Below are 111,860 nucleotides of genomic sequence, written 5' to 3' on the forward strand. Positions count from 1 at the left end.
GGGCGCGGTTAGGGGGGTAACCCGGGGCCCCCCACCCCCGCACCCCCCTCGCTGCCCCGGGCGGTGTTTAAAACACGGGGGGGGCCCGGGTCCCGGTGGGGTACGGGGCCCCACCGTCGTCGTACTACAGGGCCACGCCGAGCAGCGCGTCCACGGCGCGGGTGACGACGCCGGGGGCGCCCGGGTCCGTACCGCCCCGCTCCTGCTGCTCCGCGGCCCAGTGGTCCACGGCGGCCAGCGCGGCCGGGGAGTTCAGGTCGTCGGCGAGGGCCTCACGAAGCTCCCCGACGAGCCGGTCCGCGCTCGGCCCGTCGGGCCGGGAGACGGCGGCGCGCCAGCGGTCGAGCCGGTCCACGGCGTCCTGGAGCACCTCGCCCGTCCACTCCCAGTCGGCCCGGTAGTGGTGGGCGAGCAGGGCGAGCCGGATCGCGGCCGGGTCGACGCCGTCACGGCGCAGCTGGGAGACGAAGACCAGGTTGCCCTTGGACTTGGACATCTTCTCGCCGTGCAGCGCCACCATCCCGGCGTGCACATACGCCTTGGCCATGGGGAACTCGCCGGTCAGCACCTGGGCGTGGGAGGCGCCCATCTCGTGGTGCGGGAAGGCGAGGTCGGAGCCGCCGCCCTGGACGTCGAAGCCCATCCCGAGGTGGTCGAGGGCGATGGCGACGCACTCGATGTGCCAGCCGGGCCGGCCGCGGCCGAGCGAACCGCCGTCCCAGCTCGGCTCGCCCTCGCGGGCCGCCATCCACAGCATCGGGTCGACGGGGTTCTTCTTGCCCGGGCGGTCCGGGTCGCCGCCCCGCTCGGCGGAGAGCAGCCGCATCGCGGCGGCGTCCAGGTGGGACACCTGGCCGAAGTGGGGGTCGGCCTCGACGGAGAAGTAGATGTCGCCGTCGAGTTCGTAGGCCGCGCCGAGGTCGCGCAGCCGTTCCACCAGCGGCACGATGCCGGGTATCGCCTCGACGGCGCCGATGTAGTGCTTCGGGGGCAGCATCCGCAGGGCGGTCATGTCCTCGCGGAACAGGGCGGTCTCACGCTCGGCGAGCGCGACCCAGTCGAGGCCGTCGCGGTCCGCCCGCTGCAGGAGTGGGTCGTCGACGTCCGTGACGTTCTGGACGTAATGGACCTGCCGCTTCGTGTCGAGCCACACGCGCTGCACGAGGTCGAACGCGTTGTAGGTCGCCGCGTGACCGATGTGGGTCGCGTCGTACGGGGTGATGCCGCAGACGTAGATACGGGCGACGGGACCGGGGTCGAGGGTGACGAGGCCACCGGTCGCGGTGTCGTGGATCCTCAGGTCGCGGCCCTTGCCAGGCAGGGCGGGGACCTCGGAAGCGGGCCAGGCATGCATGTCATGAGCCTAACCGGACTGGAGTTCCGTATACGAACCGGAGCAGGCCGGATGGCCGGTAAGGCCCTCTTGCGCGACGGGCCCGGATGTGCCCGTCACCGCGGCGGCCGTGCCGTCACACCGGCGGCCACGGAATCGCCGGCCAGTCCCCGTTGGGCTCCGGGTGCACCCCGGCGGCGAGCAGTGCCCCGACTCGCGCGCGCGTGGCGTCGATCTCGGCGTCCGTGATCAGCGTGCCCAGGCGCTCGGCGAGCGCGCCGCCCGCCTTCAGCTCGCCCTGGATCCGCCGGAGGACCTCCACGGCATCGGCGGTGAGCGGCTCGCCGGCCCAGCCCCACAGGAGCGTGCGCAGTTTGTTCTCGACGTTGAAGGTGACCCCGTGGTCGATGCCGTAGAGATGACCGTCCGCGGTCGGAAGCAGGTGGCCGCCCTTGCGGTCGGCGTTGTTGATCACGGCGTCGAGCACGGCGAGCCTGCGCAGCCGCTCGTCGTCGGCGTGCACCAGCAGCGCGGTCCTGCCGTCGCCGACCTCGGCGAACCCGATCGCCTTCCAGCCCGGGGCGGGCTCCTCGGCGTCGACGAGGGCGAGCAACTCGGCGTCCGGGCGCGCCTCGACCCACAGCTGGCACATCCCCTCGCCGTACGGCCCGTCGCGCAGCACGGTGGGCGGGACCAGGCCCCAGCCGGTCGCCTCGGAGACCGCGTACGCCGCGACCTCGCGCCCGGCGAGCGTGCCGTCGGGGAAGTCCCACAGGGGCCGCTCCCCGGCAACGGGTTTGTAGACGCAGGTGGCCTCCTGGCCGTCGTGCGTGATCGTGCAGTACAGCGCCGCGTTGGAGGCGTCACGGATGCGTCCGCGCACGCTCAGCTCGCCGGTGGCGAGCAGTTCCTCGGAGGTCATGCTCCGCGGCGGTATCCGTTCTGGCGCGGGCATACGTGTCCTTCCGGGTCGAGCGGCAGACTGCACAGCGGGCACGGCGGCCGGCCGGCGTTGACGACATCGAGGGCGCGCTTGGCGAAGGCGCGGGCCTGCGCGCCGGTGAGCCGGACCCGCAGCATCGGGGGGCCGTTCTCCTCGTCCTGAAGGAGCCGCTCCTCGGCCTCGGCGAGGTCCTCGTCGGTGTCGGCGTCGAGCTCCACCAGCGCCTGCGCCTCGACGATCATGCGCTGCTCCTCGCCGTCCCAGGCGAGAGCCATGGTGCCGACGCGGAACTCCTCCTCGATGGGGGTCTCCAGCGGGGCGCTGTCGGCGACCTCGCTGGGTGCCATGGCCGGTACGGCGGCGCTGCCGCCGCTGCGCCGCACCACTTCGTCGAGCAGTTCGTCCATGCGCTCGGCGAGCGCTGCGACCTGTGTCTTCTCCAGAGCCACGCTGGTCACCCGGGGGCCCGCGGTGGCCTGGAGGAAGAAGGTACGGCGCCCGGGCAGTCCGACCGTACCGGCCACGAAGCGCTCCGGGGGGTCGTAGAGGAACACCTGACGGGACACGTCCTGTCTCCATTGATCGTGGGTCGACATCGACTTCGTTGACCGACCGGCCGCCGTGCGGTCGCTCGGCTGCGGACAAGTACGGCGTTACTGCGACCGCTTCACCCTACTGCGGGCGACGATCACGGTGCGCCCGCACCACCTCCCACCGGTGCGTCCCCGCCCGGCGGCTCCTCGCGGGGCACCAGGGACGCGAAGTCGCCGGTGTCTCCGAGGCGTACGAGAAACGGCCTGAGACGGGTGTAACGGATCGCGGTGATGGAACACGGTTCTACGGAGATCCGCTGGAAGAGGTCGAGATGAAGTCCGAGTGCGTCGGCGACGAGAGATTTGATGACGTCCCCGTGCGAGCACATCAGGTACACGGCGCCGGCGCCGTGATCGCGCTCCACCCGCGCGTTCCACTCCCGCACCGCCTCGGCGGCCCGGTGCTGCATCGCCCGCATCGACTCGCCGCCCGGGAAGGCGGCCGCCGTCGGGTGGGCCTGGACCACCTCCATCAGGGGCTCGTCCTTGAGTTCGGCGAGCTTGCGGCCGGACCAGTCGCCGTAGTGGCACTCGCCGATCCGCTCGTCGGTGTGGGCGCGCAGCTCGGGACGGGCGTCGAGCAGCGGCCGGACGGTCTCCTGGCAGCGTTGCAGAGGGCTGGTGACGACCTCGGAGATCGGCAGCTCGGCGAGCCGGCCGGGCAGTGCGGCGGCCTGCGCGGTGCCGCGCTCATCGAGGGCGACGCCGGGCGTCCAGCCGGCGAGCAGTCCCTCGGTGTTGGCGGTGGAACGTCCGTGCCGGACGAGGATCAGCGTGGGCATGCGGCCCAGGGTAGGCGCAGGCCCGGGTGCGACGTCCTTGCGGTGACGGGAGAACACGCTCTGTGATCGTCGACTGTGCCATCTACCGTGACGGACACCGGACGGAGGGCCCCGAGGACCTCTCGGACGCCCTGGCCGAGGCGCGAGCGGTCGGCGGATTCGTGTGGATCGGCCTGCACGAGCCGAGCGAGCGGGAGTTCGATCTGGTCACCGAGGAGTTCTCGCTGCATCCGCTGTCCGTCGAGGACGCCCTCAAGGCGCACCAGCGGCCCAAGCTGGAGGTGTACGACGACTCGCTCTTCGTGGTCCTGAAGCCGGTCGTCTACGAGCCGGAGAGCGACGCCGTCTCCACCGGCGAGGTGATGATCTTCCTCGGTGACGCCTTCGTGGTGACCGTCCGGCACGGGGTGGGCTCCCCGCTGGCCGCCGTGCGCCGACGGCTGGAGCAGGAGCCGGAGCTGCTCGGGAAGGGCCCCACCGCGGTGCTGTACGCGGTCGCCGACGCGACGGTGGACCACTACGTGGAGGTGTCGGCCGAGTTGCAGACCGACCTGGAGGAGCTGGAGGCGGACGTCTTCTCGCCGGACAGCGGAGGATCGCGGCACTCGGCGTCCCGTATCTACGGCTTCAAGCGGCAGATCATGGAGTTCCGCCGGGCGACCGGGCCCCTGGCCGTGCCGCTGAACCGGCTCGCGGGGGTGGAAACGCTCGGCGGTTCCGTGCCCTTCGTCGACGACAAGGCGCGGCCGTTCTTCCGCGACGTGAACGACCACCTCACGCGGGTGAACGAGTCGGTGGAGGGCCTGGACCGGCTGGTGTCGGACGTCCTGTCGGCGCATCTGGCGCAGATGAGCGTCCGGCAGAACGACGACATGCGGAAGATCTCCGCGTGGGCGGCCATGGCGGCCATCCCGACGATGATCGCCGGGATCTACGGCATGAACTTCGAGCACATGCCGGAACTCCGCTGGGTGTGGGCCTACCCGGCGGTCATCGCGGTCATGGCCGCCATGGAGGTGCTGCTCTACCGGACGTTCAAGCGGCGGGGCTGGATGTGAGGGACCCGGTCGTCAGGCGAACTCGGGGGCGGTGGCGGTCGGGCCGCCAAGGGCGTCGCGGCGTTCCGGCATCTTCAGGCTCACCATGCGCCGCCAGCCGCCGAGTCGCTCGTACCCGTACACGGCGTGGATCCCGAACGCGAGCACCGCGGCCTTCGGGCGGGACCAGCCGAGGATGCGGCCCATGCGGGCCATGACCGCGAGGCTGACGTCCCGGTAGACGCGGATCTCGGCGAGCGCGCTCTCGCGCAGGGTGCGCCGGATGTCCCGGCCGTGCCCGGCGGCGGCCAGGCGCAGCAGTTCCTCGTGCGTGTACGCGAGATGGTTGTCCTCGTCCGCGGAGATCATCCGGACCGCCCTGCCGAGCACCGGGTGGTCCGTGAAGTGCTTCTTCAGCATCATCATCTCTTCGGCGGCGCGCTGTTCGGTGACGCGGCTGTGGGCGAGGTAGGTGATGATGTCCCGCACGGTGAGCGGCTGGTCCGCCCTCAGCTTCTCGTGCGCGAGGCCGATGCCCTGCTTCTCGAGCAGCATCGTGTAGTCGGTCTCCGGCGGGACCTCGACGGGTTCGAGGCCGCGTTTCTTGAGCAGGGCGTTGAAGATCCGCCCGTGCTTGTCCTCGTCCGCACCGTGGCGAGTGATCTTGGGGGCGAGGGCGCGCTCGCTCGCGGGCACGAGCGCGGCGATGCGGGCGTTCTCCCAGCCGCCCTGCGCCTCACCGCTGGCCGCGATGGAGCAGAACAGCCTGAACGACTGGTCGTTGTCGAGGATCTCCTGGAACAGACTCCTGGCCGAAAGCATCTGAGAGCACCTCTCTGCAGAATTCCGCAAAGAACGAGTCAAATGCCCCCGCGGACCCACGGCAACAGCTGTGCCGGACAACTCCACCGAAAGACGGACCGACGGGCGGGCGTCGGGAGCGTAACCGCGCGTGGGCCGGCGCGTTGTTCCCGGTGACGGCCGTGGCGGGGAAGACCCCCGAGCCCCCACCACGGCCGTAGAGACTTCCCCGGGCCGGGTACGGCGCGTTACGCCAGTCCCGCCAGCTCCAGCGCCTCGGAACCCGCCCGCAGCGAGACCAGCCGCTCCTCCAGGGTGAAGCCCGCGGGAGCCAGCGACAGCGTCGTGACCCCGGCCGCCGCGTAGGCCTTCATACGGTCGGCGATGCGCTCCACCGAGCCGAGCAGCGTGGTCTGGTCGATCAGTTCGTGCGGTACGGCGGCCGCGGCGCCCTGCTTGTCGCCGGAGAGGTACTTCTCCTGGATCTCGGCTGCCTGCTGCTCGTAGCCCATGCGCCGGGCGAGCTGGTTGTAGAAGTTCTGCTTGGGGCTTCCCATGCCGCCCACGTACAGGGCGGTGTAGGGGCGGAAGGTGTCGGCGAGGGCGGTCACGTCCTTGTCGTCACCGACGGCGAGGGGGAGGGTCGGGCAGACGTCGAAGCCGTCCATGGTCCTGCCCGCCTTCTCACGCCCGGCGCGCAGGTGCCTGATCGCGGTGTCCTCCAGGTGCTCGGCGGACGGGAAGATCAGCAGGGCGCCGTCGGCGATCTCACCGGTCTGCTCGAGGTTCTTGGGCCCGATCGCGGCGATGTACAGCGGGATGTGCTCGCGCTGCGGGTGGACGGTGAGCTTGATCGGCTTGCCGGGACCGCCGGGCAGGGGCAGCGTCCAGTGCTCGCCGTCGTAGCTGAGCCGTTCGCGGGTCATGGCCTTGCGGACGATCTCGACGTACTCGCGCGTGCGGGCCAGCGGCTTGTCGAACTTGACGCCGTACCAGCCCTCGGAGACCTGCGGGCCGGAGACGCCGAGGCCGAGGCGGAAGCGGCCGCCGGACAGCGAGTCCAGGGTCGCGGCGGTCATCGCGGTCATCGCGGGCTGGCGGGCCGGGATCTGGAAGATGGCCGAGCCGACGTCGATGCGCTCCGTCTGGGCGGCGACCCAGCTGAGCACGGTGGCGGCGTCGGAGCCGTACGCCTCGGCGGCCCAGCAGACGGCGTACCCGAGGCGGTCGGCCTCCTGGGCCACGGCGAGATTGTCCGCGTCCATTCCGGCGCCCCAGTAGCCGAGGTTGATCCCGAGCTGCATGGCCTTCCCCTTACTCATCAGTAACGTCCCTTGTGGCGTCGACACTAGCGTGGGCGCCGGGGATCGCCCAGGCCACGGGTGGAGTCACGGGCGCGCCGTCCGGCAACCGGGGCCCCGATCACGTGAAGCGGTTGTCCACAGGCAACCCACGGCACCAGGTGTGGCCAGTAATCTCGGCGGACATGGAGCAGAGGCATCTCGGCCGTACCGGCCTGCGTGTGTCCCGGATCGGACTCGGCACCCTGACCTGGGGGCGGGACACCGACGAGCATGATGCCGCGGACCTGCTGAAGACCTTCTGGGAGGCGGGCGGGACGCTCGTCGACACGGCGGACGTCTACGGGAACGGCGAGTCCGAGTATCTGCTCGGCCGCCTGATGGAAGGACTCGTGCCGCGACGGGACCTGGTGCTGTCGACCAAGGCCGGAAGCGTGCCGGACCCGGACCGGCGCTTCGACGGGTCACGGGGGCATCTGCTGGCCGCGCTGGACGCCTCGCTCTCCCGGCTCGGCACCGACTACGTCGACCTGTGGCACATCCACGCCTTCGATCCGCGGACCCCGCTGGAGGAGACGCTCCAGGCGCTGGACCTCGCCGTGAGCAGCGGGCGGGCGCGGTACGCGGGTGTCTCCAACTTCTGCGGCTGGCAGCTCGCCAAGGCGGCGACCTGGCAGCTGGCGGCACCCGGGACGCGCACCCGGCTGGCGAGTACGCAGATGGAGTACTCGCTGCTGCAGCGCGGCGTCGAGCGTGAGGTGCTGCCGGCCGCGCTGGACCTGGGCATAGGACTGCTGCCGTCGTCGCCGCTGGGGCGTGGAGTGCTGACCGGGAAGTACCGGGGCAACGCCCTGCCGCCGGACTCCCGGGGTGCCTCGGACCATCTGGCGCCCTTCGTCGAGCCGTACCTCGACGACACCGCGAGCCGCATCGTGGACGCCCTGTCGACCGCGGCCGACGGGCTGGCGGTCACGCCGCTCCAGGTCGCCCTCGCATGGGTGCGGGACCGGCCCGGGGTGGCCGCGCCGATCGTCGGCGCGCGCACCGCGCAGCAGCTCACGGCGGCGTTGTCGGTGGAGGCCCTTAGTCTTCCTGACGAGATCTGCCGGGCGCTGGACGATGTGTCGGCGCCCGTGCACCGCTATCCCGATCACGACTGGAGCACGCTGTGAGCACGGAGCCGGAGACCACCGGGGACGCCGAGCCGAGGAAGCCGGACGCCACGGAGACCGAGGCTGCGACAGCCGAGCCGGCGGAAGACGGGGGTGGGCAGCCGGCCCGGGCGGCAGAGGATGGGGGCGGTGAGGCCACCGAGGCAGCGGGGGCCGGCGGTGAGACCGCTGAGGCGGTGGAGGCTGAGACCGGTGAGGGCCCCGAGGCGGCGGGGGCCGGGGCAGATGAGATCCCCGAGGCGGCGGGAGCCGGGGGCGGTGTCCCCGGACGGGCGGGGACCAGGGCCGGTGAGACTTCCGGAGCCGTGGAGACCGGCGCCGGTGAGGCGCCCGAGGCCGCGGGGGCCGGGGGCGGTGAGGCGGACGAGGCCGCGGCCGAGCTGGCTGCTCAGCGAGTGGAGCGGGAGCGGATCGAGCGGCGCAAGGCGGAGAAGCAGGCGCCCGTCGCGGCGGGCGCGAAGCTCAGCGGGAAGGCGGCCGAACTGCTCGCGGCCGTGCGGGCGGTGGAGAGCGGGGCGAAGCCGCCCGCCACGGTGTTCGAGGAGCCGCCGCCGCGGCGCCAGGCCCCGGAGCCGGTGCGGCGGACGCAGCCGGTGGTGCCGGTCCCGGTGGGCGCGCCGGCGCCCGAGGCCGTCGAGGGCGTGCGGCGGGTGCTGAGCGACGGGGGTGCCCCCGAGACGCTCGCCGTGCAGGCAGCCGCCGTCCTGGGTGAGGGAGCGGACGAGCGGCTGCGGGCGGACCCCTGGCAGTTGCTGCGGGTCGGTGGGGTGCGGCCGGAGCAGGCCGACGGTTTCGCACGGGCGCTGCTGGGGCCGGAATGCGGGCCGGGCGACGAGCGACGGGGGCGTGCGGTCACCGTGTGGCTCCTGGAGCAGGCGGCGCTCGCCGGGCACACCGCGCTGGAGATGCCCGTCCTGACCGCGGCGCTGGCTCAGCGGGGGGTGCCGGATCCGGCGGAGTCGGTGCAGGGGGCGCTCGCCGAAGGGGATGCCCTGGCCTTCCAGGACGGGTTGGACGAGAACGAGGCCGAGGCCGAGGCCGATGCGCCGGGCGAGGGCGCCGGCGAGGTCCAGGACGGGGAGCGTCCTGTGCGGGTCCTCGTCGGGCTGGAGCGTTACGCGCTCGCCGAGGAAAGTCTGGCCGACGGTCTGGCCCGGCTGATCAACTCCGCGCCCAAGGAGGACGGTTCGGGCGAGGCCTGGGAGCGGGCGGCAGCCGGTGCCCAGGGGGCCGCCGCCGAGCTCGTCCGGGCGGTCGCCGGCCACGGGCTGGTGCTGCACACCGGCGGCGAGGCGTCGCTGGCCGAGGCGGCGGAGCTGGTGCGGGCGGCGCGTGGGCTCGGGCTGCGGGCCTGGGCCGCCGCACACGGTCCCGCCGGCCGGGGACGGTTCGCGGCGCTGGTCGACGGACCGGAGGCGTGCGTGACGACTGTCGCCGGACTGCTGGCCGGGGCGGAGGGGCCGGGGCGTGACTCCGACGGCGCGCTCGACCTCGATCTCCTCGTCGTCCTCGACGCACCCCAGCTCGACGTGGAGGCGGCGGCGCTGCTCGTCGAGTCGCTGCCCGACGGGGCCCGGCTGGTGCTGGCGGGCGACCCGGGGGTGCTGTGGTCGATCGGTCCCGGGCGGGTCTTCGCCGATCTGCTGGCGGTGCGCACGTGCCCCCACGTCGCCTCGCGGCGGCCGGATCCCGGTCCGCTCGGAGAGCTGGTGTCGGGCATCGGCGCGGGCGAGCTGCTCCAGGTCGAGGCGCCCGGCAAGGAGGTCGTGATCGTGCCGGTGCGGGACGCGGGAGAGGCCGTGCACCGGACCGTGCAGCTCGTCGCCGACTCGGTGCCGCGGGCGATCGGGGTGCCGTCCGAACAGACGGTGGTCGTCACGCCGGGGCACGGGGGCGCGGCCGGCACGCGGGTGCTGAACGCCGCACTGAAGGAGCGGCTCAACCCCGGCCCGGGACGCTTCGGGGGCTTCGATCCCGGCGACCGTGTCGCCTACTCCCCCGCGCCGGGCCGTACGCTGCCGGGTCACGTGGTCGGGGCCGACGCCGAGGGACTGCGTCTGTCGTGCGCCGGGGACGCCGTGGTCGTGCCGAAGGAGCGGGTGGAGCAGTCCGTGCGGCACGGCTGGGCCCTGACCGCGCACCAGGCGGTGGGGACCCGCTGGCCCGCAGTGGTCACGGTCCTGCCCGGCGATGCGGCCCAGGCGCTGAGCCGCCCCTGGGTGTACACGGCCTTCGGCCGCGCGGAACGCCACCTGTCGGTGGTCCACGGGGTGGACCAGGCGCTGCCGAGGGCGGTCGCGGAGATCCCGGCGAAGCCCCGCACGACCCGCTTGCCGGAACTGCTGGAGGCACAGGTACCGGCGGAGGGCTGAAGCGGGCGGCCGGCGGCGACGCGGCGCGCGCGACCGAGGGCCCGCGCGCGCCGCACCACACCGCAGGCCCCCGCGGAACGGCGAGGCCGGCGCGGGTCGTCCGCCGCCACCGACGGCGGAGGTCACCGCGCTCGGCAACCACCTATGGGTCCGCCGCGCGTCCGGGCACCGGGCACCGGTGGCGAGCCGTCGGTGGCCGGGACGACGTGGCGGCCGCGGGGTGACCCCGTGGCCGCCGGTCGGTGTTCCTCGCGTGCCTGGTCAGCGACGATCCGCGTCCAGGGGTTCCAGGTCCTCGTCCTCGTCCAGGTCCAGTTCGTCCTCAAGATGCCCGGGGATGTCCTCGTCGTCGGGCTCGTCGTCGTCGAAGACGGCGCTGACGTCGAAGCGGCAGACCACGCTCTGCGGGTCGACGGCCTCGAACGGGGCCTCCAGCCACTCGCCGGGGTCGGCGGACTCCTCGGTCGCCGTCACCCACAGCGTGGAGTCGCCCTCCTCCAGGCCGAACTCCTTGTGCCGGGAGGCGATCTCGTCCGGCTCGAATTCCCCGAAGAGGATGCCCAGCGCCCCGTGGATCGTGCTCGCGGTCTCCGCGTCCGTACTGTCCTCGTCCGCCGCCTCGATCCGCTGGGCCTGCGCCAGCAGCCGCTGTGGCTCCGCCACCGCGTAGTCGCGGCGGATCAGCACACTCAAGGCGTTCGGTTCCTCGGGCCCGGTGTACGGCGGCAGCGTGTCCTCCGCGCCGGGGATCTCGAAGGGCGTGACCTCGTCGTAACGGTCGTAGAGCAGCTCGTCGTACGCCTCTGCGGCCGCGGCCAGCTTGTTGAACGCCTCGTAGACGGCCGGGTCGTCCTCCCCCGACCTGCGTTCGACCGCCGCGAGATGACGGTCGAGCGCGGTCTTGACCGCCTCGGCGGCGGCGCGTACCTCGGCAGCGGTGGGCTGCGCAGCATCAGACATAGAGCAGACGCTATCCGTACCGGGCCGTTGCCCGCACAATAGATGCGATGCCGGAATACGAATTTGTCGACGTGTACGTCCCGCGCGGGGTCTCCCGCAAGGACGCGACACGCCTGCTGACGGACCATGCAGAGTACGGACACTGGGAGTTGCACCGCCTGAGCCTGCTGCGCGACGGCAGCCGCAGGGTGCGGCTGCGCCGGCGGATCATCCGCCAGGTACGGGCCACGTGGTGAGCTGAGGCGTCGGAGACGGAGCGGAGCGGGCCCCGCCGGGTGCGGGACCCGCTCCGCCTGCCGTTCATCGCCGTGTACGCGCGGACGCGCTACGCCGAGGCGCGCGCCCTGCGGTACAGAACGGCGCCCGCCAGCAGCGCCCCCGCGCTCAGCGAGACGGCCGCGCCCATCGGCAGCTCGCTGCCGGTCTGTGCCAGCTGGGAGCCGCCGCCGAGGTGGGTGACGGCCGCGGCGCCGGAGCGGTCATCGCTCCGGGAGCCGGAGCCGTCCCCGGCGGGGCCGCTGTCGCCCCGGGTGCCGGAGTCGGCGTCGACGCCGTGGTCGTCCGGCGTACCGGGCTGTCCGGGCGTGCCCGGCTCACCGGAGTCCCCCGGGCCGCCCGGCGTCCCCGGCGGGGTCGTGCCGTCGCCGTCTCCCCCCGGCGGCGTGGTGTGACCGTCGCCGCCACCACCGTTCACGCAGTCCTGGCCCACGGCGGCGTTGCCGACGCCGATGACGTCGACGGTGTTGCCGCAGACGTTGACCGGTACGTGGACCGGCACCTGGATGTGGTTCCCGGAGCCCACGCCGGGCGAGCCCTCGGCCTGCCCGTCCGCGTGCGCCCCGGTGCCGGAGGAGCCGTGGTCACCGGAGCCGCCGTGACCGTCGTCACCGTAGCCGCCCGGCGTCCCGCCGCCTCCGCCCCGGTTGGCGCAGGAGTTGCCGACCGCCGGGTTCAGGATGCCGACGACGCTGATGGTGTTGCCGCAGACGTTGACCGGCACGTGCACCGGTACCTGCACCGTGTTGCCGGACAGCACGCCCGGTGAGCTGGAACTGGAGCCGCTCGCGCCCGAGTCGGCGTGGGCGTGGCCGCTCGCGGCGGCGATCACGCCGGTCGCCGCCGCCACGGTCATCAATCCCTTGCGGGTGCCCTGTCGCATTGCTGAATTCCTGCCTTTCCCCCTCTTGACCTACGTGAAAAGACCGGTCGGCCCCGGAGCGCATGGCGCGCGCTCCGGGACCGACGGCGTGGACGACCTCAGAAAAGGAGCGTCACTTGTTGATGCAGGTGTTGCCGAAGGCGGGGTTCAGCAGCCCGATCACCGAGATCGTGTTGCCGCAGACGTTCACGGGAACGTGCACGGGAACCTGAATCACGTTGCCGGACACGACACCCGGGGAACCCACGGCGGCACCCTGGGCACCGGAGTCGGCGACGGCGAGGCCCGCGCCCGCGAGAACCAGACCACCGGTGGCTGCCGCAGCGGCGACGACCTTCTTGATCATTATTCCTCCTTGTTGGCAATGCGATCACAAGTAGCTGATCGCATCACCAGTAACGAGGAGGAACTAATAGGGCTACGACCTGATGAGCGCATTCACTCCCTACGGTCACGCCGGGCACACGTGGGCGAATACTGCAGTGTCGTTTCAGTGGGCCAATTCAGGACGCATCGATGAAGCGGTCGAGCACGCGTACGCCGAACTGCAGCCCCTCCACCGGCACCCGCTCGTCGACGCCGTGGAACATCCCGGCGAAGTCCAGCTCCGGCGGCAGCTTCAGCGGCGCGAAGCCGAAGCAGCGGATGCCGAGGTCGTCGAAGGACTTGGCGTCGGTGCCGCCGGAGAGCATGTACGGCACGGCCCGCGCGATCGGGTCCTCGGCGCTGAGCGCGCTCTGCATGGCGTCGACGAGCTTGCCGTCGAAGTCGGTCTCCAGCGCCTTGTCGGCGTGCACGTCCTCCCGCCGGACGCGGGGGCCGAGCAGCCGGTCGAGGTCGGCGAGGAACTCCTGCTCGTGGCCGGGCAGGAACCGGCCGTCGACGTGCGCGGTGGCCTGGCCCGGGATGACGTTGACCTTGTAGCCGGCGCCGAGCATGGTGGGCGCGGCCGAGTTGCGCAGGGTCGCGCCGATCATCTTGGCGATGCCGCCGAGCTTGGCGAGGGTCTCGTCCATGTTCTCGGGGTCGAGCTCGACCCCGAGGGCGTCGGAGAGCTCGTCGAGGAAGGACCGCACGGTCTTGGTGACCCGCACCGGCCAGGTGTGCCGGCCGACCCGCCCCACCGCCTCGCACAGCTCGGTGATCGCGTTGTCGGTGTTGGTCATCGAGCCGTGCCCGGCGGTGCCGTCCACGGTGAGCCGCATCCAGTGCATGCCCTTCTGGGCTGTCTCGACCAGGTAGAGCCGCAGCTGCTCGTTGACGGTGAAGGAGAAGCCGCCGACCTCGCCGATGCCCTCGCTCACGCCCTCGAACAGCTCGGGGTGCTTGTCGACCAGGTACCGCGCGCCCCAGGTGCCCCCGGCCTCCTCGTCGGCGAGGAAGGCGAGCACGATGTCGCGCGGGGGCCTGCGCCCGCTGCGCAGCCGGTCCCGGACGACCGCGAGGGTCATCGCGTCCATGTCCTTCATGTCGACGGCCCCGCGGCCCCACACGCAGCCGTCCGCGATCTCGCCGGAGAAGGGGTGGTGGGTCCAGTCGGCCGCGTTGGCCGGCACCACGTCGAGATGGCCGTGGATGAGCAGCGCGGGCCGGGACGGGTCCTCGCCCTCGATCCGGGCCACGGTGGAGGCGCGGCCCTTGTGGGACTCGATGATCCGCGGTTCGAGGCCCACCTCGGCGAGCTTGCCGGCGACGTACTCGGCCGCCTCGCGCTCACCGGGCCCCGAGTGGTCGCCGTAGTTGCTGGTGTCGATCCGGATCAGCTCGCGGCAGAGGTCGACGACCTCGTCCTCGCCGGTGACGCCTTCGGCCGTGCCCGTGTCACTCACGCCGCTTCCTTCCGCAGTCGCCGCTGGTGGTCCCCCTCATCCTCCCCCCGACCCCGCCCCCTCCCCAAGACCGCGCCCGGCCCGTCACAGGGCGTTCACGGCGATCCGGGCCGCGCGGGGGTGTGATCAGCCACCCCCGAAAGCCTGGTAATGTTTACGTCGTCGCCGCGGGGGAAACCCAGCGCGACAGACACCTTGTCCGGGTGGCGGAATGGCAGACGCGCTAGCTTGAGGTGCTAGTGCCCTTTATCGGGCGTGGGGGTTCAAGTCCCCCCTCGGACACCAGCTCGGACCCCTGTTCACCAGGGGTCTTCTGCTTTTCCGGGAGGGCTCGCCCGGCGCTGTGTGGGCCATCTCTCGCCGACCGGGAGGATCCCGAGGTCACGGCCCCCGGCACTCCGTGCCGAGCGGCCCGAACGGCCCCTCCAGGTGGCCGCCGAACAACGACGAACCTAACGTCGTACTAAAATTTCCGGCTTGTTACGGAGCTGGAGCCGGACAACCCCAGGCAGACCTGCGGGCCCGCCAGCGCCCCGGAGGCTTCCGGGATCGAGACGCGAGGACCCGATGGCAGCCATACACGAGAGCAGCGCTCTCGGCCTGCTCGACGAAGAGATCCGCGAACAGTTCGGTGACAGGGCACGGTTCTCCGGGGGGCCGGCGGCCTCCCCGCGCACGCTCGTGGACATCTTCGAGGCGTCCGTGCGGACACATCCGGACGAACTCGCCCTGGACGACGGGGCGGTCCGGCTCAGCTACCGGGCGCTCGCCGTGGAGGTGGAGCGGCTGCGCGTGCGGCTCGCCGCCGCGGGGGTGGGGCTCGGGGACCGGGTGGGCGTCCGCGTCCCGTCGGGGACCAATGATCTGTACGTCGCGATTCTCGCCGTACTGGCGGCCGGCGCCGCCTATGTGCCCGTGGACGCCGAGGACCCCGACGAACGGGCCGAGTTGGTGTTCGGGGAGGCGGGGGTGCGGGCCGTCGTCGGGGCCGGGCACGAGGTGAGCGTCCAGGGGACGGGCGGCGCGGCCGCCGGGCGGCCCGGGGAGGGGGACGACGCCTGGATCATCTTCACCTCCGGATCCACCGGGAAGCCCAAGGGCGTCGCCGTCAGCCACCGCAGTGCCGCCGCGTTCGTGGACGCCGAGGCCGCGCTGTTCCTGACCGAGGAGCCGATCGGGCCGGGCGACCGGGTCATGGCGGGTCTCTCGGTCGCCTTCGACGCGTCCTGCGAGGAGATGTGGCTGGCCTGGCGGTACGGGGCCTGTCTGGTGCCCGTGCCACGGGCGCAGGTGCGCAGCGGGGCTGATCTGGGGCCCTGGCTGGTCGAGCAGGAGATCACGGTCGTGTCGACCGTGCCGACGCTGGCGGCGCTGTGGGAGCCGGAGACCCTCAACGACGTACGGCTGCTGATCTTCGGCGGTGAGGCCTGTCCGCCCGAGCTGGCGCAGCGGCTGGTGACCGAGGGGCGCGAGGTCTGGAACACGTACGGGCCCACCGAGGCGACCGTGGTGGCCTGTGCGTCGCTGATGGGCGGCGAGGAGCCGGTGCGGATCGGGCTGCCGCTGCGGGGCTGGGAGCTGGCCGTCGTGGACGAGGCCGGGGAGCCCGTCGCGATGGGCGGCAGCGGGCAGCTGGTGATCGGGGGCGTGGGGCTCGCCCGCTATCTCGACGCCGAGAAGGACGCGCAGAAGTACGCGCCGCTTCCGTCACTGGGCTGGGAACGGGCGTACCGCAGCGGTGACCTGGTGCGGGCCGAGCCCGAGGGGCTGGTCTTCCTCGGGCGGGCCGACGAGCAGATGAAGCTGGGCGGGCGGCGGATCGAGCTGGGTGAGGTGGACGCCGCGTTGCAGGCGCTGCCGGGCGTCGCGGGCGCCGCCGCAGCCGTGCGGACGGCACGCAGCGGCAACCAGCTGCTCGTGGGCTATGTCGTGACCCAGGAGGGCTGGGACGCGGGGGCGGCGGTGGAGCGGCTGCGGGCCGAGCTGCCGGCGGCGCTGGTGCCGCTGCTGGCCCCCGTCGACGAGCTGCCGACGCGGACCTCCGGGAAGGTGGACCGCGATGCCCTGCCCTGGCCCCTGGAGGGGGTCGGGACGGGTGCCGGGGCCGAGCAGCTCCACGGCACCGAGGCCTGGCTCGCCGAGCAGTGGACCGAGGTGCTCGGAATTCCGGTGACGGCGGCGTCCGACGACTTCTTCGCGATCGGCGGGGGCAGTCTGGCCGCCGCCCAGCTGACCACGCGGCTGCGCACCCGGTACCCGGGCGTGGCCGTGCTGGACATCTACCAGCAGCCCACCTTGCGCAAGCTGGCGCGACGGCTTCAGGAGTCCGCGCGGGACGACAGCGCGCGGCGGACGGTCGCCCCGGTGCCCCGCCCTGCCCAGGTGATCCAGCTCCTCGCCCTCGTACCGCTGTCCGCGCTGACCGGCCTGCGGTGGATGGTCGTACTGGCCTCCCTCGGGAACGTACTGAGCGGGTACGCCTGGCTGCCGACCGCTCCCTGGTGGGCCGTGGGAGCCGGGGCCGTGCTGTTGTTCACCCCGCCGGGGCGGCTCGCGCTCGCCGCCGGTGGGGCGCGGCTGCTGCTGCGTGGCGTGCGCCCGGGGCGTCATCCGCGCGGTGGAAGCGTGCATCTGCGGCTGTGGGCGGCGGAGCGGCTGGCCGAGGCCAGTGGCGCGACCTCGCTGACCGGGGCGTGGCTGGAGCGGTACGCGCGGGCACTCGGTGCCCGGGTCGGCCAGGACGTGGATCTGCATTCGCTGCCGCCGGTCACCGGCATGCTCAAGCTGGGCCGGGGCGCGGCCGTCGAGTCCGAGGTCGACCTGTCCGGGTACTGGCTGGACGGGGACCGGCTGGAGATCGGTCCGGTGAAGGTCGGCGCGCATGCCGTGGTCGGTACGCGCAGCATCCTGTTCCCGGGGGCGCGGGTCGGCAAGCGGGCCGAGGTCGCGCCGGGGTCGGCGGTCGCCCGGCAGGTCCCGACCGGGCAGCGGTGGGCGGGGGCGCCCGCGGTGAAGCTCGGCAAGGCCAAGCGCAACTGGCCGAAGGAGCGGCCGGGGCGTGGCCTGTTCTGGCGGGTGATGTACGGGACCTCCGGGGTCGCGCTGTCGGCCCTGCCGGTGCTGGGTGCGGGTGCCGCCCTGCTGGTGGCGCGCCCGTTCGTGGCCCCCGCCGACGGCCTGGCGCAGGCCCTCGGGGGCGCCGCGCTCGCGCTGGTGCCGGCGACGCTCGCCTTCGGGGCGGCGTACGCGCTGCTGATCCTCGTCGGGGTGCGGCTGCTGAGCCTGGGGCTGCGGGAGGGGACCTACCCCACGCACAGCAGGACCGGATGGCAGGCGTGGACCGTCACGCAGCTGATGGACCGGGCCCGGGACACGCTGTTTCCGCTGTACGCCGGGCTCGTCACGCCGGTGTGGCTGCGGCTGCTCGGGATGCGCATCGGGCGCGGGGCGGAGGTCTCGACCGTGCTGGCGCTGCCGAGTCTGACGACGGTCGGTGACGGCGCCTTCCTGGCCGACGACACCCTGACCGCGCCGTACGAACTCGGCGGCGGTTGGATGCGGATCGGGCGCGCGGAGATCGGGCGGCGGGCGTTCCTCGGGAACTCCGGGATGACCGCGCCCGGGCGGAGCGTGCCGGACGGCGGGCTGGTGGGGGTGCTGTCGGCGACGCCCAAGAAGGCCAAGAAGGGCAGCTCCTACCTGGGGCTGCCGCCGGTGAAGCTGCCGCGCAGCGCGGCCGACGGCGACCAGAGCCGGACATACGATCCGCCGGCCCGGCTGCTGTGGGCGCGGGCACTGGTGGAGCTGTGCCGGATCGTGCCGGTGTTCTGCTCGGCGGGGCTTGCCCTGGTGACCGTGGCCGCGCTGGGTGCGCTGGGCGGCTGGGCCTGGCTGCTGTGCGGGGTCGTGCTGCTCGCGGGGGGCGTGCTCGCCGGCGCGGTGTCCGTGCTGGCCAAGTGGCTGCTGGTGGGCCGGCACCGCGGTGCGGAGCACCCGCTGTGGAGCGGGTTCGTCTGGCGCAACGAGCTGGCGGACACCTTCGTCGAGGTGCTGGCCGTGCCGTGGCTGGCGACCGCCCTGCCGGGTACGCCGGTGATGACGGCCTGGCTGCGTGGTCTCGGGGCACGGATCGGCCGGGGCGCCTGGGTGGAGAGCTACTGGCTGCCGGAGGCGGATCTGGTGACCCTCGGGGACGCGAGCACCGTGAATCGGGGCTGTGTACTGCAGACACACCTCTTCCACGACCGGATCTTGCGGACGGATACTGTGGTTCTCCGTGAGGGCGCGACGCTCGGCCCTGGCGGGATCGTCCTGCCCGGCAGCACCGTGGGGGCCCGCACCACACTGGGGCCCGCGTCGCTCGTGATGGCGGCGGAGTCCGTCCCCGACGACACCCGGTGGCTGGGCAACCCGATCGAGGCATGGCGCCGGTAGGGGCCCCGGCGGTGCCGGGGGGCGAGGGAGGTCGTACGAGCACGGCGCAGGGAGCAGACGCGGAAGTGGCGGTTCAGCAGGCGGCGGGTCCGGACCCGTACTTTCCGGCCAACGGCGATCACCGGTACCGGGTGCACCGCTACGAGATCGCGCTGGACTACCGGCCGGGGCCGAACCGGCTGGCGGGCACGGCCCGGATCAACGCCATCGCGGGGCGGGCCGCGCTGACCGAGTTCCAGCTCAACCTCGCCGACTTCAAGCTCGGGCGGGTCCGCGTGGACGGCCGGGCGGCGCACTACACGCACCGGGGCGGGCGGCTGCGGGTGCGGCCGGCCAAGGCGGTGCGGGCCGGGGCCGCGTTCACCGTGGAGGTGCACTGGTCGGGCAACCCCCGGCCCGTGAACAGCCCGTGGGGCGGGATCGGCTGGGAGGAACTGGTCGACGGGGCGCTGGTGGCGAGTCAGCCGGTGGGGGCGCCGTCGTGGTACCCGTGCAACGACCGGCCGGCCGACAAGGCGGCGTACCAGATATCGGTCACCACGCCGTCCGCCTACACGGTGGTCGCCGGCGGGCGGCTGCTGACGCGTACCACGAAGGCCTCCACGACCACCTGGGTGTACGAGCAGCCCGCGCCGACGTCGAGCTATCTGGTGGGGCTGGCCATCGGGAAGTACCGGACGGTGCTGCTGGGCGACCCGGGCCCCGGCGGCGTGCCGCAGCACGGGCACATCCCGGCGCAGCTGCTGCCGGAGTTCTCCCGGGACTTCGCCCGGCAGCCGGCGATGATGGAGCTGTTCCAGGAGCTGTTCGGGCCCTACCCCTTCGAGGAGTACGCCGTCGTCGTGACGGAGGAGGAGCTCGATGTGCCGGTCGAGGCACAGGGGCTGTCGCTCTTCGGCGCCAACCATGTGGACGGGGCCCGGGGCTGGGAGCGGCTGATCGCGCACGAGCTGGCGCATCAGTGGTTCGGCAACAGCGTGTCCCTCGCGGACTGGCGGCACATCTGGCTGAACGAGGGGTTCGCGAAGTATGCCGAGTGGCTGTGGTCGGAGCGCTCGGGCGGACCGACCGCGCAGCAGCACGCGGCGTCCGCCCACCGGTTGCTCGCGGGGCAGGCGCAGGATCTGAAACTCGCCGATCCCGGGCGCAAGTCGATGTTCGACGACCGGCTGTACCAGCGGGGTGGGCTCGTGGTGCACGCCGTGCGGTGTGCGCTGGGGGACGAGGCCTTCTTCCGGATGCTGCGGGGCTGGGCGGGGCAGCACCGGGGAGGCGCGGTCACCACGGCGGCCTTCACCGCGCATGCCGCCCGGTTCGCGTCCGAGCCGCTGGACGAGCTGTTCCGGGTGTGGCTGCAGGAGCGGGCGCTGCCGCCGCTGCCGGAGCAGGACGTGCGCATTCCCGTCCGGCCCTCCTTCCCGCCCGGAGGCTGAGCGCCCGGCAGCACGGTCGCGGCCGGCGGCTCCGCGTCCCCGGAGGACGCGGAGCCGCCGGCCTGCCTCAGGAGTTCGGGACCCTCAGCTTGTCCCAGCCGAACTTGCCCGGGATGCCGTCCGCGTCCCTGCCCTTGAAGCCCAGCTTCTGCTGCCAGGCCTGGTAGGAGCGGCGGTCGGCCTCCGACCACTCGGGGCTCGGGCCCTCCTCGTAGCGGCCGCAGCCCTCGGCGACCAGGCGGCCCATCGCGGTGACGATCGCGGACTTCTGGCCGACGTGGAAGAAGCCGCTGCCGGGGAAGGGTTCGTACTTCGGCTCGGGCTGGGGCTGCGGCTTGGGATCCGGCGGCTGGGGCCGCCCGCCGAGCCGGTCGGCGATGCGCTTGCGCATGCTGTCCATCGTGAAGCCGCGCGGGTCGATCTTGCCCGGCTGCCACTCCTTGTGGCCGATGACCGAGCGTTCCGACCAGCCGTGGTGGCGGCAGATCGCGGCCGACACCTCTCGATGGCCTCCTTCTGGACCTCCGGCCACGGGTCCTTGCCGTCGCCGAGGTTGACGCACTCGAAGCCGTAGAAGTGCCGGTTGCCGTCCGTGTCGGCCTCGTTGTCGGCCGGCAGCCTCGACTCGTTGACCACCGCGCGCAGCACGTCGCTGTCGCCGAGACCCGCGTGGTTGGCGCGGCCGTTGCCGACGAGAGGGACATGGCCCTGCTTGTCGATGACGCCGTGGCAGAGCGGTCCTGGCAGGCTGGAGTAGCCGTCGTAGCAGATGGCGACGGAGGCGGCGGTCCCCGAGGTGACGGTGTGGTGGATCATCACTCCGTTGACCGGGCCCCACGGGCCCTTGCTGTTGCGGTTGTGGTTGCGCCAGTTGCGTACCTCATGGACCGTCAGGCCCTCGGCGCGGAGTATCTCCACCATCTTGGACGCGCTCAGTGGCTTGGCCATCAGTTGTCTCCTTCCGCGGCTGCCTCCGCCTCCGCTGTGGTCTGCGAGCGGTTCTCGGCCGCCTGCTCCTCGCGGCGTGCCCCGTCCTCGGCGGCCGGCGTCGCCGCGTCGGCGGCTGGCATGCCGCCGGCCAGCGGCCCGAAGGCGAGCCGCAGGTCGACGGCGCCGTGCTCGCCCTGGACCAGGGCCAGCGGCGCGTAGTGGCGGGCGATGCCGGCGGGCGCCTGCAGCAGCGGGCGGCGGGCCGGGGCGGTGGGCCACTCGACGCCGCCGGTGGCGGTGCGGGCGGGGACGATCCAGTGATCGCCGGTGCGGTAGGTGCCGCCCTCGGCGAAGTAGACCTCGACGCCGTCCTCCAGATGCAGCCACTCCCCCTCCGTGACGGGGACGGCGCCGCCGCGCAGGGCGGTCGTACGGCCCTTGCCGCCGGGGGCCGGCCTGGTGGTCCCAGCGGCGCAGGAAGGGGCCCAGGTGCGGGAGCCGGCCGACGCCGGGCGCCGGTTCGGCGGAGAGGCGGACCCGGCGGCCGGGCAGGTCCAGTTCCTCGACCCGCAGCAGGGGCGGGGCTTCGAGGCGAGAGGCGTGGGCGGTGTCGGTGAACTCGACGTGGTCGCCGACGTCGAGGTCCAGCTTCCCGTCGTGGCCGAGGGTGGCCAGCCGCACCCAGGTGCCGTCGAGTTCGTCGACGGGGAAGACCACCGAGCCGTTCTCGCGGGACCACTTGAAGCTGGCGTCCTGCGCCTCGCCGCCGGCGTGCACCTCGACGCGGTAGAGCTGGTTCTCCGGGCCGCGGTAGCGGGCGTCGGGCTTGACCAGGCAGGGGTCGTCGTCGGCGTGGTCGGGTCGCTCGCTGCGCGCGGCGAGGCGGGCCGAGGGGGCGGCCTGGCGCCGCGCCCAGCGGGCGAAGGCGGCCTGGACGGTCTCCCGGGAGGGGTCGGGCTCCTCGATCTCCAGAGATGACAGAGGGAGACATTCCGGTGACATCCCCGGACCGGCGCGCCAAGGCGCCGCCCCCATGGGCGGCGGTGCTACGCGCACCGCATCAGTCCCCCGACGGCACCCCGGGCGGTCGGTCACCCAGGCCAAGCACACGCTTGTGACTCCTGATGCTCAGGTGCTCAACCCGCCTTGAGGAATGGGGAGTTGAGGCGGCAAGACGGGTTCACGCCAGGCCTGTTGGAGTTTCCATGGAGGGCGGCGAACGCGACTCGCACACGATGTGCGCGTGTCGGGGCAGGTGATGCACACAACCCACACACGCCGTGGTGCAGCACAATGGGGCGCATGGCCCGACGCACCGGCAGATCCCGCAGCCCCCACTCCGCAGCACCGGCGCGCAACCCGGAATGTCCGTGCGGTCTTGCGGAGACCTACGAGATGTGCTGTGGCCGATTCCATCGGGACGAGGCCAAGGCACCGACCGCCGAGGCGCTGATGCGCTCGCGCTACAGCGCCTTCGTCCGGCGCGACGAGGCGTATCTGCTGCGGACCTGGCATGCGCGCACGCGCCCGGCGCGGCTCGGCCTCGACGCCGGGACGCGATGGACGGGGCTGGAGATTCTCGGCACGACCGAGGGGTCGGCGTTCCACAGCACGGGGACGGTGACGTTCCGGGCGTCCTTCACCGGCGGCTCACTGCACGAGCGCAGCCGGTTCGAGCGGGTCGGCGGAGCGTGGATGTACGTCGACGGGGACTTCCTCGACTGAGCGTCGCCGCCACGCGCCGGCGACGCCCCTACGGCGCGAGGATGTCCAGTTCCTGGAGCGCGCCGACCGTGATCTCCCGGGTCAGCCCTTCCGCGCGCTCCGCGTCCCCCTCACGCACCGCCTCCGCGACCCGCACATGCAGGGTGACGGCGGCCGGGTCGGGATCCTCGAACATCACGTCGTGATGGGTGCGGCCGGCCAGCACCTCGGCGACGACGTCACCGAGGCGGGCGAACATCTCGTTGCCGGAGGCGTTGAGGATCACGCGGTGGAAGGCCACGTCGTGGAGGAGATAGCCCTCCAGCTGGTGTCCGCGCGAGTGGGCGACCATGCCGAGCGCGCACTGGGTCAACTCGGCGCACTGCTCGGCGGTGGCGTTCCGGGCGGCGAGTCCCGCCGCGACCGGTTCGACCGCGGAGCGCAGCACGGTCAGGGACCGCAGCTGGTGGGGCCGGTCGGCGCCGGCCAGCCGCCAGCGGATGACCTGAGGGTCGTAGACGTTCCACTCGGACCTGGCGCGGACCGTGACGCCCACCCGGCGGCGGGACTCGACCAGGTGCATCGACTCCAGCACCCGCACCGCCTCACGCATCACCGAGCGTGAGACGTCGAAACGCTGCGCCAGCTCGTCCGTGCGCAACACGCTGCCCGGGGGGTACTCGCCCGCCGTGATCTCGGGGCCGAGGGTGTCCAGTACACGGCCGTGCAGCCCCCGGCCCATCGTGCTCATGCACACAGCGTACGGGCCGGATCACGCCCACAAAAAGTCAGACTTATTCATCACAGCCTCTTGAATTCGTCGTACCTAAAAGGTTTCATTTGGCCGACGTCGGATGCGACGTCGTATGTCGAGGAAGACAGCGAGGCAGTCATGCGTACCCCCCACGTCGTCGTGGTGATGGGCGTCGCGGGCACGGGCAAGACCACGATCGGTCCGCTGCTCGCCGCCCGGCTCGGCGTTCCCTACGCCGAGGGCGACGACTTCCACCCGCAGGCCAACATCGACAAGATGACGGCCGGCACCCCGCTCGACGACGCGGACCGGTGGCCGTGGCTGGACGCCATCGGAGCCTGGGCCCACGAGCGGACCGGGCTGGGCGGGGTGGTGAGCAGCTCGGCGCTGAAGCGGTCGTACCGCGACCGGCTCAGGGCCGCGGCTCCCGGGATCGTGTTCGTGCACCTCACGGGCGACCGTGAGCTCATCGAGGACCGGATGACGCACCGGCATGGCCACTTCATGCCGGCCGCGCTGCTGGACTCCCAGTTCGCCACGTTGCAGCCGCTCCAGGCGGACGAGGCGGGAGTCGCGGTCGACGTCTCCGGCACCCCCGAGCAGATCACCGAGCTCGCCGTGGCCGCGCTGGCCGCCCTCGACTCCCCGTCGCCCTCGGCGCCGTAACCCCCTCCCCCATCCCCGTACCTGCAAGGGAACCCCCGTGACCAGACTCAGCGTCGAGATGCTGGCGGCGGACCCCGTCGAGCCGATCACCTCGGCGGGGCACGCTCAACTGGGCATCGCCGTACTGGCGGGCATCGCCGTCATCGTCGTGCTCATCACCAAGTTCAAGCTGCACGCCTTCCTGGCGCTGACCATCGGCTCACTGGCGCTCGGAGCCTTCGCCGGGGCGCCCCTCGACAAGGTCATCACCAGCTTCACCACCGGACTCGGCACGACGGTCGCCGGCGTCGGCGTGCTGATCGCGCTGGGCGCCGTGCTCGGCAAGATGCTCGCCGACTCCGGCGGCGCGGACGAGATCGTCGACACCATCCTCGCGAAGACGGGCGGGCGCTCGATGCCCTGGGCGATGGTGCTCATCGCCTCGGTGATCGGCCTCCCCCTGTTCTTCGAGGTCGGCGTCGTGCTGCTGATCCCGGTCGTGCTGATGGTCGCCAAGCGGGGCAACTACTCGCTGATGCGGATCGGCATCCCCGCGCTCGCGGGCCTGTCCGTCATGCACGGCCTGGTCCCGCCGCACCCCGGTCCGCTGGTCGCGATCGACGCGCTCAAGGCCGACCTCGGCGTGACGCTGGCGCTCGGTGTGCTGGTCGCCATCCCCACGGTGATCATCGCCGGCCCGCTGTTCTCCCGGTACGCGGCCCGCTGGGTGGACGTCCCGGCGCCGGAGCGGATGATCCCGCAGCGGGCGTCCGAGGAGCTGGAAAGGCGCCCCGGATTCGGCGCCACCCTGCTCACCATCCTGCTGCCGGTCATCCTGATGCTGTCCAAGGCGCTCGTCGACATCGTCGTGGACGACCCCGAGAACACCACTCAGCGCGTCTTCGACGTCGTCGGCTCCCCGCTGATCGCCCTGCTCGCCTCCGTGCTGCTGGGCATCTTCACGCTGCTGCGCCCCGCCGGGTTCGGCAAGGAGCGCGTCTCCGGACTCGTGGAGAAGGGTCTCGCGCCGATCGCCGGCATCCTGCTGATCGTCGGCGCGGGCGGCGGCTTCAAGCAGACGCTGATCGACACCGGTGTCGGCCAGATGATCCTGGACATCTCCAAGGACTGGTCGATCCCCGCGCTGCTGCTGGCCTGGCTGATCGCGGTGGCGATCCGGCTGGCGACGGGTTCGGCGACCGTGGCGACCGTCTCGGCGGCCGGTCTGGTCGCGCCGCTCGCCGCCGGCATGTCGACCGGTGAGACGGCCCTGCTGGTGCTGGCCATCGGCGCCGGTTCGCTCTTCTTCAGCCATGTCAACGACGCGGGTTTCTGGCTGGTGAAGGAGTACTTCGGCCTTACCGTCGGCCAGACGGTCAAGACCTGGTCGGTCATGGAGACGATCATCTCGGTGGTCGCGGGCGCCTTCGTCCTTCTGTTGTCCTTGTTCATATAGGCAAGGACCGTTCATATGGGCAAGGGCCGTTCATAGAGGCAAGGACGGTTCACAGGAGTGAGGCCGGCGGGTGCGGTGCGGCGGGGGCGTCGTCCGGTGGGGCGGTGCCCTCAGTCCCCCGGGTGGCGCCACAAGGAGTGCTCCCGTCGCGCCCACTCCCGGCTCACCTCACCCGTGCGCATCCCCCGCCGGGCCTCGGGGTCCGCCAGCGCCATGCCGATGTGACCCGCGAGGACGATGCCGAGGGTGAGGGCCAGCCAGTCGTGGACGAACGTCGCGCTGGTCCGCCAGACCAAGGGGGTGAGGTGGGTGAACCACATGATCAGGCCCGTGCCCAGCATCACCAGCGTGGCCCCGGCGATCCATGCGGCGTAGACCTTCTGACCGGCGTTGAACTTCCCCGCCGGACGTGCCGGGTGCCGCTTGTCACGCCGCAGGGCGGCCCGCAGCCAGACCCGGTCGTGCGGACCGAAGCGGTTCAGCAGCCGCAGGTCGGAGCGGAAGGCGCGGGAGGCCAGGCCCAGCAGGACCGGCACCGGCAGGACCAGGCCCGCCCACTGGTGGACGGTGACGACGAGGGCGCGGCGGCCGACGAGCTGCGCGAGCTCGGGGATGTACAGGCAGGCCGCCGTCAGGACGCACACCCCCATCAGGGCGGCGGACGTGCGGTGCACCCACCGTTCGGACCGGCTGAAGCGATGGACGCGGGTGGCCGCCCGGGCGGGCGCGTCAGCTCGTAGGCTCATCGTCCCGCCCGTTCGATCGTCCGACCCAGGCGTCGGTGTCGTAGCCGCGCTCCTCCCAGTAGCCCGGCTGCACCTCCTCGGTGACGGTGATGCCGGAGAGCCACTTCGCGGACTTGTAGAAGTACATCGGCGCCACGTAGAGGCGGACGGGGCCGCCGTGGGCGTGGCTGACGTCCTCGTCCTGCATGCGCAGCGCCACCAGGACGTCGGCGCGGCGGGCCTGGTCGAGGGTGAGGCTCTCCGAGTAGGTGCCGTCGAAGCAGGTGAAGCGGACCGCCTTCGCGGTGGGGCGTACGCCGGCCGCGTCCAGCAGCCGGGACAGCCGGACGCCCTCGAAGGGGGTGTCGGGGACACGCCAGCCGGTGACGCACTGCACGTCCCGCACCAGCCGGGTCTGCGGCAGGGCGCGCAGTTCGGGCAGCGTGTAGGCGCGCGGCCGGTCCACCAGGCCGTCGACGGTGAGGCGGTAGGTGGTGGCGTTCTTGCGGGGGACGGAGGCCGCGACCGAGTAGTAGCGGAAGCCGCCACCGTTCGGGAGCAGGCCGGTCAGGCCCGTGGGGTCCTTGTCGGCGGCGCCGCCGAGGAAGGACTCCAGTCCGCGCTGCAGGGTGGGCGCGGCGACCACGCCGAGGGCGCCCAGGCCGAGGGTGCCGAGCAGGACGCGGCGGCCGATCGGCCGGCCCTCCTGCTCGGGTTGTCCGGAGTTCACGGGTCCATTCGAGCACCGGCGGGGGTGGGCGGGCCAGGGATCACCGGTGGCCGTCAGAAATCGGTAATCCCGGCCTCAACCAGGGGTGACGTCATCCCGGCTGCAACCAGTGGGATGAAATCCCCGCATGTTGCCCAGGTTCGGGGCCACATGACCGGGGCCAACCTCGCGGACCCGCCGTGGAGTTGACGCTCACCGACGGCGCGTGGATCATCCACCGGGCCACACTGTGTGACGTACGTCATAGCGCCATGGCATGCGGCCCCTGACCATGGCGGGAACGTCACACCCACGTTCCGGCCGCCACGCCGGCCACCGTGACGCACGCGACCGCGCCGACGCGGTGCGCCGCACCGCCCCCGAGGCGGTGCCACACCCCCCACACCCCATGATGATCATCGAGGTAGGCAGCTTGTCGGTCCTGGTCCTGGTTCTCGCCGTGAGTGCCGCCTGCTGCCTGGGCTTCGGTTTCGTCCTGCAGCAGAACGCGGCCCAGCACGCGCCGCGCGCCGACTTCCTCTCCCCCCGCCTGCTGCTCGACCTGATGAAGGTGCCGAGCTGGCTCGGCGGCATCGCGCTGATGGTGGCCGGTATGGCCCTCGGCGCGGCGGCGCTCGGGCAGGGGCAGCTCTCCCTGGTGGAGCCGCTGCTCGCGACCAACCTGCTCTTCGCCCTCGGCCTGTCCCGCCGCCGGACGGGGCGGCCCCTGGGTCGCCAGGGCTGGGCGGGCCTGGCGCTGCTGGCGGGTGGCGTGACCATGTTCATCGTGGCCGGTCAGCCCCGCGCCGGAACCGCCGTCGCGGATCCGCAGCGGCTGTGGACGATCGTCGGCGCGATGGTGGGTCTGGCGCTGCTGCTGACCCTGCGCGCCAAGCGCTCCCGGGTGAGCTCGGGTCCCATCATGCTGGCCGTGGCGGCCGGCCTGCTGTACGGAGTGCAGGACGCGCTGACCCGGATCACCGGCGACCGCTTCGCCGCGAGCGGCCTGGCCGGGCTGCTCACCTCCTGGCAGCCGTACGCCGTGCTGCTCATCGGCGTCACGGGGCTGATCCTGGTGCAGAGCGCGTTCGAGACCGGGTCGCTGTGCAAGTCGCTGCCCGCCCTGACGGCCGCGCAGCCGCTGGCCGGCATCATCTGCGGCGTCGGCTTCCTCGGCGACCGGCTCCGGATGGACGCCGGCGCACTGGCCTGGCAGGCGACGGGACTGGCGGCCGTGGTGACGGGCATCGTGCTCCTCGGCATGCACCCGGCGATGCCCCGCGCGACGGTGGTGCGGGCGACCGTCCCGGCCCCGGCGCTCCAGGGCGCGACGGCTCGCTGACCCCGCCGGGCCGGCGCCGGGTCACCGCCCGCTCCACGCCGCCGGACCGCTTCGCGCCTCCGCACCGCTTCGCGCGATCCGGGGGAGGCCGGACCCGCGGGCTGCCCGGATCCCCCGGACGCCGGCGACCCGACCTTTCCCGGTTCCCCCGGCGACGCGTGAGGCGTTGGCGACGGGCCACCGGTGCGGCGTGGCCCGCGCCGGTCCCCCAGGAGCCGCGGCGGCACGGGCTGCTTGGATGGCCCCATGAGCGCTGCAGACGAGATCCTCGACGTCGTCGACGAGCACGACCGTGTGGTCGGGCAGGCCCCGCGCGGGGAGGTGTACGCGCGCGGCCTGCTGCACCGATGCGTGTTCGTCCAGGCCCGGGACGCCGAGGGCAGGGTGTTCGTGCACCGCCGCACACCCACCAAGCTGGTCTTCCCCTCGCTGTACGACATGTTCGTGGGCGGCGTCGTCGGCGCGGGCGAGTCCTACGACGACGCGGCCCTGCGCGAGGCCGAGGAGGAACTCGGCGTCAGCGGCCTGTCCCGCCCCACGTTCCTGTTCAAGTTCCGCTACGACGACGGCGCCGGTCTGAGCTGGTGGTCCGCGGTGTACGAGGTCCGCTGCGAGCTGCCGGTCAGCCCGCAGGCCGAGGAGGTCGCCTGGCACGACTTCCTGGCCGAGGAGGAGGTACGGCGGCGGCTCGGCGCATGGGAATGGGTGCCGGACGGCCTGGCGGCGTACCACCGGCTGGAGGCGCACCGGCGCTGACCGCGCCCCGCGCGCCGATCCCGATAGGGTCGTGCACGTGATCGAACTCGTGCGGAACGTCCGGCTCTGGTTCGGGCCACACCGGATCCGGGAGGAGGGCGCCACGCCCGACTACCGGTTCTCGCTGGCGAACGAGCGCACGTTTCTGGCCTGGCTGCGCACCGCGCTCGCGCTGATCGGCGGCGGGTTCGCGGTGGACCAGTTCCTGCCGGACCTCAGATGGGGCTGGCGTGTCGGCCTCGCCCTCGCGTTGCTGGGAGCGGGCGTTTTGTGCTCGCTGCGCGCGGTCAACCACTGGATGCGCTGCGAGCGCGCGATGCGCCGGGGCGAGGATCTGCCGGTCTCCCGGTTCCCGGCGCTGCTGAGCGTCGTGGTGGCGGTGGTGGCGGTGGCGATGGTCGTCGTGGTGCTCGCGGGATGGGACGGGTGAGTGCCGTCGGCACCCCGGAGCGCGACCCCGGGCTCCAGCCGGAGCGGACCCGGCTCGCGTGGCGGCGTACGACCCTTTCCGGCACCGTCGCCGCGGTGCTCGCGGCCCGCACGACCCTGCACGGCGATCCTTCGGCGCTCCGGATCATCGCTTGCGCCCTGTGCTGCCTTCTGTGGCTGGGCTTCCTGCTGGTCGCGCACACCCGCATCCGCACCCTGGAGGCGTCCGGCCGCCCCCCGGCTCTGACTCCGCGCTACGCCACCGCGGCGGCCCTGTGCACGCTCGCGCTGGCGGTGTGCGCCTCGGCGCTGGTGTTCTGACGACCACCTGTCCACCTGCCTTCGCACACGCATCGCCGGCGGTGTCCCGTGGCGGCAGTGCGCCGGCGTCGAGGCGGGCATGCGGGGGGATTGCGCGGAGGGTCGCCGGGCAGTGGTCGGGCGGCTGCGGTGGCTGTGGCCGCCACAGCCCCGCTTCCCCTGCACCGCCGGCTCCGGCCTCAACCCGGCGGCGCCAGGCACGGCCCGTCGGCGGTGCGCCTCGGCGCTGGTGTTCCAGCCACCGCGCGTCACCGTAGGCAGCCACCTCTCCTCCACTCCGCCGGCAGCTCGACGGCGGCCACGGCGGCGGCGCCCCTCCGCGGCAGTGCCAGGGACCCGGCCGGATCAGTCACCGCTGCCGATCACCACCCGGGCGCGCACCGTCACCCCGGCCCGCACCTTTGCCCCGGCCCGCACCGCTACCCGTGCCCCACCACCCCAGCCCCTACCACTACCCCGGCCCCCGGCCCCCGGGGAACTCGACGCCACGAACACCCGGATGCCCCGATATGCGCGGTTCTCGTGACAGCCTTTCGGTCGTCCATCACCCGCATCGAAGGTGACCCCCATGACCACTGCGCACCAGGAACACTCCACCCACCCGCACACCCACGGCCCGGCCTGTGGGCACGCCGAGGTCCCGCACGGCGATCACATCGACTACGCGCACGACGGCCACCTGCACCGCGCGCACGACGACCACTGGGACGAGTGCGAACCGTCGGGTCACACCGCCCACGAGGGCCATGACCACCGGCACGGCGAGGACTGCGGCCACATGCGGGTGCCGCACGGCGACCACATGGACTACCTCCACGACGGCCACCGGCATGCCGAACACGACGGGCACTGGGACGACCACTGAGACCCGGGCGGTACGGATCCCGAGGACTTCCCGGCAGCTCCCCGCGTCCCGCGCGGGGAGCTGCCGGCCTATCGTGGCGCCGATCACGTTGGCCCGGCACTCTGGACGGCATACCGACCGGTCGGCATCATTGGTCGGGTCACGTTCACACGTCCGTAGGAGCGACGATGGCTTCCGACCACCCGCCAGGCCTCGACCCCGTACGGCTGCGCGGCCTGCTCGACCGTGAGCGGCCCGGTCTGGTGCGCGGCCCGCTGACCGGCCGGCTGATCGAGGGCGGAAGGTCGAACCTCACCTACGAGATCTCCGACAGCGAGTCCCGGTGGGTGGTACGCCGGCCCCCGCTCGGCCACGTCCTCGCCACCGCTCACGACATGAGGCGCGAGCACCGGGTGATCAGCGCCCTCGGGCCGACCGCGGTGCCGGTGCCGGGCACGGTCCTGCTGTGCGAGGACGACGAGGTGCTCGGGGCGCCGTTCTACGTCATGGAGTTCGTGCACGGCACGCCGTACCGCACAGCCGACCAGCTCGCCCCGCTCGGTCCCGAGCGCACCCGCCAGGTGGTGCTGTCCCTGGTGGACACGCTGGTCGAACTGCACGCCGTGGACCCCGCGGAGGTCGGGCTCGGCGACTTCGGCCGTCCCGAGGGCTTCCTGGACCGCCAGCTGCGCCGCTGGGGCAAGCAGCTGGACGCGTCCCGCAACCGGGAACTGGCCGGCATCGACGAGCTGCACGCGGCCCTCGGCCGTGCCCTGCCCACTTCCCCCGCCCCGGCCGTCGTGCACGGCGACTTCCGCCTCGACAACGTCCTGGTCGGCGCCGACGACAAGATCACGGCCGTCCTCGACTGGGAGATGTCCACCCTCGGCGACCCGCTGACCGACCTCGGCCTGCTGGTGATGTACAGCATGCCGCTCGGCATGCCGAAGTCGCCGGTCTCCACCACCGCCCAGGCCCCGGGGCATCCGAGCCCGGCCGAGCTGATCGAGCGGTACGCGGCCCGCTCCGGGCGCGACGTCGGCGCCGTCTCCTGGTACACGGCGTTCGCCTGGTTCAAGCTCGCCGTGATCCTGGAGGGCATCCACTACCGCTACACCCTGGGCCAGACGGTCGGCCCCGGCTTCGACCGCATCGGCGACCTGGTGCCCGTCTTCATCGAGCACGGTCTCACCACTCTTCAGGAAGGCTGACCGGCATGGACTTCGCGTTCGACGCACGCACCGAGGAGCTGCGCGCCAAGCTGCTCGCCTTCATGGACGAGTACGTGTACCCGGCCGAGGCCGTGGCCGAGGAGCAGCGGGCCGCGCTCGCCTCCCCGTGGGACACCCCGGCGGTCGTCGAGGAGCTGAAGGCGGAGGCACGCCGCCAGGGCCTGTGGAACCTCTTCCTCCCGGACGCCGAGCGCGGCGCGGGCCTCACCAACCACCAGTACGCCCCGCTCGCCGAGATCACCGGCCGCTCCCCGCAGCTCGCGCCGACCGCGACGAACTGTGCCGCGCCGGACACCGGGAACATGGAGGTGCTCGCGCAGTTCGGCGACGACGCCCAGAAGAAGCAGTGGCTCGAACCGCTGCTCGCCGGTGAGATCCGGTCGGCCTTCGCGATGACCGAGCCCGACGTGGCCTCCTCGGACGCCACCAACATCACCACGCACATCGAGCGGGACGGCGACGACTACGTCATCACCGGCCGGAAGTGGTACATCTCCGGGGCGATGAACCCGGACTGCAAGATCTTCATCGTGATGGGCAAGACCGACCCGGACGGGCCGGACCTCCGCCGCCAGCAGTCGATGGTTCTGGTCCCCCGCGACACCCCGGGGGTGACGGTGACGCGGGCGATGCAGGTCTTCGGCTACGAGGACCACTCGCACGGCGGCCATGCCGAGGTCGTCTTCGACCACGCGCGCGTGCCGGTGTCCCACCTCGTCGGCGAGGAGGGCGGCGGGTTCGCCATCGCCCAGGCCCGGCTCGGCCCCGGCCGGATCCACCACTGCATGCGGCTGATCGGCATGGCGGAGCGGGCGATCGAGCTGATGTGCCGACGGGCCGTCTCCCGGGACGCCTTCGGCAAGGCGCTGGCTCAGCAGGGTGTGGTCCACAACTGGATCGCGGACGCCCGGGTCGCCGTGGAGCAGCTGCGGCTGCTGGTGCTGAAGACGGCCTGGATGATGGACACCGTCGGCAACAGGGGCGCCCATACGGAGATCCAGGCCATCAAGATCGCCACACCCCGCACGGTCGTCGGCATCCTCGACAAGGCGATCCAGCTGCACGGCGCGGGCGGCGTGAGCCAGGACTTCCCGCTGGCCGAGCTGTACGCGGGCGCGCGTACTCTCATGATCGCGGACGGCCCGGACGAGGTGCACCAGCGCTCCCTGGCGCGACGGGAGCTGAAGAAGTACCTGTGAGGCCGTGCGTGAGGGGCGGTCGCCGTGGCGACCGCCCCTCACGTGAACCGGCTCAGGGCCGCAGCGCCCGCAGCAGCAGATCGGCCAGGTGGTCGGCGACCTGCTGCGGGCTGAGCGGGCCGTCAGGGCGGTACCAGGTGGACAGGTGGTGGACGGAGCCGAAGTGGTAGTCGACCACAAGGTCGGCCGGGGTCGCCGTGGAGAAGACGCCCGTCTGCTGGCCCTCCTCGATCAGCGCGCGGAAGCGCTCGTGGTAGCGCCGGCGCTCCGCGCGGACCTGCTTGTTCTTCTCCGGGCTGAGATGGTGCATGGAGCGGAAGAAGATCGACGCGTCGTCGAGGTTCTCGATGGTCGTCACCACGACGTCCGCCGCGGCGTCCCGCACCCGCTTCTCCACCGGCTCGTCGGCGTCCGCGAAGGCGTCCAGTCTCTCCTGCTGAACGCGCAGCACGCGCGCGTACACCTCGTGCAGCAGATCGTCCTTGGAGCCGAAGTAGTGATACAGGGCTCCCTTGGTGACGCCCGCCGCCTCCACGATCTCCTGCACCGAGGTGCGGTCGTAGCCCTGCTCCGCGAAGAGCCGGGTGGCGGCGGCCAGCAGCCGCTGCGGCACAGGCGTCCCGTCCGTGTCCGTCGTCCTGGGCACTGCCGCCACCTGCCTTCCGTGATGTCCTACTGACCTTCTCGCGAACGGGAGCGCAACTCCCGACGGAGGATCTTCCCACTCGCCGTCTTCGGCAAGTCCGGCAGGATCTCCACCAGCCGCGGGTACTTGTACGCGGCCAGTCTCTCCTTGCAGTACGCCGCGAGTTCGTCCGGGCCCGGCGCGGCCCCCGGACGGAGGCTGATGCAGGCCTTGACGGTCTCTCCCCGGTAGCCGTCGGGCACCCCGACGACCGCGGCCTCGCGCACCGCCGGATGGGTGTACAGCACGTCCTCGACCTCGCGCGGCCAGACCTTGAATCCGGACGCGTTGATCATGTCCTTCTTCCGGTCGACCACGTACAGCCATCCTTCGGCGTCCATGAACCCGATGTCCCCGGTGCGCAGCTCACCGCCGGGGAACGTCTCACCGGTGGCGCCGGGCCGCCGCCAGTAGCCGGGCACGACCTGCGGCCCGCGGACGACGATCTCGCCCTGCTCGCCGAACGGCACCTCCTCGCCCTCGTCGTCGACGATGCGCACCACGGTGTCGGGGCCGGGTACGCCCACGGCCAGCGTCCCCGAGGCCGGGTCGACGGGCGCCTCACGGCCGGGCGGCACGGCGGCGCAGGGCGCGGTGCACTCGGTGAGCCCGTAGCCGTTGCGGATGTACGGCCCGAACCCGGCCCGGAACTCCTCCACCAGCGCGGGCGGCAGCGGCGCACCGCCGGAGGAGATGCTCCGGAACGACGAGAAGTGGTCGCGGGTGACCGAGGGGTGGGCGGCCAGCGCCATGAAGGCGGTCGACGGCCCGACCGTGTAGTGCGGCCGGTGCTCGGCGAACGCGTCCAGGACGACGCCCGGCTCGAAGCGGTACGCCAGCACCAGCGTGCCCGCGCTGTTCAGGCACGCCCCGAACTGGCAGACCATCCCGGTGATGTGGAACAGCGGCGCCATGGCGAAGTACACCGGCGCCTCGGGCAGTCCCAGCCCGGACCGCTGGCGTTCGGTGTTGTGCATGATGTTGCCGTGCGTGTTGGTGGCCCCCTTGGGGGTGCCGCTTGTGCCGGAGGTGTAGCTGATCAGCGCGATGTCGTCCGGGCCCGGCAGGCGGCCCTCCGGCGCCTTTCCGCCCGCCCGTGCGACGGCGGTCAGGTCGTCGGTGTCCTGGGCGGACACCGCCCGCTCGAAGGTCAGCACGCGCGTGTCGCCCCGCGTCTGGAAGTCGAGCTCGCACGCGGTGAGCACGACGCGCACGGGCGAGTCGGCCGCGGTCTGGCGCAGATACGACTCCCAGGCCCGGTCGGAGCAGATCAGCGCGGTGACCTCGCCGTCCCGGAGGACGTGCCCGACCTCGCCCGACTTGTACATGGGGTTGACCGGCACGACCACCGCACCCACCTTCCAGGCGCCCAGCACGGCGAGCACGAAGTGCGGCGAGTTCTGGAGCAGCACGGCGACGCGGTCGCCCCGGGCGACGCCCCGCTCGGCGAGGTGCCCGGCGACGGAGTCGCTGAGCTCGTCGGCCTCGTGGTAGCTCAGCCGCCCGTCGAAGTAGGCGAGGAACGTCCGCTCCGGCGTCTGACCGGTGACCCGGCGCAAGGCGTGCACCAGCGAGTCGTCGGGGCTGACGGGAGCCCGCTGGGCCTCGTCCAGCAGGGCCAGCCAGGGTTTCGCGGCGTAGCGGGAGCCGGTCACGGGGCCGTCTCCCACTTCTGCTGGATGTGGTTCATGCTGGTCAGCCAGCGGTCGGGGTGAGCGGCCCTGGCCTGGTAGTACCCGGCGACCTCGGGGTGGGGCAGGATCAGGAAGCGGTCCTCCTCGATCCCCTTGAACAGCGCGTCGGCCACGTCCGAGGGCTCGATCGCGGTCGGCACCAGCACCAGGTCGCCCGCGCTGCCGGTGGCGGCGAGCATGTCGGTGCGCACACCCTGCGGGCAGATGGCGTGCACCCGCACGCCACGGTGGCGGTAGGTGAGGGACAGCCACTCGGCGAAAGCGTAGGCACCGTGTTTGGTGACGCTGTAGGGCGCGGCGCCGATCATGGTGAGCAGTCCGGCGGCCGACACGGTGGACACGAAGCGCCCGCTGCCTCGTTCCAGCCAGTCGGGGAGCAGCGCCTGGGCGGCACGCACGTGCGCCATCACGTTGACGTCCCAGGCCAGCTGCCAGACCTCCTCGGGGGCCGCCTCGGAACCTCCGGAGCCGACTCCGGCGTTGGCGCAGTACACGTCCACGGCACCGCCGAGCGCGTCCTTGGCCTCGGCGACGATCGCGGAGGCGTCGCCGGGGACGGCGATGCCGCCGATCTCGTCGGCGACGCTCCTGGCCTTGTCCGCGTCGAGGTCGTTGACCACGACCCGCCCGCCCTCGGCGGCGAACCGCCGGGCCAGCGCGGCCCCGATCCCGCCTCCCGCTCCGGTGACGACCACTCCGGCACCCTGCACGGCTCCCACCATCGGTCTCCTTCGACGCGCCTCGGCTCAGTCCTCGCGGCGTCAGACTAACCGGTCGGTATGTGGGGCGGAAGGGCGATGCCCCGGCCGAAGTCCGGCCCGGTTCGTTCCCGGGACGGCCGGGCGGCGCTAGCGTGCGTGAACATGACACCCACCGCCATGACACCCACCGCGACCACGGAGGCCACCGGATGAAGCTGTCCCGTCGCAGCCTGCTCGCCACCACCACAGCAACGGTCGCGGCATCGGCGGCCGCCCCCGCCGCGGCGGCCGCGGGCGGCGGCCACCGGCTGCGTACCGGCTTCGAGTGCCTTGCCGCCGGAGGGTACGGACTCCTCGACGGCGACCGCGTCGGCGTCGTCACCAACCCGACCGGCGTCACCCGGGACGTACGCCACATCGTCGACGTGATGCACGCCGACGACCGGGTGAACCTCACCGCGGTCTTCGGCCCGGAGCACGGCTTCCGCGGCACGGCCCAGGCCGGCGGCTCCGAAGGCCGCCACGACGACCCGGCCACCGGCCTGCCGGTCTACGACACCTACCAGAAGAGCGGGCAGCCCCTGGCCGACATCTTCACGGCCTCCGGCGTGGACACGATCGTCTTCGACATCCAGGACGTGGGCGCCCGCTTCTACACCTACATCTGGACGCTGTACGACTGCATGGAGGCGGCGGGGCTCGCCGGCAAGCGCGTCGTCGTGCTGGACCGGCCGAACCCCGTCACCGGGGTGTCGGCCGAAGGGCCGGTGCTGCACAAGGAGTTCGCCACCTTCGTGGGTCGGCACCCGATCTCGCAGTCCCACGGCATGACCGTCGCGGAGCTGGCGCTGCTGTTCAACGAGGAGTTCCTGGCCTCGCCGGTGCCCCTGGACGTCGTCCGCATGACCGGGTGGCGGCGGTCGGACTTCCACGACGCCTCGGGGCTGCCGTGGGTACCGCCGAGCCCCAACATGCCGACGCCCGACACCGCGCTCGTCTACGCGGGCACCTGTCTCTTCGAGGGCACGAACCTCTCCGAGGGCCGCGGCACCACACGCCCGTTCGAACTGCTCGGGGCGGAGGGGATCGACCGCCGGTGGGCGGCGGCGGCGAACGAACTCGGCCTGCCGGGGGTGCACTTCAGAGAGGCGTACTTCGCACCCACCTTCTCCAAGTTCCAGGGCCGGACCATCGGTGGCGTCCAGCTGCACGTGCACGACAGGGCGGCATTCGACCCCGTGCGCACCGGGATCGCCCTGCTGATCACCGCCAGGCAGACCTGGAGCGGCTTCGCGTGGCGCCCGGACAACTGGATCGACAAACTCACCGGCTCCACACTCGTCCGCACGATGATCGACGCCGGGGCGGACACCGGCGACGTGGTCGCGGGCTGGGAGCAGGAGCTGGCGGCGTTCCGCAAGACGCGGCGGCAGCACCTCCTCTACCGCTGAGCGGCACCCGGGGTGACGACGTTCGCGACGGCGCAGACCGAGGCGGCGCGGCAGCCTGCACTGCCGCGCCGCACGGGCCGCCGCGGGGACGCGGGGACAAAAGACCGGCAATCAGGACGCATACGGAAGCCGTCTTCAGGAACCCGTGGGATCTGTGGGGAGTTCTCAGTCTGTCCAGCGCGACACGCGAGGTGCCCCGGCAGGGAGAACGAGCATGCGTCACTTTGCGGGCCGCAACGACCGTCCGGGAGTGGCCGTCGTCACGTGGAGGAAGACGGATGGAGCCGAATCGCCGGTCGATACGTCTATTCGTCGACGTCCGTACGACGACGCCGAAGTGACCGAAGTACAGGTGCAGGTGTGACGGAGGTGCAGGGCGATGGCCGGTTTCCGGAGTCTGGCGAGACAGGTACGCGACCCCCGATGCGATCTCGCGCTACGGCGCTACTCGCTGCGCAAGTGCCTTGAGCGGTTCGCCCCCTACGGGCACAGGGCGACCTGGGACCACTTGTGCACCCGGGCCGGCTTCGGCCCGGAGGACCGTTCTCCCGACCCTGCGCGGCTCGTGGCCGCGTTGGAGGAGCTGGAGGCGGCCCGGGCGGTGTGGCTGGCCTACGAGGTCGAGTTCGCCGAGCGACGCAAGAAGGAGAAGCACGACGGGCTGCGCCGGCCGGGCACGGTGGACGACTGGCACCGGCTGACCTGGGGCGGTTTCGGGGTCGCCTGGTGCGACGACCCCGAGGTGCACCCGGGCGAGCCGCTGGCCGAGGTGCTGCGGCGGCTGATCGCCGCGCTGGAGCGCGAACCCGGATCGGCGTGCCCGGTGTGTGACGGGGAACGCCTGCGATGGAAGTACGACCTGGATCACGAGCCCTCGTCGGGCCCGGTCTGCACGGACTGCGGAATTCTCGTCCCGCGCCCCGTGCTCACGCCCGAGGCCCTGGCGTACGCCAGGCGCGAACGACTGCTGATGTCCGCCTGAGACGCCGCGAGTGCCACGGCAACGGGGGGAACGGGGGAACGCGCGGCGGCCATGTTCCGTCCGCCGTGGGCCGGCCGGGGGTGCGAAGGGGATGCCGCACTCCCTGATCGACGGATGACCCGCCGCGCACGCGCGCGGCATACGGGACACGGGGCGGCCGCCGGTGGTGGTGGCTGCCACCATCGGAGCATGGTGAGCGTGCAGGTCTGTCTCAACGGGACGCGGGAGGCCGCCGACGGCGCCAGGGTGCCGTTGACGCCGGAGGCGATGGCCGAGGACGCGTCGCGGGCGGTCGCGGCCGGGGCGGTCGACGTCCACGTCCATCCCAAGACGCCGTGCGGGCACGACTCCGTGTCCCCGCGCGTGGTGGCGGCGACGCTGGAGGCGATCCGCCGGCGGGTACGCGTGCCGGTCGGGGTGACCACCGGCGCCTGGGCCGAGCCCGATCCGGCGGCGCGGCTGGAACGGGTGCGCGGCTGGACCGTGCTGCCCGACCACGCCTCCGTCAACTGGCATGAACCGGGCGCCGAGGAACTGGCCGCCGCGCTGATCGGGGCGGGCGTGGGCGTCGAGGCCGGCATCTGGTCCGGGACGGACGGGGCGGCACGGTTCGCGCGCTCGCCGCTCGGCCCGAAGGTGCTGCGGGTGCTCGCCGAGGTGACGGACCCGTCGCCGGAGACGGCCGTGGACGGCGCACGGGACCTGCTGGCCGGGCTCGGCGCCGCGCACGGCCGCCCCGTGCTGCTGCACGGCACGGACGGGAGCGCCTGGCCCGTGCTGAGGCTGGCGGGGCGGCTGGGGCTGGCGACCCGCGTCGGCCTGGAGGACACGCTGGTCCTGCCGGACGGGCAACCCGCCCCATCCAACGCGCGGTTGGTGGCGGAGGCGGTGCGGGCGTATGTCGGGGAGCGGGACGGTACCAGCCGGTAAACCGGTCGCACCAGCGGTTTCGGACCCCGAGAGTTGAGGGCGATCAGACACCGCTGAGGAACCGAGGAGCCACCCGTGTCGACGCTGCGCGTCACCGCCGAAGTGCTGACCGTCCACGAGCATCCGAACGCCGATGCGCTCGAGCTGGCCCAGGTGGGCCTGTACCGGGCCGTCGTCGCCAAGGGCGCCTACCGCACCGGTGATGCCGCGCTCTACATCCCCGAGCAGGCCGTGCTGCCGGCCGGGCTGATCGAGGAACTGGGCCTGACCGGACGGCTGGCGGGCGGCAAGGCGGACCGCGTCAAGGCGCTGCGGCTGCGGGGTGAGCTGTCGCAGGGCATCGTGTGCCGGCCGAAGGCGCTGGCGGACGTCGACCTGGTGGCCGCGGCGGCCGAAGGGACGGACTTCGCGCAGCGCCTCGGCATCACCAAGTGGGTGCCGCCGATACCGCCCACCATGAGCGGCGACGTCGAGTCCGCGCCCGACCTGCTGCCCTGGGTCGACATCGAGAACGTCCAGCGCCACCCGGACATCTTCACGCCCGGCGAGCCCGTGGTGCTGACCGAGAAGCTGCACGGTTCGGCATGTCTGGTGACGTATGTCGCCGGTGAGGACCGGGTGTTCGTCTCCTCCAAGGGTTTCGGGTCGAAGTCGCTGGCGCTGAAGGAGGACCCACGCAATCTGTACTGGCGCGCGGTACGCGGACACGGCGTCGCCGAGGCCGCGGCACGTCTGGCGGGCCGGCTGGGCGCGCGGCGGGTCGGGATCTTCGGTGAGGTCTACGGCGCGGGAGTGCAGGACCTGTCCTACGGCGCGGACGGCCGGCGCGACACCCTGGGCTACGCCGCCTTCGACGTGTCCGCGGAGATCGACGGTCAGGTGCGCTGGCTGGACGCGGAGCAACTGCTGGGTGACGAGCTGCCGTTGGTGCCCCGGCTGTTCTCCGGCCCGTACGACGTGGCACGGGTTCTGGAGCTCGCGTCGGGTCGCGAGACGGTGTCCGGGCGCCGACTGCACCTGCGTGAGGGCGTGGTCATCCGCCCGGCCGCGGAGCGCTACAGTCCGGTGACGGGCGGCCGGGCGATCGCGAAGGCCGTGAGCCCGGCGTATCTGACGCGCAAGGGCGGCACCGAGTACGAGTGACCGCCGGGCGTCCCGAGTGCGCTGTCCGCCCAGCACATCTAGCCGACATCTAGCCGCACCCTCCGGGCCGGTGTTCCCGCGCCCGGGGGGTGCGCCGGTGCGCGGGGTCCGGGCGTTCCACCAGCAGGCGTGAGCCGGAGAGGTGCTCGCCGGAGATGTCGTCGGGGTTGGACAGGACGCAGGTGGCCAGGGAGAGGCAGCCGCAGCCGATGCAGTCCGTGAGGTGGTCGCGCAGCCGGTTGAGCTGCGTGATCCGCTGGTCCAGCTCCGCGCGCCACGCCTCGGACAGGCGGGCCCAGTCGTCCCGGGTGGGCGTGCGCTCGTCGGGCAGCTCGGCGAGCGCCGCGCGAATCGTGGCCAGCGGGATGCCGACGCGCTGGGCGGCGCGGACGAAGGCGACGCGGCGCAGCGTGTCGCGGGTGTAGCGGCGCTGGTTGCCCGCGGTGCGGCGGCTGCTGATCAGTCCCTTGGCCTCGTAGAAGTGCAGGGCCGAGACGGCGGCGCCGCTGCGCGCGGCGAGCTGGCCGACCGTGAGCTCGTGGATCTTCTCCGGAATCTGGGGCACCTCTCGAAGCCTACCCACCCGGGGACGGCCGGGGTCCGTTGACAGCGGCCCGCCGCGCCACCATGCTAAGCAGTTGCTTAGACATTGCAGTCGTGCGTCAGGCGTGATGCAGCACGCGACGTCGCTACGCGAGAGGCCGGGACATGGCAGAGCCGAGGATCTTCACGTCAGCCGACGAGCTGAAGGCGGCGGTGGGCGAGCAGCTGGGGTACACCGACTGGCTGGAGGTCGACCAGAAGCGGATCGACCTGTTCGCCGAGGCCACCGGCGACCACCAGTGGATCCACGTCGACCCCGGGAAGGCCGCCTCCGGCCCCTTCGGCACGACGATCGCCCACGGCTATCTCACGCTCTCCCTGCTGCCCCTCTTCGGCCCGCAGCTGATCGGCGTCGAGGGCGTGAAGATGGGCGTCAACTACGGCACCAACAAGGTCCGTTTCCCCGCCCCCGTGCCGGTCGGCTCCCGGCTGCGCGCCACCGCGAGGATCACCGGCGTCGAGGACGTCACCGGCGGCATCCAGGTGAGCGTCGCCTTCACGGTGGAGCGCGAGGGCGGGGACAAGCCGGTGTGCGTGGCCGAGTCGGTGTCGCGGTACTACCTCTGAGCCACGGCCGCCGCCGGGCAGCGGCACCCCGCGGGCGCTACGCGGCCGGTTCCTTGCGCACTCCCACCATCCGCAGCACGAGGTCGGCGTAGAGCGCGCCGACCTCGTCGGGCGTCCAGGGCCCCGCGGTGCTGAACCAGCGGGCCACGTCGATGCAGAGCGAGAGCACCGCGAGCGTCGTGCCCTGCACGTCGAGCACCTCGAACTCGCCCGCCGCGACACCGTCCTCGATGACGCCGCGCACCTCGGCGTCGCACTGCCGCCGCAGCGCGACGATCTCCGCGCGGGCCTCGGCGCCGAGCGAGTCCAGCTCGTACTGCACCACACGCGCGGTGGTGCGGCCCCCGGCGTGCCAGCGGACGAAGGAGCTCACGGCGTCGGCGAGCCGCTCGGCCGCGCTGCCCTCGCGCCGGGCCGCGGTCCGCAGGATGTCGAGGGCCCGCTCGTGGCCGATCCTGCTGATGCGGTGCAGCAGTTCTTCCTTGGTCTTGTAGTGGATGTAGAGCGCGGCCGGGCTCATCCCGGCGCGGCCCGCGATGTCACGGGTCGTCGTGGCGTGGTAGCCGCGCTCGGCGAAGGCCTCCACGGCGGCGACCAGCAGTCGCCGGGCCGCCTCAGGGGTGACCTCGGCCCACGGCTGCGCCTCGCCGCCGGCCGTCTCCTCCGCCGTAGTCATCGCTCGTTCGCCCCTCTCGCCGACCAGAGGCTCCACCATACCGCCGAAGCTGAGCGGGCGCTTAGCGAGGCCGGTCCCGATGCGGGGAGCGGCTTCAGAGCTTCTCGAAGGGGTCGTGCTCGGCGAGCAGCCTGTCCAGCCTGGCCTGGTCCACCCGGCTCACGATCTGCCCGGCCTCCTGCCGGTCCCGGATGACCTTGGCGAGGGTGAAGGCGGACGTGACGAGGTAGAGGACGGCGACGGCGAGGAAGGCCCGCACCCACGGGTCGGCCTCCAACTGGAAGATGCCGACGGCGGTGGCGGCGAGGGCGACCGCGAACGACGCCACGGCCTGTCCGTAGAAGGCGGCCGTGCTCTGCTGCTTGACCGGTGTGTCACTCATGGGGAACAGGGTCGGCGAAAGTGGCGCCGGCCACATCCGCCGACGTACTCAGAAGGTACTCAGAACGCCGAAACCCCCGTGAGCGCCCGCCCGATGAGCAGCTTCTGGATCTGGCTCGTGCCTTCGTAGAGGGTCATCACACGGGCGTCGCGCAGCAGTTTGCCCGCCGGGTACTCGTCGACGTAGCCGTAGCCGCCGTACACCTGGAGGGCGTTGCCGGCCGCGCGCACGGCCGCCTCCGAGGCGAAGAGCTTGGCCTTGGAGGCCTCGGTGGCGAACGGCAGCCCCCGGTCGATCAGATCGGCGACCCGCCAGGTCAGCAGCCGGGCCGCGTCGACGTCCACGGCGATGTCACTGATCAGCTCCTGGACGAGCTGGTGGTGGGCGATGGACTTGCCGAACTGCTCACGCTCGCCCGCGTGACGGACCGCCGCGTCGAGCGCCGCCTGGGCGATGCCGACGCATCCGGCCGCCACCGACATCCGGCCCTTGGCGAGGGCCGACATGGCGACCGAGAAGCCCTTGCCCTCCTCGCCCAGCATGGCGGCGGCGGGCACACGGACGTCCTGGAAGACGAGTTCGGCGGTGGCCTGCCCGCGCAGGCCGAGTTTGCCGTGGATGGTGCGGCGGGTCAGCCCCGGCGTGTCCGCCGGCACGAGGAACGCGGAGACGCCCTTGTGGCCGGGCGCACCGGTGGACCGGGCGAAGAGCAGGACGACGTCGGCCCAGGTGCCGTTGGTGATGAACATCTTGGTGCCGTTGATGACGTAGTCCCCGCCGTCGCGGACCGCGCGGGTGGTCAGGTTGCCGGCGTCGGAGCCGGTGCCCGGCTCGGTGAGGCCGAAGCAGCCGACGTACTCGCCGGAGGTCAGGCCCGGCAGCCAGCGGCGCTTCTGCTCCTCGTCGCCCCAGGCGGCGACGGTCTTGGCGACCAGCCCGAGGGAGACGGAGACGATGCCGCGCACGGAGGAGTCGCCGCGGCCGAGTTCCTCGGTGACCAGGCAGTACGCCAGGTGGTCACCTCCGCCGCCGCCGTACTCCTCGTCGACGGTCAGGCCGAGGAAGCCGACCTCGCCGAGCTTCTTGACGATCCCCCGGTCGACCTCCTCGGCGCGGTCCCAGGCGGTGACATGGGGGGAGATCTCGCGCTCCACGAAGTCCCGGGCGAGCTGCCGTACGGCGGTCTGCTCCTCGCTGAGCTCCAGGTTCATGACACGTCACCCCACAGGAAAGGCACACCTTGAAGGCCGCCCATTAAATTAGCAGTGCTAGTTTCTTGCTCAGCCCTACTATGTGCGCCATGGCCCGACCGCGCAAGCCCCTGCTCAGCACCGACCGGATCGTGGACGCGGCGCGGGCGCTGGTGGACACGGAGGGCCTCGCGGCCGTCTCCACCCGGCGGCTCGCGGCGGAGCTGGGGGTCAGCGGGCCCTCGCTGTACAACCACTTCCGCACCAAGGACGAGATCCTGGAGGCGGTCGCCGACTCGGTGAGCGCGCAGGTCGACCTGTCGATGTTCGAGGACGGACGGGACTGGCGGACCGCGCTGCACGACTGGGCGGTCTCCTACCGTGCCGCCCTGCGCGACCACCCGAACATCGTGCCGGTGCTGGCCCGCGGCCCCGGCCGGCGCCCGGCCGCGCTGCGGCTCGCCGACGCCGTCTACGGTGCGATGGTCGAGGCGGGCTGGCCACCGGCGCAGGCCACGTCCATCGGTGCGCTGATGCGGTACTTCATCATGGGCTCCGCGCTCGGCTCGTTCGCCGCGGGCTTCGTGACCGACGAGAGCGCGTACGACCCGGCCGACTACCCGCACCTCGGGCAGGCGCACCTCCTCGCCGAGCAGCAGGAGAAGATCGACGAGCGGGCCTTCGAGACGGGGCTCGGCGCGCTGCTGGACGGGCTTGCACAGCAGTACGAGCAGGTCGCGCGGCTCGCCTAGGCATATTTCGGTGGGCACCGAAAGATGTGTGTCCCATGCTGGACGCATGACCTCCAAGGACCCCCGGGCGCCGGCGCTCGCGCGGCTCGCCGGGCTGATCGCCGACGAGACCCGCGCCGCCTGTCTGCTGGCGCTGCTCGACGGGCGGGCGTGGACCGCAGGTGAGCTGGCACGGCACTGCGGGGTGGCCGCGTCGACGGCGAGCGAGCACCTCGGCAAGCTCGTCGCGGGCGGAGTGCTGGCCGAGGAAAGGCAGGGGCGGCACCGGTACGTACGGCTGGCCGACGCGCGGATCGCGCAGCTCGTCGAGGATCTGGCCGCGCAGGTCGCGCCCGGTGCCGTGGTCCGCCGCACGGGCGGGCTGCGCGAGGCGAGCGCCGGGTCGGCCATGGCCCGGGGCCGCACGTGCTACGACCATCTCGCCGGGCGGCTCGGCATCACGGTCACCGACGCGCTCACCGCGCGCGGACTGCTGCGGGCGGCGAGCGGGTACAAGGAGAGCGCCGGCGCGGGGAGTTCGCCCGCCCCGGTCCCCGGGCGGCCGGGCACCGGCGGGCCCCTGGAACCGGCCGGCGAGGCCCGGAGGCGGTCGGGCGACGAGCGGGGCGGTGGCTTCGCGCTCACGGAGGCGGGCCTGCGCTGGTTCGGCGACGCGGGCATCGTCCTGGACCACGGCGGCCGCCGGCCGCTGGCCCGTGCCTGCCTGGACTGGACCGAGCGCCGCCCGCACCTGGCGGGCGTCGCGGGCGCCGCCCTGTGCCGGCACGCCCTCGACACGGGCTGGTGCGTGCGCATCGGCTCGGAACGGGCGGTGAAGGTGACCCCGGCCGGTGAGCGGGCGCTGTCGGCCCTGCTCGGCATCGAGGTGGCCGCGCTGCGCTGAGCGCCGGGCACCCCGTCCGAAATCCGCGAGCCCCCGTACCCCTGCCCCTCCTCACCTCGGGAACATGATGAACCTCGCCCCCCGTACCCAGCTGCTGGCCGCAGGCGCCGCCACCGTCACGGTGGTGCTGTGGGCCTCGGCCTTCGTCTCGATCCGCAGCGCGGGAGCCGCGTACTCGCCGGGCGCGCTGGCGCTCGGGCGGCTGCTCTCGGGAGCCCTCGTGCTGGGGGTGGTGCTTCTCGTACGAGGAGAGGGGTGGCCGCCGCGGGAGGCCTGGCGCGGCATCGCGATATCGGGCGTGCTGTGGTTCGGCTTCTACATGGTCGCCCTCAACTGGGGCGAACAGCAGGTCGACGCCGGTACGGCGGCCCTGGTCGTGAACGTCGGCCCGATCCTCATCGCCCTGCTCGGCGCCCGGCTGCTCGGCGATCCGATGCCGCCGCGGCTGCTGGCCGGGATGGCGGTGTCGTTCGCCGGCGCGGTGACCGTGGGCCTGTCGATGTCGGGCGAGGGCGGCTCGTCGGTGCTCGGGGTGGCGCTGTGCCTGCTGGCCGCGATCGCCTACGCGGGCGGCGTGGTGGCGCAGAAGCCGGCTCTGGGCCGGGCGAGCGTGTCGCAGGTGACGACGTTCGGTTGCCTGGTCGGGGCGATGTGCTGTCTGCCGTTCTCCTGGCAGCTGGTGACGGAGGCTGCCGCCGCGCCGCCGACGGCCACCCTCAACATGGTGTACCTGGGCGTCTTCCCGACCGCGCTGGCCTTCACCACCTGGGCCTACGCCCTGTCCCGTACGACCGCGAGCCGGATGGGCGCGACGACGTACGCCGTCCCCGCCCTGGTCGTGCTGATGTCCTGGCTGGCGCTGGGCGAGGTGCCCGGGCTGCTCACGATGGCGGGCGGCGCCCTGTGCCTGGCCGGCGTGGCGGTGTCGCGGTCCCGGCCGCGGTCCGCGGCACCGGGGACGGGGCCGGTGTCGCGGACCGAACGGGAGGCCTCCAAGTCAGCGTGAACGTGCCCGGTCCGCCAGGACCTTGATGGACAGCAGCGCGATCACGGCGAGGCCGATGATGTAGGCAGACACCGCCATGGACGTGCCGGTCGCCTCCAGCAGCAGCACCATGACGAACGGGGCGAGCCCGCCACCGGCCACGGCCGCGATCTGGTAGCCGAGGGAGGCGCCGGTATAGCGCATCTCGGGCGTGAACAGCTCCGCGAACAGGGCGGCCTGGGGGCCGTACATGATGCTGAGGAAGCAGCTGGCGACGAAGGTGCCCACCGCGAGCCACAGCAGCGAACCGGTGTCGATCAGCAGGAACAGCGGGACGGCCCACAGCGCGATGCCCGCCGCGCCGAACGCGTAGATCCTGATCCGGCCGACCCGGTCGGAGAGCGCGGCGGAGGCGGGGATCAGGACCAGCTGGGTGAGGCTGACGCAGAGGGAGACGGTGAGGACCGCGCCGCGGTTCATGTCGAGTTCACGGGTGGTGTAGTCGAGGACGCCGGTGATGAGGATGTAGAACGTCGCGGTGTTCACGGCGAAGGAGCCGCCGGCGAGCAGCACCGTGCCGAGGTGGTGGCGCACGACGGTGCGCAGCGGGCTGTTCTGCTCCGACTTCTCCCGCTCGGCCAGTGCCTTCTCCGCGTCCCGGAACTCGGGGGTCTCCTCGACGCGGGTGTGGATGTACCAGGCGAGTGCGAGCACGAGGACGCCGACCAGGAAGGGCAGCCGCCAGCCCCAGGCCTCGAAGGCCGGCTCCGAGGTGAGCGCGCCGGCCAGCAGGAAGACCGTGTTGGCGGTCACCACGCCGATGGGGACGCCGAGTTGGACGACGCTGCCGTAGACGCCTCGCTTGCCCTCGGGGGCGTACTCGGTGGCCAGCAGCATCGCGCCGCCCCACTGGGCGCCGACGGCGACGCCCTGCGCCACGCGCAGCAGGACGAGCAGGACGGGGGCGGCGACGCCGATCGTCTCGTACGTCGGCAGCAGGCCGATGCCGGTGGTGGCGACGCCCATCAGCGTGAGCGCGAGGACCAGCATCGGCTTGCGGCCGCGCTTGTCACCGAGGTGACCGGCGACGATGCCGCCGAGGGGGCGGGCGAGGAAGCCGACGGCGAAGGTGGCGAAGGCGGCGAGGACGCCGGCGGTGGAGCTGCCCGCGGGGAAGTACAGGTCGCCGAGGATCAGGGCGGCGGCGATGCCGAAGACGAAGTAGTCGTACCACTCGACGGCGGAGGCGAGGGCGGCGGCGGTGGCGACCCGGCGGCGGTCGGGGGTGACCGGGGCGGTGGTGAGCGGCTGGGCGGAAGGTGGGGTGTCCATGGGTGCACACTCCGATGGGTGCGGTGGGGACGTTCCGGGGAACATACTGACCGGACGGTATGGGGTCAACGGTCGTGCGTGAAGTTACCGAGGGGACCTGGAGAGCAAGGGGGACACGGACAGCGCCCGGGTCCCTTGAGGTCAGAACTCGCCGACGGCCGGGGTCAGAAGACCACCAGCGCCCGGCCGCCCTTGCCCGCCAGCATGTTCTCGAACGCCGCCGGGATGCCGTCCAGGGCGATCCGTTCGGTCACCAGCGCCGACAGGTCCAGCCGGCCCGCGCGGACGTGCTCGGCCAGGACCGGCAGGTCCCGCTCCGGGTCCGAGTTGCCGTAGACACAGCCGGACAGGGTGCGGCCCCAGTGGAAGATCTCCAGGGCGTTGAACGTGACCTGCTGGTCCTTGCCTCCGATGCCGACCACCGTGGTGCGGCCGCCGCGGCGGGTGGACTCCCAGGCCGTGCGGATGGTGACCGCGCGCCCCACGCACTCCACGGCCACGTCGACGCCCTGCTTGCCGGTCAGGGCGCGGATCTCCCGGGCGGTGGTGCCGGAGGCGACGACGTAGTCGGTGGCACCGGCACCACGGGCCAGTTCCTCCTTCTCCGGTGAGACGTCCACCGCGACGATCCGCGAGGCGCCCGCGATCCGCGCCGACTGGATCGCCGCCAGGCCCACCCCGCCGACGCCGAACACCGCGACCGTCTCGCCCGGCCGGACCTGGGCGGAGTGGTGCACGGCGCCGTAGCCCGTGAGGACCGCGCAGCCCAGCAGCGCCGCGTCGGTCAGGGGGACGCCCCGTGGTGCGGGCAGCGCGCAGGACGTCGGCACCACCGTCTCCTCCGCGAACGCGGCCACGTTCAGCCCGGGGTGCAACTCGGCGCCGTCGGACGTGCGGCGGGCGTGGACGTCGGCGGAGCCGTTGAGGGCGTTGGCGCAGAGCCACACCTCGCCGCGCGCGCACGCGGGGCAGTCGCCGCACGACGGGGCCCAGTTGAGGACGACGCCGTCGCCCGGCGCGAGATGCGTGACCCCTTCGCCGACGGCGACGACCGTGCCCGCGCCCTCGTGACCGAGGACGGCCGGGACCGGGACGCGCATGGTGCCGTTGGACAGGGACAGGTCGGAGTGGCACACCCCGGCCGCGGCGAGGCGGACCCGGATGCGGCCGGGGCCGGGCTCGGGAAGGTCGATCTCCGTGACCTCCAGCGGGGCACCGACAGCCGGAAGGACGGCGGCACGAACGGCCATGACAGTGATCTCCTCTAGAACTGGAGGGACTTGGTCTGGAGGTACTCGGCCAGGCCGTGCACACCGAGCTCCCGGCCCACGCCCGACTGCTTGTAGCCGCCGAAGGGGGCGAGTGGGTTGAAGCGGCCGCCGTTGATGTCGACCTGACCCGTCTCCATCCGGCGGGCGAAGGCCACCGCCTCCGCCTCCTCGCCCGCCCAGACCGCGCCGGCGAGGCCGTAGACCGTGCCGTTGGCGATGCGCAGGGCGTCCGCCTCGTCCTCGTAGCGGAGAATCGACAGGACCGGCCCGAAGATCTCCTCCTGCGCGATGGTCATCTCCGGCGTGACGTCCGCGAAGACGGTCGGGCTGACGAAGTAGCCACGCTCGCGCGGTGCCTCGACGCCGCCCGCGACCAGGCGGGCACCCTCGGCCACACCCTTGTCGATGTAGCCGCGCACGCGGTCCCGCTGCCGGGCGTTCACGAGGGGCCCGATGCGCTCGCCGTACTTGGCAGCTGCGGCGACGGCCAGTTCGACGGCGGCGGCGTACTGCGAGGAGTGCACGAGCATGCGGGTCCACGCGCTGCAGGTCTGCCCCGAGTTGGACATCACGTTGGCCACGCCGACGTTGACCGCCTTGGCGAGGTCGGCGCTCGGCAGGATGACGTTGGCGGACTTGCCGCCCAGTTCGAGAGCCACCTTCTTCACCGCGGCACCCGCCGTGGCGGCGATCCGCCTGCCGACGGCCGTGGAACCGGTGAAGGAGACCAGGTCGACGCCCGGGTGCTCGGCGAGCGCCTGCCCGGCGACCGGGCCGAGGCCGGTGACGAGGTTGAACACACCGGCCGGGACGCCCGCCTCGTCGACCGCCTCCGCGAAGGCCTGGGCGGTCAGCGGGGTGTCCTCGGCGGGCTTCAGGACGACCGTGCAGCCCGCGGCGAGGGCCGGGGCGACCTTGGCGACGATCTGGTGCAGCGGGTAGTTCCACGGCGTGATCGCGCCGACCACGCCGATCGGCTCCTGGTAGACGGTCGAGTTGCCGACCTTCTCCTCGAAGGCGTGGGTCGCGGCGAGTTCCGCGTACGAACCGGCCACCGCGATCGGCGCGCCCATGTGCACCGCCTGGGAGAACGGCGGCGGCGAACCCAGCTCGGCGGTGATCGTCTCCGCGATCTCGTCCTTGCGGGCCGCCAGCACGTCGCGCAGGGCGGCCAGCCGCGCGGCCCGTTCGGCGGGGGGCGTCGCGGACCAGGCCGGCAGCGCGGCGCGGGCGGCGCGCACGGCCCGGTCCACGTCCTCGGCGGTGCCCGCCGGGACCCGGCCGATGATCTCCTCGTCGGCCGGGTTCACGACCTCGATCAGGTCCTGGCCTGCGGCGGGGCGCCAGGCGCCGTCGATGTACATCCCGTCCCGGGCCTTCATGGCCTACCTCCCGAACTACGGCGTCGTGGGGACCCAAACTAGCGGCGATAGTTTTCCCGCGCCAGGGCCCGCCGAGAGGCTACGGCAACGCCGCCGACCGGCTCAGAAGTCGACCCGCACCTGATCGTCCACGCGCCCGACCGCCTCCTGGCCGAAGGCCTTCTCGTAGTCCCGGCGGATCTCCTCGATCTTCCGGTCCCGGCTCGCCGTCTCGCCCACCGGATACAGCAGGATCAGCTCGTACGACCGCTCCTTCCCGATCGTGCCGCCCGCGTCCCGCCACTGCCCGCGCCCGCTCTGCACGGTCAGCCCGTCCGGGAAGTCCGGCGTCACCTCCTTGTCGATGAAGTCCATGAACTGCCGGTCGGTGACGGCCGGCCCGCCGTCCGGGCGTGCGGTGCCGAAGAGCAGCCGGGTCTCGGCGTACGGTTCGCCGCGCACCGGGGTGGGGGCGGCGGGCGTCCCCTCGCCGAGGGTGGCGTACGCGGTGGGCGCCCCGACGGCGAGCAGGGTTGCGGCGGCCGCCAAGGCGACGCGGGTGCGGGTGAGTCGCTGAGTCATGCCCCATCCCTTACCGGGCTCCGCACCACGGGATGCGGCGGCCGCGCCGCGGAACGGCGAATCCGTGGGCCGTACGGGAGCGCGGGGGCGCGCGGCGGTTGAACGGGGGCGCGGACAGTGGCCGAAGGGCACGCCGTCACGCCTGCGGGGCGCGGTGTGCCGCTCCCGTCCCGGTGGGCCCGGGCGGTTTTCCCGCGCTCGGTCGGGGCGACGTCTGCCGCCCGTCCGCGCGGCGCTGCGGGGCCGATCTCCGTCGCGCCTCGCGGGGGGCCTGCGGGGGCCATCGCCCGCCCACGGGGCCTGCGGGGGGCCAACGCCCGCCCACAGGGCCAGCGGGGGGACCCCTTTCATCGCCGGCCCGCGGTGGGCGGTGCGGAGACGCTGTCATCACCCACCCACACGGGCCGGCGCGGAAACGCCCCCATCACCCGCCGACACGGGCCTGCGCAGGAACGCCTGCATCACCCACCCCCGGCGGGGCCAGCCCGGGAACGCCGCCATCACCCGCCCCCGCGGGCCTACGCGAAAACGCCCCCGTCACGCACCCGCACGGGCCCTGCCGGGCCCCCTCCTCCTGCCCTCAGCCGAGACCGGCCTCGGCCGCCCCCCTGCCGCGCGGCATCGCGGCGGCGCCGTCCGGCGCGACCGTCACGGGCCGCTGCTCTTCCGCCCCCGTGCAGCCGGCCGGGAGGAGGGCCGGCGGCCGGCCGGTGGGGGTCCGTCTCCCGGTGACCGGGGGGGCGAGCGCATCGCGACCCCCGCCGACAGCAGCAACAGCCCGCCGAGCATCACGAAGGGCGCCGCCACCCCCGCCAGGCCGGCGATCAGACCGGCCGTCGCGGGGGCCACGACCTGACCCAGGCGGTTGCCGGTCAGGCGGAGGGCGAGGGCGGTGGAGCGGGCGCCGGGCGGGGCCGCCCGGACGACCGTCGTCATGGACAGGGGCTGGCCGACGCCGAGGCAGAAACCGAGGGCGGCCAGGATCAGGGCCAGCGCCCACACCGGGACCGGCAGCGCGATACCGGCGCACAGCAGGGCCGCCACCAGACAGCTCAGGGTGAGCAGCGGGGTGCGGCCCAGCTTCAGCAGCGGGGTCAGCACCAGGCGGCAGGCGATGGTGGCCGCCGCGCGCAGGCTGAGCAGCAGGCCGATCACCGAGGGCGCGATACCCCGGTGCTCGCCGACCACCGGCAGGTAGGCGGTGAGGACGTCGGTGGCGGACAGTACGGAGAGGCTGATGAGGATGCCGGCGGGCACGCCACGGGAGCGCAGGATGCCCCACACGGGGACGCGGTCACCCCGCGCCGCCCCGGACCCGGGCGTCGTACGCCTCTCCTCTATGCGCCACAGCGAGGTGAAGGCCACCGCGGCACCCGCACCCGCGACGAGCAGGGCCACTGCGCTGCTGTCCGCCATGTCGTGGCCGCCGATCAGCGCACCGGCCGCCACGGGACCGACCAGCTGGCCGAGTGAGGCGCCGATGGTGAAGTGGCCGAAGTTGCGGTCCTGTTCGTCCGGGGCGGACCGGCGGGCGACCAGCGACTGGGCGCCGATGACGAAACTGAGGTGCCCGAGGCCCATCACGCCGCTCCAGACCGCCATCGCCCCGAGGGAGTCGGCGAGGCCGCTGAACGCGCAGCCGCCGGAGATGAGAACCACACCGGCGGGCAGCAGGGGGGCACAGCGGCCGTGGTCGGTACGGCGGCCCAGCGGGACGGCGACGAACAGCGGCAGCAGGGCGTACACCCCCGCGATCACCCCGACCGCCCGTTCGTCCGCGCCCAGCGCGAGGGCCCGGTAGGAGACGGCGGGCCGGGCCATCGACACCGCGCCCTGCGCGAAGCTGAAGGCGATGACGAGGCGGAGCAGCCAGCCGCGGTTCCCACCGGGCCCCATGGTCGTGTACCTCCTGGCGTGAAGCCGGCCGGGTGCGGACGCGTCAGATGATGCCGAACAGGACTCCGGCGCCGAGAATCACCAGGCACGTCATGGCCGCCCACTTCACGACGAACCGCGTGTGGTCGCCGAAGTCCACCTTCGCCATGCCGACCAGCACGTACACGGCCGGCACCAGCGGGCTGGACATGTGCAGCGGCTGGCCGACCAGCGCGGCGCGGGCCATCTCCACCGGCGTCACACCGTGCGCCGCGCCCGCCTCGGCGAGCACCGGCAGGACACCGAAGTAGAAACCGTCGTTGGACATGAAGTAGGTGAGCGGGAGGCTCAGCACGCCGGTGACCAGGGCCATGTGCGGGCCCATGCTGGCGGGGATGATGTCGACCAGCCAGGTGGCCATGCTGTCGACCATGCCGGTGCCCGTGAGGACGCCGGTGAAGACGGCGGCGGCGAAGACCATGCCGGAGACGTTGAGGACGTTGTCGGCGTGCGCGGCGAGGCGCTCCCGCTGGTCCGCGATCTGCGGGAAGTTGACGGTGAGCGCGAGGGCGGCGCCGATCAGGAACAGCACCGGGATGGGCAGCAGCTCCATGATCATGGCGGTGAGCAGTCCGGCCGTGAGCAGCGCGTTGAACCAGAGCAGCTTGGGGCGCAGGGTGGGGCGGTCGGGGTCGAGACCCCGGAAGTCGTCGTCCTCGCCAGGGACTTCGGCGTCGGTGCCGGAGCCGCCGGAGGCGGTGGGGGCGCCGCCCTTGTCGAGGCGCACCTTGCCGGTGGCGGCGCCGGGGCCGTTGCCCACGAGGACCGTCTCCTTCTCCTCGGCCCTCTCCTCCTCCAGCACCTCGTCCAGCGTCAGCACACCGAGCCGCCGGCGCTCGCGCAGACCGAGGAAGTACGCCATGGCGATGACGAAGACCAGGCCGACGGCGAGAGCCGGGATCATCGGCACGAAGATGTCGCCGGCGTCCAGCTTCAGGGCGGTGGCGGCGCGGGCGGTGGGGCCGCCCCACGGCAGCGTGTTCATCACGCCGTTGGCGGTCGCGGCGATGCCGGTCATCACGACCAGGCTCATTTTCAGCCGCTTGTACAGCGGATACATCGCCGAGACAGTGATCATGAACGTCGTCGAGCCGTCGCCGTCCAGCGAGACGATCGCGGCGAGCAGGGCCGTGCCGACGACGATGCGCATCGGGTCCGCCTTGCAGAACTTCAGGATGCCGCGGACGATCGGGTCGAACAGACCGACGTCGATCATCACCCCGAAGTAGACGATCGCGAACATGAGCATCGCCGCGGTGGGGGCGAGGCTGGAGACTCCGTCGATGACGTAGTCGCCGAGGTGCGCGCCCTTGCCCACGACCACACAGAACAGCGCGGGGATGAGCACGAGCGCCGCGATCGGCGACATCTTCTTCAGCATGATCAGGACCAGGAAGGTCGCGATCATGGCGAAGCCGAGGATGGTCAGCATGAGTGGATACCTAACGTTCGCCCTTGAACTCCCACCAGGGCCGGCGGTGCGACGACGTTAGGTCCCGTCAATCGGCGTTAACAAGATGTTGACGTGCGAGCAATAAGCGCAAAACTCCTGGTCACAGCTTTGCTCAGGTCAGCGCGGTGAGCTTTTCGGGCACCGGCGCCACCTCCACGGGCACGCCGTTGAGGACCGCGTTGCCGGAGAGCGGGTCGAGCAGGCTGCCGTCGAGGAGCTGGTTGACGTTGACTCCGGGGTCGGTGGCGGCGTGCGTGAGGCGCGTACCGGGGCGGTCGTGGCCCCAGCCGTGCGGCAGGCTGACGACTCCTGGCCGCACGCCGTCGGTGACCTCGGCCGGGGCCGTCACCTCTCCCCCGGCGCCCTTGACCCGGACCGGCGCCCCGTCGCGCACGCCGAGGCGTTCGGCGTCCTCGGGGTGGATGTGCAGGGTGCAGCGGTTGGTGCCGCCGGTCAGGGCGGGGACGTTGTGCATCCAGCTGTTGTTGGAGCGCAGATGGCGGCGGCCGACGAGTACGAGGCCGGCGGCGCGCTCCGTCATCGCCTGCCGCAGCCGCGGCAGATCGCCGGCGAGGGGCGCCGGCAGCAGCTCGACCTTGCCGCTCGCCGTCTTCAGCGGCTGGGGCAGCCGGGGGCGCAGCGGCCCGAGGTCGATGCCGTGCGGATGCGCGAGCAGCTTCTCCAGCGTCAGCCCGTCCGGCCGTGTGCCGAAACCGTCGCCGTAGGGGCCGAGGCGCAGCATCATGTCGAGCCGCCGCTCGGGGCCGTTGTCGCCGGCCAGAAGGGCGGCGAGGTCGCGCGGGTCCTGGCCGTGCACCGGTGAGTGGGGCTCCTGCACCGCCTTGCCGAGGGTCTGGTCGACGACCATGGCGTCGACGGCGGCCGGGTCGGCGCCGTGCATGCCGGAGGCGGCCAGGACCAGCCGGGCGAGGATCTCGGTCTCGGCCATCCTGCCGGGCTCCAGCGGGACGGCGGGGCGGGTGTAGCGGACCTGGTTGCGCACGGCGAGGGTGTTGAAGGCGAAGTCGTGGTGGGCGCTCCGGGACGGCGGGGGCGGCGGCAGCACGACGTGGGCGTGGCGCGAGGTCTCGTTGAGGTACGGGTCGACGCTCACCATGAAGTCCAGCGAGTCGAGGGCCTTGTCGAGCCGGTCGCCGTCGGGCGCGGAGAGCACCGGATTGGCGGCGACCGCGATCAGCGCGCGGACCGGCTCGCCGTCCCCGGTGGCGGTGTCGATCTCCTCGGCGAGCGCGGAGAGCGGCAACTCGCCCTTCGCCTCCGGGTGCTTGCTCACCCGGGAACGCCAGCGCCCGAGCGCGAAGCCGCGGCCGGGTCCGGCCGGGCGGGGTGTCCGGTCGGTGGCGGCCTGCGGGAAGAGCGCGCCGCCCGGCCGGTCGAGATTGCCGGTGAGGATGTTGAGGACGTCGACGAGCCAGCTGGCGAGGGTGCCGTGCGGGACCGTGCAGCTGCCGATGCGTCCGTAGACGGCGGCGGTGGGGGCGGCGGCCAGTTCCCGGGCGAGGGCACGCGTCACATCCGGTTCGACGTCGCAGGCGCCGGCGACGGCTTCCGGCGTGAAGTCCCCTATCGCCTCGCGGAGTTCGGGGAGGCCGTCGACGTGCGGCGCGAGGTCGCCGAGCGCGACCAGGCCCTCTTCGAAGAGGACCTGCGCCATCGCCGCGAGCAGCAGGGCGTCGGCGCCGGGCCGGATGGCGATGTGCCGGTCGGCGAGCCGCGCGGTGCGGGTGCGGCGCGGATCGATCACGGTGAGCGTGCCGCCGCGCGCCTTGAGCGCCTTCAGCTTGCCGGGGAAGTCGGGCGCGGTGCACAGACTCCCGTTGGACTCCAGGGGGTTGGCGCCGATGAGCAGCAGGTGGCCGGTGTGGTCGAGGTCGGGGACGGGGATGGCGTTCGCGTCGCCGAAGAGCAGCCCGCTGGAGACGTGCTTGGGCATCTGGTCGACCGTGGACGCGGTGAACACGCTCCGGGTGCCGAGCGCGCCGATCAGGACCGGCGGGTAGAGCGCGCCGGCCACGGTGTGCACGTTGGGGTTGCCGAGCACGACGCCGACGGAGTTCGCCCCGTACCGCTCGACGACCGGCCGGATACCGGCGGCCACGGCGTCGAACGCCTCCTGCCAGGTGGCCTCCCGCAACTCCCCGTCCTTGCGCACGAGCGGGCCCCGCAACCGGTCGGGGTCGCCGTCGACGGCCCCGAAGGAGGCGCCCTTGGGGCATATGAACCCCTGGCTGAACACGTCGTCGCGGTCACCGCGGGCTCCGGTGACGCGGGTTCCCTCGATGGTGAGCGTCAGCCCGCAGGTGGCCTCGCAGAGGGGGCAGATTCGCAGGGCGGTGCGGGACACGGGTCCTCCCGGGGTCTGGCGGCGACGGCGACGCTCGGACGTGTTGAGCATACCGACCGGTATGCATGGAGGGGAGCCCCCGGGCCCGGGAAGAAACGTGCGCCGCCGGAACGGCCCTTCAGTCCAGCACCCGTCCCAGGTACGCCCGCAGCATCTCCCGCATCTCCGCGATGATGTCCGCGTCTCCCTCCGGATCGACCCGGAAGGCCAGGTGCACCAGGGCGTCCGCGGTCTCCACGGCGATCAGGAAGACGCGGCGCAACTCGGCGTCGGGTTCGCGGGAGAGATGACCCCCGAGGAGGTCGGTGAGCCGGTCGGCGACGCGGTGGTTGGGTTCGGCCTGGCGGCTGCCGACCGGGATCTGGTTGCCGAAGTCGACGAGGGAGAAGCCGGGCGCGGTGCGCTTCATGACGAGGTACTCGTCGAGCACGGCGTCCATGGCGGCCCGCCAGTCGCCAGGCTCGGCACCCTTCATGCGCGCGGTGACGCGCTCGGCGTAGCGCTCCAGGTTGCGCTGGGCGAGCGCGCTGGCCATCTGCCGTTTGTTGCCGAAGAAGCGGTAGACCGAGCCGATGGGCACACCGGCGCGCTGGGCCACCGCGCGGGTGCTCAGGGCGTCGTAGCCGACCTCGTCGAGGAGGTCGGCGCAGGCGTCGAGGATGCGGGTCAGGCGTTCGGCGCTGCGCCGCTGGACGGGCGCACGACGGAGCGTGTTCGGATGGGGCACGGGCTTCATGATGCCTTTCCGCCGGGGTCCGGTGAACCTCCGCCCCCGGTACGCACATCCGCGCCCGGTGCGCTCGTCGTGGGCGCCGGCTCGCTTCCCGACGCGGTGATGTCGGCCGTGCATTCGACGGGCTCGCCGTCCACCGCCCATACGGTGCCGTCGTCGGCGTACAGCCGCGCGGTCACCTGGTGCGTGCCACGCGGGACCAGGCCGGCGGACAGGCGGTGCGCGGGGTCGCGCAGTTCGGCGACGGGGCGGCCGTCCACGAAGAGGCGGGCGACGCCCCGGCCGGGCACCGCCCTGGGTGCCGTACCGGCCGGCGAGAGGCCGAAGTCGCGCAGGCGCAGCCGTACGTCCCACCCGGCGCCGGAGGCGTCGGGCTGCACCTCGATGCCGACGTCGGGCGCCTCCCCGTCGCGCACCTCGCGGTAGGGGCGGCCCGCCTCGTCGGTGTCGTCGAGCAGCCGGCCCACCGCGGGCGGCGGCTGATCGATCCTGTGCTCCCCGGCATCGCCGGTGCCACAGCCCGCGGCCGCCGACAGGGCGCAGACCGCGAGCACGGCACGGGATCGGCGCGTCCACGACATGCGGGCGAGCGTAGAACACCGGTACGACACCGCGAATCCCCCTGGAGTCCGGTTCCCGGCCGTCCCGCGTGGTCCGCCGAGAGGAGGCCGGACATCCCCCTTGCGCCGGAGCAACCGCAATCCTACGGTTGACCATAGGAATCGGCGTGCAAGGGAGCAGCGATCATGAGCGACGGGGATATCTCCAGCGTGAGCGTGTTCGAGCGCGGGGAAGCGCGCAAGACCGCCGAAGGGCTGGCCTATCTCTCCGGATTCGGCAACGAGCACAGCTCCGAGGCCGTCCCGGGCGCCCTGCCCGAGGGCCGGAACTCACCCCAGCGCGCACCCCTCGGCCTGTACGCCGAGCAGCTCAGCGGTACGGCGTTCACCGAACCCCGCGCCCACAACCGCCGTTCCTGGCTCTACCGCATCCGCCCCTCGGCCGCGCACCCGGCGTTCACCCGCACCGGCAACGGCGCGCTGCGCACGGCCCCCTTCACCGAGACCGTGCCCGACCCGAACCGCCTGCGCTGGAACCCGCTGCCCGAACCGCCGCCCGGCACCGACTTCCTGGCCGGCCTGTGGACCCTGGGCGGCAACGGCGACGCCACCCAGCGCACCGGTATGGCCGTGCATCTCTACCACGCCGACGCCGACATGGACCGGGTCTTCAGCGACGCGGACGGCGAGCTGCTGATCGTGCCGGAGCGCGGCGGGCTGCTGTTGCGCACGGAGTTCGGGCTGCTGGCGGTGGAGCCGGGCCATGTCGCGCTCGTCCCGCGCGGGGTCCGCTTCCGGGTGGAACTGCTCGACGAGTCGGCGCGCGGCTACGTCTGCGAGAACTACGGCGCCCCCTTCCGCCTCCCCGACCTCGGCCCGATCGGCGCCAACGGCCTCGCCAGCCCCCGGGACTTCCGGGCCCCGACCGCCGCGTACGAGGAGGTGGAGGGGCCGGTGGAGGTGGTCAGCAAGTACTGCGGGAACCTCTGGACCGCGACGTACGACCACTCACCGCTCGACGTCGTCGCCTGGCACGGCAACCATGTGCCGTACGTCTACGACCTGCGCCGCTTCAACGTGATCGGCACCATCTCCTACGACCACCCGGACCCGTCGATCTTCACGGTCCTCACCTCCCCGTCGGACACCCCAGGACTCGCGGGCGTCGACTTCGTGGTCTTCGCGCCGCGCTGGCTGGTCGGCGAGGACACGTTCCGGCCCCCCTACTTCCACCGCAACGTCATGTCCGAGTACATGGGGCTCGTGGAGGGCGCCTACGACGCGAAGGCCGAGGGCTTCGTGCCCGGCGGCGGCTCGCTGCACAACATGATGTCGGCGCACGGCCCGGACCGGGAGACCTTCGACCGGGCGAGCGCGGCCGAGCTGCGGCCGCAGAAGGTCGACGACGGGCTGGCGTTCATGTTCGAGACGCGCTGGCCGATGACCCTGACGCCGCAGGCGGAGCACGCGGACCATCTGCAACAGCGCTACGACGACGTGTGGCAGGGCATGGAGCGGCACTTCCGCCCCTTGCACTGACTCGATCCTGCCGGTACGGATGGGCCCGTGACCTCCTTCGCCCCCGATTCGATCGTCCTGAACCGCAAGCTGCCGCTGTGGTACCAGGTCTCGCAGTCGCTGCGCGCCTCGATACTCGGCCGCTCGCCCCGGGACCCGCTGCGGCTGCCGACCGAGGAGCAGCTGGCGGGGCACTACGGGGTGAGTGTGCTGACCATGCGGCAGGCGCTGAAGGAGCTGGAGGACGAGGGCCTGATCACCCGGCACCGCAGGCGCGGCACGTTCATCGAGCCCAGCGCGCGGCGGGGCGCCCCGGTGCAGCTGCTGGGCTCGGTGGACGCGATCGTGGCCCAGCAGTCCGGCATGACCGCCGAACTGCTGGGCCACGGGCACGCGCCGGTACCCGCGGAACTCGCCGAGTACTTCCCCGACCTCGGCGAGGTGGCGACGTACCACCGGCTGCGCAGCGACGAGAAGACGGGCGAGCCGACCAACCACGCCCACAACTACGTGCGCCCCGAGGTGGCCGCCCGGATCGAGCTCGACGACCTGGGCCGCCGGCCGATGACCAAGGTGCTGCGGGACGTGGTCGGGGCGGACATCAGCCGCATCACGGACACCGTGGAGGCGCGGCTCGCGGACCCGGAGACGGCACGGCTGCTCAACGTTCCGCTGCTGAGCCCGATCCTGCATTACACGGGGGTGACGTACGGCGGGGACGGCCGGGTGCTGGACGTGGCCGTCATCCACTACCGCGGCGACCGCTTCTCCTTCACGGTGACGCTGGACGCCACCTGACCCGCGTGCCGTACCCACGTCGTACGATGCCCGGCGTGACGCACGACGACGCTCCGCCGCTCGCGGACCTCATGCCGTGGTCCGTCGCACCGCCGCGACTCGGCCGGGGGTGGCCGGCGGCCCCCGACCCGGCATCCCTCAAGGCCCGCTGGGACGCGCTGATGAAGGCCGAGGGAGCGGACCGCGAGGCCCTGTTCGAGCCGACGCGCTCGCGCACCCTGCACTCGGCGGTCGGGCAACTGCCGGGCCGGTCCACCGGCACGGAGAGACTGCTGCGCGCGCAGGGCCCCTGCCCGGAGCCGGTCCGGGTGCTGGCGGCGCCCTTCGACGAGCAGTGGCTGATCCCGGACCACCGGCTGATCGACGCGGCGCGGCCCCAGTTGTGGCGGGTGGCCGACGAACGGCAGGTGTTCGTGGTGGAGAGCCCGGAGGGCGGCGGCCCGCGCCTGCTGGCCACGTCCCTGTTCCCGCTGCTGCGCACCGGCCGGGTCCGGCCCCTGTACCGCCGCCCCGGCGGTGCCGAGCCGAACCTGGCGCCGGGCCTGCTGGAACACCTGGCCGCCCGTCTCGGGCAGGCCCCCGGCCCGGTCGACGTCCTGGCCTGGATCCTGGCCTCGGTACGGCCCGACCTCACGGTGCCGCTCACCGACGACCCCACGCTCTGGTCGCAGGGCGTCGCGACGGGCCGCCGCATGCTGTGGCTGCTGCGCCGCGACGGCGACCGCCCCAAGCTGCCGGGCGGCCGCCGCCCCTACGTCCGCGCCCCGCTCCCCGCCCGGCCGCGCACACTCGACTACGACCCCGACGAGGAGACCCTGCGCCTCGACGGGGGCCGCATCTCCCCCGTGCCGTGCGAGGCCTGGGACTTCGAGGCGGGCGGCGTCCGCGTCCTGGAGCAGTGGTTCACGTCCCGGACGGCCGACGCCGAGCCCGGCACGCTCCTCGCGCTTCGCCCGGCGGCCTGGCCCCAGGCGTGGACCTCGGAACTGCTGGAGCTCATCACGGTCCTCACACTGCTGGCCGAACTCCCGGCGCAGAACCCGGAACCGACGCTCACCGCGACCGACCTGCGCACCGCCGGAGTCCTGCCCGCCCCCGACTCCGCCCGCCGCCCCGCGTCGGTCCTGGACGCCGCCGAGGAGGGCCCGGAAGGGCAGTTGGCGCTTCTCTAGGCGGGACAGGACGGCACCAAGGAGGGCTGGACGGCTAGACAGCCCCCTGGAACCCGTCCAGCACCCGCTGCAGCGCCCGCTCGAACACCGCCTCCAGGTCGATCGGCCCGGGATCCTCCGCGAGGGCCGCCGCCAGCCGCGGATAGTCGCCCGTCGCGATCCGGCCGCCCAGATAGGCGGACCGCACCGCGTTCTCCTGCTCCGGCGACCAGGGCAGCGAGCGGCTGCGCTCGGCGGTGGCGAACTCGTTCGCGACGTACGTCGTCACCACGCCGTTCAGCATCGCGATCAGCTCGAACTTCGTGCCGTAGGCCGCCCGTAGGGGCTCCAGACAGGCCAGGCAGTGCTCCAGGTAGCGCAGGGCGTTGGGGCTGAAGCCGTGGACCGGTGTCATCAGGCGCGGCAGCCAGGTGTGGCGGTGCATGAGGGACCGGGTCTGCCGGGCGACCCGGAGCATGTCCGCCCGCCAGTCACCGGCGGGTTCCCACAGTTCGTGCTCCCCGCTGACGGCGTCCACCATCAGCTCGTACAGGTCCTCCTTGCGGGGGACGTAGTTGTACAGCGACATCGTGCCGCAGCCCAGCTCGGCGGCGACCCGCCGCATGGAGACCGCGTCCAGCCCCTCGGCGTCCGCGATCCGCACCGCGGCCGCCGCGATGTCGGCGCGGGAGTACGCCGGCCGGGGGCCACGACCGGTGCGCTCGGGACGCGCCCAGATCACTTCGGGTTCGGCCGCTCGGCCTGCCATCGCTCATCACCTCGGCCACCATCCTAGTTACGTACAGCGTACGTAGTGCGCTATGGTCACCCCATGACTTCTACGTACGCTGTACTTAGTGAAGGTCTGGAGAAACGCTTCGGGCAGGTCCGGGCGGTGCGCGGGCTGGATCTCGCGGTGGCGACAGGCACGGTGTGCGGGATCCTCGGGCCGAACGGGGCCGGCAAGACCACCGCCGTACGCCTGCTGACGACGCTGCTGCGGCCCGACGCCGGCTCGGCCCGCGTCGCCGGGCACGACCTGGTGCGTCAGGCCGCGGCCGTGCGCCGCCGGATCGGTGTGACCGGGCAGTACGCGTCCGTGGACGGCGACCTGACCGGACGCGAGAACCTGCGGCTGTTCGCGCGGCTGCACCGGGTGCGGGGGTCGGCCGCACGGGCCGCGGAACTCCTCGACGACTTCGGGCTGACCGAGGCCGCCGACCGGCCGGCGTCCACCTACTCGGGCGGGATGCGCCGACGGCTGGACCTGGCGGCGAGCCTGGTGCGCCGCCCGGACGTGCTGTTCCTGGACGAGCCGACGACCGGACTCGACCCGGCGGGCCGGAACCGCATCCGGGAGGCCGTGCGGCGCCTGAAGGCGGACGGCACGACCGTGCTGCTCACCACGCAGTACCTGGAGGAGGCCGACGAACTCGCCGACACCATCGCGCTGGTGGACGGCGGGCGGGTCACGCAGACCGGTTCACCGGCCGAGTTCAAGGCACTGGTCGGCTCGCACGCGGAGGTCGTCGTCGCCGACGCCGGCGCCATGGCGCGGGCCGCCGCCGTGCTGGATCAGCTGACCGGCGCCCGGCCGTCCTTCGACCACGAGCGCAACGCCGTCGCGGCGGTCACCCGGGACGTCACCCTCACGCTCCCCCGGCTGGTGCGGCAACTGGACGCCGCGGGCGTCCCGTTGCTCGACGCCGGCCTGCGCCCGCCGACCCTCGACGACGTCTTCCTCCGGCTCACGGCCACGGAGGAGCCCACCGGCCCCGGAGCACTCACGGCCCGGCAGGAGCGTGCCGCATGAGCACCCTGGCGTACGACGGCACCGCGCTGCTGGGCCGCCAACTGCGGCGGATGCGGAACAACCCCGGGCTGCTGATCCTCACCCAGACCATGCCGGTCACGATGCTGCTGTTCTTCTCGTTCGTCCTCGGCAGCGCCCTGGCGATGCCCGGCGCCGAGTACCGGTCGTACCTGGTGCCGGGCCTGCTCGTGGCGACGGCCGCGAACGGGCTCATGACCGGCATGTTCCAGGCCGCCCAGGACACCCATCGGGGCGTGACGGACCGGTTGCGCAGTCTGCCGATCAGCCGGGCGGCGGTGCCGCTCGGACAGGCGGTCGCGGACCTGGCGGTCACGGCGGCCGGTACCGTGCCGTTCCTGCTGGCCGGGCTCGCGGTGGGCTGGCGGGTCGAGGGGAGCGCGCTCGGGGCGGTGGGCGCGGCCGGCCTGTTGCTCATGTTCCGGTTCGCCACCACCTGGGCCGGAATCCTGCTGGGCCTGCTCACCCGGAACGAGGAGGCCGCGGGGCAACTGGGCGGCGCCACCTTCGTCCTGCCGCTGCTGTCCAACGCCTACATCCCCACGGACGGCATGACCGGCTGGCTGCGCACGGCCGCCGAGTGGAACCCGGTCAGCGCGGTGGCCACGGCCCTGCGGGACCTGTTCGGCAACGCGCCGGTGCCCGACGGGGCCGCCTGGCCGGTGGCACACCCGGTCGCCGGGTCGCTGGCCTGGTGCGCCGTGCTGCTCGCGGTGTGCGTGCCGCTCGCCGTACGCCGGTACGCCGGTACGCCGGCGGCGAGGACTGACGCCCGCCCCCGCTGACAAACCAGCCGGCCCCGGGACATGATCCACCCCATGGACCGTCTCCCCCTGCCCCTGGAGGGCATCACCGTCGTCGCCGTCGAACAGGCCGTCGCCGCCCCCTTCGCCACCCGGCAGCTCGCCGACCTCGGTGCTCGGGTGATCAAGGTCGAACGGGTCGACGGCGGCGACTTCGCGCGCGGCTACGACACCGCGGCCCGCGGCCTCGCCTCGCACTTCGTGTGGTGCAACCGCGGCAAGGAGTCCGTCGCGCTGAATCTGAAGGATCCGCGCGGACTGGACGCCGTACGGCGGCTGGTGGCGGACGCGGACGTGTTCGTGCAGAACCTCGCGCAGGGGGCGGCGGCGCGGCTCGGGCTGGACGCGGCCACGCTGTGCGCCGCACACCCGCGGCTGATCGCCGTGGACATCTCCGGATACGGGGCGGCGGGGCCGTACGCGGACAAGCGGGCGTACGACATGCTCGTGCAGTGCGAGGCGGGGCTCGTGTCGGTGACGGGGACTGCGGAGCAGCCGGTGAAGGCAGGCATCCCGGCGGCGGACATCGCGGCGGCCATGTACGCCTTCTCGGGTGTGCTGGCGGCGCTGGTGCGGCGCGGCACCACGGGACGCGGCGGGCCGGTGGAGGTGTCGATGCTGGAGGCGCTCGCGGAGTGGATGGGCCATCCGCTGCACCATGTGATGCACGACGGCACTCCACCGGCGCGCACGGGCCTCGCGCACGCCGTCATCGCGCCCTACGATGCCTACGCCACGGCGGACGGCGGGCGGGTGCTGCTGTCGGTGCAGAACGACCGGGAGTGGCGGCGACTGGCCGAACAGGTCATCGGGCGGCCCGAGTTGGGCACTGATCCGGCGTTCGCGACGAACGCGGCGCGGGTGGCCCACCGGAAACGTACGGACGAGCAGGTCGCGCGGGCGCTGGGCACACTGAGCGCCGACGAGGCGCAGGCCCGGCTGGAGGCCGCGGGCATCGCCTGCGCCCGGCTGCGGGACGTACGGGAGGTGGCGGACCATCCGCAACTGGCGGCGCGGGAGCGGTGGCGGGAGGTGGGTTCGCCCGCCGGGCCGCTGAGGGCGCTGCTGCCGCCGATCACCTGGCCGGGTGGGGAGCCGGCGCGGAGCGGGGACGTACCCGCGCTCGGACAGCACACCGAAGCAGTGCTGCGGGCCGTGGGGATGACGGACGGCGAGATCGCAGCGCTGCGCCGGGACGGTGTGGCTGCCTGAGCGCGGGCCTTCGAAGAGCGTGTCGGGGGACGCCCGTGCGGGTCAGCGGCCGCCGAACAGCGAACGGCGCAGGCGGCGCAGCGGGGCGAAGAGTGAGACCCGGCTCACCCGCGAGACCCGGTCGCTGCGCTCGTGCGCGGTGTCACGTGCGGTTATCTCGCGCATCAGCGAGGTCGCCTCGGCCGCCTCGCGCTGCGGGACGGCGGGGCCGGCCAGCACCGAGAGATGGCGGTCGAGGCGCGAGCTGGTCGCGCTGCTCCCGCAGGTGATCGCAGGGACCCTTGCCCTGCTGCGCACTGTTATCTGTTCCATGTCACTCCCCACCCGTACGAGTCCACCCGGCCCGGGCAGGGTAACCCTATCTCCCCGCGCGGGCACGCGTGTATCGCGGTCACAGGATTCACCTTCCCCGTAAGGGCGTTGACCATCCCTCTTCGATCACTCTCCGAATCCAACCGATTCCAGGGCGAGTTGGACAACCGGCTGCGTGGTGGGCCGGGCCGACCCTCCGTCGGGCTCGACGGTTACGGCGAGTGACGTCGCCGCCCTGTCCAGGCCGTTCGCGACGAAGGGCGTGTCGCCGTCCAGGAGGCCCAGGGAGCGCGGTTGCGCCTGGGGACGCATGACCCACAGCTGGTGCACACGGTCGCCCGGCAGCTTGTCGTACCCGTTCAGGGTGACCACAGCGCGCCCCTCGGAAACGGAAGCGATCACTCCGACCGTTCGTCCCTCGGCATCCCGTCCGGTGGCCGCACGCGCGTCCGGAGCGGCCAGGACGTGGGCGATCTCACGTGACCGGTCCCGCTCGGCGGCCAGTTGACCGCCGGTCCGGTCCGCCTGGACGGCGAAGAGGGCGGCGACGACGAGGGCGGCGGCGGCCGTCGCGGTGGCGAACGGCACGAACATGGGGCGCGTGCGCGGTGTCCGGGCGCGAGCCGGTGGCGGCTGCGCACCCCACACATGCGGCGGCAGCACGGCCTCACGCGCGCGCGGCGGTTCCTGCGCAGTGGTGCGTACGGCGGTCATTACCCGCTCGCGCAGGGCGGCCGGCGCGGGGGCGGCCGTGGACCAGGCGAGCCGCACGGCGTCCTCGCAGAGCTCCCGTACCTCCCGTGCGCAGCGCTCGCAGCCCGCCAGGTGCTTCTCGAAACGGATGCGCTCATCCGGTTCCAGGGCGTCGAGCGCGTAGGGCGCGGCGAGGCCGTGCAGGTCCGCACGGCCACGCAGACGGTCGAGCAGGCTCATGCCCCACCCCCTCGGCGCTCGGGGTGCGGACGGTCCAGGAAGCTCACGCGACTCCTCCGAGGCACTCGCGCAGCCGGGTCAGTCCGTCGCGCATCCGGGTCTTGACCGTGCCGAGCGGCAGGGAGAGCCGTTCGGCCACTTCACGGTAGGTGTAGCCGTCGTAGTAGGCGAGGGTGACGGACTCCCGCTGAAGGGCGGTGAGCCGGTCCAGGCACCGGCGCACCCACTCACGTTCGAGCCCCGCCTCCACCTCCTCGGCGACCTGGTCGAAGGCGGGCGTCCCGGCGCGCAGCGCCTCGCGCTGCTCCCGCTCGCCGGCCGCGCGAGCGCTGCGCACCCGGTCGACGGCCCGGCGGTGGGCGAGCGTGAGGATCCAGGACAGGGCGCTGCCGCGGGCGGGGTCGAAGCGGGCGGCCGAGCGCCACAGTTCGAGCAGCACCTCCTGGGCCACCTCCTCGGACTGCGCCGGATCCCGCACCACTCGCTTGACCAGACCGAACACCGGTCCGGACACCAGTGCGTAGAGCTCCTCGAACGCCGACTGGTCCCCGCCCGCGACGCGGATCAGCAGTCTGTCCGCCTCCACGCGCTCCCCCTTTCCGCGACCGCACCCCGGCCGCCCCGTCACACCAGACATTCGCAACGCACGCACCTCCGGCAGGGGTTACGGATCAGCGTGCCGAAAACGCGGGCCGGACAGGCGGGAATTCAATTTTCCTCCTCGACCAATCCGATCCGCCGCCCGCTTCGAATCCCCCGGCGTTCAGGCAAGTCGGCACTGAGGACGGACGGCATGACAGCTAACTCCAAGCGCGGCGCGGGACTCAGGGGCGTCGCCACTCTCGTCTGTGGTGCGCTGGCCGCCGCAGGGCTCGCGGCCACCGGCGTGACCGCTCTGGAACCGGGGGCGGCCGCCGCCTCCAGCCACCGGGAGGCCCCGCTGATATCGGGGACCCCGCAGTACGACAACACCGACGTGTACGCGTTCGTCAGCCCGGACAAGCCGGACACGACGACGATCATCGCCAACTGGATCCCGTTCGAGGAGCCGGCCGGCGGACCGAACTTCTTCACGTTCGCCGAGGACGCCCAGTACGACCTCCACATCGACAACAACGGCGACGGGCAGGGCGAGCTGCTGTTCCGCTACACCTTCCGCACGCACGTCAAGAACAAGAAGACGTTCCTCTACAACACCGGCCCCGTCGAGACCCTGGACGACAAGGACCTCAACGTCACGCAGACCTACGACGTCGAGTTGCTGCGGCTGAAGAAGCAGCGGCTGCTGTCCCGCACGAAGATCGCGGACGACGTCCCGGTCGCGCCGTCGAACGTCGGCAAGGCGTCCATGCCCGACTACGCGGCGCTGCGCAAGGAGGCCGTGCACGCACTGGCGGGCGGCTCCACGACGTTCGCCGGTCAGGCCGACGACCCGTTCTTCCTGGACCTGCGGGTCTTCGACCTCCTCTACGGCGGGAACCTCTCCGAGGTCGGCAACGACACGCTCAAGGGCTACAACGTCAACTCCATCGCCCTCCAGGTGCCCAACCACCTGATCCAGGAGTCCGCCCAGCAGCCCGTCGTCGGCATCTGGTCGACGACCCAGCGCAAGAACGCCCAAGGGCACTTCCGGCAGGTCTCGCGCCTCGGCAACCCGCTGGTCAACGAGGTCGTCAACCCGATCGAGGACAAGGACACGTTCAACGCGTCCGGGCCGTGGGACGACGCCCAGTTCCTGGAGAACGTCACCCACCCCGAGCTGCCGAAGCTCATCGAGGCGATCTACAAGATCCCGGCGCCCGACGAGCCCCGCAACGACCTGGTGGACGTCTTCCTCAAGGGCGTGCCGGACCTCAACCAGCCGCCGCACGTGACGCCGTCCGAGATGCTGCGGCTGAACACGTCCGTCAAGCCCACCGCCGCCCCGAAGCGGCTCGGCGTCCTGGACGGCGACAACGCGGGCTTCCCCAACGGCCGCCGCCTCACCGACGACGTCATCGACGCCTCCCTCCAGGTCGTCGAGGGTGAACTGCTCGGCGCCAAGAGCGACCTGGGCGACGCGGTGGACAAGAACGACAAGGAGTTCGAGAAGGCCTTCCCGTACGTCGCCCTGCCGACGGAGGGCTCGCGCGGCCCGCTGGCCAAGGGCACCTCGGGCGGCAACGACGTCCGCAGCCAGATCGGCGACGCCCTGAAGCCGGCCGGCTCGGACGACACGACCCTGATCGCCGCCTCCGCGGGCGCGGGTGCGGGCGGAATCCTGCTGATCGGCGCCGCCCTGCTGTGGTGGCGCCGCATGCGGGGCCGCGCGTACTGACGCCCCCACCGAGCGGCGCGGCCCGTACCCCTCCCATCCCCCACGGCGCGGGCCGCGCCTTCCCACCGAACGTCCGCCCCGCAGGCACACCGAGGAGAGGCATGGTCCCGCGTACCAACGACGAAGACCCGAAGGGCGAGAACGGCCGCGGGCCGGACGCCGGGGACGACGGGGCGGTGGAGGACCGCACCGCCGCGGAACCGACCGGTGACACACCGTCCGGCGCGGTGGGCGCCGGCGAGCGGGTGGCCGCGCCGCGGCGGGGCCCGGCAGGCGAACGGCGCCGGCGTCGTGCCCAGGTCGCCGGCTGTGCCGTGCTGCTGGCCGTGGCGCTCACCGGAGCGTCCATCGCGGTCGGCAACACGCGGGCCGGCGACGCACGTGCCCTGGCCACGACGGGCGGCGGGGTGGACCCCGCCGCCCTGCTCGGCGGCGGCGACCTGGACACGGCTGTCTCCGGGCTGCAGGCCCACCTCCGCGCCCAGCCCCGCGACTTCGGCGCCTGGGCCACTCTCGGGCTCGCCTACGTCGAACAGGCCAGGGTCGACGGTGATCCCTCGCGCTACCCGCGGGCCGACGAGGCACTGGACCGCTCGCTCGCGCTCCGTCCCCGCAACGACCAGGCGCTGGCGGGCCGGGCCGCCCTCGCCGCCGCTCGCCACGACTTCGCCGCGGCCCTGGACCACGCGGGCAGGGCCCTGGAGCAGAACCCCTACAACGAACGCGCCCTGTGCAGCCGTATCGACGCCCTGGTCGAACTCGGCCGGTACGCACAGGCGGCGAAGGCCGCCGACGAAGCAGACTCCCGGCGGCCGGGCATCCCCGTCTTCACGCGATACGCGTATGTGCGGGAGCTGCGCGGCGACGTCCGCACCGCCCGCCGGGTCCTGGAGCAGGCCCAGGACGCCGCCGCCACACCCGCGGACACGGCGTACGTCGCCACCGCGCTCGGCCAACTCGCCTGGAACCAGGGCGACCACGCCGGCGCCCTGCGGCACTACGCCCGCGCCCTGGCCGCCGACGACGGCTACCTCCCCGCGCTGGAGGGACGGGCCCGCGCCCAGGCGGCGGGCGGTGACCGCGCCGAGGCGGTGCGGGGCATGACGGCGGTCGTCGCCCGCGCCCCGCTGCCCGGCGCGCTGGTCGCGCTCGGCGAGCTGTACGAGGCGGGCGGCGACCGGGCCAAGGCCCGTGAGCAGTACGCCCTCGTCCACGCCTGGACCGCCCTCGCGCGCTCGGGCGGCGTCAATGCCGACCTCGACACCGCGCTGGCCGCCGCCGACCACGGTGACAAGAAGCTGGCCCTGCGGGCCGCCCGCGCCGAGTGGGACCGGCGCAGGACCGCGCACACCGCGGACGCCCTCGCCTGGGCGCTGCACGTCAACGGCCGCGCCGACGAGGCCCTGCCGTACGCGCGCCGGGCCACCGCCACCGGCTACCGCAACGCCGCGTTCCTGTACCACCGCGGCATGATCGAGCGCGCCACGGGCCACGCGAAGGAGGCCCGCGCCTCCCTGACGAGAGCCCTGGAGCTCAACTCCGGCTTCTCCCCGCTGGGCGCCCGCGAGGCCCGCGAGGCGCTGAAGTCCCTGGAGGCGGCGAGGTGAAGCTCTCTCGTGCACTCGCCGTCCTGACCGGCACCGCCGCCCTGCTGCTCGTCCCCGCCGGTACCGCCTCCGCGCACCCGCTCGGCAACTTCACCGTCAACTCCTACGACGGCCTGATCGCCGCGCCCGGCGAACTGCGCGTCCTCCATGTCGAGGACCTCGCCGAGATCCCGGCGACCCAGGCCGCGCCCGAGGTCCGACGGCTCGGCCTGAAGGGGTGGGCGAAGCAGCGGTGCGCCGCGGCCGCCCGGGACAGCGAGGTCACCGTCGACGGACGGGCGGTCCCCCTCCGGGTCACCGGCGGCCACGCGCGCACGCGCCCCGGTCAGGCGGGGCTCGACACCCTCCGCCTGGAGTGCCGGCTGACCGCTGCCCTCCCCGAGGGCGACCCGGCAACCGTCGGATTCCGCGGCGCCGGTGCCGGTTCGGGCCCCGGCTGGCGGGAGATCACCGCTCGCGGGGACCGGACGACGCTCACCACCTCGGACGTGCCGGAGCGGTCGTCGTCCCGCGAACTGACCGATTATCCCGAGGAGTTGCTGTCGTCCCCGGCCGACATCGGCTCCGCCTCCCTGCGGGTGGAGCCCGGCGGTCCCGCGCTGGCCGAGGAGCGGGGCGACGCGCCCGCCGCGTCCGTGCTGCCGCGTGGCGCCGATCGCTGGACCAGAGCCCTGGACTCCCTGGTCGCCCGCCAGGACCTCACCGCGGGCTTCGCCGCCCTCGCCCTGCTCGTCGCGATCGGCCTGGGCGCCGTGCACGCCCTCGCACCGGGGCACGGCAAGACGCTCATGGCGGCCACCGCGGCGGCCCACGGCGGCCGGGCCCGCATGAAGGACGTCCTGCCCCTGGCCGTCTCCGTCACGGTCACCCACACCCTCGGGGTGGTCGCCCTCGGCCTGCTGGTCACGGCCGGCTCCGCGGCGGCACCCTCGGTGGTCGCCTGGCTGGGCATCGCGAGCGGCGTCCTGGTGACGCTGGCGGGGGCGGGCCTGGTCCGGCGGGCGGTCCGCGGCCGGGGGCACGGCGGTCCCCGACTCCCCGGGCGCGGGAAGGCACACGTACACGCGCATGAGCACGGCAAGGCACACCTGCACGAGCACGAGCACGAGCACGACAAGGAGAACGGCGGGGTCCACGTCACCGCGCACGAGCGCGACCAGGAGCACGGCCGGTGCGGCCACGAGCACACCCACGCCGACGACCCCCGCGACCACGCGCACGACCACGCGGCACCCGACCACCCGCGCCCCCACCCCCACCCCCACCGACACGACCACTCCAGCACCCCTACCCACACCCACACCCACACCCACGGCGGTCACACCCACTCGCACCCCCTCGCCCCCACGCTCCGCGACACGGTCCTCATGGGCTTCGCCGGCGGGTTGGTGCCCAGCCCCTCCGCGGTCGTCGTGCTCGTGGGCGCCGCCGCCCTCGGGCACGCCTGGTTCGGGCTGCTGCTCGTCGTCGCGTACGGCGCCGGTCTGGCCCTCACCCTCACCGCCGCCGGTTTCGCCGTCGTGAAGTTCGGCGCCGGTGTGACCCGTGCGCTGGTCCGGCGGCCACGCCGGGCGGCCGGTCCACTGACCGCGCTGGCCCGCCGTATCGCGCCGGTGGGTTCCGCGTTCGTCGTCGTGGCCCTGGGTGCCGGACTGGTGCTCAGGGGGGCGGCATCGGCATTCGGGTGAGCTACTTTTGGGGAGAAATCACAGGACACATCACTCGCGGCCGCGAATGGGGGCGCCCGTGTCCGTGCAACCGGGAAGTGAACGCGTGATCGCCGGCCGGTACCGTCTGCTGTCCCCGCTCGGCGAGGGCGGGATGGGCACCGTGTGGCGCGCCCGCGACGAGGTGCTGAGCCGCGAGGTCGCCGTCAAGGAGGTACGCGCCCCGGCCGGGCTCCCCGCCTCCGACGTGGAGCGGATGTACGCCCGTCTGGAGCGCGAGGCCTGGGCGGCGGCGCGGGTCGCCAACCGCAACGTCGTGACGGTGTACGACGTGGCCACCGAGGAGGGCAGGCCCTGGATCGTGATGGAGCTGGTCCGCGGCATCTCGCTGGCGGATCTGCTGGACGCCGAGGGCCCGCTGCCGCCGCGGCGCGCGGCGCAGATCGGTGCCGAGGTGCTGTCCGCGCTGCGCGCCGCGCACGCGGCCGGGGTGCTGCACCGGGACGTGAAGCCGGCCAACGTCCTGCTGTCGAACGACGGCCGGGCCGTCCTCACCGACTTCGGCATCGCGACCGTCGAGGGCAGCTCCGCGCTGACCATGACCGGCGAGGTCGTCGGCTCGCCCGAGTTCCTCGCCCCGGAGCGGGCGCTCGGCCGCACCCCGGGCCCGGCGTCCGACCTGTGGTCGCTCGGCGTGCTGCTGTACGCGGCCGTCGAGGGTCACTCCCCCTTCCGGCACGACACCCCGCTGAGCACCTTGCGCGCGATCGTGGACGACGAACTGCCGCCGCCGCACCGGGCCGGCCCCCTCACCCCCGTCATCGAGGGGCTGTTGCGCAAGGACCCGGCCGAGCGGCTGTCGCCCGAACGGGCCGAGCGGGACCTGCGGCTGGCCGGCGCCGGGGGCACCCCCGCAGCGGGAGCCCCGCCGCGCGCGGGCACCGCGCCGACGACGCCGTACACCCCGTACCCCCCGGCGATCGCCGGGCACCGTCAGCCGCGCTCCCCCACCTCGCCACGGCCGGGCCCGGCCACCACGACGACCGCCGAGCCGCGCCGCGACCGTCGCGCCGTCGCCGCGCTGGTGGCGGGCATCGCGGCGGTGGCGCTGGCCGCCGGCGGGCTGACGTACGCGCTGCTCGACGACGGCAACGGCGAAGCCGGCGACGGCGGAACGGCGGGGGACACCGGCACGTCCGCCCCGGAAACGGCGGGACCGGCGGAGCCGGCCCCGCCGCAGGAGACCACCACCGGCGGCGAGGCCACGACGCCGACAGCGAGCGACAGCCCCTCGCCGACTCCTCCGCCCCAGACGGTGACCGTGGACCTCTCCGGCACCCGCACCGACTACACCGGCCCCTGCCCGCCCGCGAACGACAGGGCGCCCGCCTTCACGGCGACCTTCACGGTGGGCCGGTTGCCGGCCGAGGTGGACTACCGGTGGGTGACCCGGGACGGCAAGGTGACCGACCCGGGCTGGCGCACCCTGTCCTTCCCGGAGGGCGGACAGCGGACCCGGCAGGACCGGGTCGTCGTGACGACGTACGAGGAGAGCGGGACGTATGAGAACGAACTCGGCGTCGAGGTCCGGGATCCGGTGCGCGTGACGTCCGACGCGGTGGCGTTCTCGGTGACCTGTGTGACGGAGACCCCGACGGGCGGGGCCTCCCCTTCCTCCTCGCCTGCTCCGTGAGGGTCAGGCGGCGCTGCTGAACACCGGCAGATAACCGCCGGACTGCCCGCCGGCGGTCGGGTGGTACGAATCGCCGATGTTGAGCCAGTTGACGCTGTGCAGCCAGGAGGAGCCGGAGCAGATCTCGTGGCCGGTGAAGGTGGTGCGGACGTCTCCGAAGACGAAGCCGTGGTTCCGGGCGCGCTTCTCGATGGCGGTGTTCAGGTGGTCGGAGGCGTCGTTGATGGCCTTGCGCTTGGTCTCGGACAGGCCCAGGCAGGCCTGGCCGAGCTTGTAGAAGCGGGGATAGCCGATGACGACGACCTGGGCCGAGGGTGCCCTGCTGCGGATCGCCGCGTACACGTTGTCGAGCTTGCCGGGGAGCGTGGTGTCGACGTACGCGCGCGCGGTGTTGATGCGGGAGACGCAGGCGCTGTCGGACTGGAGTACGCACGTCGTCATGACGTCCGCGAAGCCGGCGTCGTTGCCGCCGACGGTGATCGAGACCAGGCCGGTGCTCGCGTTGAGGGGCGCCAGCTGACCGGCGAGAACTTCATCCGTTCGGGCGCCCGAGCAGGCGGTGAAGTGGAAGGACGAGGGTGAGTTGGCGGCGGTCCAGAGGTACGGGTACGCGCGCGTGCTGCGCTTGCAGTCGCCGCTGGAGCTGATGTAGCTGCCGGCGCCGACGCCGGAGGAGTAGGAGTCGCCGAGCGCCACATAGCTGGTGGCGGCGGCTTCCGACGCCTGCGCCGAGGCGGCGCCGGTGAGGGCGGCCGTGACGGCGAGGAGGAGTGAGCCGAGGAGCACGACAAGTCGGGAACGTCTCATGGAACCTCCCTTTAGCAGGATCTCTGCCTCAACCGTCGTACCAACTACGCGTGTTGAATGGAAGTGTCCATGCCAAGACTCTTCTCCCGTTCCCGGGCGGGAGTCCGTGAGTTCACCACGGGTTCGTCCATGTCACCCGTGCGCCTGATGTGACGGGTCATCAGCCGAGCGCCGGACCCGCCGCCCGCGGCGAACGTTGTTTCGGGTCGTGGAGAGCGCCTTGCGCGTCTTGACGGCCCCCCGAGGGCTGCGCGACATTGAAGCCCGGCATCCGGCGCTTCGGGGGGCAAAGTCGCCAATGCAGACCATCCGTGCGAAGACAGATGCATCCGGCGCACCAGACGGCGCCGAGCGGGCGGAGTCCGGTCCGGGGAGGGACCTGAGGCTCGCCCTCGCGGGCGCCGCGACAGCCGTCGGCGGGCTCGGCGCCCTGCTCGCGCTCATCGAGTCCGACTCGCCGCTGCGCGGTCCGTTCACGCTGTTCTTCCTGCTGGCGGCGCCGGCCGCGGCCATCGCCGCCGCGCTCGACGGAGTGGATCCGCTCGGCCGCGCCATCGTGGCGCTGGCGGGCGCCATCGCCGTCGACATGCTGGTGGCCCAGGCGCTGCTGGCCCTGCGCCTGTGGTCGGTGCGGGGCGGCATCGTGACCGTGACCGCCCTCAGCGCCCTCACTCTCCTGCTGGTTCTGGTACGGCGCCTCGGTGGCCGTACCGCGAGAAGACAGGGCCCCTGACGTGGACATCAGTGTGTACCGCCCCGGCGAGCTGACCGCCGCCGACCGGGCGGCCTGGACGGCGATGCAGGCGAAGGCTCATCTGCACGGGTCGCCCGAGCTGGCGAACCCGTTCCTGTCCCCGGAGTTCACCCTGGCCGTGGGCCGGTGCAGACGCGGCGTACGGATCGCGGTGGCCCGCGAGGAGGGCGAGCCCGCCGCGTTCCTGCCCTTCCGGAGAACCGCCGCAGGGGTCGGCCGGGCCATCGGGCTCGGCGTCTCGGACGCGCAAGGTGTGGTGCACCGCCCCGGATTCACCTGGGACGCCCGGGAACTGCTGCGGGCCTGCGGGCTCGCCGTATGGGAGTTCGACCATCTGGTGGAGGGCCAGCGGCCGTTCGCGGCGCACGCCTCCGGCACCTTCCCGTCCCCGGTCATCGATGTCGCCCAGGGGTTCGAGGCATATCTGGCGCAGTTGCGCGACCGGTCGCCGAAGTTCACCAGAACCACCCTCGCCAAGGACCGCAAGCTGGGCCGTGACACCGGCGAGGTCGTGTACGTCCACGACGAGCGGGACCCCGCCGCGCTGCGCACGCTGATGGAGTGGAAGTCCGCGCAGTACCGCAGGACCGGGCGCAGCGACCGCTTCGCGCACGAGTGGATCACGCGGCTGGTGGAGCAGCTGTTCCACACCCGCTCCGAGCGGTTCGCCGGGGTCCTGTCGGTGCTGTACGCGGGCGGCAGACCGATCGCCGCCCACTTCGGGCTGCGCACGGAACGGGTGCTCGCCTGCTGGTTCCCGGCGTACGACCCGGCGTACTCGAAATACTCCCCCGGGCTGGTGCTGCATCTGCGCATGGCGGAGGCTGCCGCCGCCGACGGAATCGCCTATCTCGATCTCGGGCGGGGCCAGAAGGAATACAAGGATTCCTTGAAGACGCGGGAAATTCTCGTGTCCGAAGGGTGGGTGACGCGACGTCATCCTGTCGCGTTCGGGCATCGAGCCCGGCGCGCGCCGGTGCGCGCACTGCGCAATGTCGTGGTGACGCGACCGGAACTGTTCGAGCCGGCGGACAGACTGCTGAAGCACATGGGCAAGATCCGGTCAGCTCGACAGTAACGGCCATACCGACTGAAAGGTGAGACCAAGTCGCAGGTCTTGCCATAAGGAGTGGTACGTCAATACCGTCATACATCTCATCCGCACCGGAATGCCATCACAGCGGACCCAGGGGAGGGCTCAGGGGCCGTGATGGTGTGCCGGGGCGGCGCGCGGTGGGGGGTGCCGTGTTCGGTCACACGTGAGCTGTGACCGAGCCGTCCGCGCAACCGGCTGCCTTCAGGGCGCTGGTGAGCTGTGCCAGTACAAACCCCCCTTTCGCACCGGACAAAAAGCCGGGCCGCCCGGGGGTGGGCGGTCCACCGGACGAGAGGGAAATCGACTCATGAGCTCTGTTCTGGGCTCGGCGACAACCGACCAGAATCCGTCGACGGCCGGCGCCTTCCGGCCGATATCCACGCACCTGGCGATCACACCGCCGGTGAGCGTGGTGATTCCCGCCATGAACGAGGCGGAGAATCTCCCGTACGTCTTCAAGACCCTTCCGGACTGGATCCACGAAGTGGTTCTGGTGGACGGCAATTCCACCGACAACACCGTCGAGGTCGCCCGGGAGCTGTGGCCGGACGTGAAGGTCGTCGAACAGCGCGGAAAGGGCAAGGGTGACGCGCTGATCACCGGGTTCGCCGCATGCACCGGCGACATCGTCGTGATGGTCGACGCGGACGGCTCGGCCGACGGCAACGAGATCGTCAGCTATGTCTCCGCGCTGGTCTCCGGCGCGGACTTCGCCAAAGGGTCCCGGTTCGCCAACGGCGGCGGCACCGACGACATGACCTTCATCCGCAAGATGGGCAACCGCACGCTGTGCGCGGTCGTCAACCGCAAGTTCGGCGCCCGCTACACCGACCTGTGCTACGGCTACAACGCCTTCTGGCGGCACTGCCTGGACAAGATCGACCTCGACTGCACGGGCTTCGAGGTCGAGACGCTGATGAACATCCGCGTGGTCAAGGCCGGGCTGAAGGTCCAGGAGATCCCCAGCCACGAGTATCTCCGCATCCACGGCACCAGCAACCTCAGCGCGGTGCGCGACGGGCTGCGGGTGCTGCGGGTGATCCTGCGGGAGCGGTCCAACCGGCGGGCGCTGCGCCGCCGCAACCACCCCTCGCCGGTGCTCGGCACGGTCCGGGGAGAGGTCTCTTGAGCGATCCCGACATCTCCGTCGTGATCTGCGCTTACACCGAGGACCGCTGGGAGGACATCCTCGCGGCGGTCGCCTCGGTGCGGGCGCAGTCCCGGCCGGCCCTGGAGACGCTCCTGGTCGTGGACCACAACGAGGCGCTCCTGGACCGCCTCACCCGGGAGTACGAGGAGTGCGGGGAAGGCGCTGTCGTGCGGGTGCTCGCCAACGCGGGCCCCCGCGGCCTGTCCGCGGGCCGCAACACCGGCATCGCCGCCGCGCACGGCGACGTGATCGCCTTCCTCGACGACGACGCCGTCGCCGAACGCGACTGGCTGCGCCACTTCGCGGCGTCGTACGCCGATCCGCGCGTGATGGCGGTCGGCGGCCGTACGGAGCCCGTCTGGGCGTCCGGGCGCCGGCCCGACTGGTTCCCCAAGGAGTTCGACTGGGTGGTCGGCTGCACCTATCGGGGCCTGCCGCGTGGCCTGGTCCGGGTCCGCAACGTGCTGGGCGGCAACGCGTCGTTCCGCCGCACGGCGTTCGACGCGGCGGGCGGCTTCGCCACGGGCATCGGACGGGACGGCGACCGGCGTCCGCTGGGCTGCGAGGAGACGGAGCTGTGCATCCGCCTCACCCGCGCCCTGCCCGAGGCGGTCCTGCTGATCGACGACCGAGCGGTGATCCACCACCGGGTGCCGCCGGGACGCGAGCGGTTCGGCTACTTCCGCACCCGGGCATACGCCGAGGGCCTGTCGAAGGCGCTGGTCGCCCGGAGCGTGGGGGCGCAGAAGGGGCTGGAGTCCGAACGCCGGTACGCGGCCCGGGTGCTGCCGGCCGGGGTGGCGCGCGGTCTGCGCGACGCGGTGCTGGCCCGTCCGGGCGGTGCGGGCAGAGCCGGGGCGATCGTCGCGGGCGTGTGCGCGGCGGCCGGCGGCTACGTCGTGGGCAGCGTGCGGGCGCGCAGGAACGGCACGGCGTTCCCGACGGCGCCGATCGGAGGCAGCAGACGTGTCTGACAACCGCGTTCCGATACTCATGTACCACGCGGTCGCGTCCGAGCCGAACGACGCGACCCGCGCCCTGTCGGTCACCCCGGAGGCCTTCGCGCGGCAGATGGAGGTCATCGGCGACCTGGGACTCACCCCGGTCACCACGGCCGACCTCGCGGGGCGCTGGCGCTCCGGGCGTCCGCTGCCGCGGCGCCCGGTCCTGGTCACCTTCGACGACGGCTACGAGGGGGTCCACGGCCACGCCCTGCCGGTGCTCACCAAGCACGGCTTCCCGGCCACCCTGTTCGTCTCCACCGGCTGGATCAAGGGCGCCCACGACACCGGGGGCGGCCTGGACCGCATGCTCGACTGGGACCAGGTGCGCGAACTGGCCGGGTCCGGCGTCGAGATCGGCGGTCACAGCCACAGCCACCCGCAGCTCGACCAGCTCGGCGACGCAGCCCTGCGCATCGAGCTGAGCCGCTGCCGGGACGTGGTCGCCGGTGAACTGGGCGCCCGGCCCGTGTCATTCGCCTACCCCTACGGCTACTCCAGCCGCCGGGTCCGCCAGGAGGTGCGGGCCGCGGGCTTCGGTCAGGCGCTCGCCGTCGGCAACGACCTCGCCCGCCCCGCCCAGGGGCCGTACGCCCTGCGCCGGGTCACCGTGCGCCGCAGCACCGGGATCGAGGAGTTCGAGCGGCTCGTCGAGGGCCGCGCGCTCATCCGCACCTTTGCCAGGGACCGCGCCCTCACCAAGGGGTACGCGATGGTCCGCAGAGCACGTCAGGTTCGCCGGAAGGCCACCCGTACCCGTGTCTGACACGACCACCACAGCACAGGCCGAACCGACCCGGAAGGAGATCACCGGGGAGCCCCGGCGCAGGCTGGGACTGCCGGGGCTCGGCCGGTCGCCGGGCGGTGGCCAGCTGCTGCGCAACGCCTACGCGCTGATGCTGAACACCGGCATCAGCGCCGTGCTCGGCCTCGGCTACTGGCTGCTCGCCGCCCGCCACTACTCCGAGGCGGCGGTCGGCCAGGGCTCCGCGGCGATCGCCGCGATGAAGCTCCTCGCGGGGCTCACCGCGGTGACGCTCACCGGTGCCCTGGCCCGGTTCATACCGGTCGCCGGCCGGGGCACCGGGCGGCTGATCCTGCGGACGTACGCGGGCAGTTCGCTCGTGGTGGCGCTGGCCACGGGCGTCTTCCTGCTGACACTGGACGCGTGGGGACCGTCGTACCGCTTCCTGCACGCGCCACTGGCCGCCGCCGGTTTCGTGGTGGCCGTCGTCGCCTGGAACCTGCTCACCCTCCAGGACGGTGTGCTCACCGGGCTGCGCAACGCGCTGTGGGTGCCGGTCGGGAACACCGTGTTCTCGGCGGTGAAGCTGGGGCTGCTGCTCGCGTTCGCGGTGGCGATCCCGACGACCGGGGTCTTCGTCTCCTGGGTCGCGGCGATCGCCACGTCGGTGCTGCCGCTGGGCTGGCTGGTGTTCCGGCGTCTGGTGCCCCGGCACGTGGCGGAAACCGGGGAGCACGCACGGCCGCCGACGCTGAGGGAGGCCGGGCGGTTCCTCGCGGGGGACTGCACCGGGTCGTTGTTCTCGCTCGCCGTGGTCTATCTGGTGCCGGTGATCGTGGCCGCGCAGGTCGGCGCCGAGGACAACGCGTACTTCTACATCACCGCCACCATCGGCGGCACGGTGAACCTGCTCGCCATCAACATGGGCGCCTCGCTGACCGTCGAGGGCTCGCACGAGCCGGGCAGGCTCGCCTCCGACACCCGGGCCGCGCTGCGGCGGATGGCCCGGATCATGCTGCCGGTCGCGGCCGTGCTGTTCTTCGGCGCGCCCTGGATCCTCGGCGTGTTCGGCTCGGGTTACGCGGACGCGGCGACGCCGCTGCTGCGCTGGTTCGCGGCCGGGGCGGTGCTGCGCGTCGTCATGGAGACGTACTTCGCGGTGCTGCGCGCCCGGAGCCGTACCGCGGAACTGGCTTGGCTGCAGGGCCTGTTGTGCGCGCTGGTGCTCGGCCTGACGCTGGTGCTGCTGCCGCGGATGGGGCTGGCCGGGGCGGGCGTCGCCGAGATCGCCAGCCTCTCGGTGATCGTGGCGATCGCGGCACCCAGGCTGTACCGCACCCTCCGGGGCGCCGCGTCCGACGTCCCGCCGGGTGCGGCACCCGACGGGGACCTCGCCGACCTGGGGACGCGCGAGGTCCCGGCGGCGTCCGGCCCGGCGCGCAGGCGCGGACCGGCCTGGGCGCTCGACAGCGACACCCTCGCGCTCGGCCTCCCGGTCGACTTCGACCATCAGGAACGGCGGCCGGACGTGCGGCCGGGACCGGGCACGCCGCCCACGGGGGTGCCGGTGTCGGCGGCGGAGAAGCCGGAGCCCGTGCCGGACGGGGCGGCGCGGGAGCCGCGCCCGCGGGTCCCCCGGCGGCAGCGGCTGATGCCCACCCGCCTCGGTGCGGTCCTCGGCTTCGTGCTGGTCGCCGCGCTGCTGCTCTACTGGGTCCCGGCGTCCCGCCTCGGCGAGTCGGACCTGGACCGCATGAACGGGCTGGGCCTGGTCTCCGTGCTGCCCGTCCCGACGCTGATCGGCGCCGCACTCCTGGTCGCGGTGTTCGCCGCACTCCTCGGGCCCGCGGTCGAGCACCGCACGCTGGTGCTGGTCACGCTGCTGGCGACGGTCGTGTCGCTGCACGCGCTGCCCGCCGTGATCGAGACCGAGCCCCGGTTCGCCACGGCCTGGCAACACCTGGGCTTCCTCGACCACATCGACCGCACCGGCACGGCGGTACCGGACCTGGACGCGCGCTGGAGCTGGCCCGGCTTCTTCGCGGTGGCCGCCTTCGTCGCCCAGGCGTGTGGGGTCGGCGACTTCACCGAGGTCATCCGCTGGTGGCCGCTGACCGTCCAACTGCTCTACCTGGCACCGCTGTTCCTGCTGACACGCGCGCTCCGGGCGAGCTGGCGCGCCCGGTGGGCCGGCGTCTGGATCTTCGCGCTGAGCGGCTGGGTCGGTCAGGACTACTTCTCCCCGCAGGGCTTCACCTATCTGCTGTACCTCGTCCTGGTGGCCGTCCTGCTGGTCTGGTTCCGCGCCCCGCGTGTGATCTGGACGAGGTTCCGCCCCGGCGAGGCGGAGGTGGAGCCGGCCGGCCGGCGGCAGCGGGCGGCGTTGCTGCTCGTCGTGATCGCGCTGTTCGCGGCCACCGTCCCGGCCCACCAGCTCACGCCGTTCGTGATGCTGGGCGTGCTCACCGTCCTCGTCCTGATCGGCGGAATCGAACTGCGCGGGCTGCCCCTGCTGTTCGGGGTGATGGTCGTGGCCTGGATCGGTTTCATGGCCGAGCCCTACTGGTCGGGGCACTTCGACGAGCTGTTCGGCGGGGTGGGGGGCGTCGGCGGCAATGTGTCGTCGTCGGTGTCCGGGCGGATCGAGGGCGGCGATTCGATCCACAAGCTCGTGCTGTACGCGCGCGTGGCGCTCGCCGGGGGTGTGCTGGCCCTCGCCTGCCTCGGCTGGTGGCGGCGGCGCGCGCACAAGTACCGTGAGCGGTCGCTGCTGGTGCTGACCTTCGTGCCGTTCCTCGGCTTCGGCATGCAGTCGTACGGCGGCGAGATGGCGCTGCGTGTCTTCCTGTTCGCGCTGCCCGGCGCCGCCCTGCTGGCGGGCCTCGCGCTCTTCCCGCGCGCGGACGTCAGCGCCGCGCGCGGGGACGGGAACCGGGCGCGCCTCGCCCCACTGGCCGCGCTGCTGGCGGGGCTGGTGCTGATGGGCGGGTTCCTGGTGGCGCGCTGGGGGAACGAGCCGTTCGAACGGGTGCGGCCGGGCGAGGTCGCCGCCATGGAGTTCGTGTACGCGCACGACGACCCGAGCGTGCGGCTGCTGTGGCTCAGCGACGACCCGATTCAGACCGTGACACCCGCGATGCCGTGGGGCGCGCGGGACATGGAGAAGGTGCGGTACCTGCCGACGCAGGCGCCGGCCGACCCGGCGCTGGTGGCGGGTCTGGTCAAGGCGCTGAAGGACGCCGGTCCGCACTCGTATCTGATGGTCAACAGCGGTCAGCTCACCTCTCTGCGCATGGACGCCGGCTACCCGCGGTCCTGGGGGTCCCGGCTGATCCGGAACCTGGACGGGCGGCCGGAGCTGCGGAGGGTCTTCGCCGGCGCGGACGCCGCGGTCTACGCCCTCGCCCGGCAGCCGGCCGGCCCCGTCCCCGAGGCCGGCCCCGGCCCGCCGGGGCCGCTGGTGACCTGGACGCCCTGGTCCGTGGTGGGGGCCCTCGCGGCCGTCGCGCTGATCGTGCTGCTGTCGGCACGGGAGGTGGTCCGGGTGGCGGCGCGGCCGGGGGTGCGGCAACTGCGGTGGCTCCAGGGCAGCTTCTGGTTCTCGCTGCCGCTGCTGGCGGTGGTGTGCGCGGCGCTCGTGCAGCGGTTCCTGACGATGCGGTGACGCGCTACCGCTTCACCCACTTCACCTCCTGGGCCCGCAGGGCGAGGCGCTTGCCGTCGACCTCGGCGCCGATCGCCCGGTCACGGGTGTTGACGACGAGGAGCGTCCTGCCGGTGGCGAGGACGCGGACGCCGGCCGGGGCGGCCACGCTCTCGTACGCCGTCCCGGGCGGGAACTCGGTGCCGAAGCGGGCGAGCAGGTCGTACATGGGCAGCGTGCCGCCCCCGTCCCCGGTGCCGGTAGGTGACCACAGACAGCCGGGGCAGCCGGGGCCGGTCTCCTCCTGCGGGTTCCAGTAGAAGCCGGAGGACGCGCCGCCCCGGACCATGGCGATCATGGCGGCGGCCTGGACAGCGCGACGGTGGGGCTCGGACCAGCCGTGCCGGTCGTCGTTGCCGTCGGCGGGCTCGACGTAGTACTCGGCCCACCACAGGGGCAGCCCGCCGCCGGTCTGCCGACGCACCCACCGGCCGACGTCCGTGAACTTCTCCGTCGCGGCGAACTCGTCCGGCAGCAGCTCGTCGTCCTTGGTGTAGCTGGAGCCGTCCACGACGACGAAGTCGGCGCCCGCCTTGTGCTCGTTCCAGTAGGCGAAGGCGTCGAGGACCCGCTGGTCCAGTGCGCCCCAGGGGCCCTTGAGTGTGGTGGAGGCGATCTCCGCCCGTGGGTCGACGCTGTCCATCACCAGGTAGGGCCCGCCCACCCTGATGTCCTGGTCGACGGCTTTCAGCGCCTTGTGAACCAGGTTGTAGAGCTCGGTGTAGCCCTCGTGGTCCCAGCGCTGCTCGGCGTCGTTCCAGAAACCCTTGAACTCGTTCCAGACGATGAAGTGGCGTACGTCGGGATAGCGCCGGGCGACCGTCGCCGCGAGCGCGGCGAAGTCGGCGTAGTGCTCGGGCCGCGGGGCGGTCTCCAGGGCCTCCTGGCTCCAGTCCGTGTTGCCGGCTCCGGCCTCCCCGCCCTTCATCCAGTCCGGGGCGCAGCACAGCGTGATCACCGGCGTGCCGCCGGAGGCGCGGACGAAGTCGACCCGGCGGTCGAGGGCGGCGAAGTCGTAACGGCCCTTCACCGGCTCGGGGTTGTCGGCGCCCCAGCCCATGATGTGCTGGTTCTGCGGCAGCCCGGACCGTCGGAGGCTGCCGCTGATCCGCGCCACCGCCGCGGCCGCGCCCTCGTCGGCGCTGAACTGGGTGTGGGTGAAGCCCCAGCCGACGTCGGGTCGCGGCTCGCCGGGCGGGGTGACGGGCGTGCCGTGCGCCTTGTCGCCGTCGGGCGAGGTGCCGGCGGTGCTCGTCGCCCGGTCGCCGGGGAGGGTGCTGACCAGGGTCACCACCAGCGCCACGACGGCCGCCGACACGCCGAGCAGCGCGGTGAGCCGCCACCGCCGTGCCCCCGTGTGCCACTCATGACGTGCCATCGGGGGCAACAGTATCCGCGGGGGCGGGGGTCGGGGCAGATGTCGCACATGTACGACCCGGGACGCGGACGTACCGGGGCACGGGTGGAGGAGGGGCGCGGTGCCGACACTCCACGCGCACCTCGGAAAGCGGGTGCACGGGGCGCCCGTGTGCCCGATCATGGCGGCATGTCTGCGAACCCACACGACGCTCTGCCGATCCGGCTCCACGTCGACGACAGCGACTCGCCGTCCGACGTCGTCGACGCGCTGTTCCTCGGCCGCTTCGCGACGGGCGAGCAGCCGTACTCGCACGCGGTGAACATCGACCGGGTCCGCTCCGGGGCGACGCTGCTGCCGCCGGGCGCGCGCGTGCTGCGCGTGGCCCGCGACGACGACCGCAGCGCCACGCTCGCGGAGGGCGACGGCTGGACGCTGCTGGTCTCCCGCTGGAACCGGGGCGCGGACGTCACGGTGACCGCGACCAGCGCCGACCTGGCCAAGAAGGTCCTCGACCAGGCGACGGACGGCGCGGCGGACGAACCCGAGCCGCAGCCGGAGAACGTGACGATGGGCTTCTGGTACGTCTCCCCCAGGCGCGGCCCGCACCGCACGACCCGGCAGATCTCGGCGGGCACCTGGGAGGAGGTGCGCCCCAACTACACCGCGCCGGTCGCGGACGCCATGGACCGGCTGATGAAGACGACGCCGGAGGACATCGCGGGCCGGCTGCTGCTGCTGCACGGCCCGCCGGGCACCGGCAAGACGTCGGCGCTGCGCACGCTGGCCCGCTCGTGGCGGGACTGGTGCCAGGTGGACTGCGTCCTGGACCCGGAGCGGCTGTTCAGCGACGTCGGCTACCTGATGGACATCGCGATCGGCGAGGAGGACGCGGCGGGCAAGGGCCGCTGGCGGCTGCTGCTGCTGGAGGACTGCGACGAACTGATCCGCGGCGAGGCCAAGCACACGGCGGGGCAGGCGCTGTCGCGGCTGCTGAACCTGACGGACGGACTGCTGGGCCAGGGCCGCAACGTGCTGGTCGGGGTCACGACCAACGAGGACCTGGAACGGCTGCACCCCGCCGTCGTCCGCCCCGGCCGCTGTCTGGCCCGGATCGAGGTGGGGCCGCTGACCCGGCGGGAGGCGGTCACCTGGCTGGGCACCGAGGAGGGGGTCGGCCGGGAGGGGGCGACGCTGGCGGAGCTGTACGCGCTGCGCCGGGGCACGTCCCCGACGGCGCTGCCGGAGCCGCGGGGCGGGTCGGAGGCGGGGCTGTACCTGTAGGGGCTCGCCCGCGGTGCTTTGATGGACGTATGACCCTGTTCGTCGGCACGTCGGGGTGGCAGTACAAGGACTGGCGGGGGCTGCTGTACCCGCAGGGCTGCCCCCTGCGGCTGTGGCTGGAGGAGTACGCCGAGGGGTTCGCCACGGTCGAGATCAACAACGCGTTCTACCGGCTGCCGACGCGGGAGAACTTCGCGGCATGGCGGGACCGGGTGCCGCCGGACTTCGTGGTGGCGGTCAAGGCCAGCCGCTATCTGACGCACATCAAGCGCCTGAAGGACCCCGAGGAGCCGGTACGGCGCCTGATGACCCACGCGTCCGGGCTCGCCGGGCGCCTCGGCCCGGTCCTGCTGCAGCTCCCGCCGAACCTGCGCGCGGATCCCGGGCTGCTGGACGCCTGCCTGGCCTGTTTCCCCTCCGGGACGCGGATCGCGGTCGAACCCCGGCACGACTCCTGGTGGACGCCGGAGGTGGAGGAGGTGCTGCGCTCGCGCGGGGCGGCACTGTGCTGGGCCGACGTCCGCTCCCGGCCCGCGACACCGCTCTGGCGCACCACCGGGTGGGGCTACGTCCGCTTCCACCAGGGCCGCGCCCAGCCCTGGCCCCACTACGGCAGGCAGGCCCTGCGGACCTGGCTCCACCGCATCACGGCCGCGTTCCCCGACGACCGCGACGTGTACGTGTACTTCAACAACGACCCGGGCGGGGCGGCGGTGGAGGACGCGATGACGTTCGCGGAGCTGGCGAGGCGCACGGGGTGGAGGGTCACGCGCACGCCGGAGCACCTGCACAGTCCTGCTTGACCGTATTGGCTCAACCTTGACCTTATTGGCTCACCCCGCTCCGTAAGCCGCCCGCAGGGCGTCCCGCGCAGCCGCCAGCGCATCCGCCTCCGAGAGCCCCAGCCGCCGCGCCCGCTCGGCATAGGCCTGCGCGGCCCCCGCCGCCTCCCGCTGCGCCGCCGGCCCCGCCGCGGCGACGAACGTCCCGTTGCGCCCCCGCGTCTCGATCACTCCGTCCGTCTCCAGCGCGCGGTACGCCTTCGCCACCGTGTTCGCGGCCAGCCCCAGCGTCTCGGCCAGCCCCCGGACCGTCGGCAGCCGGTACCCCACCGGCAGCGCTCCCGAGCGTGCCTGCGCGGAGATCTGCGCCCGCACCTGCTCGTACGGCGCCTCCGCGGCGCTCTCGTCAATGTGGATCTTCAAGGTCACGGCCCGATTCTCCCGTACCCGCCGGAAAATGGGAGGCATCCGTCCCGTCCCCCCGCGTAGCGTGCGCCCCCATGACAGTGATCGTGCGCGACCTCCGCCCCGATGTCCGGACCGACGTCGAGGCGTTCGCCCGTGTGCGCCGGCTGGCTCTGCCTTTCATGCTGGCCACGCCGGAGTCCGTCGTCCACCATCTGACCCGGACCCACCCCGACGCCCGCTTCCGTTCCCTCGTCGCGGAGGAGGACGGCGAGGTGGTCGGGACCGCACAGGTGAGCCTGGCGCACGACAGCCCGGAGCCCGGTCAGGGCTCCCTGAACGTCTACGTCCACCCGGAGCGGACACGGCGCGGCGCCGGGTCGCTGCTGGTCCGGGCGGCCGAGGAACACCTGGTGGCCCACGGGGCGACCAAGCTCTACTCCTGGGTCCTTGACGAGCCCGCCAACCGCGCCTTCGCCGAAGGCCACGGCTACGGCGCGAGCCGCTCGGCGCACTTCCTCCGCCTGGACCTGGCGCACCGCGCCCTGCCACCGCTCCAGGACCCGCCACCCGGAGTCGAGGTGCGCACGGCCGCCGACTACGCCGACGACCCGCGTCCGATGTTCGCACTGGACGCGGAGACGACATCCGACGAACCCAGCGACATCGAAACGGAGTTCACCGACTACGAGGCCTGGATCGAGGAGACCTGGAAGCACCCACTCCTCGACCTCGGCCTCACCTCGGTCGTGGTCGTCGACGGCCGCCCGGCCGCCTTCAGCGTCGCCTATACGGACGGCACCCTCCCCCACTCTCGAACGCGCTCGAGCGGGGGGACCCCCATCAGCACCGCCATGACGGGGACGGCCCGCGCCTTCCGCGGCCGGGGCCTGGCCAAGCTCGCCAAGAACGCCTGCCTGCACCGTGCCCGCGCCGCCGGGTACACGGAGGCGTTCACGGGCAACGACGCCGGTAACGGCCCGATGCTCGCCATCAACAAGTGGTTCGGGTACGAGATCTGCGCGACGGAGGTGCGCCATGTCCGCGAACTCGTCTGAGCCGGGCCGCCGGGTGGACGTCGTCCTGCTCAAGGCGGGCCGGACCAAGATCCGCTACCCGGCGGAGCTGCTCCAGGACGACGGCACCCGGATCGTGGTCCGCGCCCCCTTCGCGGGCACCGGCGTACGCGACTTCGGCTTCGTGCGCTTCGAGCCCGGGGACGTCTTCACCGAGTACTACTGGCGGGACCGCTGGTACGCGGTGATGGAGGTCCGCGGCCCGTCCGGCGTACTCAAGGGCTGGTACTGCGACATCGCCCGCCCGGCGGTGCTGTCCGGCACGGAACTGGTCGTCGAGGACCTCGACCTGGACCTGTGGCGCTCGGCCGACGGCAGGGACGTACGCCGCCTGGACGAGGACGAGTTCGCCCAGAGCGGGCTCACCGCGACGGACCCGGAGGCGGCCGCCGCGGCCGTGGCGGCTCTGGACGCGCTGGAGGAACTGGCACGCGGCGACGGCTTCGAGGCGCTGCTCGCCGGCTGAACGTCACGCCTGGGCGACGACCGCGTACCGCTCGTCGTCCACGGCCCTCCCCCACAGCGCCGCGTCCCCCGACAGCCGCTCCACCCGCACCGACCCGGCGACCGGCCCGAGCAGCTCGCACAGCCGGCCGGCGGCGACGCCCACGGGCGTCACCGTCCCCCAGACACCCTCGACCAGCACCAGCCGCCCTCCCGGCCGCAGCAACCCCCGCCAGTGCCGCAACGCCCCGCCCGGATCCGGCAGCGCCCACAGCACGTGCCGCACGAGCACGACGTCGAATCGCCGCTGCCCCACCGGTGGTGCCGCCGCGTCACCGACCACGAACACGGCGTCACGCCCAGCGGACTTGGCGCGGGCCAGTTCCACCATGGCTGGGGAGAGATCGACTCCGGTGACGCGGTGTCCCTGCTCGGCCGCGAGGAGCGACAGGCTGCCGGTGCCGCAGCCGAGGTCGAGGATGTCGCCGGGGGCGCCGGGCAGCCAGGAGCGCAGCCGGCGCGCCCAGGCGTCCCGCACGCCGGGATCACGCAGCCCGTGATCCGGCTCGTCGTCGAAGGTGGCGGCCCGCGCGTCCCAGTCCACGCCGCCCGCCGAGGCCGGCCCGCCCTTGTGGTCCGCGCCCCGATCCGCACTGTGGTCCGTCATGGCACTCAGGGTGACAGCAGCCACTGACAGTCGAATCGTGACGGCCGCCACAGACATACCGGCAGCGATGAGGAACTCTCCCCGAAATGGGTCTACCTCCGTGAGAACACGGAACCCGGTAGGCACTGAAGGAGGCAGCCATGCGCCGAGTCACAGTGCACAAGCCCCCGCGGAAGACGGACTCCCGAAGACTCCGCGAGGAGACCGACGAGCCCACCTACGAACGCCGGCCCGAGGTGCGCAAGGACATCGCACGCACCTGGTGGCCGGCCGGCTGATTCATGACCGGGCGCACGGCGCCCGCCGACGGCACCTACCTCAGCGCAGTCTGAGCGGTCCCTTAAAGGGACCATAAGGATCTCCCTCCACCGCCCTCAGCAGGCGATTTCGCGGTCTCTTCGGGCTAGCTTCTGAACGCCCCCCACGGGATCCCTTCCGGGACCACCCCCCCGGGATCCGCCCCCAGTGACCGCACGAGGAGTTCCCCCATGCCCGCACGCCGCAAGGCCGCCGCCGTCGCCGCCGTCGGCATCGCCCCGCTCGCCCTGACCGCGCTGTCCACCGCGCCCGCGTCCGCGCACGGCTCGATGGGCGACCCGGTCAGCCGCGTCTCCCAGTGCTACGCGGAGGGACCGGAGAGTCCGAGGTCGGACGCGTGCAAGGCGGCGGTCGCGGCGGGCGGCACCCAGGCCCTGTACGACTGGAACGGCGTCCGCATCGGCAACGCGGCCGGGCAGCACGAGGCGCTCATCCCGGACGGCAAGCTGTGCAGCGCGAACAACGAGGCGTTCAAGGGCCTCGACCTGGCCCGCGCCGACTGGCCCGCGACGTCCGTGAGCAGCGGGTCGTACACCTTCAAGTACCGCGTGACCGCTCCGCACAAGGGCACCTTCAAGGTCTATGTCACCAAGCCCGGTTTCGACCCCGCCAAGGCGCTCGGCTGGGGCGACCTGGATCTGGCGAACCCGGTGGCCACGGTCACCGACCCGGCCGCGTCGGGTGGCTTCTACACCTTCTCCGGCAGCCTCCCGGAGCGCTCCGGCAAGCACGTCCTGTACGCGGTCTGGCAGCGTTCGGACAGCCCGGAGGCCTTCTACTCCTGCTCGGACGTCACCTTCGGCGGCGGCAACGGCGGCGACACCGACGCCGGTGCCGGTGCCGGTGCCGGTGCCGGCGACAACGGCGAGGGTGGCCAGAGCGGCGGCGACGGCTCCGCGGCGCCCGCCCCCAGCGCCTCCGCGCCCACCGACGAGCAGATCGAGGCGGGCACCGAGCACTCCACCGTGGAGAACCACGGCCACGGCGACGACGACCCCGCCACCTCCGCGGAGCCGGCCGCCGAGGACGCCGCCCCGGAGGCCCCCACGGCCAACCAGCCCAAGGCGGCCGCCGCCGGGACTTCCGAGAACCTCGCCGAGACCGGCGGCGACAGCGGCACCACGTACATCGCCGTCGGCGGCGCGGCCGCGCTCGCGCTGGGCTCCGCGGCCCTGTTCGCGTCGGTCCGCCGGCGGGCGGCGAGCGGCGGGCGGCACGGCCGCTGATCCCGTGCGCCGGGGCCTGACCGGCGGCTCAGGCCGGTCAGGCCCCGGCGCCGCGGGGCGGGCGGTCAGCTGAACACGGAGGCGCAGGTGGTCGGCTTGGCCCGCGCCGGGTCCAGGGCGTTGGCCACCTCGTGGAAGGCGATCCGGTCGAACAGCCCGATCGCCAGGTGCTCGGAGAGGTCGACCGGGCACAGGTCCTGGAGCAGTACGTTGCGTACGTCCGGCCCGTTCAGGAACTGGCTGCGGTACGGCGTGACCACCTGGTCGTACTTGGTGGCGATGACCGTGTACCGCACGCCGGGCACGGTGTCGCCGCCCGCGTTGAGCTTGGTGAGGAAGGCGGAGCCGGCGATCTGGTCGGCGAGGGCCGGGGTGGCGGTGGAGAGCAGGTCCTCGGCGCCGGGGAAGTAGGGCAGCAGCTGGGTGAGGCCGGACAGGGTCGTGCCGTGGTTGTCGGGGGCGATGCCGACGAGGGCGTTCACCTCGGCCGCTCCGCCGAGGAACTTGAGGTAGTGGCGGGGCATCATGCCGCCCTGCGAGTGCCCGACGAGGTCGGCCTCGGCGGCGCCGGTCGCGGCGAGCACCTTGTCGACGAACGCGTCGAGCTGTTCGGCCGACTTCTCGATGGGGCCGAGGCCGTGGAAGAACGGGACGCCGGGCAGCCGGCCGTAGTCGAGGGAGAAGACGCAGTAGCCGCGGTTCGTCAGGTACGGGGCGAGTCCCAGCCAGTTGTCGACGGAGTTGCCGAACGTGCCGTGGACCAGGACGACGGGGCGGGGGTGGGCGGCGGAGGGCTTGCAGGAGTAGTCGTTCCACCCCCGGCTGGGAGCGGCGGTGGTGGCGCCCGCGGTGGTGGCCGCGCTGGCGGTGGTGGCGGCGGGGAGGGTGGCGACCGCGGCGGTCAGCAGCAGCGCGACCACGGGTCTGAGCACTCGTTTCCAGGGCAGCATCGGGTGATCTCCTTGCGGCTCAAGGGAGGTGCGATGGCCTTACGCCCTGTGATCCGGATCACGAGGATGCTGTTCACCCGTCAAGTTACGGGTGAGTAGTTCAAGGGGGAAGTTACGCGTCAGTAAAAACTTCCAGTGATAGCCGGTCACCAGGAAGGGCGCACGGGCCCGTTGGGCGCGATGCGCAGCAGGTGCCGCCCGAGCGCCCGGACTTCCCGCTCGCCGAGCAGCTCCCCCCACGCACGCACCGCCTCCGCGGCCGCCTCCTCCGCGGCCCGCGCACACTCCCGGCCGCGCCCGGTCAGCACCACGAGCCGCGCCCGCGCGTCCTCCGGATGCGGCCGGCGTTCGACGTACCCCTTGCGCACCAGCTCGTCGACGAGCTGACTCGCGGCCTGCTTGGTGACACCGAGGTGCGCGGCGAGATCGGTGGCGGTCGCGCCGTCCGGGGCGAGCCGGGCGAACGCGAAGCCGTACACCGGCCGTCCTTCGAAACCGCGGGCGACGACACCGTCGTTGATATGCCGCGTCAGCTCACCGGCGGCGGCGAGCAGGGCGGAGGAGAGGGAGAGGGCCTCGGAGTTCTGCACGAGGGCATTCAAACACCCTTGACGAATCGGTCAAGCAGCTTGACCATAGGCACGACCCAGATAGTCAAGAAGCTTGACCAATATCTCAGGCCGGAGTCCACCCATGCCCGTCGTCCGCTCGTCCGAAGCCGTCACCCACGACCTGCACGGCGCCCGCTTCGTCTCGTACGCCACCCCGCGCACCGGCAGCCGGGAGCTCTGCGCCTGGCGCGGTGAGATCCCCGCGGGCACCCGGGCCCCCGCCCACATGGTGACCCGCGAGGAGATCCTCCATCTGCTCACCGGCGACCTGCTGGTCACCCTCGACGGCGAGTCCACCCGGATCACCGCGGGCGACACAGTGATCGTCAACCCGGGCGCCACCTTCGCCGTCGAGAACCCGGCCGACCGGACCGCCGTCACCTGGGTCACCACCTCCGTCGGCCTCCGGGCGGAACTGGCCGACGGCACCCGCATCGCACCCCCGTGGGCCAACTGAGAGCGGGAGCTACGCCGCCAGCGACCCCGGAATCACCGCCCGTGGCCCGAACTTCGCTCGCGCGCGGTCCGCGACCTCCTCGATCCGGCGGACCTTCTCGTCCACGGGGTCGAAGGTCAGCTGGTGGGAGGCCTGCTCGACGGACATGAGCCCCTCCGCGCGCAGGGCGACCGCGCGGACCCGGGCGCGCTGGAGACCGAGCGCCTCGTACATCCCGTACGCCGCGCGTGCCAGCGCGGGCGAGTGCGCGGTGGGTTCCTGGAGGGTGCGGGTGCGGGTGGTCGAGGATCGGTCCGCGTAGCGGACGGTGAGGGTCAGGGTGCGGCACACCTTCTCCACGGCACGCAGCCGGGTGCCGAGTTCCTCGGTCGCCGACATCAGCGCCCGGCGGTGCCGCTCGGGATCCAGTTCGTCGCGCGGGAAGGACCGTTCGGCGGCGAGCGAACGCGACACGGCGTTCGGGACCACCCGCCCGCGGTCGATGCCGTTCGCCTTCTCGTGCAGGTCCCGCCCCGCCTTCGCGCCGATCAGCCGCTGGAGCGTGGACAGCGGCGCACCGGCGACCCTGCCGAGGGTGTCGAGGCCGTACTCGCACAGGGTGCGTGCGGTCGCGGCCCCGACGCCGGGCAGCACGGCGAGGGGCTTGCCGGCGAGGAACTCCGCGAGGGCGTCCGGGTCCTCGGGCACCGCACAGGTCTTCCCGGGTTCGGCGTACCGCAGCGCCACGCGGGCCAGCATCGGGCCGGGCCCGGCGCCGATCACGCAGTCGACCCCGTGATGGGCGAGTGCCCGGACCCGGATCACCGACGCGAGCTCCACGGCGCCGCGCCCGAAGTACCGCTCGGCGCCCCGCAGATCGGCCAGCGCCCCGTCCGGCGGCAAGGCCTCGACGACCGGCGTGAACTCCTCCAGCAGACCCAGCAACTGGGGCAGGGCCGCCTCGTACATCGGCGGCAGCTGGAAACGTACGCAGAGGATGGTCATCCCGCACTCCCCGGACTCTGGTGCCACAACTTCCTTCCCACCGCGGGCCCTTCGCCCGCGGGGCGCAGATCTGCCCAGGGGTGCATCTCGTACCCCGTGGGCATCCGGATCTTCCGGTCCCCCGCCCCCTCCTGGTCCCCCGTGCTCTCCCGGTCCTCCGTCTCCCCCGGCCCGCGCCGGCCGTCCCCGTCCCTCCTGCTCTCCATGGGGTCACGGGCCGCGGAGCCGGCCGGCGTGGGCAGCCCGTCGGAGCCGGCGAGCCGGCGGCGCGCCGGGCCGTCGCCGTCTCCGCCGGCGGATCCGGGGCCGGCGCCGCGCGCGTCCGCGAGCCGGGCCGCGACGCCCTCCAGGCCCTTCTCCCGGCGCACTTCCAGCAGCTCGGCGAGGTTCCAGGCGGCGGCCCCCACCACGCTGAGGCTGCGCGGCCCGCGCCGCTGCACCACCCCGCGCACCAGCAGCAGCCAGGAGTGGAAGACGGTGTGCGCGCAGGCGTCGTGCGAGTCGTCGAAGAAGGCGAGGTCGACCAGGCCCGTACCGTCGTCCAGGGTGCTGAAGATGACCCGCTTGCCGGACCGGATCGGCGGCGTCTGCGTGGCCGCCTTGGCGCCCGCGACCAGCACCGTCTCGCCGTGCCGGGCGTCGCGCAGCCGCCGCGCCGGCACCACGCCCAGCTCGTCGAGGAACTGGCGGTGGTCGTCCATCAGGTTGCGCGAGGCGTCCATGGACAGCACTCCCAGCTCGGCGCTGAGCCGCTCCGCCGCGGACAGGTCGGGCAGCCCGGCCGGCGCGGTCTTCCGCCCGCCCGCCAGAGGGAGCTGGGCCCCGCCCCGGCTCCGCGCGGCCCGGTGCAGCTCCGTCAGATGCAGTTGCAGATCGCGGCGGTTGGCGCCGAAGGAGTCCAGGGCGCCGACCTGGGCGAGCCGTTGCGCCAGCGGCCGGCTGGGCCGCGCCCGTTCCCAGAAGTCCACCAGGGAGGCGTACGGCTGCCCGTCCGCGACCCGCGCCGCCTCGGCCTCGCTGATGCCGTGCACGTCGGAGAGGGCCAACCGAAGTCCCCACACCCCTGATTCAGACACCAGTTCGATCCTGTGTGCGACCCCGGACTTGTTCACGTCCAGCGGGAGGATCGGCACCCCCCGCCGCCGCGCGTCCGCCAGCAGCAACCGCTTCGGGTACATCCCGGGGTCGTGCGTGAGCAGCCCCGCGTAGAAGGCGGCGGGGTGATGCGCCTTCAGCCACGCCGACTGGTACGTCGGTACGGCGAAGGCGACCGCGTGCGCCTTGCAGAAGCCGTACGAGCCGAACGCCTCGACGATCTCCCAGGTCCGCCGGATCGTTTCCGCGTCGTAACCGCGCCCCGCCGCGTGCTGGGCGAACCACACCTTGATCCGCCCCTGCGACTCCGGGTCGGACAGCCCGCGCCGCACCCGGTCCGCCTCGTCGCGCCCGCAGCCGGTCATGATGTCGACGATGTGGATGATCTGTTCGTGGAAGACGACGACCCCGTACGTCTCCTTCAGCGGGCCCTCCAGATCGGGGTGCGGATAGCGGACCGGCGCCCGCCCGTGCCGCGCCTCGATGAACGGCCGCACCATGTCGGCGGCGACCGGTCCGGGCCGGAAGAGCGAGATGTCGACGACCAGGTCGTGGAAGGTGGCCGGCTGGAGCCGCCCGACCAGGTCCCGCTGCCCCGGCGACTCGATCTGGAAGCAGCCCAGCGTCTCGGCGGTGCGGATCAGGCCGTACGTCGCCGGATCGCCGTCGCGGACCGCGTCGAGGTCGATCCGCTCCCCCGTCGCCCGCTTCACCTCGGCGACCGCGTGGGCCATCGCCGATTGCATCCGCACCCCGAGCACGTCCAGCTTGAGCAGCCCCAGGTCCTCGACGTCGTCCTTGTCGAACTGCGACATGGGCAGGCCCTCGCCGCTGGTCGGCATGACCGGCGTACGGGAGAGCAGGGAGGCGTCGGACAGCAGCACCCCGCACGGGTGCATCGCGACCCCGCGCGGGAGGGCGTCGAGGGCCTCGACCAGCTCCCACAGCTTCCCGTAGCGCTCCTTCTCACCGGCCAGCCGCTTGAGCTCGGGCAGCTCGTCGAGGGCGGCACGGGCGTCCCGCGCGCGGATGTGCGGGAAGGACTTGGCGATGCGGTCGATGTCGGCGGGGTCCATGGACAGGGCCGCGCCCACGTCACGGATGGCGTGCCGGACGCGGTACGTCTCCGGCATCGCGACCGTCGCGACCCGCTCGGCGCCGAACCGGCCGATGATCGCCCGGTAGACCTCCAGACGGCGCGCGGACTCCACGTCGATGTCGATGTCGGGCAGCACCGGGCGGCGCTTGGACAGGAAGCGCTCCATCAGCAGCCCGTGCTCGACCGGGTCGGCGTGGGCGATGCCGAGCAGGTGGTTGACGAGGGAGCCGGCACCGGAGCCGCGCGCGGCGACCCGGATGCCCATCCTCTTCACGTCGTCGACGACCTGCGCGACGGTCAGGAAGTAGGAGGCGAAGCCGTGGTGGGCGATGATGTCCAGCTCGTCGTGCATCCGCTCCCAGTACGCCCGCCGGCCGGCGTAGCCGTGCACCACCATCCCCGCCGCCGCCCGGGAGGCGAGCACCCGCTGGGCGCTGCGCCGGCCCGCGCCGACCAGATGCGGCTCGGGGAAGTGGACGGTGCCGATGCCGAGGTCGTCCTCGGGGTCGACCAGGCACTCGGCGGCGGTCGCCTGCGTCTGCTCCAGCAGCCGGTGCGCGGTGTCCCGCCGGAAGCCCGCGGCCTCGACGACCCGCTCCGCCACCCCGAGCATGGCACCCGCGTTCTTCAGCCAGGCCTCGCCGGAGTCCAGCTCCTTGGTGGGGTCGATCGGCACCAGGCGGCGGGCGGCGTCCAGCACGTCGGCGACCGGGCCCATGCCGGGGTCGGCGTACCGGACGGCGTTGCTGAGCACGGGCCGCACACGCTGCTCGGCGGCGAAACCGACGGTACGGGCGGCCAGGCGCAGGGACCCGGGGCCGGTGCCCGTGCGGCCGTGCCAGACGGCCTCCAGGCGCAGGGCGTCACCGTAGACCTCCCGCCAGGGGACGAGGAGCTTCGCGGCACGGTCCGGGCGGCCGGCGGCCAGGGCGCGGCCGACATCGGAGTCGGGGCCGAGCAGGACGGTGAGGCCGTCGGCGTGGTTGGCGCTCCAGGGCAGCAGGGGCGTGCCCTCGCCCTGCCGCGCCGCAGTGACGATTCTGCACAGCTCGGCCCAGCCGCGGGCGCCGTCCCGGGCGAGGAAGGTGACGCGAGGGGTCGACTCGTCGACGAAGGCGCCGCCGCGCACCGGCGCGCGCCGTCGCCGGTCCTGCCGCACGCGGTCGGGCTCGGGCTCCGCCACCGCCAGCTCCACCCCGAACAGCGGACGGACGCCCGCCTTCGCGCAGGCCTTGGCGAAGCGGACGGAGCCGGCGAGCGTGTCGCGGTCGGTGAGCGCGAGGGCGTCCATGCCCCGCTCGGAGGCGCGCTCGGCAAGCCGCTCCGGGTGCGAGGCGCCGTGGCGCAGGGAGAACCCGGAGACGGTGCGCAGATGCGTGAAGCCCGGCACACGCACCTCCCGCACTCGCGAGCCCGAACGGGCTCTCGAACATCAGTTCCCAACTCTCCCACCCCCACCATAGACCAATTCCCGAACGTCTGTGCGACATCCGTTCGGGCGCGCCCCACCTGCGAAAACGCCTGCCGACCGCACGGTGGGGACATGACAGGAGCGGGCGTTGTCAGACCCGTCTGCCAGCCTGGAGGCATGATCCGCACTCTCGCCGTCGAGAACTACCGCTCCCTGCGCCGCCTGATCGTGCCCCTGGACGGACTGAACGTGATCACGGGTGCGAACGGCACGGGCAAGTCGAGCCTGTACCGGTCGCTGCGGCTGCTCGCCGAGTCCGCGCGCGGCGGCGCGATCGCCGCGCTGGCCCAGGAGGGCGGCCTGCCCTCGGTGCTGTGGGCCGGTCCGGAGAAGATCAGCCGCGCGGTGCGCGAGGGCCGCCACCCGGTGCAGGGCACGGTCCGCTCGAGCCCGGTCGGCCTGCGGCTGGGCTTCGCGGGGGACGAGTTCGGGTACGCGGTCGACTTCGGCCACCCGAGCCCCGCCGGCGGCCCCTCCATGTTCGACCTCGACCCCGAGATCAAGCGCGAGTGCATCTGGAGCGGCCCCGTGCTGCGCCCCGCCGCCGTGCTCTCGGACCGCGCGGGCGCGGCCGTGAAGCTACGCAGCGCGGGCGGCGGCTGGTCCCGGGCGCACGGCACACTGCGGCCGTACGACAGCATGCTCGGCGAGCTGGCCGACCCGCAGCACGCGCCCGACGTGCTGGCGGTGCGGGAGTCCATCCGGTCCTGGCGGTTCTACGACCATGTCCGCACCGACGCGCACGCACCGGCCCGCGCCGCGCGCATCGGCACCCGCACGCCGGTGCTCAGCGGCGACGGCTCGGACCTGGCGGCAGCGCTCCAGACGATCCGTGAGACCGGTGACGCCGACGCGCTGGACGCGGCGGTCGACGCCGCCTTCCCGGGCAGCAGCGTCACGATCACCGGCCACGGCGGGCGCTTCGAGCTCGCCCTGCGCCAGCACGGCCTGCTGCGCCCCCTCACCGCCGCCGAGCTCTCCGACGGCACCCTGCGCTATCTGCTCTGGGCGGCAGCCCTGCTGACCCCGCGGCCCCCGTCCCTGCTGGTCCTCAACGAGCCGGAGACCAGCCTCCACCCCGATCTGGTCCCCCACCTCGCCGACCTGATCCTCACCGCGACCCGGGACACCCAGATCGTCGTGGTCACCCACGCCCGCCCCCTCGCCGAGGCGCTCGCCAAGGGGGCGGTGCGTCATCGTCTCGACGTCAACTCCGTCGAGCTGGTGAAGGAGTTCGGGCAGACGGAGGTGGCGGGCCGGGAGGGCCCCCTGGACGAGCCCCTGTGGCACTGGCCCAAGCGATGAGCCAGGACGGGACCGCACGCCGGCAGGGGGCGCGGGGAACTGCGCGACAAGCCCACGGCGGACCGCGGAGCCCTCGACGCCGCACCACCGACGGCGAACAGCGCCCTGCCCGCCCCTCCCCCGCATGCGGAAGTCCCGCCCCTCGCGCGCGGGACGGGACTTCGCACAAGCACAGGCCGTGCGGCGGGATCAGCCGATCTGCGTACCGGTCGCCGACAGCGCCTCGGTCACCGGCTGGAAGAAGGTCTCCCCGCCGGAGGTGCAGTCACCGCTGCCGCCGGAGGTGAGGCCGACCGCCTTGTCGCCCGAGAAGAGCGAGCCGCCGCTGTCGCCGGGCTCGGCGCAGACGTCGGTCTGGATCAGGCCGTTGACGATGTCGCCGTTGCCGTAGTTCACGGTGGCGTCCAGGCCGGTGACCTTGCCGGAGTGCACCTGCGTGGTCGAACCGCTCCGGGTGACCTCCATGCCGACGGTCGCCTCGGCCGCGCCGCTGATCTGCTGCGTGGAGCCGTTGTAGAGGTTGACCTCGCTCGGGTGGTCGACCTCAGCGGTGTACTTCACCAGACCGTAGTCGTCGTCCGGGAAGCTGGAGTCCGCGTTCTCGCCGATGACGGTCCCGGCCGAGTCGGACCAGGTGGTGATGCCCTCGGTGCAGTGCCCGGCGGTCAGGAAGTGCGGCTCGCCGCCCTTGACCACGTTGAAGCCGAGCGAGCAGCGCCCGCTGCCGTCGGTGATGGCGTCACCACCGGCGATGAAGGGCTTGAACTCCCCCTTCGAGCGCTGGAGTTCGGCCGTGCCGCCGAGCTCCTCGACGACCTGGCTCAGCTTCTTCCACTCCGCCGCGGAGACGGTGCGGTCGGCGGTCACCACGACCTTGTTGGTGGTCGGGTCCGTCACCCAGGCGGTGCCGGGGATGGTCGCGTCCTGCTTGAGGGTGGTCCGCGCGCTCTTCAGCTCGGCGAGGGAGTTCTCGACGATTCTCGCCTTGGCGCCGGCCTCCTCGACCAGCTGGGCCGCGGCCTCGTCGAGCACGTTCACCACGAGGCTCTTCGCCTCGGCGTCGTAGTACGTGCCCGCGGCGTCGGTGCCGAGGTCCTGGCCGAGCGTGGAGGCGAGCTTTCCGGCCGCGAGGACCGACAGCGTCTTGACCTCCGGGGTGGCCGGGGTCTCGCTGGCGTTCGCACTCTGGAAGGTCACTCCCGCGGCAACCAGTGCGGTGATGCCCGCACCTACCACGGCGGCCCGCCGCTTGGGTATGCGTCGGTGCTTCAACTCACGTCCTCCTGTGGGGGGTTGATCCGGCGAGGCTGTGGGGGCCGCGCCGGATCAGAAGGTCTGTGGACTGGGCGACCACTATTCCTAGACCCACAGGGAGCACACAAGGTCGACTTCAGGACGCGCGTACGGCAACTGACGTGCGCCCCTTACACCTTGCACCAGCTTGACTGTGCACGGTCAGCACAGGGGCTCTTCGCGCTGCAAACACTACGCGCGAGTAACCGGTATGCGGCCAGTGAGGTCTAGTCCTGTCTTGAAATCGCCCCCCTAGGCCGGATCCAGAGGGGCTCCGGACAGGCGAGAGCCCCCGCACGAGAGTCTCGTGCGGGGGCTCGGGGTGGTGATGCCGTGCGCGCCAACTCCCCTCAAGGAGCGCGGGGAACCGCGCGACAGGTCACGGACGGATCGCAGCCGCCCACGGCCTTCACCGGCGGGGCGCTGCTCAGTACACGCTCACGCCGTAGGCGCTCAGCGCCTCGGTGACCGGCTGGAAGAACGTCGTACCGCCGGAGGAGCAGTTGCCGCTGCCGCCGGAGGTCAGACCGTACGCGGTGCCGTTGCTGCCGTAGAGCGGGCCGCCGGAGTCGCCGGGCTCGGCGCAGACCGTGGTCTGGATGAGACCCGAGACGATGTCGCCGCCGCCGTAGTTCACGGTCGCGTTGAGCGCGGTGACCCGGCCGCTGTGCGTACCCGTGGTGGAACCGTCACGGATGACGGTGGTGCCCACGCTCGGGGTGGCGGCACGGGTGATGTCGACACCGTTGGCGGTGCCCGGCCGGCTCACGGAACCGGAGTAGCGCACGATGCCGTAGTCGTTGCCGGGGAAGCTGGAGCCGGCGGTCGAGCCGATGACCGTGGTGCGGCCGGAGTTGGAGTACCAGGTGCCCGCGCCGTCGGTGCAGTGGCCGGCGGTCAGGAAGTACTCGGTGCCGCTGGAGGCGCGGACGTTGAAGCCGAGGGAGCAGCGCCAGCTACTCGCATAGATGGCGTCGCCGCCCTGGATGAGCTTGCTGAACGTGCCCGGGGTGCGCTTGATCGTCAGCGCGCCGGCGTCGTCACCGGCCTGCCGCTTGATCTCGGCGATCTCGGCCTGCGACACCGTGCTGTCCACGGTGACCAGGACCCGGTTGGTCTTGCTGTCGACGGCCCAGGCGGTGCCCGGGACGTCGGCCTCCAGCACGGAGCCGCTGACGCCCTTGAGCTCGGCGGCGCTGAAGGTGGTGGGAGTGTCGGACGCGTTCGCGCTGGGGATCGTGAACGCGGCTGCGGCCACGAGGCCGGCGGAAACGGCGATCAGCCGGGTCCGTCTCGCGACTCCGCTGCGGGGGGTGGTGCGCTTGATCCTCACTTTTTCGTTCCTCCACATGGGAAGTAGGGGGCCCGCGTGGGGTCGGGGCCCGGTGAGGCGCAGCCAGCGACATCGGTGTCCGGATTCCGAACCCGTCGTGCCCCTGACAAGCGCTGAGGGGGAGTATTCGGCCGCACGGCCGACGGGCGCAAGGGCGCCTTTCGGCCGTCAACATTTGAACGATGGATCAGAACGGCTCCCCTGTCGCCCCGTCAGATCGTTCACCGCAGCGGGCGTCCGGGCCCGATCCCCGGCCGGCGCCCGCCGCCGCACCCGACGCGCACGGCACGGGGACCGGCGTACGGGGTGCGGCACCCGGGCACCGACCAGCGCGGATCGTACGACGTGGCCGCGTCGCCCGGTAACCGCCGCCGCACCCCGGGGCCGGGATCGAAGCCTTGTGCGGCACAGGCTCCTTCACGGATCGGAGCGACCGGTCCGCCCTCGCCGGACGCCACCCGGCCGCCCGTCGCCCACGACCCGGGGGTGTCCGGAAGTCGCCCCTCCGGATGGCCGGCCAGCCGGTGAACGGCCTTGCGTGCGAGCGGCCCTCGAAGCCCGGACGCCTTCTCCGTGCGGGCCGGAACCCCGAAGGACACCCGGGTCAGCAGTTGCAGTCGCAGCAGCAGCCGTCGCAACAGTTCCCGCAGCAGTCACAGCCTTCGCAGCAGTCGGAGCAGTCGTCGCAGCGATGGCAGAGGCCCTCCTTGGGCTCCCGCGTCCACGGATCGTCGTACTCGCCGCAGCACATCTGGCACGTGCACGCGAGGCCCGCCCAGACGAGGCACCCCGCGAGCAGCCCCCGCCGGGCGGGGCGTAGGGACCGGCCAGTTCGGGCCGGTGCCCGCACGAGGAGGTGCCGAAGGCACGGCCGACCGAGGCGGGCAGCTCGTGCACGAGCAGCCGGTGCGCCAGCCGCCCGTCGGAGAACTCCACCTCGCGCAGCGCGAGCCGGATCCCGTGCACGGCGTCGTCGGCGAGCCGCCGGGCCTCGGTGAGCGAGGTGCGCGTCGCGGTGAGCGGGTTCCAGGCATCCGACGCGGCGTCAGTTTCCTGGTCCTCCACGGCGTCCAGCAGATGCGCCAGCCGTCCGAAGAGCCGGCCGGCCTCGGCGAGCGGTTCGGCGTTGCCCGGCCGTCCGGCCAGGTACGCGGTGTGCGCGAAGGCCGCGGCGGTCGCGGTCTCCGTGGGCTCGGTGACCGCCAGTATCGATGTCCCGGGCCCGGCGAGCGCCTCGACGCCGGCCTGCCGGTCCACGGCGTCGACCAGCACCGCCGTGTCGAAGCCGACGACCGCCCCGCCCCGGGCACCGGCACGCCCCCACCGGTCCGCCACCCGGCGCGCGGCGAGCGCCACGGGCCGCCGGGCCAGCAGCCCGTCCCCGTCGGCGACATGGTCACGCACCTTGGCCGAGGCCAGCACCAGCGAGACGGCGGCGGCCAGCCGTGCCCCCTCACCCCGGGCGACGGACGCGGTCCGCATCCCGCGCAACGGACAGGGCCCGGCGGTACGCCGCAGCAGACCGCCCTCGGGAGCCAGTGCCTGAGCCTCCGTCAGAACCGAGACGAGCAGCCCGTCGTAATTGGTCACCACACGTGCGAACTGCCCATGGTCGCTGCGCAGCGCGAGACACAGCCCGCACAAATGCGCCATCCACTCGGTCTTGAGCCGCTCCCCCAGCCGATGCCGGCATGGCCTGACGATTCCGAACACGATGATCCCCCGTGATACGCGCGACGTTGAGCGGCGGCATCGTATCGACGCCGAGCCACTTCTTCGTATCGACCGATTTTCACATCGGTTCGACCGCTCCGGTTCACCCGTACGCCCCGCCGCTCACCCGTACGCCAGCAAGAATCATATTTCACTCACAGTCAGCAGCTGTGTATGACAACACCCTTGGGGTATCCGGCCTCTCGACGTATCCGCCGTGCACCAGTACCGTCACAAACCCCCCGCGCGGCGTCTATCCACTTGGCGCGCCGTCCGCATCATGGATGACCATAGGGATGCGGAAAGCAAGAAGGATTGCTGTGAGAGGAGGCGTCCATGGGATCGGTGCGCAAGGCGAGTGCGTGGCTCGGCCTCGTCGACGACAACGATGACGAGCGTTACTACGACGACGAGTACTCCGAGGGGACCGAGTCCGGCGACGCCTGGGTCACGGACCCGCGGGTGAAGGTGGCCGCGGACACGGCCGAGCAGAAGGACCGCCGGATCGCCACGGTGAGCCCGGACAGCTTCCGGGACGCCCGTGCCATCGGCGAGCTGTTCCGGGAAGGCGTCCCGGTCATCATGAACCTGACGGCGATGGAACCCGCCGACGCCAAGCGCGTGGTGGACTTCGCGGCCGGCCTGATCTTCGGCCTGCGGGGATCGATCGACCGCGTGTCCAACCGGGTGTTCCTGCTGACCCCCTCCGACACCGAGATCGTCAGCGGCGACCCGGCCGCCCACCGGGCGGACGGGTTCTTCAACCAGAGCTGAGGCAAGGCCGCTCACCGGAGCCGCCCCCGCGGGGGTCAGCGGAAGGCATCGAGTCCGGTGAGCGCCTTGCCCAGCACGAGCTGGTGCATCTCGACGGTGCCCTCATAGGTGAGCACCGACTCCAGATTCGTCGCGTGCCGCATCACCGGGTACTCCAGGGAGATCCCGTTGGCGCCGAGGATCGTCCGGGCCGTCCGGCAGATGTCGATGGCCTCCCGCACGTTGTTGAGCTTGCCGAAGCTGACCTGCTCCGGCCGCAGCCGCCCCGCGTCCATCCGCCGCCCGAGGTGATGGGCCAGCAGGATCCCCTTGTGCAGTTCGACCGCCATGTCGGCGAGCTTGGCCTGGGTGAGCTGGAACCCCCCGATGGGCCGCCCGAACTGCTCCCGGCTCTTCGCGTAGTCGACGGCGGCCTCGAAACTGGCCCGCGCCGCCCCCATCGCCCCCCACACGATCCCGTACCGCGCATGCGACAGACAGCTGAGCGGTCCGCGGAGCCCGGACACCTCCGGCAGTACGGCATCGGCGGGCAACCGCACGTCGTCGAGAACCAGTTCGCTCGTGACGCTGGCCCGCAGCGACCACTTGTGCTTGATCTCGGGCGCCGAGAACCCGGGCACGTCCGTGGGCACGGCGAACCCGCGGATCCCGTCCTCGGTCTGCGCCCACACCACGGCCACCCCGGCGACGGACCCGTTGGTGATCCACATCTTCCGCCCGTTGAGCACCCAGTCGCCGCCGTCCCGCTTGGCATGCGTTCGCATGGAGGCCGGGTCCGACCCGTGGTCGGGCTCGGTCAGCCCGAAGCACCCGATGACGTCCCCGGCGGCCATGTCCGGCAGCCAGCGCTGCTTCTGCTCCTCGGAGCCGAACCGGTGGATGGCGTACATGGCCAGCGATCCCTGCACGGACACCAGCGAGCGGATCCCGGAGTCGGCGGCCTCCAGCTCCAGGCAGGCGAGTCCGTACTGCACGGCGCTGGCCCCCGCGCACCCGTACCCGCTGAGCGACATCCCGAGGGCGCCGATCCCCCCGAGCTCCTTGGCCAGCTCCCGGATCTCGGGCAACTCCCCGGCCTCGTACCACTCGGCGACGTGGGGCAGCACACGATCCGCGGCCCAGCTGCGCACGGTGTCCCGGACGGCCAGGTCCTCCGGCTCCAGCAAGTCGTCGATCCCGAGCGGATCCGACGCGTCGAAAGGGGGGAGTTTCGGGGACACGGGCATCCTCCGGGCAGCTCAAACTAGCAGCGCTAGTCACGGACTGGGAGTGACGTTACGACGTGGGGAGTCGCGGAGCAACCACCCGCGGGCGGCCGACGGCGATCACCCGCACGCCACCCCTCAGCGCGCGCGCACGGGCGGTGCGTGGGTGGCGGACCCGGCCTCGGCACGAGGCGACGGCACCTCCACGGCGACATCGGCATCACACTGCATCGCCCGCGGCAACCGCAACGCCATCACCGCCCCGAGCAGCAGCAGCCCCGCGCTCACCAGCAACGTCACATGCAGTCCGTGCACGAAGCTGTCCCGGGCCGCGCGCCGCAGGGCCGACCCGGCCGAGCCCCCGAGCTCGCCTGCCACGTCGTACGCCTCGCCCAGCGAATGCCCCGCGGCGGCCGACGCCGCCGCCGGGACACCCGGCACGGAGGACAGCCCGGGCGCGTAGGCCGCGTTCATCACCGTCCCGAGCAACGCGATGCCGATCCCCGCCCCTAGCTGGTACGACGTCTCCCCGATCGCCGCGGCGCCGCCCGCCTGCTCCGCCGGAGCCTCGCTCAGCATGGACTCGTACGCCCCGAACAGCGTCGTCTCCAGACCGAACCCCAGCAGTACGAACCCGGCGAACAGCAACGGAGCCTGGTCCTCCCGCCCCATCGCGGTGAGCAGCACGACCGCCAGCGCGGTCAGGCAGAACCCGGCGCAGACCATCCGCCGGGGCCCGAACCGCCGCAGCATCCGCGCCCCGCACAGTCCCGCCGCCATCGCCGCCACGGTCAGCGGCAGCAGCCTCAGCCCCGTCTCCAGCGGCGACAGCCCGAGCACGAGTTGCAGATACTGCGCCGCGATCAGCTCGAGGCCCACCAGGGCGAGCATCGCCAGCACGATGCACCCGACCGACGTGCTGAACGCCGGCCGCGTGAACATCCGCAGGTCCACCAGGGGATGCTTGCGCTGTCGCTGTCGCCGTACGAACAGCGCGAGCAGGGTCGCACCCACGAGCAGCGGCACCACGGTGAGCAGGCTGCCGGCCGGTTCCCCGCCACCCAGCCGCTTGATCCCGAGCACCACCCCGAACAGGCCGGCCGCCGCCATCAGCGCGCCTGCCACGTCCCAGGGCCCGTCCTCGCCGCCCGTCGACTCGGGCAGCAGAAGCCTCCCGACCGGCAGGCTGACCAGCATCAACGGGATGTTGACGAGGAACACCGAGCCCCACCAGAAGTGCTCGAGGAGGAAGCCGCCGAGCAGCGGCCCGACCGCCGCGCCGACCGCGGCCACCGCGCTCCAGACGCCGATGGCGAGCGCCCGTTCGCGCCGGTCGGGGAAGACCTGCCGCAGGATCGACAGCGTCGCCGGCATGATCATCGCGCCGCCGACGCCGAGCAGCGCCCGGGCCAGGATCAGCAGCTGCGGGTCATGGGCGACGGCCGCCATCGCGGAGGCGACGCCGAACAGGGCGTATCCGAGCAGCAGGATCCGTCTGCGGCCCACGCGGTCACCGAGGGTGCCGAAGAGGATCAGCAGCGAGGCGCAGACGAGCGGGTAGGTGTCGACGATCCAGAGCAGCTCTATCGCGCTCGGCCGGAGGTCCTCGGTGACGGCGGGCACCGCCACGTGCAGCACGGTCGCGTCGACCGCGACCAGCAGCAGGCTGGTGCAGAGGACCACGAGAACGACCCAGCGGTTGGCACCGGCCCCGGCCGCCCGACGGCGCAGCCCGACGGCAGCCGTGGTCGTCCCGGACATGTACGTACCTCCCAGATGTTCCCTCGCCTCGGCGGGTTCACGGGGGCGGGGGACCTCCCGCGACTCGGCCGGAGAGGAGCGGTGGTCTCCGGCCCGCGCAACGAATGGCGAGTGGCACGTCAGCGTACGCGAGTTCCCGCCGGGGTCACGTGGCGGGGCTCTCATACAGATGGCGGAACGGTGTGGCGTGCGCCACTACCCTCCTCTCCATCACGCCGGGACCGGCGGGCCGGTTCCGGCCACCGTCGATAATCGAGCCCGTGACCGATCTTGAAACACGCGTGGCACCCCGGGGACTCGGGGCGGCGGCTTCCGCCCTGCTCGGGTACGCGGCCGTCCGCGCCCTCGGCCTGCTCGTCCTGGCCGTATGGAGTGCCGCCCGCGACAAGAGCGCGTACACACTGCTGACCGCCCGCTGGGACTCCCTGTGGTACACCCGGGTCGCGGAGCTGGGGTACGGCTACGAGGTGCGGCTGCCGAACGGCGACGTGCACTCCAACCTCGCCTTCTTCCCGCTGCTGCCCTGGCTGGAGCGGTTGCTGCACACGACGACCCCGCTGTCGTACGCCGGCGCCGGTTTCGTCGTCAGCCTGCTCGCCTCGCTCGCCGCGGCCTGGGGCATCTTCGCGGTCGCCGCCCATGTGTACGGCCGCCGGGCAGGCCTGTACGCCGTGCTGCTGTGGGCGGTGATCCCGGTGGGGATCGTGCAGTCCATGGCGTACAGCGAGTCCCTGTTCACCGCGCTGGCCGCCTGGTCGCTGTACGCGGTCCTCACCGGCCGCTGGCTCACCGCGGGCACCCTGGCCCTGCTGGCGGGTCTGACCCGGCCCGTGGGGCTCGCGGTGGTCGCGGCGGTCTGGGCCGCGGGCATCGCCGCGCTCCTGCGGGAGCGCGCCGGCACTGCTCCATCCGCGCACCACCGGAGCACGGCGCCCATCGGCGGCGCGCACCCGGACGAGCACGCCCCCTCCCCCGCCCGCCACCTGCCCCCGGACGGCGCACCGGCCTGGCGGTGCGCCCTCGGCATGCTCCTCGCGCCCCTCGGAGCCGCCGGGTACGTGCTCTGGGTCGGCCACCGCACCGGCAGCGGCCCGCTCGGCTATCTCGACGTCCAGGCGGGCTGGCGCAACGGCTTCGACGGCGGCTACGCGTTCGCCCGCTTCATCGCCGAGAAGTTCACGTCGTTCCCCTCGGCACTGGCCGGCCTGGCGCTGATCGCCGGGGTGGCCCTGCTGGTCCGGCTCCACGTCGTCTGCGTCCGGCAGCGCCAGCCGCTTCCGCTCCTGGTGTACGCGGGGGTCGTCACCGCCCTCGCCCTGTGCGCGTCGAGCTACTTCGGCTCGAAGCCGCGCCTGCTGCTCCCGGCGTTCCCCCTGCTGCTGCCGCTCGCCCTGGCCCTGGCCCGGCTGCGCACCCGGGCCGCCGCCCTGGTCGTCGGCGGCGTCGCGGTGGCCTCGGCGGTGTACGGAGCGTTCTGGCTGAACGGCTCCGGTCCGCCGTGAGCCCTTCCGGCGGCCGGTGAGCCCGAGGGGAATTCCTACGGATGATCGGGTGAACGATTACACAGGCGGCCTAATACGGCCCCACTGGAATGATCAAAGGAAATGAAGGGAAGGAGACCTGCCTATTGCCGGATTCCCTTGAAATAGACCCGTTCCTGAGAGCAATCCCACATCACATCGTCATTACAACCCCGGTGATTCGTCGGGGAACACAGCTCACTCGCTGTAACGTCGATTGGGTGCGTACCGAACCAAAGCTGACCCGGCTCGACCGGATCTTCGCCCGGCTGGACCGCGAACCCGTGCGGCCGGTCCTCGAGGTGCCGCGTATGACGCGTCACCGGGTGGTGCTCTTCGGCGCGACTCTCGCCTTCTACCTCACGATCGTCCTGGCCGTGGTGACCACCTCGTGGCTGGTCCGGTTCGACTGGCAGGCGATGCTCTTCCGGCCGTACCAGCAGTGGCCGGAGATCCACGCCTTCCTGGACTACTGGGTGGTCCTCGGCCAGCGCGGCCCGACCGCCGTGATGGTCGCCGCCTGGCTCGGCTGGCGCTCCTGGCGGCAGCACACGGTGCGTCCGCTGCTCGCGTTCGGTGCGGCGCTGCTGCTGCTGAACGTGACGGTCGGCGCCGTGAAGTACGGCCTGGGCCGCTCGGGTCCGCACTACGCGACCGAGGTCGGCTCCAACGAGATGTGGCACTGGTTCCAAGCCGGCAGTGACATATTTCCCTCGGGTCACACCGCGAACGCCGTGGTGACCTGGGGCATCCTCGCCTACCTGGCCACCTCGCCACGGGCCCGGCGCTGGCTGTCGGCCCTGTCGGCCGTCCTGTCGCTCAGCGTCGGCCTGACCACCGTCTACCTCGGTACGCACTGGCTGAGCGATGTGCTGCTGGGCTGGGCCGCGGGGCTGCTGATCCTGCTGGGACTGCCGTGGTTCGAGCCGCCGATCGCCCGGGCCGAGGCCTGGCTGCTGGAGCTGCGCGACCGTCTGCTGGCAGGCGCGCGCCGTACGGCGCCACGGCCCACGCCGGTACCCGCAGCGGCACCGGTCGCGGTCACCCCCCTCACGGCCGCCGGAGAGGAGGCGCCGCCGCGCGAGACCGTCTCCCCGACGACGGCCCGCGCCCCGCGCGCGCCCATCTTCCTGGCGCCGGGTCCGCACACCGCCCGCTCGGAGCGCACCCCGGTCACCCCGACCGGCAGCCGCCGCCCGCCGCACCCCGAGCGTGTGGCACGCGGCTCGACACCGGCGGCCCGCCCGCTCACGGGCGGCTGACCGGCCCGAAACGGACCTACGCCGAAGGCCCCGGTTCCCCGAAGTGGGGGCCGGGGCCTTCGCCGTGTCCGCTCAGCCCTTCCAGGCCCGCGCCACGCTGCCGTCCTTGACCTCGAAGTTCAGCCGGCCGACCCGGTACTCCATGGTGATGATCGTCCCCGGTGCCAGCGAGCGCACCGTGGTCCAGCCGCGCCCACGCGCGCGTTCCTCGGCGTCCGGCTGGGCGAGGCCGACGTAGGTCTCGGGATCGTCATCGGGTTCGGATGTCGAAAACGGTGCCATGCCGCCACGCTAGGCGCTGCGCCACGGGCGGGGAAGTGCGAGGCCTGCACCGAGGGTCACTGATCCCCCTCCGGTCACACTTCTGTCACAGGATCACGACATGCGTTTCGGTGTCACTTCGTCACACGGACGGGCGGTTCCGTACGCCTTACGCACGTATTCGAACGCAATTCCCGTGTGTCTGCGCGGCACTTCGAATAGCCGACGGAAAGCTCACCGAAGACTGGCCCGTGACGGTCCGGCGACGCCTTTCCTTTTCGGCAGCGGGCCGGTCCGCCGAATGGCGGAACAGCACAGGAAACACACGCATTCGGCACAGGATCCCCGTACGCGCCCTGTTCCGCCCGTGGCGGCGCGAGCATCACGGCGGGTGCTCGCGGGCACCCGTGGCGCGGGCACGGCGGGGCCCGGGACGCGTTGAGGCGAAGGGGCAGGCGCAGGATGGGGACGGAGACCGCACCGGCGACAGGACGACCCGTACCGGCCCGGCGGCCCGGGAGGGTGGCCGTCGACTGGCTGAGCACCACCGACCACAAGAAGATCGGCCATCTCTACCTGATCACGTCGTTCGCGTTCTTCCTGATCGGCGGGGCGATGGCGCTGGTGATGCGCGCCGAGCTGGCCCGGCCGGGGCTCCAGATCGTGAGCAACAACGAGTTCAACCAGCTGTTCACGATGCACGGCACGATCATGCTCCTGCTGTTCGCGACGCCGAGCTTCGCGGGCTTCGCCAACGAGCTGATGCCGTTGCAGATCGGCGCGCCGGATGTCGCCTTCCCCCGGCTGAACATGCTCTCGTACTGGTTCTTCCTGTTCGGCGGGCTGATCGTGCTGGGTTCGCTGCTCGTGCCGGACGGGCCCGCCGCCTTCGGCTGGTTCGCCTACGCGCCGCTCAACAGCCTGGAACGCTCGCCGGGCGTCGGACCCGATTTGTGGATCATGGGGCTGGCACTCTCCGGGTTCGGCACCATCCTCGGCGCGGTCAACTTCATCACCACGATCATCGGGATGCGCGCCCCCGGCATGACCATGTTCCGCATGCCGATCTTCACCTGGAACACGCTGTTCACGTCGATCCTGATCCTGCTGGCGTTCCCGGTGCTGGCGGCGGCGCTGCTGGTGCTGGAGGCGGACCGGCGGTTCGGCAGCCAGGTCTACGACGCGGCGAGCGGCGGGGCGCTGCTGTGGCAGCACCTCTTCTGGTTCTTCGGGCATCCCGAGGTCTACATCATCGCGCTGCCCTTCTTCGGCATCGTCACGGAGATCATCCCGGTGTTCAGCCGCAAGCCGGTCTTCGGCTACGGGGCGCTGGTCGGCGCGACGATGGCGATCACCGGCCTGTCGGTCGTGGTGTGGGCGCACCACATGTTCGCGACCGGCGCGGTGCTGCTGCCGTTCTTCTCCTTCATGAGCTTCCTGATCGCCGTGCCGACCGGCGTGAAGTTCTTCAACTGGACCGGCACGATGCTGAAGGGCTCGCTGTCCTTCGAGACGCCGATGCTGTGGTCGGCCGGCTTCCTGGTGACGTTCCTGCTCGGCGGGCTGACCGGGGTGATCCTGGCGTCGCCGCCGATGGACTTCCACGTCACGGACTCGTACTTCGTCGTCGCGCACTTCCACTACGTGGTGTTCGGCACCGTCGTCTTCGCGATCTTCGCGGGGTTCTTCTTCTGGTGG

At 72.7% G+C, this 111,860-nt stretch carries 97 protein-coding genes, 1 tRNA gene and 4 pseudogenes (1 of these 102 only partly in view); 53 read left to right on the forward strand and 49 right to left on the reverse strand.

What is annotated here, in order from left to right:
- Positions 1-124: 124 nt before the first annotated feature.
- The 4 genes from mshC to ACIHCM_RS20015 all read right to left on the reverse strand — a co-directional run bounded on the left by mshC (position 125) and on the right by ACIHCM_RS20015 (position 3,651).
- Complete coding sequence (mshC, locus tag ACIHCM_RS20000; RefSeq protein WP_399897503.1) at positions 125-1,354, reverse strand: cysteine--1-D-myo-inosityl 2-amino-2-deoxy-alpha-D-glucopyranoside ligase; 1,230 nt, start codon at positions 1,352-1,354, stop codon at positions 125-127.
- 115 nt (positions 1,355-1,469) lie between these two features.
- Positions 1,470-2,288, reverse strand: a complete 819-nt coding sequence (locus ACIHCM_RS20005; RefSeq protein WP_399897506.1) for an SCO1664 family protein — start codon at positions 2,286-2,288, stop codon at positions 1,470-1,472.
- Complete coding sequence (locus ACIHCM_RS20010; RefSeq protein ID WP_399897510.1) at positions 2,252-2,842, reverse strand: DUF3090 domain-containing protein; 591 nt, start codon at positions 2,840-2,842, stop codon at positions 2,252-2,254. The genes ACIHCM_RS20005 and ACIHCM_RS20010 overlap by 37 nt, the downstream gene beginning before the upstream one ends.
- Before the next feature lie 122 nt (positions 2,843-2,964).
- Entirely contained in the window at positions 2,965-3,651 is a 687-nt protein-coding gene (locus tag ACIHCM_RS20015) for a histidine phosphatase family protein (RefSeq protein ID WP_399897513.1), read from the reverse strand.
- A 62-nt stretch (positions 3,652-3,713) separates the two neighbouring features.
- On the opposite strand from ACIHCM_RS20015, the gene corA reads away from it, so the two are divergent.
- Positions 3,714-4,709, forward strand: coding sequence for a magnesium/cobalt transporter CorA (corA, locus tag ACIHCM_RS20020; RefSeq protein WP_399897516.1), 996 nt, complete (start codon positions 3,714-3,716; stop codon positions 4,707-4,709).
- Positions 4,710-4,721: 12 nt separating this feature from the next.
- Here the strand turns inward: corA and ACIHCM_RS20025 are convergent, their stop codons facing one another.
- Entirely contained in the window at positions 4,722-5,510 is a 789-nt protein-coding gene (locus tag ACIHCM_RS20025) for a ferritin-like domain-containing protein (RefSeq protein ID WP_399897519.1), read from the reverse strand.
- Positions 5,511-5,737: 227 nt separating this feature from the next.
- Positions 5,738-6,793 (reverse strand): LLM class F420-dependent oxidoreductase, encoded by a 1,056-nt coding sequence (locus ACIHCM_RS20030; RefSeq protein ID WP_399897869.1) that lies wholly within the window; start codon positions 6,791-6,793, stop codon positions 5,738-5,740.
- A 182-nt stretch (positions 6,794-6,975) separates the two neighbouring features.
- Between ACIHCM_RS20030 and ACIHCM_RS20035 the strand changes: the two genes are divergently transcribed.
- Both ACIHCM_RS20035 and ACIHCM_RS20040 read left to right on the forward strand, forming a co-directional pair.
- A complete protein-coding gene (locus ACIHCM_RS20035; protein WP_399897522.1) occupies positions 6,976-7,962 on the forward strand; it encodes an aldo/keto reductase in 987 nt (328 codons plus the stop codon).
- The gene (locus ACIHCM_RS20040; protein ID WP_399897525.1) at positions 7,959-10,334 is read left to right on the forward strand and encodes a helix-hairpin-helix domain-containing protein; all 2,376 of its coding nucleotides are present in this window, start codon (positions 7,959-7,961) and stop codon (positions 10,332-10,334) included. Before ACIHCM_RS20035 ends, ACIHCM_RS20040 begins: the two co-directional genes overlap by 4 nt.
- A 261-nt stretch (positions 10,335-10,595) precedes the next feature.
- On the opposite strand, the gene ACIHCM_RS20045 is transcribed toward ACIHCM_RS20040, so the two are convergent.
- Positions 10,596-11,294, reverse strand: coding sequence for a hypothetical protein (locus ACIHCM_RS20045; RefSeq protein WP_399897528.1), 699 nt, complete (start codon positions 11,292-11,294; stop codon positions 10,596-10,598).
- Positions 11,295-11,341: 47 nt separating this feature from the next.
- Between ACIHCM_RS20045 and ACIHCM_RS20050 the strand changes: the two genes are divergently transcribed.
- Positions 11,342-11,530 (forward strand): DUF5703 family protein, encoded by a 189-nt coding sequence (locus tag ACIHCM_RS20050; protein WP_043499282.1) that lies wholly within the window; start codon positions 11,342-11,344, stop codon positions 11,528-11,530.
- 89 nt (positions 11,531-11,619) lie between these two features.
- Here the strand turns inward: ACIHCM_RS20050 and ACIHCM_RS20055 are convergent, their stop codons facing one another.
- The 3 genes from ACIHCM_RS20055 to ACIHCM_RS20065 all read right to left on the reverse strand — a co-directional run bounded on the left by ACIHCM_RS20055 (position 11,620) and on the right by ACIHCM_RS20065 (position 14,282).
- Positions 11,620-12,453 carry a chaplin gene (locus ACIHCM_RS20055; protein WP_399897532.1) on the reverse strand — a complete coding sequence of 278 codons (834 nt, stop codon included), beginning with the start codon at positions 12,451-12,453 and terminating at the stop codon, positions 11,620-11,622.
- Between the two features lie 112 nt (positions 12,454-12,565).
- Entirely contained in the window at positions 12,566-12,799 is a 234-nt protein-coding gene (chpH, locus tag ACIHCM_RS20060; protein ID WP_187750569.1) for a chaplin ChpH, read from the reverse strand.
- A gap of 157 nt (positions 12,800-12,956) precedes the next feature.
- Positions 12,957-14,282: a M20/M25/M40 family metallo-hydrolase gene (locus ACIHCM_RS20065; RefSeq protein ID WP_399897535.1), complete on the reverse strand. Its 1,326-nt coding sequence runs from the start codon at positions 14,280-14,282 to the stop codon at positions 12,957-12,959.
- 197 nt (positions 14,283-14,479) lie between these two features.
- Between ACIHCM_RS20065 and ACIHCM_RS20070 the strand changes: the two genes are divergently transcribed.
- From ACIHCM_RS20070 to ACIHCM_RS20080, 3 genes are all read left to right on the forward strand, one after another.
- Positions 14,480-14,567 (forward strand) — tRNA-Leu (locus ACIHCM_RS20070).
- 282 nt (positions 14,568-14,849) lie between these two features.
- Positions 14,850-18,716, forward strand: coding sequence for a Pls/PosA family non-ribosomal peptide synthetase (locus tag ACIHCM_RS20075; protein ID WP_399897538.1), 3,867 nt, complete (start codon positions 14,850-14,852; stop codon positions 18,714-18,716).
- A 65-nt stretch (positions 18,717-18,781) separates the two neighbouring features.
- Entirely contained in the window at positions 18,782-20,149 is a 1,368-nt protein-coding gene (locus ACIHCM_RS20080) for a M1 family metallopeptidase (protein WP_399897541.1), read from the forward strand.
- A 67-nt stretch (positions 20,150-20,216) separates the two neighbouring features.
- Here the strand turns inward: ACIHCM_RS20080 and ACIHCM_RS20085 are convergent.
- Together ACIHCM_RS20085 and ACIHCM_RS20090 are read right to left on the reverse strand one after the other, a co-directional pair.
- Positions 20,217-21,097: pseudogene (locus tag ACIHCM_RS20085) on the reverse strand (peptidoglycan-binding protein).
- Positions 21,097-22,066, reverse strand: a pseudogene (locus tag ACIHCM_RS20090) (DUF6519 domain-containing protein); the annotation flags it as partial. The pseudogenes ACIHCM_RS20085 and ACIHCM_RS20090, both read right to left, overlap by 1 nt.
- Positions 22,067-22,381: 315 nt before the next feature.
- On the opposite strand from ACIHCM_RS20090, the gene ACIHCM_RS20095 reads away from it, so the two are divergent.
- Complete coding sequence (locus tag ACIHCM_RS20095; protein WP_399897544.1) at positions 22,382-22,804, forward strand: YchJ family protein; 423 nt, start codon at positions 22,382-22,384, stop codon at positions 22,802-22,804.
- Positions 22,805-22,832: 28 nt separating this feature from the next.
- On the opposite strand, the gene ACIHCM_RS20100 is transcribed toward ACIHCM_RS20095, so the two are convergent.
- Complete coding sequence (locus tag ACIHCM_RS20100; protein WP_399897547.1) at positions 22,833-23,534, reverse strand: FadR/GntR family transcriptional regulator; 702 nt, start codon at positions 23,532-23,534, stop codon at positions 22,833-22,835.
- 141 nt (positions 23,535-23,675) lie between these two features.
- Between ACIHCM_RS20100 and ACIHCM_RS20105 the strand changes: the two genes are divergently transcribed.
- Together ACIHCM_RS20105 and ACIHCM_RS20110 are read left to right on the forward strand one after the other, a co-directional pair.
- Positions 23,676-24,203, forward strand: coding sequence for a gluconokinase (locus tag ACIHCM_RS20105; protein WP_399897550.1), 528 nt, complete (start codon positions 23,676-23,678; stop codon positions 24,201-24,203).
- Between the two features lie 37 nt (positions 24,204-24,240).
- Entirely contained in the window at positions 24,241-25,638 is a 1,398-nt protein-coding gene (locus tag ACIHCM_RS20110) for a GntP family permease (RefSeq protein WP_399897553.1), read from the forward strand.
- 110 nt (positions 25,639-25,748) lie between these two features.
- On the opposite strand, the gene ACIHCM_RS20115 is transcribed toward ACIHCM_RS20110, so the two are convergent.
- Complete coding sequence (locus ACIHCM_RS20115) at positions 25,749-26,384, reverse strand: cytochrome b/b6 domain-containing protein (protein WP_399897556.1); 636 nt, start codon at positions 26,382-26,384, stop codon at positions 25,749-25,751.
- A complete protein-coding gene (locus ACIHCM_RS20120; protein ID WP_399897559.1) occupies positions 26,368-27,093 on the reverse strand; it encodes a molybdopterin-dependent oxidoreductase in 726 nt (241 codons plus the stop codon). The genes ACIHCM_RS20115 and ACIHCM_RS20120 overlap by 17 nt, the downstream gene beginning before the upstream one ends.
- Before the next feature lie 412 nt (positions 27,094-27,505).
- Between ACIHCM_RS20120 and ACIHCM_RS20125 the strand changes: the two genes are divergently transcribed.
- The 7 genes from ACIHCM_RS20125 to ACIHCM_RS20155 all read left to right on the forward strand — a co-directional run bounded on the left by ACIHCM_RS20125 (position 27,506) and on the right by ACIHCM_RS20155 (position 33,195).
- On the forward strand, positions 27,506-28,414 hold the full coding sequence (locus ACIHCM_RS20125) for a DMT family transporter (RefSeq protein ID WP_399897562.1): 909 nt from the start codon (positions 27,506-27,508) through the stop codon (positions 28,412-28,414).
- Positions 28,415-28,660: 246 nt separating this feature from the next.
- Positions 28,661-29,170 (forward strand): NUDIX hydrolase, encoded by a 510-nt coding sequence (locus ACIHCM_RS20130; protein ID WP_399897565.1) that lies wholly within the window; start codon positions 28,661-28,663, stop codon positions 29,168-29,170.
- 37 nt (positions 29,171-29,207) lie between these two features.
- Positions 29,208-29,600 (forward strand): YidH family protein, encoded by a 393-nt coding sequence (locus ACIHCM_RS20135; RefSeq protein WP_399897568.1) that lies wholly within the window; start codon positions 29,208-29,210, stop codon positions 29,598-29,600.
- On the forward strand, positions 29,588-29,920 hold the full coding sequence (locus tag ACIHCM_RS20140; protein WP_399897571.1) for a DUF202 domain-containing protein: 333 nt from the start codon (positions 29,588-29,590) through the stop codon (positions 29,918-29,920). Before ACIHCM_RS20135 ends, ACIHCM_RS20140 begins: the two co-directional genes overlap by 13 nt.
- A gap of 568 nt (positions 29,921-30,488) precedes the next feature.
- Positions 30,489-30,785: a hypothetical protein gene (locus tag ACIHCM_RS20145; protein WP_399897574.1), complete on the forward strand. Its 297-nt coding sequence runs from the start codon at positions 30,489-30,491 to the stop codon at positions 30,783-30,785.
- Between the two features lie 167 nt (positions 30,786-30,952).
- A complete protein-coding gene (locus tag ACIHCM_RS20150; RefSeq protein WP_399897577.1) occupies positions 30,953-31,975 on the forward strand; it encodes a phosphotransferase family protein in 1,023 nt (340 codons plus the stop codon).
- Positions 31,976-31,980: 5 nt separating this feature from the next.
- Entirely contained in the window at positions 31,981-33,195 is a 1,215-nt protein-coding gene (locus ACIHCM_RS20155; RefSeq protein WP_399897580.1) for an acyl-CoA dehydrogenase family protein, read from the forward strand.
- 52 nt (positions 33,196-33,247) lie between these two features.
- Here the strand turns inward: ACIHCM_RS20155 and ACIHCM_RS20160 are convergent, their stop codons facing one another.
- Genes ACIHCM_RS20160 through ACIHCM_RS20170 form a run of 3 tightly spaced genes read right to left on the reverse strand, consistent with a single transcriptional unit; the run spans position 33,248 to position 36,296 of the window.
- Positions 33,248-33,841 carry a TetR/AcrR family transcriptional regulator gene (locus ACIHCM_RS20160; protein WP_393102637.1) on the reverse strand — a complete coding sequence of 198 codons (594 nt, stop codon included), beginning with the start codon at positions 33,839-33,841 and terminating at the stop codon, positions 33,248-33,250.
- Between the two features lie 26 nt (positions 33,842-33,867).
- Positions 33,868-35,535 (reverse strand): class I adenylate-forming enzyme family protein, encoded by a 1,668-nt coding sequence (locus tag ACIHCM_RS20165; RefSeq protein ID WP_399897583.1) that lies wholly within the window; start codon positions 35,533-35,535, stop codon positions 33,868-33,870.
- Positions 35,532-36,296 (reverse strand): SDR family oxidoreductase, encoded by a 765-nt coding sequence (locus tag ACIHCM_RS20170; RefSeq protein ID WP_399897586.1) that lies wholly within the window; start codon positions 36,294-36,296, stop codon positions 35,532-35,534. The genes ACIHCM_RS20165 and ACIHCM_RS20170 overlap by 4 nt, the downstream gene beginning before the upstream one ends.
- 188 nt (positions 36,297-36,484) lie before the next feature.
- On the opposite strand from ACIHCM_RS20170, the gene ACIHCM_RS20175 reads away from it, so the two are divergent.
- The 4 genes from ACIHCM_RS20175 (at position 36,485) to ACIHCM_RS20190 (ending at position 40,781) form a co-directional block, all read left to right on the forward strand.
- Positions 36,485-37,726, forward strand: a complete 1,242-nt coding sequence (locus ACIHCM_RS20175; RefSeq protein WP_399897589.1) for an exo-beta-N-acetylmuramidase NamZ domain-containing protein — start codon at positions 36,485-36,487, stop codon at positions 37,724-37,726.
- A 379-nt stretch (positions 37,727-38,105) separates the two neighbouring features.
- Positions 38,106-38,708: a hypothetical protein gene (locus ACIHCM_RS20180; protein WP_399897591.1), complete on the forward strand. Its 603-nt coding sequence runs from the start codon at positions 38,106-38,108 to the stop codon at positions 38,706-38,708.
- 189 nt (positions 38,709-38,897) lie between these two features.
- Positions 38,898-39,638 carry a 3-keto-5-aminohexanoate cleavage protein gene (locus tag ACIHCM_RS20185; protein WP_399897594.1) on the forward strand — a complete coding sequence of 247 codons (741 nt, stop codon included), beginning with the start codon at positions 38,898-38,900 and terminating at the stop codon, positions 39,636-39,638.
- A gap of 75 nt (positions 39,639-39,713) precedes the next feature.
- Positions 39,714-40,781, forward strand: coding sequence for an RNA ligase (ATP) (locus ACIHCM_RS20190; RefSeq protein WP_399897597.1), 1,068 nt, complete (start codon positions 39,714-39,716; stop codon positions 40,779-40,781).
- A 49-nt stretch (positions 40,782-40,830) separates the two neighbouring features.
- On the opposite strand, the gene soxR is transcribed toward ACIHCM_RS20190, so the two are convergent.
- Entirely contained in the window at positions 40,831-41,346 is a 516-nt protein-coding gene (soxR, locus tag ACIHCM_RS20195; protein WP_399897600.1) for a redox-sensitive transcriptional activator SoxR, read from the reverse strand.
- Positions 41,347-41,489: 143 nt separating this feature from the next.
- Between soxR and ACIHCM_RS20200 the strand changes: the two genes are divergently transcribed.
- Positions 41,490-41,951 carry a MaoC family dehydratase gene (locus ACIHCM_RS20200; protein WP_399897603.1) on the forward strand — a complete coding sequence of 154 codons (462 nt, stop codon included), beginning with the start codon at positions 41,490-41,492 and terminating at the stop codon, positions 41,949-41,951.
- A 37-nt stretch (positions 41,952-41,988) separates the two neighbouring features.
- Here ACIHCM_RS20200 and ACIHCM_RS20205 read toward each other — a convergent pair whose 3' ends face one another.
- The 3 genes from ACIHCM_RS20205 to ACIHCM_RS20215 form a co-directional block, all read right to left on the reverse strand.
- Entirely contained in the window at positions 41,989-42,627 is a 639-nt protein-coding gene (locus ACIHCM_RS20205; protein WP_399897606.1) for a TetR/AcrR family transcriptional regulator, read from the reverse strand.
- Positions 42,628-42,721: 94 nt separating this feature from the next.
- Entirely contained in the window at positions 42,722-43,009 is a 288-nt protein-coding gene (locus ACIHCM_RS20210; RefSeq protein ID WP_399897609.1) for a YiaA/YiaB family inner membrane protein, read from the reverse strand.
- A 59-nt stretch (positions 43,010-43,068) separates the two neighbouring features.
- Entirely contained in the window at positions 43,069-44,220 is a 1,152-nt protein-coding gene (locus ACIHCM_RS20215) for an acyl-CoA dehydrogenase family protein (RefSeq protein WP_399897612.1), read from the reverse strand.
- 89 nt (positions 44,221-44,309) lie between these two features.
- Here ACIHCM_RS20215 and ACIHCM_RS20220 point away from each other — a divergent pair, with 89 nt between their 5' ends.
- The 3 genes from ACIHCM_RS20220 to ACIHCM_RS20230 all read left to right on the forward strand — a co-directional run bounded on the left by ACIHCM_RS20220 (position 44,310) and on the right by ACIHCM_RS20230 (position 46,840).
- Positions 44,310-44,951, forward strand: a complete 642-nt coding sequence (locus tag ACIHCM_RS20220; protein ID WP_399897615.1) for a TetR/AcrR family transcriptional regulator — start codon at positions 44,310-44,312, stop codon at positions 44,949-44,951.
- A 46-nt stretch (positions 44,952-44,997) separates the two neighbouring features.
- Positions 44,998-45,834 carry an ArsR/SmtB family transcription factor gene (locus ACIHCM_RS20225; RefSeq protein WP_399897618.1) on the forward strand — a complete coding sequence of 279 codons (837 nt, stop codon included), beginning with the start codon at positions 44,998-45,000 and terminating at the stop codon, positions 45,832-45,834.
- 67 nt (positions 45,835-45,901) lie between these two features.
- Positions 45,902-46,840 carry a DMT family transporter gene (locus ACIHCM_RS20230; RefSeq protein WP_399897871.1) on the forward strand — a complete coding sequence of 313 codons (939 nt, stop codon included), beginning with the start codon at positions 45,902-45,904 and terminating at the stop codon, positions 46,838-46,840.
- Here ACIHCM_RS20230 and ACIHCM_RS20235 read toward each other — a convergent pair.
- The 9 genes from ACIHCM_RS20235 to ACIHCM_RS20275 form a co-directional block, all read right to left on the reverse strand.
- Positions 46,832-48,151 carry an MFS transporter gene (locus ACIHCM_RS20235; RefSeq protein WP_399897620.1) on the reverse strand — a complete coding sequence of 440 codons (1,320 nt, stop codon included), beginning with the start codon at positions 48,149-48,151 and terminating at the stop codon, positions 46,832-46,834. The two genes, ACIHCM_RS20230 and ACIHCM_RS20235, sit on opposite strands and share 9 nt — an antisense overlap.
- Before the next feature lie 164 nt (positions 48,152-48,315).
- A complete protein-coding gene (locus ACIHCM_RS20240) occupies positions 48,316-49,401 on the reverse strand; it encodes a Zn-dependent alcohol dehydrogenase (protein WP_399897623.1) in 1,086 nt (361 codons plus the stop codon).
- Positions 49,402-49,415: 14 nt separating this feature from the next.
- Entirely contained in the window at positions 49,416-50,804 is a 1,389-nt protein-coding gene (locus ACIHCM_RS20245) for an aldehyde dehydrogenase family protein (protein ID WP_399897626.1), read from the reverse strand.
- Between the two features lie 102 nt (positions 50,805-50,906).
- Entirely contained in the window at positions 50,907-51,365 is a 459-nt protein-coding gene (locus ACIHCM_RS20250) for a DUF3574 domain-containing protein (RefSeq protein WP_399897629.1), read from the reverse strand.
- A 648-nt stretch (positions 51,366-52,013) separates the two neighbouring features.
- Entirely contained in the window at positions 52,014-53,261 is a 1,248-nt protein-coding gene (locus ACIHCM_RS20255) for an MFS transporter (protein ID WP_399897632.1), read from the reverse strand.
- Positions 53,262-53,304: 43 nt separating this feature from the next.
- Positions 53,305-54,732 (reverse strand): CitMHS family transporter, encoded by a 1,428-nt coding sequence (locus ACIHCM_RS20260; RefSeq protein WP_399897635.1) that lies wholly within the window; start codon positions 54,730-54,732, stop codon positions 53,305-53,307.
- A 133-nt stretch (positions 54,733-54,865) separates the two neighbouring features.
- Positions 54,866-57,118 carry a molybdopterin oxidoreductase family protein gene (locus ACIHCM_RS20265; protein WP_399897638.1) on the reverse strand — a complete coding sequence of 751 codons (2,253 nt, stop codon included), beginning with the start codon at positions 57,116-57,118 and terminating at the stop codon, positions 54,866-54,868.
- 118 nt (positions 57,119-57,236) lie between these two features.
- Positions 57,237-57,854, reverse strand: coding sequence for a TetR family transcriptional regulator (locus ACIHCM_RS20270; RefSeq protein WP_399897640.1), 618 nt, complete (start codon positions 57,852-57,854; stop codon positions 57,237-57,239).
- Positions 57,851-58,432, reverse strand: coding sequence for a hypothetical protein (locus ACIHCM_RS20275; RefSeq protein ID WP_399897643.1), 582 nt, complete (start codon positions 58,430-58,432; stop codon positions 57,851-57,853). Before ACIHCM_RS20275 ends, ACIHCM_RS20270 begins: the two co-directional genes overlap by 4 nt.
- A gap of 165 nt (positions 58,433-58,597) precedes the next feature.
- Between ACIHCM_RS20275 and hmgA the strand changes: the two genes are divergently transcribed.
- Genes hmgA through ACIHCM_RS20290 form a run of 3 tightly spaced genes read left to right on the forward strand, consistent with a single transcriptional unit; the run spans position 58,598 to position 61,899 of the window.
- Positions 58,598-59,950 (forward strand): homogentisate 1,2-dioxygenase, encoded by a 1,353-nt coding sequence (gene hmgA, locus ACIHCM_RS20280; protein WP_399897646.1) that lies wholly within the window; start codon positions 58,598-58,600, stop codon positions 59,948-59,950.
- 27 nt (positions 59,951-59,977) lie between these two features.
- Positions 59,978-60,727: a GntR family transcriptional regulator gene (locus tag ACIHCM_RS20285; RefSeq protein WP_399897649.1), complete on the forward strand. Its 750-nt coding sequence runs from the start codon at positions 59,978-59,980 to the stop codon at positions 60,725-60,727.
- Between the two features lie 26 nt (positions 60,728-60,753).
- On the forward strand, positions 60,754-61,899 hold the full coding sequence (locus tag ACIHCM_RS20290; RefSeq protein WP_399897652.1) for a type ISP restriction/modification enzyme: 1,146 nt from the start codon (positions 60,754-60,756) through the stop codon (positions 61,897-61,899).
- Positions 61,900-61,933: 34 nt separating this feature from the next.
- Here ACIHCM_RS20290 and ACIHCM_RS20295 read toward each other — a convergent pair whose 3' ends face one another.
- Entirely contained in the window at positions 61,934-62,647 is a 714-nt protein-coding gene (locus tag ACIHCM_RS20295; RefSeq protein ID WP_399897655.1) for a TetR/AcrR family transcriptional regulator C-terminal domain-containing protein, read from the reverse strand.
- A gap of 63 nt (positions 62,648-62,710) precedes the next feature.
- Between ACIHCM_RS20295 and ACIHCM_RS20300 the strand changes: the two genes are divergently transcribed.
- The 3 genes from ACIHCM_RS20300 to ACIHCM_RS20310 are packed head-to-tail and all read left to right on the forward strand — an operon-like array spanning position 62,711 to position 65,724.
- Positions 62,711-63,691, forward strand: a complete 981-nt coding sequence (locus ACIHCM_RS20300) for an ATP-binding cassette domain-containing protein (protein WP_399897658.1) — start codon at positions 62,711-62,713, stop codon at positions 63,689-63,691.
- Positions 63,688-64,494: an ABC transporter permease gene (locus ACIHCM_RS20305; RefSeq protein WP_399897661.1), complete on the forward strand. Its 807-nt coding sequence runs from the start codon at positions 63,688-63,690 to the stop codon at positions 64,492-64,494. Before ACIHCM_RS20300 ends, ACIHCM_RS20305 begins: the two co-directional genes overlap by 4 nt.
- Positions 64,495-64,527: 33 nt before the next feature.
- Positions 64,528-65,724, forward strand: coding sequence for a CaiB/BaiF CoA transferase family protein (locus ACIHCM_RS20310; protein WP_399897664.1), 1,197 nt, complete (start codon positions 64,528-64,530; stop codon positions 65,722-65,724).
- Between the two features lie 42 nt (positions 65,725-65,766).
- Here the strand turns inward: ACIHCM_RS20310 and ACIHCM_RS20315 are convergent, their stop codons facing one another.
- From ACIHCM_RS20315 to ACIHCM_RS20325, 3 genes are all read right to left on the reverse strand, one after another.
- Positions 65,767-66,036: a hypothetical protein gene (locus ACIHCM_RS20315; RefSeq protein WP_399897667.1), complete on the reverse strand. Its 270-nt coding sequence runs from the start codon at positions 66,034-66,036 to the stop codon at positions 65,767-65,769.
- Positions 66,037-66,162: 126 nt separating this feature from the next.
- A complete protein-coding gene (locus tag ACIHCM_RS20320) occupies positions 66,163-66,969 on the reverse strand; it encodes an anti-sigma factor domain-containing protein (RefSeq protein WP_399897670.1) in 807 nt (268 codons plus the stop codon).
- 43 nt (positions 66,970-67,012) lie between these two features.
- The gene (locus ACIHCM_RS20325) at positions 67,013-67,555 is read right to left on the reverse strand and encodes a sigma-70 family RNA polymerase sigma factor (RefSeq protein ID WP_399897673.1); all 543 of its coding nucleotides are present in this window, start codon (positions 67,553-67,555) and stop codon (positions 67,013-67,015) included.
- A 207-nt stretch (positions 67,556-67,762) separates the two neighbouring features.
- On the opposite strand from ACIHCM_RS20325, the gene ACIHCM_RS20330 reads away from it, so the two are divergent.
- From ACIHCM_RS20330 to ACIHCM_RS20345, 4 genes are all read left to right on the forward strand, one after another.
- Positions 67,763-69,286 (forward strand): DUF4331 domain-containing protein, encoded by a 1,524-nt coding sequence (locus ACIHCM_RS20330; RefSeq protein WP_399897676.1) that lies wholly within the window; start codon positions 67,763-67,765, stop codon positions 69,284-69,286.
- 101 nt (positions 69,287-69,387) lie between these two features.
- A complete protein-coding gene (locus ACIHCM_RS20335; RefSeq protein WP_399897679.1) occupies positions 69,388-70,893 on the forward strand; it encodes a tetratricopeptide repeat protein in 1,506 nt (501 codons plus the stop codon).
- Entirely contained in the window at positions 70,890-72,581 is a 1,692-nt protein-coding gene (locus ACIHCM_RS20340; RefSeq protein WP_399897682.1) for a nickel transporter, read from the forward strand. The genes ACIHCM_RS20335 and ACIHCM_RS20340 overlap by 4 nt, the downstream gene beginning before the upstream one ends.
- Positions 72,582-72,627: 46 nt before the next feature.
- Complete coding sequence (locus tag ACIHCM_RS20345) at positions 72,628-74,253, forward strand: serine/threonine-protein kinase (RefSeq protein ID WP_399897685.1); 1,626 nt, start codon at positions 72,628-72,630, stop codon at positions 74,251-74,253.
- A gap of 3 nt (positions 74,254-74,256) precedes the next feature.
- Here the strand turns inward: ACIHCM_RS20345 and ACIHCM_RS20350 are convergent, their stop codons facing one another.
- Positions 74,257-75,060 carry an SGNH/GDSL hydrolase family protein gene (locus tag ACIHCM_RS20350; RefSeq protein WP_399897688.1) on the reverse strand — a complete coding sequence of 268 codons (804 nt, stop codon included), beginning with the start codon at positions 75,058-75,060 and terminating at the stop codon, positions 74,257-74,259.
- 298 nt (positions 75,061-75,358) lie between these two features.
- On the opposite strand from ACIHCM_RS20350, the gene ACIHCM_RS20355 reads away from it, so the two are divergent.
- From ACIHCM_RS20355 to ACIHCM_RS20380, 6 genes are all read left to right on the forward strand, one after another.
- Positions 75,359-75,793, forward strand: coding sequence for a hypothetical protein (locus ACIHCM_RS20355; protein WP_399897690.1), 435 nt, complete (start codon positions 75,359-75,361; stop codon positions 75,791-75,793).
- Between the two features lies 1 nt (position 75,794).
- On the forward strand, positions 75,795-76,892 hold the full coding sequence (locus ACIHCM_RS20360) for a GNAT family N-acetyltransferase (RefSeq protein WP_399897692.1): 1,098 nt from the start codon (positions 75,795-75,797) through the stop codon (positions 76,890-76,892).
- A gap of 325 nt (positions 76,893-77,217) precedes the next feature.
- Positions 77,218-78,039: a glycosyltransferase family 2 protein gene (locus ACIHCM_RS20365; RefSeq protein WP_399897694.1), complete on the forward strand. Its 822-nt coding sequence runs from the start codon at positions 77,218-77,220 to the stop codon at positions 78,037-78,039.
- Positions 78,036-79,034 carry a glycosyltransferase family 2 protein gene (locus tag ACIHCM_RS20370; RefSeq protein ID WP_399897697.1) on the forward strand — a complete coding sequence of 333 codons (999 nt, stop codon included), beginning with the start codon at positions 78,036-78,038 and terminating at the stop codon, positions 79,032-79,034. The genes ACIHCM_RS20365 and ACIHCM_RS20370 overlap by 4 nt, the downstream gene beginning before the upstream one ends.
- Positions 79,027-79,827, forward strand: a complete 801-nt coding sequence (locus ACIHCM_RS20375) for a polysaccharide deacetylase family protein (protein WP_399897700.1) — start codon at positions 79,027-79,029, stop codon at positions 79,825-79,827. The genes ACIHCM_RS20370 and ACIHCM_RS20375 overlap by 8 nt, the downstream gene beginning before the upstream one ends.
- Complete coding sequence (locus ACIHCM_RS20380) at positions 79,820-83,470, forward strand: lipopolysaccharide biosynthesis protein (protein WP_399897703.1); 3,651 nt, start codon at positions 79,820-79,822, stop codon at positions 83,468-83,470. Before ACIHCM_RS20375 ends, ACIHCM_RS20380 begins: the two co-directional genes overlap by 8 nt.
- Positions 83,471-83,474: 4 nt before the next feature.
- On the opposite strand, the gene ACIHCM_RS20385 is transcribed toward ACIHCM_RS20380, so the two are convergent.
- Positions 83,475-84,887, reverse strand: coding sequence for a xylan 1,4-beta-xylosidase (locus ACIHCM_RS20385; protein ID WP_399897706.1), 1,413 nt, complete (start codon positions 84,885-84,887; stop codon positions 83,475-83,477).
- A gap of 168 nt (positions 84,888-85,055) precedes the next feature.
- Between ACIHCM_RS20385 and ACIHCM_RS20390 the strand changes: the two genes are divergently transcribed.
- Together ACIHCM_RS20390 and ACIHCM_RS20395 are read left to right on the forward strand one after the other, a co-directional pair.
- Complete coding sequence (locus tag ACIHCM_RS20390) at positions 85,056-86,150, forward strand: DUF5925 domain-containing protein (RefSeq protein WP_399897709.1); 1,095 nt, start codon at positions 85,056-85,058, stop codon at positions 86,148-86,150.
- Between the two features lie 29 nt (positions 86,151-86,179).
- Entirely contained in the window at positions 86,180-86,953 is a 774-nt protein-coding gene (locus ACIHCM_RS20395) for a DUF72 domain-containing protein (protein WP_399897712.1), read from the forward strand.
- A gap of 30 nt (positions 86,954-86,983) precedes the next feature.
- On the opposite strand, the gene ACIHCM_RS20400 is transcribed toward ACIHCM_RS20395, so the two are convergent.
- Positions 86,984-87,361, reverse strand: coding sequence for a GntR family transcriptional regulator (locus ACIHCM_RS20400; protein ID WP_399897715.1), 378 nt, complete (start codon positions 87,359-87,361; stop codon positions 86,984-86,986).
- 71 nt (positions 87,362-87,432) lie between these two features.
- Between ACIHCM_RS20400 and ACIHCM_RS20405 the strand changes: the two genes are divergently transcribed.
- Entirely contained in the window at positions 87,433-88,395 is a 963-nt protein-coding gene (locus ACIHCM_RS20405; protein ID WP_399897718.1) for a GNAT family N-acetyltransferase, read from the forward strand.
- Positions 88,376-88,879 (forward strand): DUF402 domain-containing protein, encoded by a 504-nt coding sequence (locus tag ACIHCM_RS20410; RefSeq protein WP_399897721.1) that lies wholly within the window; start codon positions 88,376-88,378, stop codon positions 88,877-88,879. Before ACIHCM_RS20405 ends, ACIHCM_RS20410 begins: the two co-directional genes overlap by 20 nt.
- Before the next feature lie 3 nt (positions 88,880-88,882).
- On the opposite strand, the gene ACIHCM_RS20415 is transcribed toward ACIHCM_RS20410, so the two are convergent.
- Positions 88,883-89,524 (reverse strand): class I SAM-dependent methyltransferase, encoded by a 642-nt coding sequence (locus ACIHCM_RS20415; protein WP_399897724.1) that lies wholly within the window; start codon positions 89,522-89,524, stop codon positions 88,883-88,885.
- A gap of 140 nt (positions 89,525-89,664) precedes the next feature.
- On the opposite strand from ACIHCM_RS20415, the gene ACIHCM_RS20420 reads away from it, so the two are divergent.
- Both ACIHCM_RS20420 and ACIHCM_RS20425 read left to right on the forward strand, forming a co-directional pair.
- Positions 89,665-89,802 carry a hypothetical protein gene (locus tag ACIHCM_RS20420; RefSeq protein WP_399897727.1) on the forward strand — a complete coding sequence of 46 codons (138 nt, stop codon included), beginning with the start codon at positions 89,665-89,667 and terminating at the stop codon, positions 89,800-89,802.
- A gap of 210 nt (positions 89,803-90,012) precedes the next feature.
- Entirely contained in the window at positions 90,013-91,068 is a 1,056-nt protein-coding gene (locus ACIHCM_RS20425) for a lytic polysaccharide monooxygenase (RefSeq protein ID WP_399897730.1), read from the forward strand.
- 65 nt (positions 91,069-91,133) lie between these two features.
- Here the strand turns inward: ACIHCM_RS20425 and ACIHCM_RS20430 are convergent, their stop codons facing one another.
- On the reverse strand, positions 91,134-92,018 hold the full coding sequence (locus ACIHCM_RS20430) for an esterase/lipase family protein (RefSeq protein WP_399897733.1): 885 nt from the start codon (positions 92,016-92,018) through the stop codon (positions 91,134-91,136).
- A 146-nt stretch (positions 92,019-92,164) separates the two neighbouring features.
- Positions 92,165-92,608: a MarR family winged helix-turn-helix transcriptional regulator gene (locus ACIHCM_RS20435; protein WP_399897736.1), complete on the reverse strand. Its 444-nt coding sequence runs from the start codon at positions 92,606-92,608 to the stop codon at positions 92,165-92,167.
- 103 nt (positions 92,609-92,711) lie between these two features.
- Here ACIHCM_RS20435 and ACIHCM_RS20440 point away from each other — a divergent pair, with 103 nt between their 5' ends.
- Positions 92,712-93,086 (forward strand): cupin domain-containing protein, encoded by a 375-nt coding sequence (locus tag ACIHCM_RS20440; RefSeq protein ID WP_399897739.1) that lies wholly within the window; start codon positions 92,712-92,714, stop codon positions 93,084-93,086.
- 9 nt (positions 93,087-93,095) lie between these two features.
- Here ACIHCM_RS20440 and ACIHCM_RS20445 read toward each other — a convergent pair whose 3' ends face one another.
- Together ACIHCM_RS20445 and ACIHCM_RS20450 are read right to left on the reverse strand one after the other, a co-directional pair.
- A complete protein-coding gene (locus tag ACIHCM_RS20445; protein ID WP_399897742.1) occupies positions 93,096-94,070 on the reverse strand; it encodes a DNA polymerase thumb domain-containing protein in 975 nt (324 codons plus the stop codon).
- On the reverse strand, positions 94,067-97,654 hold the full coding sequence (locus tag ACIHCM_RS20450) for a DNA polymerase III subunit alpha (protein WP_399897745.1): 3,588 nt from the start codon (positions 97,652-97,654) through the stop codon (positions 94,067-94,069). Before ACIHCM_RS20450 ends, ACIHCM_RS20445 begins: the two co-directional genes overlap by 4 nt.
- A gap of 198 nt (positions 97,655-97,852) precedes the next feature.
- Between ACIHCM_RS20450 and ACIHCM_RS20455 the strand changes: the two genes are divergently transcribed.
- On the forward strand, positions 97,853-99,040 hold the full coding sequence (locus tag ACIHCM_RS20455) for an AAA family ATPase (protein WP_399897748.1): 1,188 nt from the start codon (positions 97,853-97,855) through the stop codon (positions 99,038-99,040).
- A gap of 189 nt (positions 99,041-99,229) precedes the next feature.
- Here ACIHCM_RS20455 and ACIHCM_RS20460 read toward each other — a convergent pair whose 3' ends face one another.
- The 3 genes and pseudogenes from ACIHCM_RS20460 to ACIHCM_RS20470 all read right to left on the reverse strand — a co-directional run bounded on the left by ACIHCM_RS20460 (position 99,230) and on the right by ACIHCM_RS20470 (position 103,319).
- Positions 99,230-100,312, reverse strand: a complete 1,083-nt coding sequence (locus tag ACIHCM_RS20460; protein ID WP_399897751.1) for a S1 family peptidase — start codon at positions 100,310-100,312, stop codon at positions 99,230-99,232.
- 448 nt (positions 100,313-100,760) lie between these two features.
- Positions 100,761-101,666 carry a S1 family peptidase gene (locus tag ACIHCM_RS20465; protein ID WP_399897754.1) on the reverse strand — a complete coding sequence of 302 codons (906 nt, stop codon included), beginning with the start codon at positions 101,664-101,666 and terminating at the stop codon, positions 100,761-100,763.
- Positions 101,667-102,270: 604 nt separating this feature from the next.
- Positions 102,271-103,319 (reverse strand): annotated as a pseudogene (locus ACIHCM_RS20470) (DUF5685 family protein).
- Between the two features lie 396 nt (positions 103,320-103,715).
- On the opposite strand from ACIHCM_RS20470, the gene ACIHCM_RS20475 reads away from it, so the two are divergent.
- Positions 103,716-104,153 carry a cell division protein SepF gene (locus ACIHCM_RS20475; RefSeq protein ID WP_393102534.1) on the forward strand — a complete coding sequence of 146 codons (438 nt, stop codon included), beginning with the start codon at positions 103,716-103,718 and terminating at the stop codon, positions 104,151-104,153.
- Between the two features lie 35 nt (positions 104,154-104,188).
- On the opposite strand, the gene ACIHCM_RS20480 is transcribed toward ACIHCM_RS20475, so the two are convergent.
- Both ACIHCM_RS20480 and ACIHCM_RS20485 read right to left on the reverse strand, forming a co-directional pair.
- Positions 104,189-105,379 carry an acyl-CoA dehydrogenase family protein gene (locus ACIHCM_RS20480; protein ID WP_399897757.1) on the reverse strand — a complete coding sequence of 397 codons (1,191 nt, stop codon included), beginning with the start codon at positions 105,377-105,379 and terminating at the stop codon, positions 104,189-104,191.
- A gap of 117 nt (positions 105,380-105,496) precedes the next feature.
- On the reverse strand, positions 105,497-107,119 hold the full coding sequence (locus tag ACIHCM_RS20485) for an MFS transporter (protein WP_399897761.1): 1,623 nt from the start codon (positions 107,117-107,119) through the stop codon (positions 105,497-105,499).
- Between the two features lie 260 nt (positions 107,120-107,379).
- Between ACIHCM_RS20485 and ACIHCM_RS20490 the strand changes: the two genes are divergently transcribed.
- Together ACIHCM_RS20490 and ACIHCM_RS20495 are read left to right on the forward strand one after the other, a co-directional pair.
- The gene (locus ACIHCM_RS20490) at positions 107,380-108,621 is read left to right on the forward strand and encodes a mannosyltransferase family protein (protein ID WP_399897764.1); all 1,242 of its coding nucleotides are present in this window, start codon (positions 107,380-107,382) and stop codon (positions 108,619-108,621) included.
- Positions 108,622-108,860: 239 nt separating this feature from the next.
- Positions 108,861-109,901 (forward strand): phosphatase PAP2 family protein, encoded by a 1,041-nt coding sequence (locus ACIHCM_RS20495; RefSeq protein WP_399897767.1) that lies wholly within the window; start codon positions 108,861-108,863, stop codon positions 109,899-109,901.
- 72 nt (positions 109,902-109,973) lie between these two features.
- Here ACIHCM_RS20495 and ACIHCM_RS20500 read toward each other — a convergent pair whose 3' ends face one another.
- The gene (locus ACIHCM_RS20500) at positions 109,974-110,183 is read right to left on the reverse strand and encodes an I78 family peptidase inhibitor (RefSeq protein ID WP_399897770.1); all 210 of its coding nucleotides are present in this window, start codon (positions 110,181-110,183) and stop codon (positions 109,974-109,976) included.
- A gap of 441 nt (positions 110,184-110,624) precedes the next feature.
- Here ACIHCM_RS20500 and ctaD point away from each other — a divergent pair.
- Positions 110,625-111,860 (forward strand): annotated as a pseudogene (ctaD, locus tag ACIHCM_RS20505) (cytochrome c oxidase subunit I) (its annotated part continues 453 nt past the right edge of the window); the annotation flags it as partial.

It is taken from the genome of Streptomyces sp. NPDC052023 (genome assembly GCF_044548465.1).
Classification (GTDB): Bacteria; Actinomycetota; Actinomycetes; order Streptomycetales; family Streptomycetaceae; genus Streptomyces.

Excerpts from the sequence above, each read along its gene's own strand:
- ACIHCM_RS20240 (WP_399897623.1), bottom strand. The coding sequence starts at position 49,401 with ATGGCCGTTCGTGCCGCCGTCCTTCCGGCTGTCGGTGCCCCGCTGGAG.
- ACIHCM_RS20200 (WP_399897603.1), top strand. The coding sequence starts at position 41,490 with ATGGCAGAGCCGAGGATCTTCACGTCAGCCGACGAGCTGAAGGCGGCG.
- ACIHCM_RS20425 (WP_399897730.1), top strand. The coding sequence starts at position 90,013 with ATGCCCGCACGCCGCAAGGCCGCCGCCGTCGCCGCCGTCGGCATCGCC.
- ACIHCM_RS20365 (WP_399897694.1), top strand. The coding sequence starts at position 77,218 with ATGAGCTCTGTTCTGGGCTCGGCGACAACCGACCAGAATCCGTCGACG.
- ACIHCM_RS20130 (WP_399897565.1), top strand. The coding sequence starts at position 28,661 with ATGAGCGCTGCAGACGAGATCCTCGACGTCGTCGACGAGCACGACCGT.
- ACIHCM_RS20395 (WP_399897712.1), top strand. The coding sequence starts at position 86,180 with ATGACCCTGTTCGTCGGCACGTCGGGGTGGCAGTACAAGGACTGGCGG.
- mshC (WP_399897503.1), bottom strand. The coding sequence starts at position 1,354 with ATGCATGCCTGGCCCGCTTCCGAGGTCCCCGCCCTGCCTGGCAAGGGC.
- ACIHCM_RS20185 (WP_399897594.1), top strand. The coding sequence starts at position 38,898 with ATGGTGAGCGTGCAGGTCTGTCTCAACGGGACGCGGGAGGCCGCCGAC.
- ACIHCM_RS20025 (WP_399897519.1), bottom strand. The coding sequence starts at position 5,510 with ATGCTTTCGGCCAGGAGTCTGTTCCAGGAGATCCTCGACAACGACCAG.
- ACIHCM_RS20230 (WP_399897871.1), top strand. The coding sequence starts at position 45,902 with ATGAACCTCGCCCCCCGTACCCAGCTGCTGGCCGCAGGCGCCGCCACC.
- ACIHCM_RS20455 (WP_399897748.1), top strand. The coding sequence starts at position 97,853 with ATGATCCGCACTCTCGCCGTCGAGAACTACCGCTCCCTGCGCCGCCTG.
- ACIHCM_RS20410 (WP_399897721.1), top strand. The coding sequence starts at position 88,376 with ATGTCCGCGAACTCGTCTGAGCCGGGCCGCCGGGTGGACGTCGTCCTG.
- ACIHCM_RS20315 (WP_399897667.1), bottom strand. The coding sequence starts at position 66,036 with ATGGAACAGATAACAGTGCGCAGCAGGGCAAGGGTCCCTGCGATCACC.
- ACIHCM_RS20390 (WP_399897709.1), top strand. The coding sequence starts at position 85,056 with ATGTCTGCGAACCCACACGACGCTCTGCCGATCCGGCTCCACGTCGAC.
- ACIHCM_RS20175 (WP_399897589.1), top strand. The coding sequence starts at position 36,485 with ATGAAGCTGTCCCGTCGCAGCCTGCTCGCCACCACCACAGCAACGGTC.
- ACIHCM_RS20115 (WP_399897556.1), bottom strand. The coding sequence starts at position 26,384 with ATGAGCCTACGAGCTGACGCGCCCGCCCGGGCGGCCACCCGCGTCCAT.
- ACIHCM_RS20105 (WP_399897550.1), top strand. The coding sequence starts at position 23,676 with ATGCGTACCCCCCACGTCGTCGTGGTGATGGGCGTCGCGGGCACGGGC.
- ACIHCM_RS20405 (WP_399897718.1), top strand. The coding sequence starts at position 87,433 with ATGACAGTGATCGTGCGCGACCTCCGCCCCGATGTCCGGACCGACGTC.
- ACIHCM_RS20140 (WP_399897571.1), top strand. The coding sequence starts at position 29,588 with ATGGGACGGGTGAGTGCCGTCGGCACCCCGGAGCGCGACCCCGGGCTC.
- ACIHCM_RS20220 (WP_399897615.1), top strand. The coding sequence starts at position 44,310 with ATGGCCCGACCGCGCAAGCCCCTGCTCAGCACCGACCGGATCGTGGAC.
- hmgA (WP_399897646.1), top strand. The coding sequence starts at position 58,598 with ATGAGCGACGGGGATATCTCCAGCGTGAGCGTGTTCGAGCGCGGGGAA.
- ACIHCM_RS20295 (WP_399897655.1), bottom strand. The coding sequence starts at position 62,647 with ATGGCAGGCCGAGCGGCCGAACCCGAAGTGATCTGGGCGCGTCCCGAG.
- ACIHCM_RS20310 (WP_399897664.1), top strand. The coding sequence starts at position 64,528 with ATGGACCGTCTCCCCCTGCCCCTGGAGGGCATCACCGTCGTCGCCGTC.
- ACIHCM_RS20350 (WP_399897688.1), bottom strand. The coding sequence starts at position 75,060 with ATGAGACGTTCCCGACTTGTCGTGCTCCTCGGCTCACTCCTCCTCGCC.
- ACIHCM_RS20075 (WP_399897538.1), top strand. The coding sequence starts at position 14,850 with ATGGCAGCCATACACGAGAGCAGCGCTCTCGGCCTGCTCGACGAAGAG.
- ACIHCM_RS20245 (WP_399897626.1), bottom strand. The coding sequence starts at position 50,804 with ATGAAGGCCCGGGACGGGATGTACATCGACGGCGCCTGGCGCCCCGCC.
- ACIHCM_RS20015 (WP_399897513.1), bottom strand. The coding sequence starts at position 3,651 with ATGCCCACGCTGATCCTCGTCCGGCACGGACGTTCCACCGCCAACACC.
- ACIHCM_RS20320 (WP_399897670.1), bottom strand. The coding sequence starts at position 66,969 with ATGAGCCTGCTCGACCGTCTGCGTGGCCGTGCGGACCTGCACGGCCTC.
- ACIHCM_RS20275 (WP_399897643.1), bottom strand. The coding sequence starts at position 58,432 with ATGTCGTGGACGCGCCGATCCCGTGCCGTGCTCGCGGTCTGCGCCCTG.
- ACIHCM_RS20260 (WP_399897635.1), bottom strand. The coding sequence starts at position 54,732 with ATGCTGACCATCCTCGGCTTCGCCATGATCGCGACCTTCCTGGTCCTG.
- ACIHCM_RS20145 (WP_399897574.1), top strand. The coding sequence starts at position 30,489 with ATGACCACTGCGCACCAGGAACACTCCACCCACCCGCACACCCACGGC.
- ACIHCM_RS20095 (WP_399897544.1), top strand. The coding sequence starts at position 22,382 with ATGGCCCGACGCACCGGCAGATCCCGCAGCCCCCACTCCGCAGCACCG.
- ACIHCM_RS20100 (WP_399897547.1), bottom strand. The coding sequence starts at position 23,534 with ATGAGCACGATGGGCCGGGGGCTGCACGGCCGTGTACTGGACACCCTC.
- ACIHCM_RS20385 (WP_399897706.1), bottom strand. The coding sequence starts at position 84,887 with ATGGCACGTCATGAGTGGCACACGGGGGCACGGCGGTGGCGGCTCACC.
- ACIHCM_RS20225 (WP_399897618.1), top strand. The coding sequence starts at position 44,998 with ATGACCTCCAAGGACCCCCGGGCGCCGGCGCTCGCGCGGCTCGCCGGG.
- ACIHCM_RS20050 (WP_043499282.1), top strand. The coding sequence starts at position 11,342 with ATGCCGGAATACGAATTTGTCGACGTGTACGTCCCGCGCGGGGTCTCC.
- ACIHCM_RS20055 (WP_399897532.1), bottom strand. The coding sequence starts at position 12,453 with ATGCGACAGGGCACCCGCAAGGGATTGATGACCGTGGCGGCGGCGACC.
- ACIHCM_RS20255 (WP_399897632.1), bottom strand. The coding sequence starts at position 53,261 with ATGGGGCCCGGTGGGAACCGCGGCTGGCTGCTCCGCCTCGTCATCGCC.
- ACIHCM_RS20300 (WP_399897658.1), top strand. The coding sequence starts at position 62,711 with ATGACTTCTACGTACGCTGTACTTAGTGAAGGTCTGGAGAAACGCTTC.
- ACIHCM_RS20045 (WP_399897528.1), bottom strand. The coding sequence starts at position 11,294 with ATGTCTGATGCTGCGCAGCCCACCGCTGCCGAGGTACGCGCCGCCGCC.
- ACIHCM_RS20290 (WP_399897652.1), top strand. The coding sequence starts at position 60,754 with ATGCCCGGCGTGACGCACGACGACGCTCCGCCGCTCGCGGACCTCATG.
- ACIHCM_RS20205 (WP_399897606.1), bottom strand. The coding sequence starts at position 42,627 with ATGACTACGGCGGAGGAGACGGCCGGCGGCGAGGCGCAGCCGTGGGCC.
- ACIHCM_RS20155 (WP_399897580.1), top strand. The coding sequence starts at position 31,981 with ATGGACTTCGCGTTCGACGCACGCACCGAGGAGCTGCGCGCCAAGCTG.
- ACIHCM_RS20480 (WP_399897757.1), bottom strand. The coding sequence starts at position 105,379 with ATGCCCGTGTCCCCGAAACTCCCCCCTTTCGACGCGTCGGATCCGCTC.
- ACIHCM_RS20270 (WP_399897640.1), bottom strand. The coding sequence starts at position 57,854 with ATGAAGCCCGTGCCCCATCCGAACACGCTCCGTCGTGCGCCCGTCCAG.
- ACIHCM_RS20235 (WP_399897620.1), bottom strand. The coding sequence starts at position 48,151 with ATGGACACCCCACCTTCCGCCCAGCCGCTCACCACCGCCCCGGTCACC.
- ACIHCM_RS20035 (WP_399897522.1), top strand. The coding sequence starts at position 6,976 with ATGGAGCAGAGGCATCTCGGCCGTACCGGCCTGCGTGTGTCCCGGATC.
- ACIHCM_RS20305 (WP_399897661.1), top strand. The coding sequence starts at position 63,688 with ATGAGCACCCTGGCGTACGACGGCACCGCGCTGCTGGGCCGCCAACTG.
- ACIHCM_RS20445 (WP_399897742.1), bottom strand. The coding sequence starts at position 94,070 with ATGACCATCCTCTGCGTACGTTTCCAGCTGCCGCCGATGTACGAGGCG.
- ACIHCM_RS20030 (WP_399897869.1), bottom strand. The coding sequence starts at position 6,793 with ATGCAGCTCGGGATCAACCTCGGCTACTGGGGCGCCGGAATGGACGCG.
- ACIHCM_RS20330 (WP_399897676.1), top strand. The coding sequence starts at position 67,763 with ATGACAGCTAACTCCAAGCGCGGCGCGGGACTCAGGGGCGTCGCCACT.
- ACIHCM_RS20440 (WP_399897739.1), top strand. The coding sequence starts at position 92,712 with ATGCCCGTCGTCCGCTCGTCCGAAGCCGTCACCCACGACCTGCACGGC.
- ACIHCM_RS20180 (WP_399897591.1), top strand. The coding sequence starts at position 38,106 with ATGGCCGGTTTCCGGAGTCTGGCGAGACAGGTACGCGACCCCCGATGC.
- ACIHCM_RS20355 (WP_399897690.1), top strand. The coding sequence starts at position 75,359 with ATGCAGACCATCCGTGCGAAGACAGATGCATCCGGCGCACCAGACGGC.
- ACIHCM_RS20485 (WP_399897761.1), bottom strand. The coding sequence starts at position 107,119 with ATGTCCGGGACGACCACGGCTGCCGTCGGGCTGCGCCGTCGGGCGGCC.
- ACIHCM_RS20430 (WP_399897733.1), bottom strand. The coding sequence starts at position 92,018 with ATGCTGCCCTGGAAACGAGTGCTCAGACCCGTGGTCGCGCTGCTGCTG.
- ACIHCM_RS20250 (WP_399897629.1), bottom strand. The coding sequence starts at position 51,365 with ATGACTCAGCGACTCACCCGCACCCGCGTCGCCTTGGCGGCCGCCGCA.
- ACIHCM_RS20005 (WP_399897506.1), bottom strand. The coding sequence starts at position 2,288 with ATGCCCGCGCCAGAACGGATACCGCCGCGGAGCATGACCTCCGAGGAA.
- ACIHCM_RS20150 (WP_399897577.1), top strand. The coding sequence starts at position 30,953 with ATGGCTTCCGACCACCCGCCAGGCCTCGACCCCGTACGGCTGCGCGGC.
- ACIHCM_RS20170 (WP_399897586.1), bottom strand. The coding sequence starts at position 36,296 with ATGGTGGGAGCCGTGCAGGGTGCCGGAGTGGTCGTCACCGGAGCGGGA.
- ACIHCM_RS20415 (WP_399897724.1), bottom strand. The coding sequence starts at position 89,524 with ATGACGGACCACAGTGCGGATCGGGGCGCGGACCACAAGGGCGGGCCG.
- ACIHCM_RS20345 (WP_399897685.1), top strand. The coding sequence starts at position 72,628 with ATGGGGGCGCCCGTGTCCGTGCAACCGGGAAGTGAACGCGTGATCGCC.
- ACIHCM_RS20215 (WP_399897612.1), bottom strand. The coding sequence starts at position 44,220 with ATGAACCTGGAGCTCAGCGAGGAGCAGACCGCCGTACGGCAGCTCGCC.
- ACIHCM_RS20420 (WP_399897727.1), top strand. The coding sequence starts at position 89,665 with ATGCGCCGAGTCACAGTGCACAAGCCCCCGCGGAAGACGGACTCCCGA.
- chpH (WP_187750569.1), bottom strand. The coding sequence starts at position 12,799 with ATGATCAAGAAGGTCGTCGCCGCTGCGGCAGCCACCGGTGGTCTGGTT.
- ACIHCM_RS20210 (WP_399897609.1), bottom strand. The coding sequence starts at position 43,009 with ATGAGTGACACACCGGTCAAGCAGCAGAGCACGGCCGCCTTCTACGGA.
- ACIHCM_RS20500 (WP_399897770.1), bottom strand. The coding sequence starts at position 110,183 with ATGGCACCGTTTTCGACATCCGAACCCGATGACGATCCCGAGACCTAC.
- ACIHCM_RS20475 (WP_393102534.1), top strand. The coding sequence starts at position 103,716 with ATGGGATCGGTGCGCAAGGCGAGTGCGTGGCTCGGCCTCGTCGACGAC.
- ACIHCM_RS20335 (WP_399897679.1), top strand. The coding sequence starts at position 69,388 with ATGGTCCCGCGTACCAACGACGAAGACCCGAAGGGCGAGAACGGCCGC.